The following is a 115343-nucleotide window of genomic DNA, read 5'->3' on the forward strand; positions in this document are numbered from 1 at the left end:
CATGGCCGTAGCGAAGGCGGAGGTACGCAGAGGAGGCGCAGCCGGACAGCGTCCGTCATCAGCCCGCGCATGGCCGTAGCGAAGGCGGAGGTACGCAGAGGAGGCGCAGCCGGACAGCGTCCGTCATCAGCCCGCGCATGGCCGTAGCGAAGGCGGAGGTACGCGTGGGCGCGCCGCTCAGGGGCGGCGGCCGTGCCGGATCCGGAAGATCGTTCTGGCCAGGCGGAGATGGCGCGGGTGCCGGTCGAACGTGGACAGATTCACCGGCGCCTGATACCGCTTGCGGGTGATGGCCAGGGTCCGGCTGAACTCTCGTAGTCCCTGGTCGCCGTGGCTGTGGCCCTGGCCGTATTCGCCCACACCGCCGAAAGGCAGCGCGGGAATGCCCGCGTACGCGGTCGAGGAGTTGATGGTCACCACCCCGGCGCGCAGTTGCTCGGCGAACGCCTCGATCTCGTGCACGTCCCTGGTGAACACCGACACCGCGACGTCGGTGCCCACCGCGTTGATCCGCTCGGCGGCCTCGTCCATGCTCGCCACCTTGTTCACGATGAGCACCGGGCCGATGCCCTCGCCGGTGATCGCGGTGCTCTCCTCCGGCACCTCGGCCAGCACGATCGGCTCGATGTAGGGATCGCGGATGGAGTCCAGCCCGCCGACGACCGCGCGGCCGCCGCGGGCCACCGCGTCGCGCACCTGTCTGCGCACCACTTCGATCTGTGACTCCATGATCATCGGGCCGTAGGACGCCTTCCGGTCCGCGCCCGGCCGCAGCTTGCGGGCCTGATCCGCGACCAACTCCAGGAAGCGGTCGTAGACGGATTGGGCGACGTAGGCCCGTTGGATGCCGGTGGCGTTCTGCCCGGCGTTGGCCATCGCGCCGAACACGGCGGCCTCGGCGGCGTCGTCGAGTTTCGCGTCGACGTGCACGACCATGCTGCCCTTGCCGCCGCGCTCCACGACGACCGGCGTCATGGTCTGGGCGCACACCGAGATCACCTCGCGCGCACCGGCTTCGGAGCCGGCGTAGGCGATCTTGTCGACCTTCGCGCGGCACAGCGCGGTGCCGGTGGCCTTGTCACCCGTAACCACTTGCAGCACCGGCTGGTTCGGTGCGAGCCGGGACCAGCTGTCGGCCAGCCACACGCCGACGCCAGTGGTCAGCTCGTGCGGCTTGAACACCACGGCGTTGCCCGCCGCCATCGCGTAGGCGATCGAACCCATCGGGGTGAACACGGGGTTGTTCCACGGGCCGAGCACGCCGACGACGCCCAGCGGCAGATACCCGACGGAGGCCCGCTGATTGCGGGTGAGCCAGTTGGAACCGATGCGCCGCCGGTCGAGTGCGCGGCCCGCGTTGCGCGCGGCCCAGTCGAGGTTCTCCACCGCGAGCATCACCTCGATCGCGGCGTCGGCTACCGGCTTCCCGGTCTCCTCGCACAGTAGGGAGACCAATTCGCCCGAGCGCCGGGTGATCTCGCGTTTCCAGTCCAGCAGCCACCGCTTCCGGCTGCTGAATCCGAGTTCGGCCCACCATTTTTCGGCGGAGCGAGCCGCTCGCACGGCGCGATTCAGTTCGCCCGCGCTCATCACGGCGTAGTTGCCGACGACCTCGCCGGTGCGCGGGTCGTAGGACGTCAGGACGTTCGTTCGGCCCGTTCCTCCCGGACGCGCCGCCAACCGTGACTGCGCGGACTCGGCCATGATCACCTCTCGCAGTGTCGAAACCGGCGTGCGGACCGCTCAGCGGGGCCACATCCGTGGACGAGTGAGTGTTTTCCCCCGCAAAGCAGACTATGGTCTGGCGCAGCGGGCCGACAAGGCTCGGCCGCGGCCTCGGTGTCCGGATCGGATCGCGCTCACCAGCGCCGATTCTCCGCGCGGCGAACGGGCAGCGGAAAATGTGAGTAAGGACACAATGGGCGCACGCTGGTGCGGGTACCTCACGCGACGCGGCAGCCCGGGCGATCGGGCCGGTAACATCACGCCGAGCGCGACGGATCACCAATCCGAGCGTGCGCCCGCGCTCGGGCGACCTGGTCGCCGTACCGGCCGATAGTGGAGAGTTGATGCCGAGTTCCAACCAAGCGGATTCGCATGCGAGTGAGCCTGCGGTCCGGGTAACGGACGTTCGCAAGTCGTTCGGCGATGTGCACGCACTGCAGGGCGTCAGCTTCGTCGCCGAACGCGCTTCCGTCCTCGGCATCCTGGGGCCGAACGGCGCGGGCAAGACGACCATGGTGAAGGTCCTCTCCACGCTGCTGCGTGCCGACTCCGGCACCGCCGTCGTGGCCGGGTACGACGTGTCGAAGGACCCGGCGGGCGTGCGCCGCTCGATCATGATGACCGGCCAGTACGCGGCGCTGGACGAGAACCTCTCCGGCCGGGAGAACCTCGAGCTGTTCGGCAGACTGATGGGCCTGGGCAAGTCCACGGCCCGCAAGCGCGCCGACACCTTGCTCGAGGAATTCGATCTGGTGAGCGCGGGCCGCCGAGCCGTGCGCCACTACTCGGGCGGCATGCGCCGCCGCGTGGACATCGCCTGCGGGCTGGTGGTGCGTCCCGAGGTGGTGTTCCTGGACGAGCCGACCACGGGCTTGGACCCGCGCAGCAGGCAGGGCGTCTGGGACCTGGTGACCGCGCTGAAGACGCAGGGCATCACGGTGCTGCTGACCACGCAGTACCTGGAGGAAGCCGACGTGCTCAGCGACAACATCATCGTGATCGACAAGGGCACGGTGATCGCCGAGGGCACCGCCGACGAACTCAAGGAGAAGACCGGCGGCAGCTACTGCGAGGTCGTCCCGCTGGATCAGAAGAAACTGCGCACCGCCGCGTACGCCCTTGGCGACCTGGTGCCGCCCGCGGTGCTGGCCGACATCGACGGCGGCGACCGGCTGTCCATCCCGGCGCCGGAAGGCGCAGCCACGCTGACCGAGGCGCTGCGCAGGCTCGACAGCGCCGGTGTGGAGCTGGCCGACATCGCGCTGCGCCGCCCCTCGCTCGACGACGTTTTCCTGTCCATCACCGGCCACTCGGGCGGGCGAGCGTGACCGCTGCGACCGCCCCGGAGCACACCGAGGCCGAGGTGACGCTGTTCGCCGAGTTGCCCGCGGCGCGGCTGTCGTCGTTCGCGCAGTGGCGCGCGCTGACCGGCCGCATCGTCCGCACCATGGCGACCAAGGGCGAGCTGATCGTCGCCGCGGTCACGCCGCTGATCTTCACCCTCGGTTTCTATCTGCCGTTGCGCTACGTGATGAAGATCCAGGGCGTCGACTACGCCCAGTACGTCATGCCGATCATCGTGTTGCAGACCATGGCCTTCACCATGATGTCGAACGCGCAGCTGGCCGCGTTCGAGGCGATGACCGGCCTGAGTACCCGACTGCAGACCATGCCGATCGGCACGCTGGTGCCGTTCACCTCGCGCATCTGCGCCGGGCTGGTCCGGTCGGTGACCTCGCTCACCGCCGCGGTGCTGTTCGGGTACCTGATCGGTTTCCGCTTCGTCGCAGGCGTCGGGCAGGCCGTGCTGTTCTGCGCGTTCTCTCTCGCGGTCGGCACGGTGCTCGCGGTCGGCGCCGACGGGCTCGGCAGTCTGACCAAGAGCCCGGAGTCGCTGAGTCAGGCGCTGACGCTGCCGACGCTGATCTTCGGCATGCTCTCCTGCGGGTTCGTGCCGGAACGCAACTTTCCGGAATGGATTCGCCCGTTCGTGCGCAATCAGCCGATCTCCCAGTTCTCCTTCGCGCTGCGCGACATGGCGGCCGACGGCGTGACCTGGCACGTGCTGTGGGTTCCGCTGGTGTGGTTGATCGGGCTGGCGGCGGTGTTCACCCCGTTGGCGATCTGGGCGAGTGTGAGGCGGTCATGAGTTCGGTGGAATCGACCGTGGAGCGCACCGCGCCGCAGACCGAGGTGTTCGAGGGACGCCCGGCCGAACCCCTGCCCGTCGTCCGGACGAGGCCGGAAGGCTCGCTGGTCACCTGGGTGGTGCAGAGCCTGATCCAGTGCAAGCGGCTGCTGCTGGTCTGGGCGCGTGATCCGGCGACGACCATCCAGACGCTGGTGTATCCCGCGCTCACCTTGGTGATGTTCTACATCGTGCTGAACAAGCCCGTCTCCGGGGCCACCGGCATGCCCGCCGTGTACGGCACGGTCCCGTTGTTGACGTTGGTCGCGGCGATGTCCGGGGCGGTGGTCAGCGCCCTCGGCTTCAAGACCGAGAAGATGACCGGGCTGCTCGGCCGGTTCTGGACGATGCCGGTGCACCGTGCGGCCGGATTCACCGGGCGGCTGCTCGCCGAGGCGATCCGTGTCCTGGTGACCACGGTGTTCGTCGTCGCGGTCGGTCTGCTGCTCGGTTTCCGCTTCGATCAGGGACCGGTCGCGGCGCTGGCGTTGATCGGCATCCCGGTGCTGTTCGGGGTGGCGTTCGCCGTCCTGGTCACCGCGCTTGCCACCGTGTCCGAGGGCGTGATGCTGGTGAACATCATCGGCATGATCAGCACCTTGCTGATGTTCTTCAACTCGGGTTTCGTCCCGGTTTTCGCCTACCCGATCTGGTTGCAGGACGTGGTGGCGCATCAGCCGATGAGTTGCGCGATCGATGCGATGCGCGGTTTGTCCTACGGCGGTGCGGTCGCCGACCCGCTGCTCGAGACGCTCGCCTGGACGCTCGGCATGATCGTCGTCTTCGCCTACCCGGCGATCAGGGGATATCGGCGGGCCGCGGAAACGGGGCCGTAGCCACCAGCTGTCACCGTGCGCCGGGTTCCGACTATCGGACCCGGCGTTCGGCGTCTTCACGCGGTTCGGCGAACTCGTAATCCAGCCAGCGGTTCCGATTGGCCCAGCCGACCAGGTCGTAACGCCAGCGGAACGGCCAGGTGTGCGCGACCGTGCCGAACAGCACAGCGCCCAGCGCCGTGTAGTCGTCGTGCGCGGACAGCAGGGCGCGCTGACCACGCGGGGTGGCGCTGAAGAACGCGTCGAACATGGCGATGGACTGCTCGGTGGTGAGTCTGCCGAGGCCGTAGAGGCCGCGCATCCGCATCCAATACACCAGCCGTGCGCGCGGCTGCCACAGCGCGGCGATGGGGTCGCGGCCTTCCCGCAGCGCGGTGATCGCGGTGTCGACCAGTGCCAGTGAGTCGGCGACGCTGTACCCGGTGCACGGGTGCATCATGCCGCCGCGCGAGCCGAACGCGATCGCGCGCGCCTTGCCGGTGCGTGGCGGCGGCTGGTCGAGTGGATAGTGCGCCGCCTCGCTCGGTTCGTCGCCGGTGAGCCGGATGCCGTGCGCGGCGAGGCGCGCGAGCGTGCGCTTGCGCAGTTCGTGCTGCGGCATGCCGCCCCGGAGACCGAGACTGGTCTCCTCGAAGATCACCGTGCCGTCGCCGAGCGGCACCGCGTAGAGGAACGACGGCGGCTCGTCCGGGCCCGCGCCGTTCTCCGGCCGCCAGTCCAGCAGCAGGCCCTCGCCTTCGGCGATCATCGGCGCGGCGGCCTCGGCGTCGACGAAGATGCCGTGCGCGCTCGCCCCGCGGCGGCGTCCCAGCGGGGGCAGCCCACGGGTGTCGAACACCGCCGCCGCCCGGTGCACCGTGCCGTCGGCGAGTTCGACCTCGTGCGCGTCCACCCGCGTGGCGCGGCCCGCGACTACGGTGGCGTCATCGAGCGGTAGCGCCGCGCGCAGGCCGGGTTTGGACAGCACGCAGTAGGGACGGTCGATGCGATGCTCGGTCTTCGTCCACACTCTGGGCGCCGGGATGGTCGTCGCGACAGCCGTGGACGGCAGCCATTGCGGCAGCTCGTCCACCCAGCAGGAGAAGGTGGGCGGCCACAGCCGTTCGGGGCGGGGGTCGATCGCGGTCACCGACAGCCCCGCGATCATGGCGCGGTGCGCGAGCGCCCGTCCGGTGGGACCGAGCCCGACCACGCACACATCGACTTCCCGGTCCGCGCTGACACCCATAGGGGCATTCAATCCGGTGGGCCGACGGAAGCGCAACTATTCCACGCCTGCGAGCCCAAGGAATTCAGGTCTCGCTATTTCGGAATCGGATCGGTTCGAAACGGTGCGAATTCCGGTGCACGGGCATGCCCCCAGAATCGGTGGCCCAGCAACTTCAGTCGTGAAACGGCTCGGGACAGGCCATAGCCTGAGCTCGGAACGCGAGGCGTTCCGGGATTCGGGATAAGGGGAGTCATGAGAGGGAGCCACCTCCGCCGGTTGCTGCTGTCGGCGGTCGTCGCCGGCGCTGCGGCCGCATCGGCAATGGTCTCGGTGCAGGCCCAGGCCGCGCCCGCGGAGTCTTCTATTGTTTCCGTGCAGGAGCACAGTGCGCGGAACCTGACATTGACGGTGCATTCCGCCGCCATGGATCTCGATATTCCGGTGGAAGTGCAGCGCGCCGCGGACACCAGCGTTCCCCGGCCGGTGCTGTATCTGCTGCTCGGCGCGGCCGGTGGCATCGACGGCTCGACCTGGGCCACGAAGACCGACGCGATGCAATTCCTCGCGGACAAGAACGTGCACGCGGTCACGCCGATCGGCGGCATGTTCAGCTACTACGCGGACTGGGAGAAGGACGACGCCAGGTTGGGGCGCCAGAAGTGGCGGACCTTCCTGAGCCGCGAACTGCCTCCGCTGATCGACTCGTATCTCGGGACCAGCGGGCGCAATGCCCTCGCGGGGTTCTCGATGTCGGGGACCACGACACTCGCGCTCGCCGCGACCACGGGTGACCTGTACTCCGGCGTCGCCGCATACAGCGGTTGCGCGCAGACCAGCGATCCGGTCGGCCGTGAGTTCGTCCGGCTGACCGTCGAGGAATGGGGTCTCGCGGAACTGGACAACATGTGGGGGCCCGCGGGCGACCCGCAATGGGTGGCCAATGATCCCTACGTGCAGGCGGAGGGATTGCGTGGAAAATCCATCTACATCGCCAGTGGAAATGGCGTGCCCGGCGTCTACGACCGATACGGCGGGAAATATTCGCTGAACGGTCCGTGGGGTTTCGCGAATCAGCTCGTCGTCGGCGGTGTGATCGAAGCGGCCACCAATTACTGCTCGCACAACATGAAAGACCGGCTGGACAGCCTCGGAATCCCCGCGCGATACAACTTCCGCCCGGAAGGCACCCATTCCTGGGGCTATTGGGAGGACGCGCTGAAGGATTCGTGGTCGACGCTGGCCGCTCCATTGGGAATCTGATCCGCGGGAATTCGAAATGACTGTTCGCACTCGGGCCGCGCGCGTCGTCGGCCTCATGATGGCCGCTGCCTGTGTGGCGCTGTGCCATGCGCCGACCGTGGCCGCCGCCCCGGAGACACCGGCGCTGGACGGCGCCAACGACTGGTCTTGCCTGCCCACACCGGCGCGACCGGAGCCGGTGGTGCTCGTGCACGGCTCGGGCACCGATATCGGCCGCAGCTTCCCCCTGCTCGCGCCGGCCATCCGGGCCGAAGGACATTGCGTGTTCGCCGCGAATCTCGGCGCCGCGCCGGGTGTCGTCGACGCGGTGAGCGGGCAGACCGGCTCCAGCTCCACCGGCGTCGGGCCGATCGGCGCCGCACTGCTGGGACGTGTCGTCTACGGCGTGGCCGACATCGATCGAATGGCGGGCGAGCTCGCCGAAGTCGTGCGGGCGGTGCGGGAGACGACGGGCGCGAGCCGGGTGGCGCTGGTCGGCCACTCCACCGGCGGCACGGTGATCCGGCAGTATCTGCGCGCCCGCGGCGCGGAGGCGGTGTCCCAAGTGGTGACTCTCGGCACGCCGTATCGCGGCTCGACCTGGGCCGGGTTGCGCGGCAGCTATCCGGACCTGGCCGCGCTCGGCCTGGGCGACGCGCAGATCGCGGCCCAGGTCTTCGGGACTCCGGGCCAGCAGCAGGTGGCCGGGTCACCACTGCTGAACCGGCTGAACACGGGAGGCGAAACCGTGCCCGGTCTCCGGTACACGGCCATCGCCTCCCGCGCCGACCAGGTGATCACGCCGCAGGACACCGCCCTGCTCGCCGCGCCCGGCCCGGCCGACCGCAACGTGTGGCTGCAGGACGGATGTCCTGCCGACGCGGCCGACCACAGCGGCATGCTGGAGGACCCACGCGCCACCGCCGCCGTTCTCTCCGCGCTCGCCGGGGATCGGCGAACGTTGCCCTGCTGAGCGCACCCTGGCCGGACCGGATCACGAAGATGGAGAACCTCGGTGAGTCTCGGCATTACTTGTAGCGGGCTGCGCCGCGAATTCGCCGGAGTCGCGGTGATCGACGACGTGACCTTCCGTGCCCCCGCGGGCCGGGTCACCGCGGTCGTCGGGCCGAACGGCGCGGGCAAGACGACGCTGTTGTCGATGCTCGCCGGTCGGTTGCGGCCACACCGAGGGTGGCTCCGCGTGGAGGACGCGGATCCGAGCGCAGAGCCATGGGTGGTCCGCTCCCGGGTCGGCTGGGTCCCCGACGTGTACGAGAGCGGCGAGACCTGGTCGGTCGCGGAGGTCGTGCGGTTCTCGGCGAAGATCGCGGGTCACAGCGCGGACGTGGCCGATGAACTGGTCGATCGGGCAATGCATCTCGCGCGTTTGGCGGACGCCGCTTCCACGCCCGTTCTCCGTCTGTCCCGGAGTGACAAGAAGTGGCTCGGCCTGGCCAGAGCGCTGGCCGCGGGTACGACGGCACTCGTACTGGACAACCCGATGGCCGACTTGGACCACGACGGGCGTCGCTATCTGGCCGGAATGCTGCGAGCTCTCGCGCGCCAGGACATGACGATCGTCGTTTCTGCTTGTCTCGCCGACGATCTCGCCGGATGCGCGGAGAACATCCTGCACATCGATCAGGGGCGACTCGTCGCGGGCGACGCATCGGTTCCGGCCCCGGTCGAACCACGGACAGCTTTCGCGAGACCGGACGCGCGCGGCTCGCGGAGGCCGGCTACTTCGGTGTGACCCAGGTGGTGATGTCCGCGTGTACCACTTCCACGCCGTGCTTGTCGTAGATCGACACCGGCACCACCAGCTCGCGCCCCTCGGTGATGCTCGCGAAGTCGGGGATCTCGGCCAGTTGCGCGACGGCCCGCAGCCCGGTCTCGGCTTTCGCCAGATATCGCACGTTCATCGCCTTGGGGATCCATCGGTGCGTCGCGGGCACGGTCGCCTCGCTGAGCATGCCCATCGCGACCTCGGCCAGATTGCACGCCGCGATCGCGTGGAAGGTGCCCAGATGGTTGTGGATGCCGAACCACTTCGGCGAGGTGACCTCGCACAACCCCGGTTCGAGCCGGACCACGTTCGGCAACACGGTGCCGAAGTAGGGCACCCGCGCCACCATCCCGAGCGAGAACAGGGCATGCCCCAGCCGGTTGTCCGGCAGCTTCTTCCAGCCGCGATAGGTCACGGTCTCTTTTGCCATGCGGCGTATCTTACTCAAAAGTAAGTTCGTGGCCAGCCCCACCGATTTGAAGTGACTCGCGGGGATCGTGCATACTGTTCGGGTTGCCTTGCACCGGGCCGTGTCTGTTTCCAGGTGAAACAGCTGGTCGGGCGGGGCGAGCAGTACCCCATCGAGTACCTCGCCGGGTTTCTGGCGTGGGTACGTCCGGGACAGTGTTCCAGGCCTGAGATGCATTGCGATCCGAGGCCGAGGAATGAGCGGACGGGCGACACGCCCGACCGCGTGTACCGGAGAACCATGACAGATGAACAGCGGCGAGATCGGGCGTGCCCGGTCAGGGTCTCCACTGAGACGTCTTCGTGTGTTCGGGCTGTGCAAATGAGGGTGGTCCAGAGGACTGGTATAGCCGGGCTTCCGGACCACGAAGGAAAGCGGAGAAAAGGACACTTAGCGTGGCGGGACAAAAGATCCGCATCAGGCTCAAGGCCTATGACCACGAGGCGATCGACGCATCGGCGCGCAAGATCGTGGAGACGGTGACCCGCACCGGGGCACGCGTCGTCGGCCCGGTGCCGTTGCCGACCGAGAAGAACGTGTACTGCGTCATCCGTTCGCCGCACAAGTACAAGGACTCGCGCGAGCACTTCGAGATGCGTACGCACAAGCGGCTTATCGACATCCTCGACCCGACGCCGAAGACGGTGGACGCGCTCATGCGCATCGACCTGCCGGCCAGCGTCGACGTCAACATTCAGTGACGGGGACTCGAGACATGACTGACAACAAGAACAGGCCGGCCGCCGGCATCCTGGGCACCAAGCTCGGCATGACCCAGGTCTTCGACGACAACAACCGCGTCGTTCCCGTGACCGTCATCAAGGCCGGGCCGAACGTCGTCACCCAGATCCGCACCGTGGAGCGCGACGGCTACAGCGCCGTCCAGGTCGCCTTCGGCGCCATCGATCCGCGCAAGGTGACCAAGCCGGTCTCCGGCCAGTTCACCAAGGCCGGTGTCACGCCGCGCCGCCACGTCGCCGAGATCCGCGTCGCGGACGCCTCCACCTTCGAGGTCGGCCAGGAGATCAGCGCCGAGGTGTTCGAAGAGGGCAGCTACGTCGACGTCACCGGCACCAGCAAGGGCAAGGGCTTCGCGGGCACCATGAAGCGCCACGGCTTCCGTGGCCAGGGCGCCTCGCACGGTGCGCAGGCCGTGCACCGCCGTCCGGGCTCGATCGGTGGCTGCGCCACCCCCGGCCGCGTGTTCAAGGGCATGCGCATGTCGGGCCGGATGGGTAACGACCGCGTCACCACGCAGAACCTGTCGGTGCACAAGGTCGACGCCGAGAACGGCCTGCTGCTGATCAAGGGAGCGATCCCGGGTCGCAAGGGCGGCGTCGTGATCGTCAAGAGCGCCGTGAAGGGTGGTGCGCACGCATGACGAGCCTCGAGAAGAAGGCGAACCTGACGCTGCCGGTCAAGGAGATCGGCGGCAAGACCAACGGCACCGTCGACCTCCCCGCGGAGATCTTCGACGTGACCGCCAACATCGCGCTGATGCACCAGGTCGTCGTGGCTCAGCAGGCCGCGGCCCGCCAGGGCACGCACGCGACCAAGACCCGTGGCCAGGTCTCCGGCGGCGGCAAGAAGCCGTACCGGCAGAAGGGCACCGGTCGCGCCCGCCAGGGTTCGACCCGCGCGCCGCAGTTCACCGGCGGTGGCACCGTGCACGGCCCGCAGCCGCGCGACTACACCCAGCGCCTGCCCAAGAAGATGAAGGTCGCCGCCCTGCGTGGCGCCCTGTCCGACCGGGCGCGCAACGAGCGCATCCACGTGATCACCGAACTGGTGGCGGGCCAGACCCCGTCCACCAAGACCGCCAAGAGCTTCCTGGCCGAGCTGTCGGACCGCAAGAAGCTCCTGGTCGTGGTCGGCCGCGAGGACGTCGCCGCGTGGAAGAGCGTGGCGAACCTGCAGAACGTGCACCCGATCGCCCCGGACCAGCTCAACACCTACGACGTGCTCAACAGCGACGACGTGGTGTTCAGCGTCGAGGCGCTCAACGCGTTCGTGCACGGCCCGGCCGAGGCTGCACAGGAGGAGAGCAAGTGACCACCATCGCCGACCCCCGCGACATTCTGCTGGCGCCGGTCATCTCCGAGAAGTCCTACGGACTGATCGAGGAAGGCACCTACACCTTCCTGGTGCACCCGGACTCGAACAAGACGCAGATCAAGATCGCCGTGGAGAAGGTCTTCGGTGTGAAGGTGACCAGCGTCAACACCGCCAACCGTCAGGGCAAGCGCAAGCGGACCCGCTTCGGTTACGGCAAGCGCAAGAACACCAAGCGCGCGCTCGTGACCATCTCGGCCGACAGCAAGCCCATCGAGATCTTCGGAGGCCCGGTCGCGTAAGCGCCCGGGAATCCAGAAAGCAGAGAAGAACTCATGGCAATCCGTAAGTACAAGCCGACTACGCCGGGCCGCCGCGGCTCCAGCGTCTCGGACTTCGCCGAGATCACCCGGTCGACCCCGGAGAAGTCGCTGCTGCGCCCGCTGACCAAGTCCGGCGGCCGCAACGCCCACGGCCGGATCACCACCCGGCACCGCGGTGGCGGGCACAAGCGCGCCTACCGTCTGATCGACTTCCGTCGTCTGGACAAGGACGGGATCCCGGCCAAGGTCGCGCACATCGAGTACGACCCGAACCGCACCGCGAACATCGCGCTGCTGCACTTCGTGGACGGCGAGAAGCGCTACATCATCGCCCCCAAGGGCGTGACGCAGGGCACCCGCATCGAGTCCGGCCCGACGGCCGACATCAAGCCGGGTAACAACCTGCCGCTGCGCAACATCCCGACCGGTACCACGATCCACGCGGTGGAGCTGCGTCCGGGCGGCGGCGCCAAGCTGGCCCGCTCGGCGGGCATGAGCATCCAGCTGCTGGGTAAGGAAGGCCCCTACGCCACGCTGCGTATGCCTTCCGGTGAGATCCGTCGCGTCGACGTGCGCTGCCGCGCCACCGTCGGCGAGGTCGGCAACGCCGAGCAGTCGAACATCAACTGGGGCAAGGCCGGCCGCATGCGCTGGAAGGGCCGCCGCCCCACGGTCCGTGGTGTCGTCATGAACCCGGTCGACCACCCGCATGGTGGTGGTGAGGGCAAGACCTCCGGTGGTCGCCACCCGGTCTCGCCCTGGGGTCAGCCGGAAGGCCGCACCCGCAAGCCCAACCGTCCGAGCGACAAGCTCATCGTCCGCCGCCGCAAGACCGGCAAGAAGCGCTGAAGGAGGAGGTAAGAAATGCCACGCAGCCTCAAGAAAGGCCCGTTCGTCGACGACCACCTCCTCGCGAAGGTGGACGTGCAGAACGAGAAGGGCACCAAGCAGGTCATCAAGACCTGGTCGCGTCGTTCGACCATCATCCCCGATTTCATCGGTCACACGTTCGCGGTGCACGACGGCCGCAAGCACGTGCCGGTGTTCATCTCGGACAACATGGTCGGGCACAAGCTCGGTGAGTTCGCGCCGACCAGGACGTTCAAGAGCCACGTCAAGGAAGACCGGAAGAGCAAGCGGCGATGACGACGACTGAGACTCAGAACCCGACTGCGCGCGCGACCGCCAAGCACGTTCGCGTCACCCCGATGAAGGCACGCCGTGTCGTGGACCTGGTCCGCGGCAAGCGTGTCGAGGACGCCCTCGCCCTGCTGAAGTTCGCGCCTCAGGCCGCGAGCGAGCCGGTCGCCAAGGTCGTCGCGAGCGCCGCGGCCAACGCCGAGAACAACCTCGGCCTGAACCCGGCCACGCTGGTGATCTCGACGGCCTACGTCGACGAGGGTGCCACCCTGAAGCGGTTCCAGCCGCGTGCCCAGGGCCGTGCGTTCCGCATCCGCAAGCGCACCAGCCACATCACCATCGAGGTCGAGAGCATCCCCACCGCCGGTGGAGCCACTCGTAACCGCCGGAAGGGAGGGGCAAAGTAAATGGGACAGAAGATCAACCCCCACGGCTTCCGCCTCGGTATCACCACCGACTGGAAGTCACGTTGGTACGCGGACAAGCAGTACGCGGACTACGTGAAGGAAGACGTCGCGATCCGCAAGCTGCTGGCCACCGGCATGGAGCGGGCGGGCATCTCCAAGGTCGAGATCGAGCGCACCCGTGACCGCGTGCGGGTGGACATCCACACCGCGCGGCCCGGCATCGTGATCGGCCGCCGCGGCGCCGAGGCCGACCGCATCCGCGCCGAGCTGGAGAAGCTGACCGGCAAGCAGGTGCAGCTGAACATCCTCGAGGTCAAGAACCCCGAGTCGGATGCGCAGCTGGTCGCCCAGGCCGTCGCCGAGCAGCTGTCCAACCGTGTGGCGTTCCGTCGCGCGATGCGCAAGGCCATCCAGTCGGCCATGCGTTCGCCGAACGTCAAGGGCATCCGTGTGCAGTGCTCGGGCCGCCTCGGCGGCGCGGAAATGTCGCGCTCGGAGTTCTACCGCGAGGGTCGGGTGCCGCTGCACACGCTGCGCGCCGACGTCGACTACGGCCTCTACGAGGCCAGGACCACCTTCGGTCGCATCGGCGTGAAGGTCTGGATCTACAAGGGCGACATCGTCGGTGGCAAGCGTGAGCTGGCCGCCGCTGCCGCCGCGCCCGAGCGTCCGCGCCGGGAGCGGCCGAGCCGCCCGCGTCGGTCCGGTTCCACCGGCACCACCGCGACCAGCACCGAGGCCGGGCGCGCCGCCACCGCGGTGGCCGACGCCCCGGCAGAGACACAGGAGGGCTGACGCATGCTGATGCCTCGCAAGGTGAAGCACCGCAAGCAGCACCACCCTGGCCGTTCCGGTACGGCCAAGGGCGGCACCTCGGTGGCGTTCGGCGAATTCGGCATCCAGGCGCTGGAGCCGGCCTACGTCACCAACCGGCAGATCGAGTCGGCGCGTATCGCGATGACTCGCCATATCCGCCGCGGCGGCAAGATCTGGATCAACATCTACCCGGATCGCCCGCTGACCAAGAAGCCCGCCGAGACCCGCATGGGTTCCGGTAAGGGTTCGCCGGAGTGGTGGGTCGCGAACGTCAAGCCCGGTCGCGTGATGTTCGAGATGAGCTACCCGAACGAGGAGACCGCTCGTGAGGCCCTGCGCCGCGCGATGCACAAGCTCCCGATGAAGTGCAGGATCGTGACCAGGGAGGAGCAGTTCTGATGGCTACCGGAACACCGGCCGCAGAGCTCCGCGAGCTCACCGAAGAGGAGTTGGTGGCCAAGCTGCGCGACTCCAAGGAAGAGCTGTTCAACCTGCGCTTCCAGATGGCGACGGGTCAGCTGGACAACAACCGTCGTCTGCGCGTCGTCCGTCACGAGATCGCGCGCATCTACACGGTCATGCGTGAGCGCGAGCTCGGTCTGGCCACCGGACCCGCTGGCAAGGGAGATGCCGCATGAGCGACAAAGCAGAAGGGCAGCGCGGTACCCGTAAGGTGCGGGTCGGCTACGTTGTCTCGGACAAGATGAACAAGACGATCGTCGTCGAGCTGGAAGACCGCAACCGGCACCCGCTCTACGGCAAGATCATTCGCACCACCTCGAAGGTGAAGGCGCACGACGAGAACGAGGTCGCGGGCATCGGCGACCGCGTTCAGCTGATGGAGACCCGTCCGCTGTCGGCCACCAAGCGCTGGCGTCTGGTCGAGGTCCTGGAGAAGGCCAAGTAGGCCTCTCCGGCACGGCGTGAAACCCGAAGGCCCGCTTCCCGTTCTCGGAGGCGGGCCTTCGCCGTATCCGGGCGCGTCTGAGGAATTCTCTTGCCGTCCACCCTGCATGGGTACTGTCGTGTTGCGGGTGGCGATCGAGCAAACCGGCGGACTCCTGGCCTGACCGGAACTGCGATAGGTGGCGCCGACGGCCGATGCGGAGGATGAGCGGTGGGGAATGTGAGTCGATCTGAACAGACCTATGATCGAGCGCTGCTGCGGGAACATCTGCTGAAAACGCGGATAGCGGGTGATGTCGCGACGCCTCGGGAGGGGAATCTCGCGAACTATCGCAAGATGGTGGCGAAGGACCCCGGGTATCAGTTCGGGCTGACGCTGAAGGATTGGACCTTCGCCGAGACGCTGGAGATGATGGCGCGTCTGTGCGGGGTCAGCCCCGACCCTCGGCATCTGCGGGGTCCGGACACCATCGACGTCGACCTGACGCTCGACGCGCTCGACGCGATGGGTGCGCGGATCGGGCTCGCCGCTCGTCGTCGGGAGACGGTGATCCTGGCGACCGGGCATCCGGACACACTCATGGGCGTCTATCGCGCTGTCGAGGACGCGTTACGTGCGGCAGGATGCGTGGTGCTCGTGCCGGCTGCCGGGTGGTCCTATCGGGTGACCACGCCATGGGGCCCGCAGCATCGCGAGATCGTCTACACCTCAAAAGTTGCCGCGCTGGGCACCGACGGCACGCTGCGACACACTCATGACCCGCATCCGATGCGGGCGGCCCTGCGGGAGTTGCGCGAGGCCGAAACCGGCCAATGGCCCGACCTGGTCGTCGCCGACCACGGCTGGGCCGGGGCGGCAGGGGAGGCGGGCATCGAGACCGTGGGATTCGCCGACAGCAACGACCCCGCACTGTTCGCCGGGCAAGCGGAGGGGAAGATCGCGGTCACGGTGCCACTCGATGACGGAGTCCATCCCGGTTACTACGGTCCGCTGACCGCTTATCTGCTCGGCCAGGCCGGACTCACCGGCTGAGGTCACCCCGGCGCGGTGTGTCGCACACGATGGTTTCCAGATCGGACTGCGCTGGGCGCCAGGGTAATTCGGCCATAGCCTTGGCCGGGTCGCTGATCAGGGCGGCCGGTTCGGGCGCCGGTGGCCGATGGATCAGCTGAATTCGACGTCCGGTCCGCCGCTCGACCGCGGCCACGACGTCGAGAATGCTGCTGCCGCGGCCGCTGCCGATGAGAAAGCGCCTGAATTCGCCTTTCGGCGGCATGTTCTCGATACCCGCGACGAAAGCCGCTGCGGCGTCGTCGATATGCAGATAGTCGCGGACAGCGCTGCCGTCGCCGTTGACTTCCAGAGCCGAGCCATTCCTCGCGGCGGCGAATGCTCGGGGAATCAAGCGCGTCGGATCGGGATCCGCGCCGCCGGCCACGTTCATCAAGCGCAGCACGGTAGCGGACAAGCGACCGGTGCCCGCCTGCGCGCCGATCGCCCACTCGGCGGCCAGCTTGCTCGCCGCGTACGGGTGCGGGGGCGCGTCGGGTAGACGCTCTGTCATCGGCTGTCGTTCGGGAGTTCCGTATATCGAGCCGGTCGAAGCGAAGACGAGCCGCGATATTCCGGCGGCGGCCATGGCGTCCAGCAACGCGACGGTCCCGCCGGTATTGACGCGGAAGTACCGCAGCGGATCGGCCGCCGACTCGCGCGCCCGAGTAAGCCCACCGAGATGGCACACCGCCTCCACGCCGTCCACAGCTATCCGAAGCCCGTCCTCATCCAGCAGGTCGGCGACCCGAGTCGGCGCCCGTAGAGGCGAACCGCAGCCGCGAACCATCGCGATCGGCTCGTGCCCGGCTCCAGCCAGCAGTTTTACGACCGCCTGGCCCAGATAGCCGTTCGCTCCGGTGACGAGAACGCGCACCACGCGATTTTGTCACTGCTGTTGCCTGAGAAGGCGGAATAAACAAAGAGCCTATTGATATCAGATCTGATACCATGAGTGTATGGCTTGGACCATGCGGTTGCCGGAGGACGAAGAGGCGGCGCTGAATGCGCAAGCGGATGCCGAGGGGCGCTCGAAACACGAGATCACTCGTGATGCTGTCCGGGCTTACCTCATGCGACATCGCAGGTGGGAGTCGCCACTGCTCAGCGATGACGAGACTTTCGATCTAGGTGGGCCCATTGGTAAGGATGACATCCGTAATGCGATGAACCGGCCGGCATGATCGTAATCGCAGATACCTCAGGAATCCTCGCGCTCTTCAATCGCTCGGACCCTGAGCACTTTGCGGTGCGCCGAGCTGCCGATTCGGCGAGCGCCATCGTTGTCAGTCCGCTGGCGCTGACCGAGGTGCATCATGTGGCGAGCTCCCGAGCCGGACGCGAGGCGGCCGACGGCATCCTCGCTTTGATCGCCGACCGGGTGGCGTCGACGCGGATCGTCATCTCAGGCGTCGATGCGGCACAGCTGCACGCCGCGGTCGACATCCGTGGAAAGTACGGCAATCTGAATCTGGACCTGGTGGACGCTGTATGCGTAGCTCTGGCAGACGAATTCGATACCGACGCGATCCTCACGCTCGACCGCCGCGATTTTCGAACCTTGCGGCCCGTCGGCCGTTACTCCGCTTTCCGCATCTTGCCGGACGATTGGCGTTCCGATACCTAGATGCGCCATATCCCAGCTGGCACGGCAAGGTGGACCGGGCGCAGGCTCGGAATGAACCGTGATCGAGGACTGCCGTGGTTGAGTAGGGTGGTGGAGGTCGGGCGAGCTCGGTTGGCCGCGGGAGCGTTGTTCGTGCGCGGCGATGACGTGTTGCTCGTGCACAAGACGTATGGCAATGGGTGGGATCTACCGGGTGGGTATGTGGAGCCGGGGGAGGCGCCCGCTGCGGCTTGTCGGCGAGAACTCTTGGAGGAGCTCGGGATCGGCCGTTCCGTTCATCGGCTGCTGGTGCACGACTGGGCGCCGAGCCCTGGTGAGGGGGACAAGGTCCTGTACATATTCGACTGCGGTGCACTCGGCGACGATGAGCGGGTCCTCCGATTGCAGGAGTCGGAACTCGATGCCTGGCGGTGGGTCTCGGTCGCCGGCGTTCATGACTACGTGTTGCCGCGTCTGGCTCGGCGTCTGCGGCAAGCACACCTGGCATACATCGACGGCTGTCCCCGGTATCTCGAACACGGATATCCGGTCGGGCAGATCGATTAGCTGAGCGAAGGCGCGCAGCGCCAGGTCGGACCGGCGGTCGCGCGGGTCTTGCGCTATACGTATACATCTACTTATAGTGAGACGACGGCCCGGGCTTTCTGGGAACATCGAATCCGCACCGGTAGAGGCGGATTCGGGGTGGGCCGGTCGACGGTAGACGCATGCCTGCATGCGCACTGATCTATGAAACGGGGAAATCATGACCACTGATCCGAACAACCTGAGCGGCGTGGACACTGTCGAGGAGCAGGCCTGCGGCGTCACCATCGTGAAGGAATCGGCCGAGCCGGGCGACGTGGACGACCTGCGCCAAATCGTGTTGCGCGTGGGTCCGGGCGGCGGGCGTCAGCAGCGGTTCTTCGGCAGACTGCTCGGCGAATCCCGCGAATACGGCAAGGTCGGGATGAACGTCGTGCGGGTCTACGTGAGCCGGAAAGGCAAATTCGTGGTGCACCGCAGGGAATCGGACTGGCGCGAAATGTCCGTCGCGATCGACTGGACCGAATGGAAGAACTGGCGCGAGCTGCTGCGGCCCGGCAGTGGCGAGCGCGAATGGGGTGACTACACGGTGGAGATCGTGGACTCGCCCGCCGAGTTGCGGGGCCGGATTCCGGAGCACATCTACCGGACTGTCGTCGACGTGGCCGAGCACCCGAACTCGCAGGACCTGCAGATCTGAGATACCGCCGCTTTTCCACATCCGGAAAGGATCTATTCGCAGATGTTCGCACGACTGGGGGCCGTGGTCGTCCACAATCCGTGGAAGGTGATCGGCCTGTGGGTGCTGCTCGCCATCGCGGTGGTGGCCGCGGCGCCGGAACTGAAATCCACTACCGACCAATCAGCTTTCCTGCCTTCGCATTACGAGTCCATTCAGGCATTGGAGTTGCAGCAGAAGGCTTTCCCGGACAGCGCCGCTCCCGCGGCGATCATCGTGTTCGCCCGGAAGGACGGCACGCCGTTGACCGGTGCGGACGCCGCTTCGGTCGTCTCGATCGGCAATGAGCTGCGCGACGCGCAGGTCAAGGACGTCATCGGGATGCAACCGACGCCGCCGTCGGAGAACCGCCTGGTCCAGATCATCGCGGTGCAGATGACGAAGGTGACGAATCCGAACGACACCACCCAAGGCGACGCGGTCAAGGCGCTGCGCAAGGAGCTGACCGCGCGCGTCCCGAACACCGAGCTGAAGGCGGGCATCACCGGCCAGGCGGCGCAGGTGCTGGATCAGCGGGAATCGGGCGACAAGGGGCTGGCCATCGTCGGTATCGCCACCGTCGTGCTGATCCTGGTGCTGTTGCTGGTCATCTTCCGCAGCCCGGTGATCGCATTGCTGCCGATCGTCGTGATCGGCGCGATCTCCAGCATGGTGAGTGGGTTGATCGCCGTGGTGGCCAAGGCCTTCGACCTGCAGATCGACGCATCGATCAATGCCATTCTGGTGGTGGTGCTGTTCGGTGTCGGCACCGACTACATCCTGTTCCTGATGTTCCGCTACCGCGAGCGGCTGCGCGCGGGCGAGGATTCGAAGACCGCCATGGTCAACGCCGTCACCCGGGTGGGTGAGGCGATCACGTCCGCGGCGGGCGCGGTGATCATCGCGTTCATGGCACTGGTGCTGTCCACGCTCGGCATGTTCCGCGCCATGGGCCCGGCGCTGGCGATCGCGGTGGCGGTCGCGCTGGCGGCGGGGCTGACGCTGGTGCCTGCGGTGGTCTCGCTGCTGGGCACCAAGGTGTTCTGGCCGTCCAAGGCGTGGCGCATCGAACCGAAGGGTGCGCGATTCACCGCGATCGGCAATGCGCTCGGCCGGCGGCCCGCTGTGTTCGCCGCGGTCTCCGGCGGTTTGCTGGTCGTGCTCGGGATCTTCGCCTTGGGTTTCCACCCCACGTTCGACCTCAGCTCGGGGCAAACTTCGGAGGCCTCCGAATCGGTTGTCTACAGCAAGGAATTGGTCAAGGGCCTGCCCGCGGGGACGACCCAGCCTTCGGACGTCCTGTTGCGGTCCGGCGGTGGTGAATTGGCTGTCGATCAACTCGCCGCCTACCGCGCCGCGCTGGCCGCGGTGCCGGGAGTGGGACAGGTGGCGGAGCCGAAGTTGTCCGCGGACAAGTCGATCGCCGACTTCGCGGTGACGCTCTCTGCCGCGCCGGAGTCGGACGCCGCGCTGGACACCGTCAAGGGACCGTTGCGCGATGTCGCGCATTCCGCGGCGCCCGCCGGTGCCACCGCCGCCGTCGGTGGTCTCACCTCGGTCTTCGTCGACTTCCAGGAAGCGATGGCGCGTGACTACGCGATCGTGTTCCCGGTGGCGGCGATCCTGATCATGATCGTGCTCGGGTTGCTGCTGCGTAGCCTGGTCGCGCCGTGGTACCTGATGGCCTCGGTGTTCCTCGGCTTCGCCGCCACGCTCGGTGCCGCGGTGCTGGTGTTCCAGCACTTCCGGGGTGAGACCGGTCTGATCTTCACGCTGCCGGTGATCATGTACCTGTTCGTGGTCGCGCTGGGGACCGACTACAACATCCTCATGGTCGCCCGGTTGCGGGAAGAAGCGCGCGAGGGCAACGAACCGAAACAGGCCGCAGCGCTGGCCGTGCGGCACACCGGCCCCACCATCGCGGCGGCCGGGGTGATCCTGGCAGGCACCTTCGCATCGATGATGCTGGCGGGCAACAACGTTCTCGCACAGATGGGCTTCGCCATCTCGGTGGGCATCGCGATCGCGGCTTTCGTCATGGCGATGTTCTTCACGCCCGCGCTCACGGCGCTCATCGGGCACAAGGCGTGGTGGCCGGGGCATGGGGACGAGAAGCCCGAGGGCTCTGGACCGGAGTCTCGCGAGGTCGTCGGCACTTCGGTCGGCGAGAGCTGAGCGGGACCGGAACTCGCGGACACCGCGGATGAGTGAACCGGAATAGAGCTGTGCGCCCGATTCATCGGGCGCACAGCCTTTTCCGCACAAAGAACGCACGTCGTGACCGGACGGTCACCGGGCGCGGGAAAGTCCGTGCGTGCGGTCCAGACCTTGTCCGGTGCCGCAACGCTCGATACTCATGCCAAGGCGGCCGAATAACCGCCGCTCACGGGTGATGCGGCCGCATCACCCGCAGGAGTCTCGCCACCTCCGACGACGCCCCTTCTCGTCCAGCTCTCTGAACGCCGCGCGTCCCGCGGCCGCGTCCAGGGCTCTGAGAGCGGCCTCACGTTCCTGCTCGGCCGCCGCCCGCGCCTCGGCCGCTGACCAACCGCACTACGTCGCGTGGTCGGCCGTGGCTATGGTTTCGTACGAGACTCAAATCTTGACGTTGGCCCACTTCGCGAACCGGGCCAGGGAGTCGGTTCCGCGCCGGGCATTGGCGAGTACGCGGACGGTCTCATGGACCTGGGGGTGGTTGCGTGTCAGCTCCGGTGCGATCCGGCGCGCCTGGTCGAGACTGGCGAGGGCACGCTGCTTGTCGCCGTGGAGCAACCACGCGCGGGATACGTCGATCCAGTGATGTCCAGCGCGGGATGGCGTGACCGATGCCGGTAGCCGAATCTGCTCGGCGCGTGCGACGGCGGTTGTGCCATCGGACAACTCGACCGGGACGGCGACGGAGTGAATAGCGACGTTCGGCAGATGGAACCCGGTTCCGTACTCCTGATACCGGTCGGAGTTGATGGTCTCGCCGATCCGGCGCGCTTCTCGAAGATGCGTGTCGGCGGTGTCGGCGTCGAGCGCACGGGCAGACAGTATCGACGCCCGCAGGTGCAACGCGCCCCGGACCGCGAGGACTTCCGGCGTCGCAGGTAGTTGCTCACTGGCTGCGTGTGCGCGCTCGATGATCCGCAGTCCACCGGCATACGCGCCGGAGTACAGCAGGATCAGCGCGCGATGGTATTCCGCCGCGATCGGCCACACGGGGTCAGCGCTGCGTTCGGCGGCCCACACGCATCGTTCGGCGGCCAGTCCGGCGAGGTCGAGGTAGCCGTAGCGGTAGGCGATCGATGACGCACTGTTGTATGCGTAGGCGAGCGTCGAATAGATCCTCTCCAAACGGTGCCCGGATGGCTCGTCAGCGGCAAGCGCGTGCAAACCGTGTATTACGTCCGGCAGTTCGGCGGTGTGGTCGCCGTACCGGCCGCGTCGTCTGCTCGCCTGTACCCGATGCAGTGCCGTGGTCAGCTGTTCCAGGGTGGTCGGCGCATTCAGTGGTTCGTCGTTGAACGCCAGAATTTTTCGGCGCAGCTCGCGGATGGTGGCATGCGCTCCGGCATCGTCGCGCGCCGGGATGTAGGGCTGCCCGGTCAGATCCTCGATGTCGACCCTGAGTGCCCCGGCCACGGCCGCGATGAACGCGGGCGAGGCTGGGCGTGCGCCTCGCTCGACCTTGCGCAACAGCGACACCGACACGTTCGCCTTCTGCGCGAGCTGTTGCTGTGTGAGCCGGGTGAGCTTGCGCGCCCTGGCGGTGCGTTCCCCGATCCCGGCATCGTCCATACCTCCACGGTGACACACGATGTGCCGCTTCGCATGAGTTCATCGAGGGCAAAGTATCCGCAGGCCCCGGCGTCGGGTCGAGTCCTGAATCCCCGGCGCCGGGTGCCAACCAACCACCCACGACGTGCCGAAAGGTCACCGAATGACCGCAGAACTCGCAACTGTCCTGATCGTCATAGCCGCTGTCGGCGGATTGCTGATTCTCGTGTTCTGGGTGCTGCCCTGGCTACTCGATCTCGGCGACGAACCGGACGAATCCGTACCGGCACGTGAGATCTTCGCGCGGCTGGAGGGCGAGCAGCGATGACGACTCGGGGTTCCTGGGTGCAGGACTACTGTGAGGACGGCAACCTGCCCGCGGACGAGAAACACGCGCGTGGCCTGATGAAGATCCACCAGAACTGTGAACCGCCATGCCCGCGTAGGGTGTCCGCTGAGCGCTACCTAAGCGAGCGCGGCGTGCGCCGCGCGCCGGACGAATGGCGGAAACCATGAGCGCCGTATTCGGATACCTTCAGCCCGGTTGGAAGAATTCGAGCATTCTCCGGCTGGCGTCCGGCGATGTCAGGAGTTCCTGTATCCGTGCGGACATCCCGGCGGCGGCGCTGGTGTGTTCGAACATCTCGCGTTCGTATTCTTTTACGGCGGAGGGAAAGTCGTCCGAGTGCGCGGCCAGTGCGAGGCCGAGCACGGCGCCGTTGAGCAGCGCCATGTTGGCGCCCTCGCCCACCGGCGGCATCAGGCGCGCGGCGTCGCCGAGCAGCGTGACGTCCGGCCTCGACGGCCAGGTCAGGCCGATCGGGAGACTGGTGATCGACCGCGGTACGACGGTGTCATCGCAGGCCGCGATCCAATACACTGTATCGAACCATGCGATGTAGTGTCAGCGGCATGTTGGTGTGGGAGCGACCGGAGCCACCGAATCGACCGGTGCCGGCTCCGTTGAGCCGGGAGCGGATCGTGCGAGCGGCGATCCGGCTGGCCGACGCGGACGGCTTGGCGGCGGTGTCGCTGCGCAAGGTCGCCGCCGCGCTGGACGTCGGGCCGATGCGGCTGTACGGCTACATCGCCACCAAGGACGAGTTGCTCGACTTGATGGTCGACGCGGTCTACGCCGAGATCCAGCCGGCCGGAGACGGTTGGCGGGAGGTGCTGCGCTCCCTTGCCGAAACCACCCGGCAAGCAGCTCACCAGCACGAATGGTTCGCCGACCTGCTCGGTGGGCGGCCGCAGCTCGGGCCGCACGCGATGGCCAGAGGGGAGGCCGTGCTGGCGGCACTGGGCGGCGTCGACGTGGACATGGCCATGCCGGTGGTCGCCGCGGTCAACGCGTACGTGATCGGCGCGGTGCGCCGGGAGATCGCCGACCGGCGCGCCGAGCGGGCCACCGGGATGGACGAGCACCAGTGGCAGATCGCCTTCGGCCCCTATCTGGAGCGAGCCTTCGCGACCGGCCGATTCCCCGCGCTGGAGACGGTCGTACGCGACGCCGCCCACCTCGACGCCGACCAAACCTTCCGCATGGGCCTCGACTTCCTGCTCGACGGCATCGAAGCCCGCATCTCGAGTTGACCGAGGACGCCCGGGCCGATTTCATCGCTGCACCCGTTGGCCGATCACGCCGACCTGTCCGCGTCTCGATGGTGGCGCGCCTGCCTTCCCAGCTTTTGCGCCATCGTTAGCCGCTCGGAGCGGCGGTGCTCAGCCGATGGTCGCGTAGGGGCGGTGGACTTTGATGGCGGAGTCCAGGACGCGGGTGACCGCGGAGCGGGGGACGCCGAGTTCGTTCGCGATGGCAGGGGTCGAGCCGCCCTGATCGGCGAGGGTCAGGATCTCTCTGACCTCCTCGATCGGGAGGTCGGACAGGTGGCGGTCGGTGATGGCTCGTGCGATCGCGGAGATTTCGTCGTCGTCGGTGTCGGCTTCCTCCGGCTCGGTGGGGAATTCGTCGTCCTCGTCGTCGTCCTCGAGGATCGGCATCGGTGCGATGGGGAGGGGCGAAAGCTCGGGGGTTTCCTCGAGGGCCAGTTGTTCGCTCTCCGCGTCGGCGGAGTGGTCGTTCTGCTCTGCGGACATCGACTTTCCGCGTTTCGCCGCGCGCGGGGCGGTGGCGTTGGGGTGCACCTGTGCGGCGGTGTCGGCGATTGCGGGGGACTGTGTGTGCATCGGTTCGGTGGAGCCGGGACGCCGGGCGGCGTCGTCTCCTCGATGCACGCGGTCGGCCGAGCGTTCGCCTCGACCGGCGGGCGGAAGTGGCGGCGTCGCGCTGTTCGTCTGAGTGGAGGGACGCGCGTCGAACTCGAGTCCGTCCAGCGAAATCTGTTGTGCACGTTGCGCGGGTTCTGGGCGCGGTTCACCGATATCGGACGCATGCGTTCGCACTCGGCTCGGCGTTCCGTGCTCGAAGTCGGCCGGTGAAGGCTGCGCTGCTTCGGGATCGGCCGACCGGGTCGAACGTCCGTCCGACTGGACTTGCGAGACATGCTGGGCGGCAGATGAATCCGGATGTGTCGGGGAAGTCGTCAACTCGCGGCCGTTGGTGGCAGACGGAACCGGGCTTCCATGGGGAGCGAGGGTGTCCGTGTGGTCTTCAGTGGCGGGGGCGGTGTGCCGGTGGACCGGAAGCGCGTGCGCGTTGATGCCTGTGGGCGTCCCGGCGGCGTGACCATTGGCGGTTGTAACAGTGTCGTGCCCGTTGACTCGAGCGTCTCCGGTCGCCGGGAACTCGGTGGTGTCATCGTCGGTGCCAGGGCGGAAGGTCTTTCCATTGACTCGCGGGTGCCGTTCAGTGCCCTCAGCGGGGGTCGGCACCGTGTGACCGTTGGTGGCCGGGCGCAAGGTATGTCCGTTGATGCGCGGGTGCCCGTTCCCGTTGATAGGTGTCCGGCCGGCCTTGCCGTCGATCGGCAGGACGTGGCCGTTCACGGACAGGTCGCCGCGGGTGTGGCCATTGACGGTGGGCTCGACGGGGTGGCCGTTCGTCGTGTGCGGGAGTGCGACACCGTTCATGCCGGTATCGGTCGCGTGGCCGTTGGCCGGGCGCTCGTCGGCGGAACCCGAGGTAGTGAAGTTCTCGCCCACTTCGCTGTGCACAGGATTCGCACCCGCGAGTGGGGCACCGTCGACGGGGTGGCCGTTGATCGGCGTATCGACCGCGTGACCGTTGGCCGTGCGAGTATCGGCGAGGCCCGAAGTGCTGAAGCCCTCGCGCACTTCGCCGTTGCCAGGGGCCGCCGCGGTGGACCCGACGCGGTCGACAGTGATGGGGTGGCCGTTGACCCGCGATCCGACCGCGTGACCATTGGTCGCCGACTTTGCGGGATCGACGCGTGCCGGGACAGGCATGACCGGTGCGGCCGAGCTGAACTCGTCGGGGCGTCCTGCGGGACGAGTGCCCGTCATTTCGGTCGGGACAGCGTGGTGGGTCGAGGCTTCACTCCCGGCGTGATGGAGGTCGGCACCGCCCCGATGATCGGTTTGCGCTCCGTGATTCGCGTCGTGGTGCGCCTCGCGGCCACCGGTCACGCCTGCATAGGTTTCCCAGGGAAATCGGCCGCTGTTCGCCGCTGCGTCGAGCGAGGGGCGACTACTCGCTTCCGCCTGCATGCCCGTGGCGAGTCGCGCATCGAGACGGATCGTTCGCGGGTCGGGATCGATCACCGGCGCGCCGTCGATCAGCACCGCGTACCGCGCGGAAACCCAGGCGTGCAACCAGATGACGACGCCGACCATCACCGGAGCGATCGCGTATTCGGCGGCGCGGCCGAGGTCGCCGGCGGCGAGATGCGGTCCCGTGTTCAGTGCGACGGTCGTGCCGAGCAGCGCCGCCTCGAAGAAGATCACCTTGCCGCGCGCCAGCTCCCGGCCCCATCGCGCCGCGGTCGTCGCCGCCACCATGATGGTGATGATCGGGATCGAGATCATCGCCTCGATGCCGTAGCTCAACCAGTACAGCGGATCGGCCATGTCGCCGCTGGGCACCAGATTGTGCTGCACGTTGACACCGGCCCACACCATGCCGAGCACGACGACGGCGATCAAGGCGCGCGACGACCACTCCGCCCGCCGGTAGAGCTGCGCCAGGCGCGCGTCCTGGCTCGACGCCCGACGCCGCGCCGCCAGTGCGCGCCGATGCCAGCGGGCGTCGGCCTCCTCCGAGCGGCGCAACGCCGCGGACGACTTCCGGTCGCGCCGTTCGGTGGCCAGTTCCGCCTCGATGGCCCGTCGCCGCTGCTCGCGCCGGCGCGCGCGAATCCATTCCGCCAGCTCGCGCTCCGCGGCGATCTCGCGTTCGGACAGCACCTCCAGCAGCGCCGGATCGAGCTGCAGGGGCAGTTTGCCGCGCGCGGTCTCGACTTGCTGTGCCAGCGCGGCAATCTCGGAACTATCGTTCGAGGATTCGTCGGGCATCGCGAGCCTTCCCAAGAGCAGGTCTCATGTCGAGTGGTGGAGACATGATCGCTCGAACATATGTGTGATCGGAGTGAGATTAAACCGACCTCTGCCCGTGGTCAATGCGATGCGCGCCCGCCTGAGGGCGACACGCCGAGCTGCCGAAATTCGCGGTTTGGCCCGAATATCCGGATGAGCGGCACTTTTATCGACGCTCTCCGCGTGTCGAAACTCAGTTCGAATGTGCGCATGGCTATCGCGCGAATTTCTCGGTTCCGGGATGCCGCCCGCCCATGGCTTGGCCGAAACCAGCGACTGTCGAGCGAAGGAGACGGGCAGCCGCCGCGGCACGGCTCGAGTTCACACGGGCGCCGCATGCATAACGAAGAAAGCGACAGCGTCGAGTCGGGTCGGATGCTGACCCGGCTGCTGCGGTCTCGGTCACGGAGCGAACTGTCAGCCGCGACAAACCGCGCGCATCTTGTAGCGAGATTCCATACCGACGCGCCCAGCGCACCCCGACTACGTCTTTCGAGCGAAGTGAGACCGAGCATGCGCCGTTCGCGGCCATAAGGGGCCGTGAACACCCAGCGCCGCATGCGCTGGAACTAATTCAGCGTGTGCCAGACGATGGCGGCGGCCAGGGCTCCCGCGCCGTTGACCGACCAGTGCAGGGCTATCGGGGCGAGCAGGCTGCCGCTGCGGTGGCGCAGCCAGGTGAACACCACGCCCGCCGCGGCCGTCGCGAGAACGGCGAGCAGGATGCCGACGATCTGGCCGGTCACGCCGCCGCCGACGAATGCGCTCAAGCCGCGATTGCCGGAGGTGAGACCGAGGGACGACGCGATGTGCCAGAGGCCGAACAGCAGGGAGCCCGCCGCGAAGACGCCGCGCGCACCGTACGCGCGGTCGAGTGTGCCGTGCAGCACGCCACGGAAGGCCAGTTCCTCGGGGATCACGGTCTGCAACGGGATGACGATCATGGAGGCGATCAACGCGCCGGAGATGGTCGCATAGCGTTCGGCCAGGAAGAACGGCCGCGTGAGCGGTAGTGCCGCCCCCATCCCGACGACCGCGAGGACCAACGCCACCGCGCCGAGCGCGTAGAGCGAACCGCGCCGCCAGTGCCGGGGCGAAAGGCCCAGTTCCGACCAGCCGAGACCACGCCTGCGGACCAGTGCGAGCAGCGCGAGCGCCGAGACCGGCACCGTCACGATGCTCGCCCACGCGGTGGTGAAATGTGCGATGAGATTGGTGCCCGCCAGGACGATCACCACCACGGCGACGTCGACGTAGGCGTGCACTTTGTGGCGTGGGCGGGTCGGTGCTGCTAGGTCCGGTTCAGACATCTCGACCGAGTCTACGGAACGAGAACACGTTCACCACGGATGCGGGCTTTATTGCCGGATCGATCACTTTTCGCCGCCGTCGGAGTCGAACGGGGCCCCCGCCGTGTGTACGGAAGGCGAGGCGGGTGTCGCGGAACCGTGTGCGAAGGCATGGCGCGGCGCTCGGCCGGGTGATCGTGTCGTGGCGACGCTGCTCGATGCGGGCGCTGACCGCGGTGTCAGCCGGCCCACCCGTGCGGGTCGGTCCAGGCCTGCAGCGTGCGGCTGGTCTCGAAACGGCGCGGCTCGTGGGTGACCGGATCGGTGAACTCGAGTGCGGCGGCCAGCAGTTGCAGCGGCCTGGTGAAGTCGTCGACCGGCTTGTCGGTGAGCACCGGGTAGAAGTCGTCGCCGAGGATGGGGACGCCGAGGCTGTTCATATGCAGGCGCAACTGGTGGGTCCGGCCGGTGTGCGGGCGCAGCCGGTAGCGGCCGAGGCCGTCGCGGTGCTCGAGCAGTTCGATCTCGGTTTCCGCGTTGGGTTCGCCCGGGACCTCCTGGGCCGCGAGCACCTGCTTCTCCTTGACGATCCGGCTGCGCACCACGCGGGGCAGCGTGAGGGCGGGATCGAACGGGGCGATCGCCTCGTACTCTTTGCGCACGGTGCGCTTGTGGAACATGGTCTGGTACGCGCCGCGGCGAGCCGGGTTGATCACGAAAAGCACCAGGCCCGCCGTGACGCGGTCGAGCCGATGCGCCGGGACCAGATCGGGGAGGTCCAGCTCTCGGCGCAGCCGCACCAGCGCGGTCTGCAGGATGTGCTGACCGCGCGGGATCGTGGCCAGGAAGTGCGGTTTGTCCACCACCAGCAGGTCGTCGTCGCGATGCACGACGGGGATGTCGAACGGCACCACCGTCTCCTCGGGCAGATCGCGATGGAACCAGACCGCGCCGCCGGGCACGAACGGTGCGTCCGGAGCGATCGGCCCGTCCAGGTCGACGATGCCGCCCGCGTGCAGCAGTTCATCGATGCGCGCCGGGGAGACCCGGGGCAGGCGCTCCACCAGATGGTCCCGGATGGTCGCCCAATGCCCCTGCTCCGGTAGTCGCAACCGGGCCGGGTCCAAGCCGTGCCGTTTCGGCAACGGCGGTTGTTGCCGCCTTCTCATCGATACCGACCCTAATAGGTACAGCCGGACGTAGTCCGTCCTCAGCCCGCGCATGGCCGGAGCGAAGGCGGAGGTACGCCTGATAGGTGCAGCCGGAGGTAGTCCGTCCTCAGCCCGCGCATGGCCGGAGCGAAGGCGGAGGTACGCCCGACCGCAGGCCTGAGGTCCGAGGTCGCGGGTTCAGTGGGCGCGGATCGCGATGCCCGGGTAATCGAGCACCAAGCCCGACTTGTCGTAGTCCAGCGTGCAGGCGAAGTCGAACTCCGGGGCGGAGTACTGGAACCGCGGTCCGTGCGAGCCGTCGGCGACGCGGACGTAGCGCTGCTCCAACCGGGCCACCGCGGCGCCGGAGGCGTAAACGTAGGCCGCGGGCGCGTCCGCGCCGTCGCCGATCTCTTGCGCGGACCGGTGCACGGGGAGCGCGTTGGTCAGCGCGGAGGACTCCAGGTCCACGTCCAGACAGCCGTCGAGCAGGGGCGCGGGCATGCCGTCCAGCAGCCAGGACCCCGCGCCGTCGGACTCCAGCACCAGCGTGTTCCAGCCGCCTGGTTTGCGCACGGCCACCTGGGCCCGGCGCGTGCGCCATTCGGTGTCCAGCGCGATCCGGTAGTCCACCACCCAGGCCGTGCCGTCCTCGACCGCTGTCGTGCAGCCGTCGATCAGCACGCCCTGCTCGGTGACCCGGAAATACGCCACCTCGAACCCCTCGCGGGCGGTGCGATGACGCCACGCGGCGGTGGGCGGCGGCGGCGCGAACTGCATCGGGTTCAGAATCCGCGCAGCCGGTCGGGCGTGATGCGCAGCACGACGGAGTACTCGGCGTAGAACTGCTCGTCGGTCAGGCCGATCGAGCGAAGGCCGTCGGCGTACTTCGTGGTGAAGGCGTCGATCTCCGTCGAACCGGGCCGTTGCTCGACCACCCGCGCCGTGCCGGTGAGTACCACCACGTCGCCGCCGGACGCGGTGCTGTTGAGGTTCAGCGCGACCCGGGGATTGCGCTGGATGTTGCGCACCTTCGGTTGGCCTGGCTTGCTGAAGATCAGGAACTCGCCGTCGCGCCACTGGAACCAGACGGGGTTGGGCTGCGGTGTTCCGGTGGGCCCGACGGTGGTCAGCCAGAGGATGGACTCGCGGTTCAGGCGTTCGGCGACTTTGGCGCCGAATTCGGTCTCGGTGTCGACGACAGGGGTGGCGGAACGATCGGATGCCGTTGCGGTCATGGCAAGGACAACACCCCGGCCGCCGTGACGATTCCGCGTCGTCGCGGCGGGAGCCACGAGACCGGTGCTCCTGTCACGGCGTAGCCCGTTCGTCCAGCACCATCAGCCGGGCTTCGACCAATGTCCTGCGGGCGCGCCGCCGGACCCGGCATATTTCGACGCTGCAATCCAGGTGCACTTGCATGGCGTGGTGCGCTTGGCCCGCGGTGAGTTCGCCGGGATCCCTGGCGCAATTCGACAGAACCGAAAACATCTCCGTGCCAAACATATTCGATCCTCCTGCGGGTGCGGCGGTTTCGCTCGCATTCGAAGTTAGCGATGCACGCGGGCTATCGGACCGGGATGCGGGTTCGTTCACGGAGGCTTCCCGAGCGCGTCGCCAGTTCGAAAACAGCGAGTTCGCAGCAGTTTTCGCACATTGACGAAATAAGTCACGAAAGACAACGGCCGGTAGGCGGGGACCGCCCAGGACGCGTGGTCTCGGCGGCGAAGCGGGCGACCCGTGCCGTGCCGGACGACCGCCTCCGTACTCGCGGGTCGATGGACCGCCCGCGAAGCTCCCTCGGCGCCGGGAGGGCAAAGATAACTTAGGCTAACCTTTCTTGCTGGGCGCTTCTGTGTGAGGATGAGGCGATTCCGGTGATGGATGCCGCGAGAGACGAGGTCAGATGACGGTAGAGGTCGCGCCGCTGCCTGCGGCGCAGACGGGGAACCGGCCGCCGAGGGCGGTGCTGAAAGAACGCAAGCAGCAGGAGGCCCAGGCGCGCAAGGAGATCCTCGCGCCCGTGCGCGGCCCGTTGACCGTCGCGAGCATCGTCATGGCCGTCGCGTCGGCGTGCGCGGTCGTGCCCTTCGTGCTGATCGTGGCGGCCTGCCGCGAACTGCTCCAGGATCAGGTGGACACCGACCGGGTGTGGCGTCAGCTGACGATCGCGGTGCTGGTCCTGGTGGTCCGCGCGCTGCTCCAGGCCGCGGCGTTGACCTGGACGCACCTGGTCGACGCCGGATATCAGCTCGCCGTGCGCCGGGCGCTGGCGGCCAAGCTGACCCGGGTGCCGCTGGGCTGGTTCGGCGAGCGGACCTCCGGCGAGGTGAAGAAGTATCTCCAGGACGATGTGGAGGCATTGCACTACCTGGTGGCGCACGCCCGCCTCGAGTTCGTCGGCGCCGTCACCGTTCCGCTGATCACGTTCGGCTATCTGCTCACCGTCGAATGGCGGCTGGCCTTGGTGCTGCTGGTGCCGGTCCTGGCGTACGCCGTGCTCTACAGCCGGATGATGGACCGGGACGGACGGGACCGCTTCGTGGTCTACACCCGCTCCGAGCAGGCCACCAAGCAAGCCGCCATCGAGTTCGTCGACGGCATTCAGGTGGTGCGCGCGTTCGGTCAGGCGGGCAAGGCGCACAGCGTCTTCCAGGACGCCGTCGAACACCAAGCCCGCAGCGTGGACCGGCTGAAGACGCCGATCATCAAGGTGCAGGCGGCCTCCGACATCGTCGTCACCCCGGTGTTCGTGATGCTGGTGGTGGTCGTCGCGGGACTGGCCGCGGTGGGCCTGGACTGGGTGGAGCCGCTGGACGTGCTGCCGTTCCTGCTGGTCGGCCTCGGCCTGGGCAGTTCATTGCTGAGTCTCGGCTATGGCGCGCAGGCGCTGCGGGCCGCCGCGGTGGCGGCGCAACGCCTGCACGACCTGCAACGGACTCCCGAATTGAGTGGCCGTGCGCCGACCTCCGCCGTGGCGGAAGCCGAATCCGCGCCCGCCGGTCTGGTCCGATTCGAAGGTGTCGACTTCGGCTATCGTTCCGGCCACGACGTGCTGCGAGGTATCGATCTCGAGCTCGCCCCCGGCACGATCACGGCCCTGGTGGGCCCGAGCGGATCGGGCAAATCGACACTGGCCAAATTGCTGCCGCGGTTCTACGACGTGGGTTCGGGCCGGATCACCATCGGCGACCGCGACATCCGTGACTTTCCGAGCGACGAGCTCTACCGCACCGTCGGGTTCGTCTTCCAGGATGTGCGGCTGATCCGCGGCAGTATCAGGGAGAACCTGCGCCTGGCCCGGCCCGACGCCGACGACGCCGCGGTCGAGCGGGCCGCCCGCGCCGCGCAGATCCACGATCGCATCATGGCGCTGCCGCGTGGTTACGACTCGGAACTCGGCATCGACGCGATGCTCTCCGGCGGCGAGGCGCAACGGCTCTCGATAGCGCGCGCCCTGCTCGCGGACACCCCGGTCCTCGTGCTCGACGAAGCGACCGCCTTCGCGGACCCGGAATCCGAAGCGGCCGTGCAGGACGCGCTGGCCGTACTGGTCGCGGGGCGCACGGTCCTGGTCATCGCGCACCGGTTGCACACCATCACCTCGGTGGATCGAATCCTGGTGCTCGAGCGGGGACGACTGGTCGAGCAGGGTGATCACGCGAGTCTCGTCACCGCGGGCGGCGCCTACCAGCGGCTATGGGAGATCAACGAGGCGGCGCTCGGCGATCTGGCGCTCGTCGACAGTGTGGAGGGTGTCCGATGATTCGCAAGGTGCTGGAGCTGGTTCCGGGCGAATTCGCCCATCTGACACCGAAACTGTTCGCCGCCATAGTCGCGCAGGCCCTCAGCCAGGCCGTGGCGTACCTGCTGCTGGTGCCGGTGCTTACGGCGCTTTTCGACGACGACCTCGGCCGCGCGTGGCTCTGGGCGCTCGGCATGTTCGCCGCCGTCGCGGGCGTGGTGGTTTTCGGCTACCTGCAGGCGGCGATCGGCCTGCGCGTCGGCATCGGCATGCAGCGCGGATTGCAGACCCGGCTCGGCGACCACCTGAACGCACTGCCGCTCGGCTGGTTCGAGACCCATGACGCCGGGCCGCTCGGGCGGGTCATGGTCGACAACGTGCGGGAGCTGCAAGGCTTGGTCGCCTATCTGCTGGCCAGGATCTTCAGCGGCGTCATCGTGCCGCTCGCGGTCGCGGTCGGCATGCTGGCGGTCGACTGGCGTATCGCGCTGGCGATGCTGCTCGCCGCGCCAGTGCTCTACCTGGTGAACCGGCTGGCCGATCGCGCGTACACCAGCGCGGACCAGCGGATGCACGCGGCGGCGGCCGAAGCCGATTCGCGCGTCATCGAATTCGCCCAGGCGCAGCCGGTGCTGCGGGCGTTCGGCGCGGTGGGATCGGGCAACCGCGCGCTCGACGCGGCGTTGGCCGGGCAGCGCTCGGCCGGATCGCGCATGGTGTTCGCCAGCGTGCCGGGCCTGATCCTGTTCGCGCTGTTCGTGCAGGCCGTGTTCCTGGTTCTGGTGTACGTCGCGGTGGCGCGGGTGACCGACGGCGCCATCTCGGCCGCCGCCGCGATCGCGCTGATCGCGGTGAGCTCGCGATTCATCGAACCGCTCAACCAAGCCGCGCAGCTGGGCACCGCGCTGCGTTCGGCGGGTGCGGCCGCGGACCGGATCAGCGAGCTGCTCGACGAACCGGTGCTCCCTGAGGCGGAAACGGCCGTCACCCCGCAAGCGCCGTCGGTGGTCTTCGACGACGTGAGTTTCGGATACCGTCCCGGTGAGCCGGTGCTGTCGGGCGTGACGTTCAGCGTGCCCGCGGGCACCACGACGGCCATCGTCGGGCCGAGCGGTGCGGGTAAGACGACATTGCTGCGGCTGGCCGCGCGGTTCTACGACGCGGATTCGGGCCGGGTCGTGGTGGGCGGGCACGACGTGCGCGATCAGCCGTCGGCGACGCTGCTGAGTCAGTTGTCGCTGGTCTTCCAGAACGTCTACCTGTTCGACCAGTCGGTCGCGGACAACATCCGGATCGGCAGGCCGGATGCCGGTGACGACGAGGTGCGTCGCGCGGCGGCCGCGGCGCGCGTCGACGAGATCGTCGACCGGCTCCCGGACGGTTTCGACACTCGGGTCGGTGAGGGCGGCGCGGCGCTGTCCGGCGGTGAGCGGCAGCGGGTCTCGATCGCCAGGGCATTGCTGAAGGACGCGCCGATCGTGCTGCTCGACGAGGTGACCAGCGCGCTCGATCCGCACAGTGAAGCGGTCGTGGTGCGCGGGATGCACGAGATCACCAAGGACAAGACGGTGATCGTGGTCGCGCACCGGCTGGCCACCATCGCCCACGCCGATCAGATCCTGTTCGTGGACGGCGGGCGGATCGTGGAGCGCGGCACGCACGCCGAACTGCTCGCGCTGAACGGCCGATACGCCGCGTTCTGGAACGAGCGATCTCGCGCGTCGGGCTGGCATCTGGAGCCGGTCGCCACCTAGCGGCTCGCACGTCGAGCCGGTCACCGTGGACGCCGAGAACAAACGGCGCCCACGGTGATCCGTTCGTGCGAGTGGTTCGGCCAGGCGCGGGCGATGACCTCGGTCCCGCCGGAAGCGGGAGCCGACGAATCGGCTGTAGTCGCCGTTTTCGATCGGGACGTTGTCGATACCGGAAACGCCGCACCGCGCGAATACGGGTGCGGCGTGGGAGCAGTGAAAGACCTACTTCCAGTAGGCCTGCGATTTGATCGCGGTCTTGGGCAGGTTGTGAATCGCCTTGAAGCTCTTCACGATCGAGCGGGTGGTGTGCCCATCGCAGGCGACCCAGGCGAAGGCGTCGGCCGGGCAGGTGAGTTCTTGGGCCGCTTCCCGCAGCAATCTGCCGTCATCGATCCGTTGCACCCAGGTCACTTGGTGGTGCGGCTTGTTGCGCAGCGGAATCGTGGTGTCGGATTCGTACTGCCATTCCAGCCAGACCCGTGCCGGGGTGTCGCCGATGGCGTCGAACAGCGAGTTGATCGCGGGCAGTGAGGCGGTGTCGCCGAAGATGAGGTATTCGCCGGGCGCGGATTCCGGCAGCTGGAAGTTCGAGCCGAGCACCGACGCGTCGAGTTCGTCACCGACCGAGGCGTTCTGCGCCCATCGGGCGGCGGGCCCGTCGTGGAGCGCGAACTCGATCGAGAAACGGTCGCCGTCCGGGTCGGGGTCGACCAGGGTGTAGCCGCGCTGTTGCAGCTTGCCGATGTCGCCGTCAGGGAACCAGCCACGGATCCACTGCGTGGGGTGTACCGGATGATCGGCGAGCAGACCGCCCGCGGAGAAGCCGAGTCGCACGTATTTGTCCGTGACGTATTCGGTCGAGGTGACGGTCAGCCGGTAGTCGTTGCCGCCCCACGCCTTGACCATCAGACCGTTCAAACCTTTGCCCATGAACTAAGGTTAGCCTAACGAAAGTCGAATGTCGCGCGGTGGGTACGCACCACGCGACATTCGACGGCGACCGTGTCCGGAGGGCCCGGGCGCGAGGGGTTTTGGGTCAGCAGGACAGCGCGAGCGCCGAAGCGAGGCTGCACTCCGCCTGGCGTGTCAGCTTCCAGTAGCCGTCGATCTGCTTCCAGGAGACGTCGTAGGTGAAGTCCGGGTAGCCCTCGGTGGTGATCAGGAGCTGGGCGTCGATCCGGTCGCCCGACGCGGAGGGGTTGATCACGTTGTAGCGCAGGCTCGGCGGGGAGACCGCCAGCAGGCCCGCGATCTTGTCCATCGTGGCGACGCCCGCATCGCCGGATTCCAGCTCCGCCGCTCGCGTGCTGCGCGCTGCGCCGGTGTTGATCGCCACGCGAAGTTTTGCGGTCAGCTCGCCGGCGCCCGGGGCCTGGGAGTGCAAGGGTGCGACCAAGGGTGCCGCGACGGCGGGCGTGACCGTCCCGACTACGCCGGCGAATGCGGCGCTGACCACGACCGCCGTAGCGGCGAGTCGGGCGAGTGTCTTGTTCGGGGTCTTGGTCATTCGTTCATCCAATCTTTCGAGGGTGTGAGTGTCACCGCTCTAGTCGGGTACGAGTGTGCAATATAAGGTAAGCCTATGCAAACATGATCCGCACGGGTTCTGGTTGTCGGCGCGGCGGCAGGCCCGCGCACCCGGCGAGAAGCCGCGGGATGTCGGAGAGAGTGGAGAACCGGTGGAAACGCTTCTGGTCATCGGAGCTGGTCCGAAAGCCCTTGCGGTGGCGACGAAAGCGCATGTGCTGCGCACGCTCGACCTTCCTGCGCCCCGGGTGATCGTCGTCGAGGCGCACGCGGTCGGCGGCAACTGGCTGCCGAGTGGCGGTTGGACCGACGGCAGGCATCGATTGGGCACCAGCCCGGAGAAGGACGTGGGCTTCCCTTACCACTCGACCTGGGCGCGCGGGCGCAATCAGGAAATCAACGCGGCCATGATGGCCTACAGCTGGACGTCCTTCCTGATCGAGCAGGGCACCTATGCGGAGTGGATCGATCGGGGCCGTCCGAACCCGGCCCATCACGTCTGGGCCAAGTACCTGCAGTGGGTGGCTCGCCGGATCGATCTCGAACTGGTCTCCGGCACAGTGCGTTCCATCGGCGCGACCGCCGACGGCTGGCGCGTCACCGCGACCGATCCCGACGGTGGTGCGATCCGGTTGGACGCGGCCGGGCTGATGATCACCGGTCCCGGTGCGAGCACCAAGGCGCTCGCCGACCATCCGCGCGTGCTGAATATCGCTCAATTCTGGGATCTGGCCGGGCGGCGCAGTCTGCCGGTCTCCTCCCGGGTCGCCGTTATCGGCGGCGGTGAGACCGCGGGCTCGGCCTTGGACGAGCTGGTGCGCCACGGCATGTTGTCCATTTCGGTGATCTCGCCGATGGCCACGATCTACACCCGCGGCGAAAGTTATTTCGAGAACTCGCTGTTCAGCGACCCGGTCAAGTGGGCGGGACTCACTGTCCAGGAGCGGCGTGACGTCATCCGCCGAACCGACCGCGGCGTCTTCTCGGTGCGGGTGCAGGAGAGCCTGCTCGGCGACAGCCGGGTGCATCACCTGCAGGGCCGTGCCGTACGGGTGGTCGATCAAGGCGACGGCGTGGCGCTGACTTTGCGCAACGAGCGGCGCGCGGACCAATCGCACACTTTCGACCTGGTCATCGATGCCACCGGCGGACAGCCGCTGTGGTTCCTGGACCTCTTCGATCAGGACGCGGCCGACCTGCTGGAACTGGCGGTCGGCGGCAGGCCGTCCCAGGAGCGGATCGAAGTGTCGATCGGCTACGACCTCGCGGTCTCCGGGATGGAGACCAAGCTGTATCTGCCCAATCTCGCCGCGGTCGCGCAGGGGCCTGGTTTTCCGAATCTCAGTTGCCTCGGCGAGCTTTCCGATCGGGTACTGCAACCGGCGACGCGACGGTCCGGTGTGCCGTTGACGGGCACCGTCGCGCGGGCCTTCGGGTGAGCGCCCCCGCCCTCGAGGTCGTGGCCAGGGGCGCGGACCGAGCCTCAGCGCCGCACCGTCGGGACGTCCGCGGGCGTGCGCGGCAGGTAGTAGAGCGTGATCCGGCGATCCGGCCGGATGTCGAAGTCGCCGAGACTGGGCACGCCGAACCGCTCGGTCATGCGCCGCACCGCGACATTGCGGTGATCCGGTTCGATCAGGATGCGACGGCAGTTCGGTTCCGCCGCGAAGATTCCGGGCAGCAGGCCGCTGACGAAGGCGAACATGATGCCGCGCCCGATCACCTCCGGGTCGGCGGTGGCGAGGTGGAAGGCCACGTCATAGGGGTCGGCGTGGTAGATCCGGGCGATCTCGTCTTTGGCGGGGCGATACAACTCCAGGTAGGCGATGTCGCGACGGCCCAGTTCCGGCCGGTCGGTGCCGGTGAAGTCGTACCCGACGATGTATGGGCGGGAATAGCTTCCGTCCAGCTGCGCGCGCAGATTCTGCCTGCGCAGTTCGACGGGCCACGGCTGTTCCCACGTCTCGATCAGATGCGGCCGGTTCATCCACTCAGTGAGCAGCTCCGCGTCCGCACCGTCCGCGTCGGCCGTCCGGATGTCGAACGGGGCGGGCAGAGCCGGTTGCGGCGGAGCGGGCACGGCCCGCAGTTCGTCGGGGATATCGGTCAGCTCGCGCGCGATGACATGAGGCGTCCGGGTGGGGTTCATCGGTCGTCGAGCTCCGTTCGGTAGTGGCTCCGCTGGATGAATGTAAGGTTATCCTATGCTAACCTCGCGTGGTCGGCGAGGCCCGGTCGTTCGGAAAGGACGGCGCGCGGGCGCCCACACCGCGTGATGTGTAGGAGCTGTTGGATGTCGAGAAAACCCGGGTGGATTCGGAAGTTTCACAAACCCGTCACGGAAACGCTGCCGCCCCTGGTGCTGTTTCCCCATGCCGGCAGTGGCGCCTCCACCTATCGCGCCATGTCCAAGCGGCTCAGTGCCGATTTCGACGTCGTGCTCGTGCAATATCCGGGACGCCAGGACCGAGCCGCCGAACCCATGCCGGACAGTCTCGTCGAACTCGCGGCGGGTGCCCTTGCGGAATTCCTCGAATCGCCTTATCACCGGGGCATTCCCATCACGGTGTTCGGCCACAGCGTCGGCGCGATGGTGGCCTTCGAATTCGTCCGTCAGGCCGAGTCCGCCGGTGTGCCGGTAGCGCTGCTCGGCGCCTCCAGCGCGGTGGCGCCGGCATTGGTGGCCGACAGCGAGCCGCTGCCGACCGAGGAGGAGGCGCTGCTCGACCGGCTCGTCGCGCTGAACGGAACGGGCGCGGACGTTTTGGCCGATCGCGACATCATGCGAATGACGTTGCCCGTCCTGCAGGCCGACTATCGCGCGTTCGACGCCTACACGTGCGACCCGGACGTGCGGATCGGCGCGCGGATCGAGGTGATCGGCGGCGCCGACGACGACTTCGTCACCGTCGCCGAACTGCGTCCCTGGATCGCGCACAGCACTCGGGGCGGCTCGGTCACGCTCTTCGACGGCGGGCACTTCTATTTGTACGACCACATCGACGGCGTCGCGGAATTGCTTGCCTCCGCCGCCGCTGACGCAGGACAGTCCGCTCTTTCCAGTTAGGTTCACCATGTCAGGATCGGCTTCGGGGGACGAAGACCATATCGTCGTCGTCGGAATCGGGGTCGAGGCCCCCGGCGGAATAAACAGTCCACGCGAATTCTGGACGGCGCTGGCCGAATCCAGGGAACTCATCGGCCCATTGCCACGGGATCGGGAGTGGCCGATCGAACAGTTGCTCACCCTCGGTCGCAACGAGGGCTGGAGCGACGTACGCGACGCGGGCGGATTTCTCTCCGAAGCAACGGAATTCGATGCGGCCTTTTTCGGGATAACGCCGCGCGAAGCCGTCGCGATGGATCCGCAGCAGCGGGTGGCGATGCGCGTCGCATGGCGGGCGGTCGAGGATGCCGGGTTCAATCCCGGCGCCGTCGACGGCGCCGAAGCGGGGTGCTGGATGGGCGTCACGCCGCTGGAGTACGGCCCGCGCATGGCGAGCGTCAGCGAGCACAGCGGTTATCGAATGACCGGCACCACCCTCGGCGCGGTATCCGGCCGTATCTCGCACAGTCTGGGTCTGATCGGGCCTTCGATCAGTGTGGACACCTCCTGCGCGGCAGGCTTGACCGCCCTCCACCAAGCCGCGGCGGCCGTCCGCGCGGGCGAGTGCGACTGGGCCCTGGCAGGTGGCGTGTGCGTGATGGGCTCACCCGGCATGTTCGTCGAGTTCGCGAAGAACAACGCGCTTTCGACCGACGGCCACTGCCGCGCGTATTCCGCGGGCACCACCGGGACCCTGTGGGGCGAGGGCGCGGGAGTGGTGGTGCTGGAGCGCGAGTCGCGAGCGCGCCGGCTCGGTCATCGGATCTACGCTCGGCTGCTCGGCTCCCGGGTCAACCACAACGGCAAGAGCGGCCCGTTGGCCGTGCCCAGCGCCGACGCGCAGGAGCGGCTGATTCGCGCCGCGCTCCGCGCGGCCCGCGTCGACCCGGAGCAGATCGGGCTGGTCGAGGGGCACGGCACCGGCACGGCGGTGGGCGATCCCATCGAACTGTCCGCTCTCATCCGGACGTACGGCGCGCCGGAGCGTGTCCGGGGCGCGCTGCTGGGATCGGTCAAGTCGAATATCGGTCACACGCAGGCGGCGGCGGGCATGCTCGGCCTGATCAAGATGCTGCTGTGCGGCGCGCACGGGCACGTCGCGCCGAGTCTCTGGGCAGAACACCCGACCGAGGCGGTCGACTGGGAAGCCACCAGTCTGCGGCTGGCCACGAAATTCGTTCCGTGGGAGCCGATCGACGGCATTCGCTACGGAGCGGTGTCGGCATTCGGAGTCGCGGGGACCAACGCGCACGCGGTCGTCGGGATGCCCGTCCTGGAGGAGGACAGCGTTGTCTGAGTATCTGCTGCCGGACGGCGCCGTCCCCGTCCTGCTCTCCTCGGACAGCGCCGAAGGCTTGCGTGCGGAGGCCGCGGCGATACTGGCCTACGTGCGGGACCACCCTCGGGTGGACCCGGATCGACTGGCGAGCCAGCTCTTCCGCACCAGGATCGCCCGCAGGTATCGCGCCCTGGCCATGGTCGTCACGCGCCAGGAGTTGACGGATGCGTTGCGGTCGATCGCGGCGGGTTCCGCGCACCCGGCGGTGGTGACGTCCGGCGGCGCCGTCGCGGCACGTCGCGTCGGCTTCGTCTTTCCGGGACAAGGCAGCCAGCACGCGGGTATGGGCAAGCCGTACTACGACTTCTCCCCGGCCTACCGGGCCGCCGTCGACGAGTGCGCGGCGGTGCACGAGGAGCGGTACGGCCATGCACGGCCGGTGCACTATCTGCTCGGTGCCTGCGCCGAGTTCGGCGAGACACTGTGGGAAGTGCAACCGGCCAGAATGTTCCACCTGATCGGCTTGGCCGCCATGTGGCAGGCGGCGGGCGTGCGCCCCACCGCGACCATCGGTCACAGCCAGGGTGAACTCGCGGCCTGCGTGGTTGCCGGTGTGCTGACGCTGCGCGATGCCGTGTCGATCGTCACGCACCGGGCCCAGCTTCTGGAGCGCGATCTTTCGGACGGCTACGCGGTGGCCGTGCTCGGCGCGGGGCGCGACGAATGCGAGGCGCTGCTGGCCCGCAATTCGGGCTGGGCGGAGGTCTCTTTGGTCAACTCACCCGAGTTGACCGGTGTCTCCGGTGACGAGGCCGCGATCGCGGAGCTGGTGGCGACCGCCACCGCGAAAGGCCTGTTCGCCAAGCAGATCCAGATGTCGTTTCCGTCGCACACCTCCGCGATGACGCGATTGCGCGACGAATTCCAATCGTCGCTGGGCGAATTGAGCAGCAAGACCTTCACGCTCGGCGACGTCACCTGTTACGGCGGGACGCTCGGCGCGGCGATCACTCCCGAGTTGACCCACCACGACTACTGGTACTGGAACCTGCGCAACCGGGTGCGCTTCGATCGCGCCGTGGCGGCGGCGACCGCGGACGTGGACACCTTCGTCGAGATCGCCGAGCACCCGACATTGCAGCCCGCGCTGCGGGAGAATCTGTCCCCGGTCGCGCGCGATGCCCGCGACTTCCGGGTCGTGGGGACATCGCTGCGCACCGCGAACGGGTTGGGTGAATTCACCCGCAATCTTGCCGAAGTCGGGGTGCACGATTTGCATTACGACTGGCAGGCGCTCCGCGCGGGCTCCGACGACCGCACTCCGGCGCTGCCGCTGCGTGACTTTCCCGCCACGGTGATGAACTCCAAGAGGCTGTGGGCGCCGTATCAATCGGATGCCGAGACGCCGATCCCGGTCGCCGTGCCCCCCTCGCGGTTGCGCGAGGAGTGGACCAGGTTGTCCCGGTTCGAGCTGGCCGCGCCGCGCACCGTACTGCTCGCCGAGCACGACGGCGCGGACGACCTGGCAGCGGCGCTGTGCGCGCGGGCCGCGCGCCACGGTGCCGCGATCGCCGACACCGCGACCGAGGCCGACACCATGGTGCTGCTGCTTCCGTCGAATACGGCCACGGACGAGCAAGGCGCGGTGGCCGAACTCGCCGAGTTCGCCCGAGCCGCAGAAAGTTTGACCACGGAAGTCTCCGGTGTCACGGAATGCTGGCTGGTGACAACCGGTGCTGAGGCGGTGTCCCCGGACGATGCGCCTTCCCTGGGTCATTCGGCGGTCAGTGCCGCGTACCGCAGTCTCGGCCTCGACCATCTCGGCATCGCGTTCCGGCACCTGGACTTGCCCCCGGATGCCGCCGAGCAGGATCCGACGGTGCTGGCGGACAAGATCCTCGAGGCCGTTCACGTGCCGGGCGAGCCGGAACTCGCGCTGCGGGGCGGCAAATTGCACGCCAAGCGTCTCGTTCGCGCCGAGTTGCTGGGCACTTCGGCGCCCCCGGATCTACGCGAGGTCCTCATTCTCGGTGGCACGGGGTACGTCGGCCTGGAATTCTGCGCGCAGCTCGCCCGCGATGGCGCACGGCGCGTCACCCTGGTGAATCGCACCGGGGAGACGAGCGTGCTCGCCGAGCGGCTGCGCGCGATCCGGGCCTCGGGTTCCACCGAAATCGACGTCGTGGCCTGTGACATCACCGACGCCGACGCGGTCGCCGAGCTGGCGGGGCGCTTCGCCGAGCGCCCCGTGAGCGTGGTCGTGCACGCCGCGGTCCAGTACGCATGGGCGCGGTTCGAACCGGAGGCGGTAACCGAGGCGGCCGCCGCGAAGGTGCTCGGGCTCGGCGAGGTGCTGCGCGCGGTGCCGCAGACCGCCGACTGCGCCGTGCTGTTGTGCTCCTCGTTCGTGGCCACCCTCGGCGGGCGTGGTCAGGCACTGTACGCGGGCACGAATCGCATGCTCGACAGCCTCGCCGTGCGACTGCGGGCGCAGGGCAGGGATTGTGTGTCGGTGCAATGGGGGCTGTGGGGTCTGCCCGGCGCGGAGCACGCCGACGTGGAAGCCAGGATCCTCGGCGCTGGTCTACGACCCATGCCCGCCGCGCCCGCCATCGCGGCGGGTTTCGCCGACCGTACCGGGAACAGCGCGGTGCTGTCGGCGGACTGGGAGCGCTTGCGGGATACGGCCGAGATCGTCGGCTTGGCGAGGGTTTTCCCGCCCGCATCGGCGGTCCCGGAGTCCGCGGCCGCGCCGTCCGAGCCGTCCGCACCGAAGTCGGCCGCCGTCGAGCCGGAAGCCGATGCCACGCGGAGCGTCGCGGAGATCATCCGGCGCGAACTGGGGCAGGTGATGCTTCTCGACGGCCCCGACCACATCGACGGCTCCGTCCCGCTGGTCGCGCTCGGGTTCGATTCGTTGCAGGCGGTGGATCTGCGCGCGCGGCTGAAGACGATGTTGCGCCGCGAGTTGCCGGTCGCGGCGATCCTCGGCGGCGCGTCCCTGGAGGACGTCGTTCTGCTCATGTCCGAGAACCGAGGCTGATGATGCCCGAGAACACAGGCTCAGGAGGCCGCTCGATGCCGGAGAACACGCAGGCGACCATGCCGGAGATCGAGGACGTACTGGCGTTGAGCCCGTTGCAGGAGGGGTTGTTCTCGCTGGCCAGGCTGGCCGGCGAGGGCGATCTGTACGCACTGCAGTTCGTGTACGAGATCGCCGGTCCCGTCGATGTGGCATTGCTGCGTCGCAGCGTCGCGGCCATCCTGCGGCGGCATCCGAATCTGCGCGCGTCGTTCTGGGACCGCGACCTGCCGCGGCCGGTGCAGATCGTCCCCGCCGCTGCCGAGTTGCCCTGGGCCGAACGCGAAGTCGACCCGGGCGACCTCGACGCCGTCATCACGGCCGAGACGCGGTCGCCGTTCGACCTGACCCGCGGCCCGCTGCTGCGCGTGCTGCTGCTGAGATTGCCGGACGGCACTCGGCGCCTGGTGCTGACCGCGCACCACATCCTGCTGGACGGCTGGTCGCTCGGCGTGTTCTTCCGGGAACTGTTCGCCCTGTACCAGGCGGGCGGCGCGGCGGAGGCGCTGCCCGTGCCCCGACCCTACCGGGACTACATCGGCTGGCTGTCGGCCCGCGACAGCGATACCGCGTTGCGTTCCTGGCGCGAATACCTCGGCGATCTCGATCCGCTGATCCTCGCCGACCGTGGCGATCCGGCGGTCAACACGATCGTGCCCAGCATCGACACGGTCACCTTGGACGCGGCTGACACCAGCCGGTTGACGGCGTGGGCACGGTCGAACGGCCTGACGATGAACACCGTCGTGCAGTACGCCTGGGCCGTTGTCCTCGGCAGTTTGACCGACCGGCGTGACGTGGTCTTCGGCAGCACCGTCTCGGGGCGGCCCGACGAGTTGTCCGGGGTCGAGACCATGATCGGGCTGTTCATCAACACCGTCCCCGTCCGGGTGGCGGTCGGGGCCGAGAACGTGGTGCGGGACTGCAGGCGAATGCAGCGCGAGTCGGCTCCGATGCGTGATCTCGCCTACGTCAGCCTGTCGGCGATCCAGCGGTCGGTAGGCTCCGGCACGCTTTTCGACACCCTGTTCGTGTTCGAGAACGCGCCGATGTCCGACATCCTGCGCCCCATCGACATGGCGGACGGCGTTCGGGTGCGGCCGATGACCTCGCAGAGTTTGACGCACTATCCGCTCGCGGTGACCTCGTTCCTGTACGAAGGGCAGCTGGTGCTGACGGTCGAGGCGGTGCAGGCGGCACTGCGCGGCCTGTCCGGACCCGGCATAGGGGCGCGGTTGCTCTCGGTGCTGCGGCAACTGCCCGCGATCGGCGAGCGTGGGCCCGACGCGCTCGATGTCCTGCTGCCGGGCGAGACCGCGCCGCCACCGGCGCCGATCGCCGCCGACGTGCGCGGTGTGACCGTGTGGGAGCTGTTCGCGCGCCAGGTCGCCGCCACGCCGGACGCGCTCGCCCTCAGCACCGAAAACGATCGCTACACCTATCGCGAACTCTTCGATGCCGCAGGGCGATTGGCGAGCGCGCTGGTCGCACACGGGGCCGGTCCGGAAGAGGTCGTCGCCTTGGCGCTGCCGCGTTCGGCGCAGTCGATCGTGGCGATTCTCGCCGTGCTGGCGACCGGTGCGGCGTATGTGCCCGTGGATGTCACGCTGCCCGCGGCCCGTATCGAATCGATCGTGCGCCGGTCCCGTCCGCGCTCGATCCTGGTCGACGGCTCGGGACTGTCCGCGCTCGACGAAATCGCCGAGCGCCCGGAAGTGCTGGTAGTGAACGGACTCTCCGACGGGCTTCCGGTGCTCGCGCCCGCGCCCGGCCACCCCGGCCAGGCCGCCTATCTGATCTTCACCTCCGGCTCCACCGGCGAACCGAAAGGCGTCGTCGGCACCCATGCCGCGCTGGCCGCGTACTTCGCCGACCACCGCGACCGGGTGTACCGGCCCGCGGTGGCGCGGCTCGGGCGGCCGTTGCGGATCGCGCACGCCTGGTCGCTCAGCTTCGACGCCTCCTGGCAGCCGCTGATCGGACTGCTCGACGGACATGCAATCCACCTGTTCGACGCCGAGGAGATGCGCGACGCGCGACGCCTGGTCGACGGCATCGTCCGGCACGGACTGGACATGATCGACACGACCCCGTCGATGTTCACGCAGCTGGCAGCGGCCGGACTGGTCGAGGCGGGCGTCACGCCGCTGTCCGTGCTGGCGCTCGGCGGCGAGGCCATCGGTGTGCCGCTGTGGAAACAGTTGTGCGCCCTGCCCGGCACCGCCGTGCACAACTGCTACGGCCCCACCGAGACGACGGTGGAGGCGGTGGTCGCGGCGGTGCGCGATGGCGATGCCGAACCGGCTATCGGGGCGCCGGTCACCGGAATGACCGGCTACGTGCTGGATTCGCGGCTGCGCCAGGTGCCGATCGGCGTCGTGGGCGAGTTGTACCTCTCCGGCGCTCAGGTGGCGCGTGGTTACGTCGGTATGCCGGGAACCACCGTGGGCCGATTCGTCGCCGATCCACACCGTGCCGGTGAAAGGATGTATCGCACGGGCGATCTCGTGCGCCGCTTGCCCTCGGGTGATCTCGCCTACGTCGGCCGGGCGGACGATCAGGTGAAGATTCGCGGCTACCGGATCGAGATCGGCGATATCGAGACAGCTCTGCTCGCCTTGCCCGGGGTGCGGGCCGCGGCGGTCGTCGTGGTGCGCCGTACGGGTGGTCCGAGCCTGGCGGCGTTCGCGGTGGGCGACGGTCTCGACGCGGTGCGGCTGCGCGCCGCGCTGGCCGATCGGCTGCCCGGCTACATGGTGCCGAACCGGATCGTGGTCGTCGATCGGCTGCCGGTGACCAGCAACGGAAAACTCGATGCGAAACGGCTCGCGATGCTCGCCGAGGACCGGGCCGCCGGGCCGGGAGCGGAGACGGCGCGCACCGGCACCGAGCACCGTCTGTGCGCCGCGATCGCCGAACTGTCCGGCGGTCCGGTCCCGAGCATCGATGACGACCTGATCGGCCTCGGCATGGACAGCATCGTGGCGATCTCCCTGGTGAACCGGCTGCGGCGGGACGGCCTCTCGATCAGCCCGAAGGCGGTCCTCGGCGCCGCCACGATCCGGGAACTCGCCGCGCGGATCGACGCGGAAGCCGGTCGCGAACGCGCGACGAGTTCGGAGGGCTACGGGCCGGTCGGCCCGACCCCGATCGTGTCGTGGATGCACGAGTACGGGGGCTACCGCAGACTCACGCTCAGCAATCTGCTCGAGTTGCCCGACGGCGTCGACCAGGGCGGCCTGACGGCGGTGCTGCAGGCGTTGCTCGACGGACACGACATGCTGCGGGCCCGCTTCGTCACCACACCCGAGGGATACGACCTGCACACGCGCGGCCCGGGCAGCGTCCGAGCGCAGGACATCCTGTCCCGGGTCGAGGAAGGCGACGACTTCTACGCGACGCTGGCCGCACACGGCCGTGCGGCCACCGACGAGATCGACCCGTCCACCGGAGATCTGGTGCGCGCGGTGTGGTTCACCAGGTCCGGCGCTCCGGATGTGCTGCTGCTCACCATCCACCACCTGGCCGTCGACCCGGTCTCCTGGTACGTCATCTCCGCCGACCTCGCCGCGTATTGGGCCGAGGTGCTCGCGGGACGGACGCCTGTCCCGGCGGTCGAGCACACCGGCTACCGGCAGTGGGCCCGGCTGCTGCGCGAACGCGCGGGCGCCGAGGCGGTCACGGCTCAGCGCGCCTACTGGACGCGCCAGGTCACCGCGCCGGACCCGGTGCTGGGCGCGCGGCTGCCCGATCCCAGGGCCGACACCTGGGCTTCCTACCGGGTCCATCCCGTGCCCACCCCGGCCGAGACGAGCGCGGCCATCCTGAACAGTCTCGGCGGCGGCGCGGCGGGAGTCCGCGAGTTCCTGCTCGCCGCTTTGACGATGACGCTGGCGAGCTGGCGTCTGGAACGCGGTCAGGACCCCACGGCGGGCGCGTATCTGGCGCTGGAAGGACACGGCAGAGAGGACGCGGTGCTCGGCGCCGACGTCGACAGCGCGCACACCGTGGGCTGGTTCACCAGCATCGTGCCCGCCCGGCTCGGAGCGGGCGCCGAGAGCGTGGATGTGGCCACCGCGCTGACCGATCCGGTTCGCGCCGCCGCACTGCTCGAACACGTCGCGGCACACCTGGCCGAACAGCCGAACGGCGGCGTGGACTTCGGCGTGCTGCGTTACCTCACGCGAACCCCCGAACTGGTCGATGCGCCGCAGCCGCAGGTGCTCTTCGACTACCTGGGCCGGTTCGACCTGGCCGGTGCGGGACGGCCGTGGGCGCCGATCCCGGATCTGGCGTTGCACGAGTGCCTTCCGCTCGTGGCGGAGCCCGACTTCCCGCTGCGCTACGCGCTCGACGTCGTCTCGGCGGTGCGGACCACCACCGAGGGGCCCCAGCTCGTCACCATGCTGCGCTGGAGCGAGGCGGTGTTCACCGTCGCGGACGTCGACCGGCTCGCCGAGCTGTGGCACGACGCCGTCGTGGCCCTCGCGCGCGCGATCTCCGTGGTGACCGTCGGCGCCGACTGACCGCGATCGCCAGCCACTCAGCCCATCCGAACCCAGTCCGAAGGACCCACCATGTCAGACGAGATTCTCGAGCGGCGCAAGCGGCTGCTGCAGCAGCGACTGCGTGAACAGCAACTCGCGCCCGCGCCCGCGCGACCCGCGCGCGGCAGGCGCCCCAGCGATCCGGCTCCGCTCTCGTCCGCGCAGCAGCGGATGTGGTTCGTACAGACGGTCGCGCCGGAGGACACCACGCTCAACGTCTGCGTCGGCTACCGACTCGACGGTCCGTTGGACAGCGCGCGGTTGCGCGCCGCCTTCGACACCGTCGTGGCGCGGCACGAGATCCTGCGCACCACCTATCACGTCGGCGCGGACGGCGAGCCGTATCAAACGGCACACGCCGAACTGGGGCCGGTGTGGCAGCAGCAGGATCTCACGGATCTCTCCGAGGAAGGCCGAGGCAGGCGACTCGAGGTTCTGGCGAGGCGGGAGTTCGCGCGTCCGTTCGACCTGACCTCCGAGTCGCCGCTGCGAGTGACGTTGGCGCGCACCGGTCCGGCCGAACACGTGCTCGTGCTGACGATCCACCACATCGCTTGGGACGACGACTCCTGGTCGGTCTTCTTCGCCGAGCTCAATGCCGCCTACCGCGGTGACCCGCAGGCGGAGATCCGTGCGCAGTACGTGGACGTGTCGCTCGCCGAGCGGCCCGCCGAAGACGACGCCGACCTGGCGTACTGGCGCGAGCGGTTGACCCCGCTCCCGGAGCGGCTCGAGTTGCCCGGAACGCTCGCCGGTGGCGCGGCTACCCGCAACGCCGACAAGTGCGTGCTGCCGTTGCCCCAGGAACTGCTGGACCGGGTCACCGAGGTCGCGCGCGACCGTTCGGCCACCCCGTTCATGGTGCTGCTGGCCGCCTTCCAGGCGCTGGTCCAGCGGTACACCGCGGCGACCGACTTCCTCGTCGCGGTACCGGTGACCGACCGCCGCGGTAGCGACGCCGAGGCGCTGATCGGCTATTTCGGCAACACGCTGCTGTTGCGCGCCCGAATCCGTCCGGGGCGCAGCTTCGCCGAGCTGGTCGACGTGACGAGGGACGCCGCCCGCGACGCGTTCGCGCATCAAGGGATCGGCGTCGAACGGGTCGTCCGCGAGGTGAGTTCGGACCGGATCGCGGGCAGTGACGGCCTGGCCCAGCTCGTGCAGCTGAGCTTCAGCGTGCGCGGCGGGGCGAACGGGTTCGATCTCGCCGGGGTCCGCTCCACCGAGCTGCCGTGGGGAAGCACGGTCGCGCAGGAGCCGCTGGGACTGATGGTCGTCCTCGACGACGCGGGCGCGCGCGTGGAGGCCACCTACCTCGTCGACGAGCTGGACCGGTCGGTGGTGGCGCAATTGCTGCGCCACTACCTGGAATTGCTCACCGACGCGATGCGCGATCCACGGCAGCCGGTCCGCGCGATCGATATGCTCGGCGCCGCCGACCGCGCGGACATCGTCGCGGCATCGCACGGTCCGCTCGTCGACGCGCCCGCGACAACGCTGGTCGAGCTGGTGCAGCGGCAGGCCGCGGCGACCCCCGATCGCGTCGCGGTGGTATCCGACGAAGCCGAACTCACCTACGGCGAGCTGAACCGGCGGGCGAATCGCCTGGCGCACTGGCTGATCCGGCGCGGCGTCGGCGCCGAGCAGCTCGTCGCGCTGCGCATGGCGAACTCCATCGAATTCATCATCGCGAGCCTCGCGGTACTCAAGTCGGGTGGCGCGTACCTGCCGATCGATCCGGCCTATCCACCGGACCGCATCGACTATCTGCTGTCGGACGCGCGTCCGGCGCTGTCGTTCGACGCCGAAGCGATCGCGGCGGCGATGACCGAGGCGGTCGACGCGCCGGACACGAATCCCACCGACGCCGAACGCGAGTCGCCGCTGCGCCCGTCGAACATCGCCTACGTGATCTACACCTCGGGCTCCACTGGACAGCCCAAGGGCGTCCCCGTGCCGCACGACGCGATCGCCGATCACCTGGTGAACTTCGCCGCCGACTGGGACGCCAGCGTCCCGGAGCGGGTGTTGCAGGCCACCTCGGTGAGCTTCGACGCGTCGCTGGCCGACATCTTCCTGCCGCTGATCGCGGGCGCGAGCATCGTCGTCCCGAAACCGAACGCCTACCGCGATATTCCGTACGTCGCCGAGCTGATCGCTCGTCACGGGATCACCGTGCTGCACATGGTGCCCTCGCTGCTGGCCACTTTCCTCATGCTTCCCGAGGCGAACGACTGGCGGGCGTTGCGGCACGTGCCGGTCGGCGGCGAGGCGCTGCCCGGCGAGATCGCCGACCGGTTCGCCGCGCAATTCGACGCCGACCTGCGCAACCACTACGGGCCGACGGAAGCGGTGGTGTGCTCGACGTCCATGCCGGTCGACGGGCCGCAGGGCACCAGGATCGTGCCGATCGGATTCCCCAACCGCAACGTCTACGTCTACCTGCTCGACGACTCGCTGCGGCTGGTCCCGCCGGGCGTGATCGGCGAGATCTACTTGGGCGGACGCCAGCTCGCGCGCGGTTACCTGGATCGGCCCGCCCTGACCGCGGAGCGGTTCGTCGCCGACCCCTTCCTACCCGGCGGCAGGCTGTACCGCACCGGCGATCTCGCCCGGCGCACCGCCGAAGGCGAGATCGAATTCGTCGGCCGCGCCGACGAACAGGTGAAGGTGCGCGGGTTCCGCATCGAACTAGGTGAGGTGGAGGCCGCGGTGGCCGATCACCCCGGCGTCGCGCAGTGCGTCGCGATCGTCACCGAGCACGAGCGGCTCGGCCCGATCCTGGCCGCGTACCTGGTGCCCGCGCCGGGAAGCGAGATCGACCTCCAGCAGGTGCGCGCGACGGTCGCGGCGACGCTGCCCGAGCACATGGTCCCCGCGGCCTTCGCCGTGATCGACGAAGTGCCGTTGAGCGCCCACGGCAAGCTCGATCGCCGCGCGCTGCCGGAGCCGGTGCTGACTCGGACCCGCACGTATCGGGCGCCGGAAACGCCCACCGAGATCCGGCTCGCCGCGCTGTACGGCGAGCTGTTCGACACCGAGCGAGTTGGCGCCGACGACTCGTTCTTCGAACTCGGCGGCCACTCCCTGCTCGCGGCCCGGCTGGTCGCCCTGGTGCGCGACACGTTCGGGATCGATATCGACGTGCGCGCGGCGTTCGACACCCCGACGGTCGCCGGGCTCGCCGCGCATCTGGTCGCCCGGTACCACGATCGGTTCGGCGAGAATCTCGACGAGGTCGTTCCCACCGGCCTGCCCTCCGGTGACAACGCCGCGATGCCGGCGAAACGACCACGCCCCGAACGTATTCCGCTGTCGTACTCGCAGCGGGCGCTGTGGCTGCGGCGCAAGCTGGAAGGCCCGTTCGGGTGGGAGAACTTCCGGTTCGCCATCCGCTTCGACGGCGAACTCGACATCGCCTCGCTCACCGCGGCGCTCGGCGACGTCATCGCCCGTCACGAGTCGTTGCGCACCAGCTTCCCGGAGCACGAGGGCACGCCGTACCAGCGGGTGGCCCCGGCGGGACCGGTCGAGTTGCCCCGCACCGCGCTCGACGGCGCTCGCCTGGACGAGGCGCTGGCGGCCGAGGCGAACCATGTGTTCGACCTGGCCGGGGAGTCGCTGCTCCGCTTGCGCCTGTTCGTCCTGGACGAGCGCACCCACGTGCTGTCGGTGCTGACCCATCACATGGTCACCGACCGGGAATCGTGCCGGGTCTTCCTCGAGGACCTCACCGTCGCCTACCGCGCGCGGGTGAGCGGCACGGCCCCGTCCTGGCCGGAACCGGCGCTGCACTTCGCCGACTTCGCGGTGTGGCAACGCGATACCTTCGACCACGCCCCCGGCCGCGACGATCTGAGCGAATACGGCAAAGCGCGACTCGACTACTGGCGCGCGGCCTTGGCGGGCCTGCCGGTGGAGATCGCGGTCGGCCACGACCGCCCGCGTCCCGCGCGGCTGGGCCATGCGGGCGTCAGCGCGACCCGGATCGTCGCGGCCGAGACGTGGCAGGCACTGCGATCGCTGGCGGAGACGACCGGCGCGACCGAGTTCATGCTGTGCCAGGCAGCGGCCGCGGTGCTGGTGCACACCCTCGGCGGCGGCGACGACGTGCCGATCGGCGCGACGGTCGCCAATCGGCCCTGGCGGTCGGTGGACCGGCTGATCGGCCTGTTCGCCGACATGATGGTGCTGCGCAACGATCTTTCGGGCGACCCGTCGCCGCGAACCGTGCTCCAGCGGGTGCGCGAATCGGCGCTCGGCGCTCTCGGCCACCAGGACGTACCGTTCGAGCGGATCGTGGAAACGCTCAACCCGCCCCGGGTACTCGGCCGCAATCCGCTGTTCCAGGTGATCATGCAGTTCGGGCACACCGCGCCGACCGTCGGCTTCACCGCCGAGACCACGCTGACCCCGCTCACGCCGCGGTACGACGCCGCGTTCATGGACTTCCACCTGGATTTCCTGGTGGAACCCGGTGGCGAGTTGCTGGTGCGGGTGGTGGTCAACTCGGAGCTCTACGACCCGGCCTCCGGCGAGGAATTCGCCGACACGCTGGTGCGGATCTTGACCGCGTTCGCCACGAAACCCGATACCGCGGTGCGGGAATCGAACCTCGCGCCGCAGGGCTGGGACACCGCGCGTACCGCTGTGCGCCACGCGGCGTCCGAGGCCACGGTCGGCGAGGCCGAGGCGGGCCCGCCGCAGACCGAGACCGAGCGCGCTCTGGCGGCGCTGTTGGAGGAACTGCTGGAGATCACCGACGTGGACCGCACGGACGGATTCTTCGCGCTCGGCGGAGACAGCGTCATCGCGATCCAGTGGGCCGCGCGAGCGGGCGAGGCGGGCCTGGCGCTCACCCCGCAGCTGATCTTCGAGCACTTCACGCTGCACGAACTGGCGGCGGCCGTCGACGCGGCCGCCGATCGGGCGGCGGGCGCGCCGGCGCCGGAGGAGCACCGGTACGAGCCGATGTCGGCCTCGGGCCTGTCCGGTGACGCGTTGGCCATGCTGCGCGAATCCTGGTCCGCGCAGCGCTGATTCGGGTGAGCCGGTCACGGTCGCACCGCGACCGGCGCACTGCCATTGGACCTGGGGGCAGCGACGATTAGGGTTGCACCTCGATGGATTCGGTGTCTGTTTGGATCATGTTCCCGGTCATTCTGACTATCGCGGCGATCACGGTCGGCCGGTGGTTCCTGGTCGCGGACAGTGTCACCGATCGCATGATCAACCATGCGTGGGCGTGGAATCTGTGCGGTCTGGCGCTTTATGTCGCCGCCGCGGCGGCAGGGGCCGCGCAACTCGGGCAGCGACTGTTCCTGTGCTGCGGACTGATGACCACCGCCGTCGTCCTGGTGCTCGCGCAACTGGCGGCGGGTGCGGACCCCGAGGTCATGCTGCGACGGCAGAAGATCTACGCCGCCGTCGCCGCCGTGAGTTCGATTCTGACACTGATCTTTTCGCCCTTCGCCCGGAACGTGCTGCACGTCGGTTTGGACGAGATCGTGTGGACGTTGTCGGAGCTGCCCATGGTGGCCAGCGGATATCTGGTCGCACATGCCAGTCTCCGAGAGCTGCGCACCGCCGCGCGGATGACGAAGGAGAAGCTGACGTATTCGGCGCTGCTGTTCCTCGCGGTCTATTGGGCCGCGGCGGCAGTGGTCACCGTGGTCCGCGCGCTCTTCGGCGTCCCGCCGAGCCATCCGGGGAACGTGCTGGCGAACTCGTCCTTCTTCTGTGTATTGATCATCGCGACGCTCACGGCGATACCGCTTTTCACCGCTGTGCTGACGCGCGCGGGGCTGGACAAGACCGGTCGGCGCTGCCGCCGTCTGCGTCCGCTGTGGTGTGACCTGACCGCCGCCGTCCCAGAGGTCGTGTTGAGTCGGTCCGACGACGGAGACGGCGGCGCGGCGTCCCGGCTCTATCGGATGACGGTGGAGATCCAAGACGCGCTTTTGCATTTGAAGCCGTATATGCCGTCGCCCGCGCCGGGGCGGGAGGCCGCCGACGCGGGTCACGGCGTCGGCGATTACGCCCGTCAGATCGCCCACGCCATCCGGTCTCGAGCCGCCGGGCTGCGTCCGGTCACACCGACCGCTCCGTTCGCCGCCGTGGCGACCGGTGGTCACGATCGTGCCAACGGCTTGCGGCAATTACTCGAATTGGCGCGGGAATGGCCGAAAGCACGCGCCGATGTAGGTTAGGCATACCTATTTAGGGTCGGCTAAGCTGTGCCCCAGCAGTCCAGACCGCCGGTTCCGGCGGCAGACAAGGAGTGGCAGCGCGATGGAGTCGACACAGCGTCGGGCAGAAGGAACGGTGGACATCGGCCGGGAGGAGATCCGGTCCGCGGTGGCCGACCAACTGGGCCTCGCCGCCACGGAGATCGCCGATCACGACGACCTCATCCAACTGGGGCTGGACTCGATTCGCACCATGAAGCTCGCGGGCGGCTGGCGCAAACGCGGCGCCGACATCAACTTCGCTCAGCTGGCGGCCAGCCCTACGGTGGCTTCCTGGCACGGTCTGCTCGGCGCGAGTGCGGTCGGGCGGGCGGCAGGCCCGGTGACCGTCGTGCCGGTGGCGACCGCGGACGACGAGGCGGCGCCCTTCCCCTTGGCCACCATGCAGCACGCGTACTGGATCGGCCGCTCCGACGAACAAGAGCTCGGCGGCGTCGCGGCGCACTTGTACATCGAATTCGACGGCGGCCGTATCGATCCGGAGCGGCTGGAGCGCGCGGTGGCCGATCTGGTCGCCACCCATCCCATGCTGCGCACCAGGTTCCTGCCGGATGGCACCCAGCAGACCATGACCGCCCCTGGTAGGCCGGTGTTGGAGGTCGTCGACCTGCGTGATCGGTCGCCCGAGGCGGCCGACGCCGCGCTCGCCGAGCTGCGTGACCGCAAGACCCACCAGCGTCTGGCCATCGAAGACGGTCAGGTCATCGATGTCACGCTCACCTTGCGCGACGCGGACCGCAGTCGACTGCACCTGGATGTCGACATGCTCGCGGGCGACGCCATGAGCTACCGGGTCCTGATCGGCGATCTGGCCGAGCTGTACCACGGGAGGGCCGTGCCGGTCCCCGGCTACACCTATCGCAGGCACCGCACCGAGCACCAGGGGGACGGCGCCACTCGCGAGCGTGACCGGCAGTGGTGGCAGGAGCGGCTGCCGGAACTGCCGGGCGCGCCGGAACTTCCCACCGTGCCGGTGAGTGAGCGCACCGACCCGAATCGCACCGTTCGTTACGACCACTGGCTGGAGCCGGAAGCCAAGCAGCGGTTGCTCGCCGCCGCACACGAGCGCGGCATCACTCCGGCCATGGCGCTGGCCGCGGTATTCGCCGAGACCATCGGCGGTTGGTCAGCGCAGAGCCGATTCCTGCTGAACGTGCCGCTGTTCCACCGGGATCCGGTGCACCCCGACATCGATCGGGTGATCGGCGACTTCACGTCCTCGATCATGCTGGAGGTGGACGTCACCGACAGCATGTCGGTCACCGAGCGCGCCCGCACGTTACAGCGCGGCATGCACGAAAGCGGTGCGCATACCGCGTATTCCGGGCTCGAAGTGCTGCGGGATCTGGGTAGGCATCGCGGTGAACCCGTGCTGGCCCCGGTCGTCTACACCAGCGCGCTGAACTTGGGCGAGCTGTTCGCCGACACGGTCACCGAGACCTTCGGCGAGCCCGTGTGGATCATCTCGCAGGGCCCGCAGGTACTGCTCGACGCGCAGGTCACCGAGGTCCGCGGCGGGCTGCTGTTGAACTGGGACGTGCGCGCGTCGGCCTTCCCCGACGGCATGATCGACGCCATGTTCGCCTGGTACCGCGCGGCGATCGGGCGGCTCGGTGACGGGGCGGCAGGGTGGAACGCGGAGGCCGCCGTGCGGCTGCCGGTCGACCAGGCCGCGGTGCGCGCCGCGGTCAACGCCACCGACGGCCCGGTCAGCGGGCGGTCCCTGCACCAGGGGTTCTTCGACAACGCGGCGGCGAATCCCGAAGCGCCCGCCGTGGTCTGGGGCCTGGGCGACGGCCGAGGCGCCTGGAGCTACGGGGAGTTGGCCGCTCGCGCGCTGGCGGTGGCGGGGGCCTTGCGCGCCGAGGGCGTGGAGCCGGGCGACGCGGTCGCCGTCGCGCTGCCGAAGGGGCCGGACCAGGTCACCGCCGTGCTCGGTGTGCTCGCCGCCGGGGCGACCTACGTGCCCATCGGATTCGATCAGCCTGCGGGCCGCCGGGCGGAGATCCTCCGCACCGGCGGTGTCCACGCGGCGCTGACGGTCGAGGGCGCGGACCTGGGCGCACCGATCACGTGCCTGTCCATCGACGCGGCCAGTGCCTATCCGGAGCCGCTCGCGGCCCCCGTCTACCCGGACACCGGCGATATCGCCTACGTGCTGTTCACCTCCGGATCGACCGGCGTGCCCAAGGGTGTCGAGATCCCACACCGTGGCGCGATGAACACCATCGACGCGTTGAACGAGTGGTTCGGCGTCGGCGGCGCCGACCGCTCGCTGGGCCTGTCCGCCCTGGAATTCGACCTCTCGGTCTACGACATCTTCGGCTTGTTCGCGGTGGGCGGCGCGGTCGTGACCGTCGATCCGGAACAGCGCGCCGACCCGTCCAGCTGGGTGGAACTGCTGCGCACACATCGGGTCTCGATTCTCAACTGCGTGCCGAGCATGCTGGACATGATCCTGGAGATCGGCGGTGATCAGCTGGGCGATTCGCTGCGCGCGGCCATCCTCGGCGGGGACTGGGTCGGCGCGGATCTCGCTCGCAGGCTGTCGGCGCAGGCGCCGGGTTGCCGATTCGCCGGACTCGGCGGCGCGACCGAGACCTCCATCCACACCACCATCTGCGAGGTGACGGGTGAACCGCCCGCGCACTGGGCGACCGTGCCGTTCGGCGTTCCGTTGCGCAACGTCCGATGCCGCGTCGTCTCTCCCGCGGGCCGCGACTGCCCGGACTGGGTGCCGGGCGAACTGTGGGTCGGCGGCGTCGGTGTCGCCGCCGGCTACCGCAACGACCCGGAGCGCACCGCGGAACGCTTCGTCGAACACGACGGCATCCGCTGGTACAAGACCGGCGATATGGCCAGGTACTGGCCCGACGGCACGATCGAATTCCTCGGCCGTGCCGACCACCAGGTCCAGATCCGCGGATACCGGGTCGAACTCGGCGAGGTCGAGACCGCGTTGCGCACGGTGCCCGGCGTCCGGCACGCCGTCGCGGCGGTCGTCGGTGCGGGCGCACCCAAGCTGGTCGCCGCCGTCGCGGGTGACCTGGACGAGATCGGCGACATCGCTACGGCGCTCGCGGACCTGTTGCCCGGTTACATGATTCCCGTTCGGATCGAGCTCCTCGAGCAGATGCCGTTGACCGCCAATGGGAAATTGGACCGCCGCGCCGTGGTCGCCCTGCTCGAGCCAGGGGTGGGGGAGGACCGGGAGACCGCCCCACGCGACGACGTGGAGGCCGCGCTCGCCGACATCGTCGCGACCGTCCTCGGCATCGATGCGATCGGCGTGCACGACGACTTCTTCGGCCGCGGCGGCGATTCCGTGCTCGCCACGACTGTCATCGCCCGCGTGCGCGAGTGGTTGCAAGCCGAGCACGCGCTGGTCGCGGACCTGTTCGCCGCACGCACCGTCGCCCGGCTGGCCGAGTGCCTGCGGGAGCGCGAGATTCGGCACGGCGCGGGCGGCAGGCTGTCCGCGGTGGCCCGGCTCTACCTCGAGGTCGCCGCGATGACGGACGAGGAGATCCTCGCGCAGACGTGAAAGCGGTTGCCCGGCAGCGCGGTTGTCCACGACGCACCGATCGGTGAGCGCGCCCGGCGGTCTTCGGTCCGCAGGCGGACCTGTGGACTGTCCGCGCTCCTCTCCGGATCGACCCTGATGAGGGGCGTCGCCGCAGGCTCGCGTCGCCCCAGCGCGGACGCCGCTCCGAGCACGCGGGCGCAGTCTGTCGCCGTGGACGCGGTCGAGTGGGTCATTCCCACACAGCCGATCGGGTCCCGCTGTGGACATGCGGCGGCGGGCAAGCAGCGCGTACCACCGCTTGCCGGGCCGAGTCGACTGACGCGGCGGCTATTTCGCCGCAGCGGCGAAGGCGGGTTCCAGCTTGTCGAGGATGTACGGCACCGAGAGCGCCGTCGGCGTGTTCACGGCGCTGATCTCCTGGGTGGTGAGGAACACGACCGAGCCCTTCTTGACCGCGGGCAGGTCGGCGTAGCCGGGGAGCTGCCGGAACTTCTCGTCCAAGCCGGGGGCGTAGCCGGCCAGCAAGAGATCGGCGGTCAATTCGTCGACCCGCTCCGGGGACAGGGCCAGCCTGCCCTGATTGGCGGGCAGGTCGGTGAGGTTCTTCGGAATGCCGAGACCCAATTGGGTGAAGACCTTCGACGATCCGTCGTCGGGGTCGGTCAACACCATGAGCTGTGCCGGACCGGCCAGCCAGGTACTGGCGAACGTCTTGCCCTTCAATCCGGGGTTCGCGGCGGCGATCGCGGCGACCTTGTCATCCACCTTCGCGATCACCTTGCTCGCCTCGTCCGGCTTGTGCAGCACCTTGCCGAGGGTGGTGATCTGGTCCTGCCAGGGCGCTACCGCCGCTTTGCTCAGGGCGGGCAACGTGGGCGCGACGCGAGAGAGTTCGTCGTAGGTCTTCTGGTCGGCGATGAACGGATCGACCAGGATCAGGTCCGGCTCCAGCGCGGCGACCTGTTCGGCGAGGTTCCCAGTGCTGGTGAGCGCCTTCGCCGATGCGAGGCTCCCCGGCTCCCACGGCGGGGTGCTCTTGGAGGCGATCGCGACATTGTCGAGGTATCCGACGGGCACCACGCCGAGCGCGAGCGTGGTGTCCAGCCACTGGTTGCCGAGGGCGACGATCTTGTTCGGGGTGCCTTCGACGGTCGTCTCGCCGCGGGCGTGGTGGATGGTCACCTGTTCGCCGCCGGACGCCGAGTCGTCCTCCGCCGATCCGCACGCGGCCAGGCCGAGGGCGAGGACTCCCGTCAGCACCGTCAGCGCCGCCCGCGACCAACGGCCGCGCGTCCGAACAGAGTTCATCTGCCGCACCTTCCTTCCAAGCAAGCTAGCCAAGGCTAACCTATGTAGCTCCCGGGTGGTATCGGTGCTCGGCGGATGCGGCTCCATTTGATGGTTACATCGGCTAACTATATAGTTTGCCGTGGTAACTATCTGGTGAGGGGCTGTCCGTGACGAATCCATCCATCGAAGTCGATCCGGGTGATGTCCGAACCATCCGGCGCCGGTTGCGCTACGACCGGGACCATCCGCGCTACAAGTGGATCGTTCTGACCAACACCACGCTGGGTGTCCTGCTCACGGCGATCAATTCCTCGATCGTGCTGATCTCGCTGCCCGCGATCTTCCGCGGCGTCGGGCTCAACCCACTCGAGGCGGGCAATGTCGGGTACCTGCTGTGGATGCTGATGGGTTACCTGCTCGCCACCGCCGTGCTGGTGGTGATGTTCGGGCGGCTCGGCGACATCTTCGGCCGGGTGCGGGTGTACAACCTGGGCTTCACCATCTTCGCGCTGTCGGCGGTCGCCTTGTCCTTCGATCCGTGGCACGGGGGCGCGGGCGCGTTGTGGATCATCGTCTGGCGCGTCGTCCAGGGTGTCGGCGGCGCGATGCTGACGGCCAACTCCTCGGCGATCCTCACCGATGCCTTCCCCGCGAGCCAGCGCGGCACCGCGCTCGGCATCAACATGGTCGCCGCGGTGGCCGGTTCGTTCTTCGGCCTGCTCATCGGTGGCGTGCTGTCGGAATGGGATTGGCGTGCGGTGTTCTGGGTCAGTGTCCCGATCGCCGTTCTCGGCGCGGTCTGGTCCTATCGTTCGCTGCACGAGGTCGGCATCCGGACCTCGGGCAAACTGGACTGGGCGGGCACCATCACCTTCGGTCTCGGACTCACGGCGCTGCTCACCGGCATCACCTACGGCATCCAGCCCTACGGCGGCCACGCGACCGGCTGGACGAGCCCGTGGGTGCTGGCCGCTGTACTCGGCGGCCTTCTCCTGCTGGTCGCGTTCTGCGTAGTGGAGACGAGGGTCCCCGATCCGATGTTCCACCTGGGCCTGTTCCGCCACCGCGCCTTCGGTCTCGGCAACTTCGCCAATCTGATGGTCTCGATCGGACGTGGCGGCATGCAGTTCATGCTCATCATCTGGCTACAGGGCATCTGGCTTCCGCTGCACGGGTACGACTTCGAGTCCACCCCGCTGTGGGCAGGCATCTACCTGCTGCCGTTGACCATCGGCTTCCTCGCCGCAGGCCCGATATCGGGCTGGCTGTCCGATCGCTACGGGCCCCGGCTGTTCACCACCGGAGGCGCGTTGCTGACCGGCGCGACCTTCATCTTGCTGCTGGTCATCCCGGTGAACTTCGACTACTGGCTGTTCGCGTCGATCACCGTGCTCAACGGCATCGGCAGCGGGCTGTTCTTCTCGCCGAACACCGCCGCCATCATGTCCAGCGTTCCCGCCGCCCAGCGCGGCGCGGCCTCCGGGATGCGCGGCACCCTCTTCAACGGCGGCAACGCGCTGTCCATGGGAATCTTCTTCTCCCTGATGGTCCTCGGACTGGCGGCGAGCCTGCCATCGGCGCTGGACTCCGGTCTGCGCGCACAGGGCGTCTCCGCTGGAGCCGCCGCCGAACTCGCCGGCATGCCGCCGGTGGCGAGCATGTTCGCCGCGTTCCTCGGCTACAACCCGATCCAGGAGCTGCTCGGACCGTCGGGTGAACTCGACAAGCCAGGCGTCAACGCCGAAACCCTCACGGGCCAGGAGTTCTTCCCGAACCTGCTCACCGGCCCGTTCCACTCCGGATTGCTCGTGGTGTTCGTCTCGGCGGCGGTGATGATGCTGCTGGCGGCCGTGGCGTCGTGGTTCATCGGCGAGAAGTACGTCTACGACGAGGCCGCCGAACTCGCCGAAGCCGATCGGGTCACGGAGGACACGTCCGCCGCGGTGCCCGTGCGCTGAAACACCGCGGCGGTTTCGCGCCCGGGCTGGCCCCACGCCGAGCGACGGCATACGGTCGATCGCGATGAACGCTGTTCCGACTCCAGTGGTGCTGTCGGTTGTCGTATTCGTCGCGCTCATGACCGCCGGGCGGTGGGTGCTCGTCGACGAGACGGCTACCGATCGGCTGATCAACCGCACGTTCAGCTGGAACCTGCTAGGTCTGCTGCTGTACGAGGTGACCGTCGCGGTGGGCCGTCCCGAGTTCGGGCCGCGCCTCTATCTCGGCTGCGGTCTCCTGGCGCTCGGCAGTTTCTACGGGCTGGCCAGGCTTGTCGACGGCGCCGATGCGGCAACCGTCCACCTGCGTCAGCGGCGATACGATGCGACGGCGGTCGCTGCCGTTGTTTCGCTGATCGTCGCCACGCCGATCCTGCGGTGGGCCTGGCAGTTGGACTATGTCGAAATCGTATGGACGATGTCCGCGCTCCCTGGAGGTCTCTGTGGGCTGCTCTTCGCCCGCGCCTGCGTTCGCGAACTGCGCGCCAGAGGCGTTTCGATCAGAGAGAAGCTGACGTTCGCGGTACTGCTGGCGTTCGCGACCTATTGGCTGATCTCGATGACGATCATGGTAGGTCGCGCGCTCACCGGTACGCCTCCGAGCCAGCCGGGCAAGGTGTGGGCCGTCGCGGCGGTTCTCACGTTCTCCGCCGTCACCCTGTTGACCATGATCCCCCTGGTCACAGCGCTGCTGGCGCGAACGGGCTTGGATCGGACCGGCCGTGACTGCCGTAGGTTGCGGCCGCTGTGGCGAGATCTCACCGCGGTGGTGCCGGAAGTGGTTCTGGCGGAGGACGGTTCCGCGCCGAGGGAAGCCACGTCCCGGCTCTATCGGATGACCGTCGAGATCTGGGATGCGCTGCTACACCTGAGACCGTATGTACCCGCTTTGCCCGAGGCCGGCTCGCCCGCCGGTCGCGACGATGCGCGTCGCTCTGCCCTCCAGGTCGCGCTGGCCGTGCGAGCCAAACGCGACGGTGACACACCGACTCCCGGCTCGATGGCTGCGGGCGCGGCGCATGGGGAGGCTCGCGATCGCGCGGCGGAGTTCCGGTTCCTGCTCGAATTGGCGCGTGTATGGCCGGAAGCCGTCGCGGCCGTGGGATATCGGTCGGACACGGCGCGGTTTTCCACAATCGCGGCGGTGTCCCGATAGCCGGACGTGTCTCGGCGACACGGCGAATCGACGGACATGATCGTTCCGCCCGGGCCACTCGGCGCCCGGATTCGGCTCTTACCGTATGTATCCGGTCGGTACGTCATGGATCGGTCGCTCGCGCGGCCCGACCGCCGGGTGCGGGCAAGGCCGGCGGTGATCAGACCCCGCGGTGCTCGCACACGCGATCCATGCGCGAGCACCGATGGTGCGGATCACCGTGCGGTGACGGGCTCCTGGCGGGTCTCGTTGCGCAGGCCGACGGACATGATGTCGGAGGGTTCGTCGAGTTCGATGCGGTGCCAGCGGTTGCGGGGGACGACGAACGCGGTGCCCGCGGTGAGGCGCACCATCGTCTCGTCGTCGCCCGCGTGCTCCGGTCGCAGGTAGAGACGCAACGCGCCGGTCAGGCAGCACACCGCTTCGTCGCTGCCGGGATGGACTTCCCAGTGGTCGGCGTGCACGTCGGCATCGGATTCGACGTGGAACGTCGCGAGCTGCCAGTCGCCGTCGCCGGTGCTCATCCGGCGTTCACCGGCTGCTACGTGGCCGTCATGGCCGAAATGGATTGCGCGGCCGAACAAGTCGATCGGGGCCTGATTCATGATGCTTCCTCTCGTCGGATTGGATGAGACTTTCCGGGCCGATCAAGGGCGGTGCCGGAACGAAGTGGGGGAGTGGATCGCCGTGCGCGGCATGGATTCCGGCATCGGATCCATGCCGCACCAATGCGGATCGGCAGCAGCGAGGTCCGGTGGTAGCGGCTCGGTGCGCGGTCAGTGCAGAGCACTCGGCGCAATCCGACCCGTCCGGGCTCTCGGGGCGGTTGCGCTGTCTTATGGTCGCGCGGCGGAAAATTCCTCGGATAGTTCGGCTTTGGGTCGAACCACGTCTGCTCTGTGGGTGGAAATCGTGCGGTGCGTCCTCGGCAGCACAGTCGCGGCGACGACGCTCGCAACGGCGAAAAGTCCCGCCGCGCAACACAGCGCGAGGGCGTAACCGTCGTTCAGCGCCGCGGGCGCGACGCTTTCTCCGGTGCGCGCCGCCGCGACGGTGGCGAGTGCGGCCACCCCGACACATCCACCCAGCTGCCGCGCGCTGTTGAAGGCCCCGGAAGCCATTCCCGCTTCGTGGGGCGCGACGCCCATGTTCGCGGCGGCGGCCACGGGAGCCAGGCACAGTCCGAGGCCGAAGCCGCCCAGCAGCGAGGGTCCTAGAACATCGGCGAGGAAACTGCCGTCGGCGCTGATGAAAGCGAACCAGCCGATACCCGCAGTGGTGAGCACCCCGCCGATGACGAGTGCCGCTTTCGGGGACCGGCGGCCACCCACGCGAGTGGCGACCACCGTGCCGACAATGACACTGAGCGAGAACGGCACGAAAGCCGCACCCGCCGCGCCCGCGCTCATGCCCAGGACCTGCTGCTGGTACAGCGACAGCAGATAGAACGCGCTGAATTGGCCCGCCGCGGCCAAGAATACGAACACATTCGCTCCGGCCACCCAGCGGTTGCCCAAGAGTCCGAGCCGAACCAATGGTGTCGACGTACGCGCCTCGACCGCGAGAAAAGCCGCGAGCAGCATCGCACCGGCCCCGAGTGTGAGGGCTGTGGCGGCGGAGAACCAACCGTGGTGTTCGGTCCGCACCACGCCGACCACCAGCAAACCTATTCCGCCGGTGGCCAGGACGGCGCCCGGCACATCGACCCGCGCTCGCCCGCTCACTCGATCGGCCGCCACACCGGCCACCGCCGCGACCGATGCGATCACCACGATCGGGACGTTGACGAGCATCACCCAGCGCCAGTTGGCGTACTCGGTCAGCAATCCGCCCACCAGCACGCCGATCGCGCCGCCCGCCGCGTTCACCGCGCTCCACACGCCGAGCGCTCGCACCCGGGCGGGGCCTTCCGGAAATGTCGTGGTCAACGTGGCCAAGGCGGCGGGCGCCACGGCCGCCGCCGCGAGTCCCTGGACGGCCCGCGCGGCGACGAGTTGCCATGGCTGCTGCGCGAATCCGCCCACCAGCGAGGCGAGGCCGAACATCACGAGCCCGCCGGTGAACAACCTGCGCCGCCCGAACAGGTCGCACGCCTTTCCACCCAACAGCAGGAACCCGCCGAAAGTCAGCGCGTAGACGTGCACCACCCAGGCCAGATCGACCGGCGCGAAGCCCAGATCGGCGCGGATGGCCGGCAGCGCCACGTTCACCACCGCCATGTCCAACGCGACCATGAACTGCGCGACGGCCACCGCCGTCAGAGCGACGCCGGGCCGCCCGCGAGAGTTTTTATACATGTATAGAAAGTAACCGCGCGAGTCGCCCCGTGTCCACACCCGGTTCTGCGGATGGGCGAAGATGGACAGATGCCGAGTTCGTCGTCGCAGCCACAACGCACCGGCCGACCTGCGCGTATCTCCCGAGCGGAGATCCTCGCGGCGGCCAATTCGGTGATCGAGGCCGATGGCGTGGCGAAGCTGACCATGCGCCGCCTCGCCACCGAACTCGGCTGCACGCCGATGGCGCTCTACCACCACGTCCGGGACAAGGAAGACCTGCTGCGCCTACTGCTCAACGAGTACGCCGACCAGGTGGCGTGGCCGGACCTGCCGGAGGAGCCGCGCGAGCGCGTCCGCGTCGCGGCGCGCGCCATGCACGACGTGCTCGCCGCACGGCCGTGGATCGTCGAAATCCTCACCGCCGACGATCTTTTGGGAGTTTCGGCGCTCTGGGTCAGCGAATCCATCGTGGACGGATTCGTCGCGGGAGGTCTACCGCTGGACCGCGCCGCCCAGGCGTACCGCGTCATCTGGCATTACACGGCGGGCGACCTCATCGTGCGCGCCCGATCCGCCCGCCGGGCCGCGGAGGACCGTCCCACCTTCCGCGCACAAGTCTTCGCCGACCTCGACGCCGACAGCTTCCCCCGCTTGGCCGCCCTCGGTTCCGACTACCTGTCCCTGGCCGCTCAGGACACCTACGACCTGGGCCTCGACGCCCTCATCGACGGTCTGCTCCGGTCCGCATAGCGATCGAGCCCGCCGCGACGGGCAGGCTCGAACCGCGCTTCGCTCAGAATGTCACCCGCTGATCGGGCGGCATGTACAACTTGTCGCCTTCTTTCAGCTCGAAAGCCCTGTAGAACTCGTCGAGATTGCGCACGACCTGATTGCAGCGGAATTCGTTGGGGGAATGGGTGTCGATGCTGAGATAGCGGACGGTGAGTTCCTTCGTCTGCTTCTCACGCCAGCTGCGGGCCCAGGACAGGAACATGGTGCGGTAGTCGGGATTGTCGATACCGCGGCGCTTTTCGGCGATGCGGAAGGCGGCCAGCGTGATCTGCAGTCCGCGCAGATCGGCGAGGTTCTCGCCCAAGGTGAGTTCGCCGTTGACGTGCTGGCTCGGCTCCAGCCCCTCAGGGACGAGCGCGTTGTATTGGTCGACCAGTTGTTTGGCCTTGGCGTCGAACGCGGCGCGATCCTCTGGCGTCCACCAGTCGCGGCGGTTGCCGTCGCCGTCGTACTTGGAGCCCTGGTCGTCGAAGCCGTGGCCGATCTCGTGCCCGATGGTGGACCCGACCGCACCGAAATTGACCGCGGGCAGAGCGTCCTTGTCGAAGAAGGGCGGCTGAAGGTAAGCGGCCGGGAAGACGATCTGGTTGGACGTCGCGGAGTAGTAGGCGTTCACCGTTTGCGGCGACATCCCCCATTCGGTCTTGTCGACGGGCGTGCCCAGGCGCGCGAACGTCCGCTTGACCTCGAACTCGTTGATGGCGAGCAACGACTCGATCAGCTTGCCCTTGGTGATCTTCAGCTTCGAGTAGTCGACCCACTTGTCCGGATAACCGATCTTGGGATCGATTTTGTCCAGCTTCGCCAGCGATGCCGCCCTGGTGGCAGGTGACATCCACGTCGAATTCGTGAAGTTCTCCCGGTAGGCCGCGATCACGTCGGCGAGCATCTCCTTGGCGCGATCCTTGGCTTCCGGCGGAAAATGCTTGGCCACATAGAGTTTCCCGAGCTGCTCGCCGAGCTTGTCGTCGACGATGCTCACGCCGTACTTCCAGCGTTCCGGGCGCTCGTCCTGTCCGTTGAGAATCCGGCCCTTGAAGTCGAAATTCGCGTCGTTGACGGCCTTCGGCAGATAGGGCGCGAACTCCCGCAACACGGCCAACTTCAAGTAGTCCCGCCACGTGGCGATGTCCACCTCGGTCCACAGCTGACCCGCTGCCGTGATGAAGGACGGCTGGTTGACCACGATCGTCGCGAACAACTCGCGTGGGCGGTCGGTGTTGCCCGCCAGCCACGGATCCCAGTCGAAGCCCGGGGCGAGCGCGGTCATATCGGTCCAGCTGTAGACGTTGTAGGTCGCGTCGGTGTCGCGGTTGCGTACGTTGTCCCAGTGCGCGGGGGCGATGCGCTTCTCCAGATCGAACACGCGCTGAGCGACACCGGCCGGGTCGGCCCAACCCGCGCCCGCGGCGACGCGCTCGAGGAAGGTGCGGTACTGCCCGAGCACCTCGGCGTATTCGGGCTTCCGGTAGTACTGCTCCCCGAGCCCGAGTCCGGACTGGCCGACCGAGGGGATGTAGGCGTTGGAATTCTTCCGGTCGACGCCGATGCCGAGCCCGATCAGCCCGCCGATCGGCAACTCGGCCATCACCTTGGCCAGCTCCGGCTTGGTGGCGGCGCCATCGATCTTGGCGAACAGCGGCGCCAGCGGCGTCATGCCGAGCCGTTCGATCTCGTCCCAGTCCACCCTGGCGTCGTAGAGATCCCTGATCTGCTGTTCTTCCGAGCCGGGCTTCGGGTCGTGGATACCGTCGATGATCTCGCGCAACTGCTGCTCGGTGCGCTCGCCCGCCTCGCTGCCCGAGCCGTAGCTGACCTTGTCCGGCGGCAGCTGGTACTCCCGCAGCCATTTCCCGTTGACGTGCCGGTACAGGTCGTCCTGCGGCCGTATCGTCTCGTCCGCTCCGCTGAGATCGACGCCGGTCAGCGTCCTGCTCGCGGGTTCGGTGTCGTCCGAACAGGCGACCAGCGCGGCGGCGGCCGGGACGGCTCCGAGGGCGATCAGGAAGGCACGACGATCCAGCTTCGCTGGCCGACCGGTAGATGTCACGAGAATCCTCTCCCCGACGCGGCGGTGCCGCTGGTGTACGAAGGCAGCCTTGCAGGACACGAGGCTACCGGCGCGGCGCCGGTCCGGCCCGGATTGGGGACGAGCGTCGTCGTGCGGGCCGGCGACCACCCCCGATTTGGGAACGACCTGCGGATTCCCATACACTAGACCGGTTGCCTGCGGGAGCTGTGCCCGCAATCCGGCAGTGAACCCCCAGTGGTTGGTTCCGCGTTTCTGGCTCGAACCGAGAAAACCGCTGGCAGGCGCGCGTCCGGAGGGCGACCGACCATGCCCGTCGGGTCGGCAATCCGGCGTGCACATACGTCCAGGTCAAGGAGGACGCTGAAGTGATTCAGCAGGAGTCGCGACTGCGCGTCGCCGACAACACGGGCGCGAAGGAGATCCTTTGCATCCGCGTTCTCGGCGGTTCGTCGCGTCGCTATGCCGGTATCGGCGACATCATCGTCGCTACCGTGAAGGACGCCATCCCCGGCGGCAACGTGAAGCGGGGTGACGTCGTCAAGGCCGTCGTCGTGCGCACCACCAAGGAGCGCCGTCGTCCGGACGGTTCCTACATCAAGTTCGACGAGAACGCGGCCGTGCTCATCAAGGCGGACAACGACCCGCGCGGCACCCGCATCTTCGGCCCGGTGGGCCGCGAGCTGCGCGACAAGAAGTTCATGAAGATCGTCTCGCTGGCCCCGGAGGTGCTCTGACATGAAGGTGCACAAGGGCGACACCGTGCTCGTCATCTCGGGCAAGGACAAGGGTGCCAAGGGCAAGGTCATCCAGGCCTACCCGAAGGAGAACCGGGTTCTCGTCGAGGGCGTGAACCGCATCAAGAAGCACGTCGCGAACTCCGCCAACCAGCGCGGCGCCTCCTCGGGCGGCATCGTGACCCAGGAAGCCCCCATCCACGTCTCCAACGTGATGGTCGTCGACTCCGACGGCAAGCCGGCCCGCGTCGGCTACCGGACCGACGAGGAGAGCGGCAAGCGGGTCCGGATCTCCCGTAAGAACGGGAAGGACATCTGACATGACCACGACCGAAAAAGTGCAGCCCCGGCTGAAGCAGCGCTACCGCGAAGAGATCAAGGACGCGCTGAACAAGGAATTCTCCTACGCCAACGTGATGCAGATCCCGGGCGTGGTGAAGGTCGTCGTCAACATGGGTGTCGGCGACGCCGCCCGCGACGCGAAGCTGATCAACGGCGCCGTCGAGGACCTGGCCCTGATCACCGGTCAGAAGCCGCAGATCCGCAAGGCGACCAAGTCCATCGCGCAGTTCAAGCTGCGTGAGGGCATGCCGATCGGCGCGAAGGTCACCCTGCGCGGCGACCGCATGTGGGAGTTCCTCGACCGCCTGGTCTCCATCGCGCTGCCGCGTATCCGCGACTTCCGCGGCCTGTCGCCGAAGCAGTTCGACGGCAACGGCAACTACACGTTCGGCCTGAGCGAGCAGTCGATGTTCCACGAGATCGACGTGGACCGGATCGACCGTCCGCGTGGTATGGACATCACCGTGGTGACCACCGCGACCAACAACGAAGAAGGCCGTGCCCTGCTCAAGCACCTCGGCTTCCCGTTCAAGGAGAACTGAGCACATGGCTAAGAAAGCACTGGTCAACAAGGCCAACGCCAAGCCGAAGTTCGCTGTCCGCGCCTACACCCGCTGCCAGCGCTGCGGCCGCCCCCACGCGGTCTACCGCAAGTTCGGCCTCTGCCGCGTGTGCCTGCGCGAGATGGCGCACCGCGGCGAGCTGCCGGGCGTGCACAAGAGCTCCTGGTGAGCTGACGCTCTGCGCGTCACCAACTGAACACTGAGCGAGGGCACGGACTCCATGCGAGTCCGTGCCCTCGCTCGCATCCTTGATCATGATTTCGCCACGGTTGACTAGGTAGGCTTCGGGCATGACGATCCAGTCACCGGAGACCACTTGCCGCACGAGATGACCGAGGAGCAGTACCGTCAACTGCCGGAAGGCGTCGCGCGTGAGATCGAGGTTGTGCACGGACACGTGATCGTCTGCGAGTCCCCGGTTCCTGAGCACAATCGCGTGGCACGCCGTTTGGCAGGCTCGATGGAGGAATTACCGAGCGCCGCACCGTGCATCCGCGTCGAGATGGATATCGATGTCGTCCTCTGGCGGATACCGAAGTTCACGTTCCGCCGACCGGATGTGACGGTGTACCGCTGCTTGCCCGAGCGCGGAGCGAAGCCGGAAGCCGCTGACGCACTGATCATCGTCGAGGTGTCTTCACCATCCACCGCGGCTGAAGACCTATTGGACAAGAAGGTTCAGTACGCGCGCGCGGGCATTCCGCTCTACTTGGTCGTTGTCCTCGACACCAAGTTCGACATCGAAGAGGTGCGGGAATTCCGCCTCGACGCCCACGCCGCCGAGTACCGTCTGCACCGTCTGCACCGTGACGGATTCGTCCGCCTGGAACACGTCGTGCTCGGCGACATCAGCTTCGCCGACCTGGTTCGGTAGTCGCCGGCTCATTTCGATGCCCTAGTCCCTCGAGCCCTATCAGGACCGTCCGGGTGGCAACACGCGGACAATCCCGTGGATCCACCGGCGACAGGGCGTTCGTGGAAGCCAGGCGTGCATCTTCCCTCCAGGGACCGCCGCCGGGACGCCGGAAAAGGCTCCCTCGGTCCGCGCGATTACCGACGGCGATCATCCGTTGGGTCGATAAGCCCGCCATTCGAAGCAGCGAGGGCGGATGTCGGCCTCCGCGTTTACGGACGGGCTCCGGATCAGGCCGAAACCCGGTCGGCGGCGAGGAATTCGTCGACGAAGCCCAGCGCCCGGTTCTCCAACTCCGCGTAGTGCGCTTCGCGCGCCGCGCCGGTGAGGGCTTCGTCGAGTAGCAGGTTGCCCGCGGCATCCAGGCGCTGCCGCTTCTCTTCCGCGCCGGGCAACAATCCCACCGATGACCGCGCGAGTCCGCAGTAGTAGGCGATGCCGTCGTCGAGTTGCGCGCTGAGCGCATCCCGCATGGGTCCGACGAGCGCGTCGTCGTCTGCCACGCCCGCCAGTCCCAGCCACAGTATCCGCTTGCCCGCGAGCCGGGATTTGCTGCGTCCGTAGGCGAATCCGTAGTTCCACACCCGATCGATCCAGCCCTTCAGAATCGCCGGGACCTGCATCCAGTACACCGGGAACACTGCGACGATCACGTCGGCGCCGAGGATGCGCCCCATATGGCTCTCGACCTCGGGGGAGTAGGCCTTCTCCCGGTTGCCCCATTCCGGAAGGTCGGCGGCGGTCATCCGGGGATCGAAGTTCTCGGCGTGCAGGTCCAGCAGGTCGATCCGGTAGCCGTCCGTGGTGAGCCGCCGGATGGCCAGTTCGGCGATATGGGCGGTCAGCGAATCGGGCCGGGGATGGGCGACGACGACCAGCGCGGTGCGGGTGATCGCGGTGTCCACGGTCGGGTTGTGCGGCAAGGTGGCCTCCACTGTTGGTCCGGAGATTCGGACGATCGGTTGTTCGGTCCGGTTTCCATTCCATACCCTGAGCAGTGGACGATCTATGGGTGAAAATCTACATTTGATAGGAGTTCGTCTACACTCGACTGTGTGGATCCTCTGAGCAAACTGCTGGGCGGTATACGCGCCGAGGGAGCTGTGCTCACCACCGCGGTCTTGGAAGCACCGTGGAGCATCCGGTTCGCCGACGAGGCGCCGTTGACCATGGTCACCGTGCTACGCGGTGCGGGAACACTGCTGCTGCCGGGCGGTCTGGAACGTCGGATCACAATGGGGGACACCGCGATCGTGCGCGGCCCGCAACCGTTCGTTCTCGTCGACCGCGCCGATACTGTCGGCCTGCCGCACGAGGAATACGAGGTCGCCTGCTTCGCGCCGGACGCGAAATGCGATCCCGCGCTCGATGGCGGTCGGTGGGAGAACGACCTCACCGGTGAGACCGCTCTGATCGTCGGCGCCTATCGGGCTTCCGGCCGCCGCCACGAACGTCTGCTGCGTGCTCTACCGCCCGTCCTGGTGGTGACCGACGACGTGGAGGTGTGCGCGTGGATGGAGTCGATCGCCGCCGATGCCGCCCGGCGTCCGGCCGGAGCGCAGGCGATGATGGACCGGCTGCTCGACTGGGCGCTGGTCTGCACGCTGCGCGACTGGTTCGAAGAACTGGACGCCGACGCGCCGGGGTGGTACAGAGGGCCGGCCGATCCGGTGGTCGGGCCGGCGTTGGAGGCCATGCACGGAAAGCCCTCCGCCGGTTGGACAGTCGCGTCGCTGGCCGCCGAGGCGGGGGTATCCCGGGCGCTGTTCGCACGGCGGTTCTCCGAGGTCATGGGCCAGTCGCCCCTGGCGTACCTCACCGAATGCCGGATGGATGAGGCGGAGGAACTGCTGGCTGACCGGAGTCTCACCGTGGCGCAGGTGGCGAAGGCCGTCGGCTATGCGGACGCTTTCGGTTTCAGCGCGGCGTTCAAGCGACTTCGAGGTATCCGCCCCACTGATTTCCGCGCTGCCACCACCGGTCTCGGAGCGTGAACCGGTTCCGCCGCTTCGAGACCGACTCCAGCGCGTTCTGGATCGGCAGAGCCGAGTGAAGACTTCCGATATCGTCGACGCACATCGAAGAGGTGCGGGAATTTCGCCTCGACGCCCACGCCGCCGCGTACCGCCTGCACCGACTGCACCGCGACGGATTCGTCCGCCTGGAACACGTGGCGCTCGGCCACATCAGCTTCGCCGACCTGGTTCGGTAGTCGCTGGCTCGGCCAACCTGCCGGTACCGAAAGCACTGGTCGGGGGTCGCGTGGTAGCGGCGGGGGTAGGACAAGTATCCGCCGCTACCGCACCGCCTCATGCCTTGATGAAATCGAGGATGTCGGCGTTGAGCTGCGTGGCGTGCGAGATCATGATGCCGTGTCCGGTCGCCGGGTATTCCTTGTAGGTGTTGCCGGGAATCAGATCCTTGATCACCCGACCGCAGAGGTCGATGGGAGCCGAGGCGTCGGCGTCACCGTGGATGACCAGCGTGGGCACGGTGAGTGCGCGCAACTCGTCACGGAAGTCGGCGTGGTAGATCGTATTCATGATCTCGTCCGCGGCGAGAAGTGAACAGTCCATGCACTTCTGCACCATCCACGCGATCCGCGCCGAAGACACCTGGTTGCCCAGATGCGTCGCGAAGAATGCCTGCGCGTTCTGTTCCATCCACAGCGGCCGATCCGCGGCGCGGGCCGCGCCCACCGCATCGAAGACCGCCTTCGGCACGCCGTTCGGATTGTCCTCGGCCTGCGCGAAATACGGCATCGTCACCGATACCAGCGCGACCCGGCTGATCCGATCGCTGCCGTACCGGGTCAGATACCGGACGATCTCACCGCCCGCCATCGAATGCGCGACCACGGTGACGTCGCGCAGATCGAGATGGTCCAGGAATGCGGCCAGATCCGCGGCCAGCGTGTCGTAGTCGTACCCGTGCCCGACCCAGTCCGACTTGCCGTGTCCACGCCGGTCGTACGACAGGCACCGCAGGCCCTGCTTGGACAGCGGCAGCATTTGCAGCTCCCACGAAGTGCTGCTCAACCAGCCACCGGCCAGGAAGAGCACCGGCTGTCCGGTACCCCAGTCCTGGTAGTGCAGGGTGGTGCCGTCGTGCGATTCGAAGTAGGGCATCGTTTTCTCCAATCCTTGGTTGCCCCATCATCATCTCGGGTCTTGATAATGAAGTCGATTACCTCTCGGGTAAGTGCCCTGCTTCACGACGAGCAGCGCCGATTTCTCGATGTGGTCGCTGCCAGCGCTGCCGCCGCCCCCATACGGTTCTACCGCAAGTTCGGCCTGTGCCACGTCTGCCGCGACGAGCTGCCGGGCGTGCACAAGAGCTCCTGGTGAGCTCGCGCTCGGCTGAGCGTCACCAACTGCATCGCGAGCGAGGGCACGGACTCCATACGAGTCCGTGCCCTCGCTCGCGTTTGGGGCAGCGGTCGTTCGGTGTTCCGAGGCCGGGTGAGCGCCGTTTTCGCGTTCGGCATTGTCGGGCAGCGCTTTTCCCGTCGCTATGGCAGGAGTACTTTGTCGGTGGGACTGTTCGGTGACAGAGGGGCAGAGGGTTGGTCGGGGAGCAGCCATCGCTGTCGGTCGATACCGATGCAGTCAAAGCCTTGGGGCGCTTGGCCTTCGATGTCGCCACTCAGTGTCGGGACGGGTATTCGGCATTGGAGACCGATGTCCGCGACTTGCTGGAGAGCTGGACCGGTAGCAACGCAGGCGCTTTCACGGCCGGGTGGGAAGAGTTCCATCAAGGGGCGGTGCAGGTGTGGGATGCGCTGTTCGAGCTGGCGAAGAAGCTGGGAATTACCGCGGACACCGTGCGCGGCGCCGATCAATCATTCGCGGCGGGCGTCAGCTCGCTCGATCTGCCCTGAGGGGGACCGCATGTCCGACGCAGAGGCCTTCTCGGTCGAGCTCGACAAACTCGAGAACTTGGCCGCCCGGATCCGAGGCTTCGCGGGGTTGCTTGCCGATCAGCTGGCGGCGATCGACCAGAAAGTCAAGGAAGTCGACGCCGCGTCGGCCGGTGCGGCGATGGTGGCCTACCGGGAAGCGCACGACGAGTGGTTGGCGGGAGCCACCGACATCGCCGAAGGGCTCACGGCTTTGGAGGAGGCCGTGAAACTCGCCCACGACGGCTATGCCGGAGCTGTTGCCGAGGGCTTGAGGATCCTCGGGGTATGACGGCTCTGGCTGTCGATCCGAAGGCTTACTACCAAGCGGCCACCAACTGCTTCGACGCCGCATCCGCGCTGCGGGACAGCTTTCTGTACATCCTCGCGGAGCTGTCCGAATGCGGATCGATGGCGGGCGTGGACGAGAACGGCCAGGAGTGGGCACGCTCCTACAACACCTCCGCCTACGAAGCGGTGGGATTCTTCCAGGACGTCCACTCCACGCTGTACGCATACGGCAGCGCCCTCAACGACATCGGCTTCACGCACGCGCAAGCCAACGCAACCATGAAGGGCGCACCGCAGCCGGACCGGCCGACAGACCCGGGAATGCCTGTGTTCGGCCCGTTCTCGGTCCCGGCTTCCGCTGGTGGACCTGGCCAAGGGATCGTCGACAAGGGCATCAATATCATCAGCCACATCGGCATCCCGGTTCCCGACGGCGACACGGGAAAACTCGCCAAGGCAGCCGACGCCTGGGATCGCCTCGGCACGATCTACCAGAACACGAACGCCCGCGACAAGATCACGATCGCGGCGAGCCTGTTCGACAGCGTCACCGCCGACGACGCGGGATACATCCGAGACGACCTCAAATCCCTGGCCGGTTCCATCGACCAACTACTGACCTCGTGCACCCAGATCAGCCAGTCCTGCATCGCCTATAAGGATGCGCTGACGGAACTCCGCGACGAGATCAAGGGCTTCTTGAATTCTCTCGTCCAGGAGCTCGCCATCGACGCCGCTATCACCATCGGCCTGTCGCTGATCAGCTTCGGCGCAGGCGCGGTCACCGCCGCCAAGTCTCTGGACACGGTGCGGAGATGGGCCGGGAAGATCAAAGACGGCATCATCGCCTGGCGAGCCCGCAAGGCGTTACAGATCGCGGGGATCCGCCAGGAGGCGAAGGACGCCGCAGTCAAGGCCAGGAAAGTCGTCACCGACCTGCGCGATCGGTTGCGCGGGAAGAGTGACGACGTAAAAAAGCCTCCGGTCAAGTCGCTCAAGAACGAACTCGACAACGCGCAGACATGGACTGGCGGAAATCTACCCACCCAGGGCGGACCGCAGAATGGATACCTGGTCAAAAGGGATCCCCAAGGTAATATAACGAACTATTCGTACTATGATAGTGACGGGGTCGCGACGAAGCGGGTAGATTTGACTGGTGATTCGCATTACAACAAGGCGACGGGTCAAACCATTCCAACGCCCCATGTCGTAGAAATTCAAAAATATGTGAAACCCGAGACCGGTGAGATCTTCGCTCGCACCGATCGAAACAACGTCCGGGCTGCACTACCTGAGGAGATTCCATAGTGAACACCGGTGAAGCCGATACTGAACTGTCGTCGATCCTGGCGCGCTCCCGAAGTAGTGATAATGCTGTGAGGATCGAAGCGATCGCTGACCTCGGGCGAAACATCCGCTCCAGCAGTGCGCGAGAACGATTGCAGGAGATGATGGTAGATGACGAGATCGTCACCATGCGAGTCGACGCGGCTGAGCAACTCGTCCGCACCGGCGGGGACGATGGATTGCTGGCCGTTCTGACTGAACTGGGTCGGCGCCGAAACGATCCTGATATTGACTACACCGCTTATATGCTGAGCGAGCTGGAAAACTTTGGGGAGTTTCCGGTACTTCGCAATGCTCTGGCTATCGATCGGTCCAGACTGTCGCCTGACGCTAAAATAGGTCTGAGTAACCTGCGGGAGCTTTTGAATAAATAGCCTCGTCCAGGCTCGGACCTGGCTATTTTGTGCATTTTGATATATACAGCAGGGACGGTTACGGGCGATTGCAGGAGTCGGGGATCCGTATTAGAACTATGGTGATCCTTGGGCGGATTATCTTTGCTTGCATGCATAAGAAGGTGGGGCTTCGATCCTGGTGCCGCTTCCCGCGTGGTGACGCCAGGCTTGCCCTATCCCGTGCGCAGCGTCTGCGATGTGGCGATTGGAGAGGCTGCCGGCGACCCGGCCGGAGCGTGCCTGCGCGGATGAGTCCCGCACTGCCATCTTGCGGCGAACCTTAAAGGCGAGCCGGTCTTATTAAAGGTTATCTGTTAACCTTTAATAAACATCAAGGAGTGGCGTGCGGTGCGCGCTGCTGCCGACCTCATCGTTGTGGCTGGTGATACCGTCGGCCTGCCACGTTTGCCGTGCGAGCGCCTCTACTTGCAGCCGTGAAGACGCTCGCGCCACAAGCCGCGGACGAATCTTCGACTCGGGCATAATCACCCCGTGCGACGGGGCCGCGAGTGGCACACCGTCGAGAGGCTTACTCGGCCGATGACGCAGTGGTGTGCCACTCGCGGACGCCGCGTGTCATCGGCGGTCCGGGTTGCAATCGAGGTCACCGGCGAGGATGTCGTCGACGCGTTCGGCGAGTGTGGGATCGCCGCTGGCGAAACGATTCAGGCGTAGCGGCCGCGATCGGCGGACCCGCATCGCGGCCAGGTGAATAGCGTCGCGAAGGATATCCGCACTGCTGACGCCCGTCCGCATTGCCGCGTCCTCGATGACGGCCAAGTCGGCAGTATCAGCGTGGACCGTGATTCGCTCGAGAGGCGTATGCACACTGTGGCAGAGGTGTGCGCGAAGCTGTCGCGAGCCATATGGGAGGCGGTTCATTTCGGCTCTGTGCGAGGGGACGAACGCCGGAAGCCGGGCGCAGCGAGCGCTACGCCGCGCTGGTGTGCGGTGTGAAGCTGACGCGTGCGTCGTCGGCGTCGATGGTGATGTGCAGCGAAGCGTCCAGGGCTCGTGCCAGCTTTGTCAGCAGCGGAAGGGTGGGGACGGCGTCGGATCCCTCGATCCGGGAGATCTTCGCCTGCGTCAGTCCCGCCCGGTCGGCGAGTTCCGCTTGGGTGAGTCCGAGCTCCGTGCGACGGTTGCATACGGCGGCGGCGAGTTCCATGGCCAGTCTGATTTCATGAAGCACTTCGCTGACGGCCTCGGGCTCGGTCAGCCCTTGGTCGCTACCCGTCTGCCATCGACTGTGGGGCATCACAGCTCTTCCTTCTCGATAGTGCGAAGGAACTCGTCGTGGGTGGGGCCGTGTTCGGCCTCGCATATTCTTCGCATCTCGATAGCGGGTTTGCCCTCGGCCTCCTCGCGGTAGGCGGCGCGGTCAGAACTCCAGCTCCGACCAGGGGATGTGGATCGGGAACGGGAATTCGATGGTGATGGCATCGGAGTTCTTCGGGGACCACTCGTCCGTTACGAGGTAGTTGGCCGTGCGCAAGGGGTGCACGCCGGGCGGAAGCAGCTTGCCGTGGGTCGTCTCCAGCGCGAAAGCGCGGACCATCTCGATGGCACTCCTCTCGCGTTCCAGCGTCACCTCCCAGTACATGGGGATGCCTGCCCTGGCATAACGCGCCTGCTTGGCGTACATGTCGGTCTGGGTGTTCGACGGAGAAAGGACCTCGCCGACCAGCAGGACGTCGTCGGCTCGGATGTCTTGATAAGGAGCATCCAGGCAGCGATAGACGAGAAAATCGGGTGTCACGAAGTCGGATTTTCCGGCCTGGCCGAAGAACACATTGGTTTCGAAGTCGACGCGCCAGCAGCGCTCGGGCTGCTTCGCCATGCCTTCGCGAGCGCTTCGCTTCAGGGCGCTGGTCAGCGCGAATGTGAACGCCTGATGTTCGGCAGGCCCCCGTCGTAGCCAGACGACACGCCCATCCCACAGTTCGATCTGCCCGGCGATTTCTTCGGGCAGCTGCTCGAGCTCCTCCCACGTCATGTACTCGGGGAGGTCCGGTCGTTCGGTGCTCGGACTTGCCATGGCTTCATGTTAGCCCGGTCACGGGCTGTTTCCGCTGGTCATGAGTCCAGCGAAGCGGGCACCTCGCAGACCCCGATTTTGCCCAGGTGAACCCCTTGCCTACACTAGAGCGGTTGCCTGGGCACCTCCATGTCCGCATGCGTGCGCTCGGGCGATCGAACCTCCTCCGGTCGGCAAGGGTCGGCCGGACCATCCGAATTGTCGTAGGCCCACCGCTGGGCATGCCGATGTGCATGGCTGCGCTGTATGGGAACCGCGGCGAGAAAGGTGTCTAGGTCGAACCATGACCATGACTGATCCGATCGCAGACTTCCTGACACGTCTGCGCAACGCCAACTCGGCGTACCACGATCAGGTGAAGGCTCCGCACTCGAAGCTCAAGGCGAACATCGCCGAGATCCTCAAGCGCGAGGGTTACATCGCCGACTACCGGACCGAGGACGCACAGGTGGGCAAGACGCTCATCGTCGACCTCAAGTACGGCCCGAGCCGTGAGCGCAGCCTCGCAGGCGTGCGCCGCGTCTCCAAGCCCGGTCTGCGCGTGTACGCGAAATCCACCAACCTGCCCAAGGTGCTCGGCGGCCTCGGCGTGGCGATCATCTCCACGTCCTCCGGCCTGCTGACCGACAAGCAGGCGGCCAAGCAGGGCGTGGGCGGCGAAGTCCTCGCTTACGTCTGGTAAGGGAGGTCAGGACAATGTCGCGTATTGGTAAGAAGCCCATCGCAATCCCCGCTGGCGTCGACATCACCATCGACGGCCAGGACATCTCGGTGAAGGGGCCCAAGGGCACCCTGTCGCTCACCGTCGCCGAGCCGATCACCGTCGCCAAGGGCGAGGACGGCCAGCTCGAGGTCGCCCGTCCGGACGACGAGCGCCGCAGCCGCGCACTGCACGGCCTGACCCGCACTCTGGTGTCGAACATGGTCGTCGGCGTGACCCAGGGCTACGAGAAGAAGATGGAAATCTTCGGCGTCGGTTACCGCGTGGCGCTGAAGGGCCAGAACCTCGAGTTCGCCCTCGGCTACAGCCACCCGGTGCCGATCGAGGCCCCCGAGGGGATCACGTTCGCGGTGGAGTCGCCCACCAAGTTCTCCGTGTCCGGAATCGACAAGCAGAAGGTCGGCCAGATTTCGGCGGTCATCCACGGCCTGCGCAAGCCCGACCCGTACAAGGGCAAGGGCATCCGCTACGCCGGCGAGGTCGTTCGCCGCAAGGTCGGAAAGACGGGTAAGTGATCATGGCGCAAACCGAAAACCAGAAGGCCAAGCGCATCCCCCTGGGCAAGGACGTGTCGACGCAGCGTCGTCTGTCGAAGACGCGCCGTCACTTCCGCCTGCGCAAGAAGCTCGCGGGTACCACCGAGCGTCCGCGCCTGGTGGTCAACCGCTCCTCGCGCCACCTGCACGCGCAGCTGGTCGACGACTCGGTCGGCAAGACCATCGCCGCCGCCTCGACCATCGAGGCCGACGTGCGCGCGGTGGACGGCGACAAGTCGGCCAAGAGCAAGAAGGTCGGCGCCCTGCTGGCCGAGCGTGCCAAGGCCGCCGGTGTCGAGGCCGTCGTGTTCGACCGTGGTGGGCACGACTACCACGGCCGGATCGCCGCACTGGCCGATGCCGCTCGCGAAGGTGGGTTGAAATTCTGATGATCGATAACAAGAACGGAAGGAACGTCTGATGCCGGGACGTCAGAGGCGTGACGGCGGAAGCGGACCCGCCGGACAGAATGGCAGCGCCCCCGAGGGCGGCCGCGGCGATCGTCGCGGTGGCGGCGACCGTCGGGGCGGTGGCGACCGTCGCGACAACGCCGCGGAGAAGAACCAGCTCGAGCGGGTCGTCGCGATCAACCGCGTCTCCAAGGTCGTGAAGGGTGGTCGGCGCTTCAGCTTCACCGCCCTCGTGATCGTCGGTGACGGCAACGGCCTGGTCGGCGTCGGCTACGGCAAGGCCAAGGAAGTTCCCGCGGCCATCCAGAAGGGTGTCGAAGAGGCTCGCAAGAACTTCTTCCGCGTCCCGATGATCGGCTCCACCATCACGCACCCGGTTCAGGGTGAGGCGGCCGCCGGTGTGGTCATGCTGCGTCCGGCCTCGCCGGGTACCGGTGTGATCGCCGGTGGCGCGGCTCGTGCCGTGCTGGAGTGCGCCGGTATCCACGACATTCTGGCGAAGTCGCTCGGTAGCGACAACGCCATCAACGTCGTGCACGCGACTGTCACTGCCCTCAAGCAGCTGCAGCGTCCGGAAGAGGTCGCGGCCCGCCGTGGCCTGCCGCTCGAGGACGTCGCCCCTGCCGGCATGCTGCGTGCGCGCGCTCAGGCTGCCGGAGGTGTCAAGTAATGGCAGATCTCAAGGTGACCCAGATCAAGAGTTCGATCGGCGCCAAGAAGAATCAGCGGGACAGTCTTCGGACCCTCGGTCTGCGCGGTATCCGCAAGACCGTGGTCCGCGAGGACAACGCCCAGAACCGCGGGCTGATCAACGTCGTGCGCCACCTCGTGACCGTTGAGGAGGTCTGACATGACCATCAAGTTGCATCACCTGCGTCCGGCTCCCGGCGCCAAGACCGAGAAGATCCGTGTGGGTCGCGGTGAGGGCTCCAAGGGCAAGACGGCGGGCCGTGGTACCAAGGGCACCAAGGCGCGCAAGAACGTCCCGGCCGCCTTCGAGGGTGGGCAGATGCCGATCCACATGCGGCTGCCCAAGCTCAAGGGCTTCACGAACCCGTTCCGCACGGAATACCAGGTCGTGAACGTCGGCAAGATCGCGAAGCTGTTCCCCGAGGGCGGCGAGGTCGGCAAGGCCGAGCTCGTGGCGGCCGGTGCGGTTCGCAAGAACCAGCTGGTCAAGGTCCTGGGCGATGGTGAGATCGGCGTCGCGGTCCAGGTGACCGCGGACAAGGTCACCGGCGCGGCGAAGGAGAAGATCACCGCCGCCGGTGGCACCGTCACCGAGCTGGGCTGACGGTACTCTGCATTACAGCGGCGCCGGACGAGTGGAGAGCTCGTCCGGTGCCACTGTTAGAGTTCAATTGTTGTCTGCCAAGCCTCGTCGTGGTTTTCGGCGTCCCTTCTATGTCGAGCAGGGACATCGCTGAACATCCATGTCATGACCATGTCGTTCGCCAGGAGGATCAGTGCTTTCCGCCTTCGTATCGGCCTTCCGGACTCCGGACTTACGGCGGAAGATTCTCTTCACGCTGGGGTTGATCGCGTTGTACCGGCTGGGTGCCTCGCTGCCGTCCCCCGGCGTCGACTACAAGGCGGTCCAGGAGTGCATCGACCTGGTCTCGGGCGGTGAGTCCGGCGGCATCTACCAGCTGATCAACCTGTTCTCCGGTGGTGCGCTGTTGCAGCTGTCGGTCTTCGCGATCGGCATCATGCCCTACATCACCGCGAGCATCATCATCCAGCTGCTCACGGTCGTCATCCCGCGGTTCGAGGAACTGCGCAAGGAAGGCCAATCCGGCCAGACCAAGATGACGCAGTACACCAGATACCTGTCGATCGCCCTCGCGATCCTGCAGGCCACCGGCCTGGTCGCGCTCGCGGCCCGCCGCCAGCTGCTGCAGGGCTGCCAGAAGGACATCCTGGCCGACACCAGCATCTTCGGCATGATCATCATCGTGCTCGTGATGACCGCGGGCGCGGCGCTGGTGATGTGGTTCGGCGAGCAGATCACCGAGCGCGGCATCGGCAACGGTATGTCCCTGCTGATCTTCTCGGGTATCGCCGCCCGCATCCCGAGCGAGGGCAAGGCGATCCTGGACAGCCGGGGCGGTCTGGTCTTCGGACTGGTGTGTGTCGCCGCGCTGGCGATCATCACCGCCGTGATCTTCGTCGAGCAGGGCCAGCGCCGGATCCCGGTCCAATACGCCAAGCGCGTGGTCGGCCGGAAGATGTACGGCGGCTCCTCGACCTACCTGCCGTTGAAGGTGAACCAGGCGGGCGTGATCCCGGTCATCTTCGCCTCGTCGCTGCTGTACCTGCCGAACCTGGTGGCGCAGCTGACGGGGTCGCAGAACAACCAGAATCCGAGCTGGTGGCAGGAGATCATCCAGAAATACCTGGTGAATCCCGGCAACCCGGTGTACATCGCGATCTACTTCAGCTTGATCGTGTTCTTCACCTACTTCTACGTCGCGATCACCTTCAACCCGGAGGAGCGCGCCGACGAGATGAAGAAGTTCGGCGGCTTCATCCCGGGCTACCGGCCCGGTAAGCCGACGGCCGACTACCTCAACTTCGTCCTGAGCCGTATCACCCTCCCCGGCTCGATCTATCTCGGTCTGGTAGCGGTGCTGCCGAACCTGTTCCTCGACATCGGCGCCTCCGGCGGTACCCAGAACCTTCCGTTCGGCGGTACCGCGGTGCTGATCATGGTGAGCGTCGGTTTGGACACCGTGAAGCAGATCGAGAGCCAGCTGATGAATCGAAATTACGAAGGGTTCCTCAAGTGAGAGTTGTACTGCTCGGTCCGCCGGGCGCCGGTAAAGGCACCCAGGCCGTCCTGCTGTCGGAGAAGCTGGGCGTTCCGCACATCTCCACCGGGGACCTGTTCCGCGCGAATATCAGCCAGCAGACCCCGCTGGGTCGCGAGGCGCAGAAGTACATGGACGCGGGCGACCTGGTGCCCAGCGACGTGACCAACCGCATGGTGGAGGCGCGGGTCAACGAGCCCGACGCCGCCAACGGCTTCGTCCTCGACGGCTACCCGCGCACGGTCGACCAGGCCGACGCGCTGGAGAAGATCCTCAAGCACATGAACACCACGCTCGACGCGGTGCTGCGCTTCGTCGTCCCCGAGGACACCGTTGTCGAGCGGATGCTCGCGCGCGGCCGCGCCGACGACAACGAGAGCGTGATCCGCAACCGGCTGCGGGTGTACCGCGAGGAGACCGAGCCGCTGCTGGACCACTACGACGGCCTGGTCGTCTCGGTGGACGGCGTCGGCGAGGTCGACGACGTCAACGCGCGGGCGCTGCGCGCGCTGGGCCACTGAGCCGACTCGCGATGGAGCGCTGAGGGCGGATGGTCTTCAACCGCAAGAAGAAGGTCGTGCCGTTCCGGACGGCAGGCGAACTGGACGCCATGGCGGCGGCGGGCGCGATCGTCGGCCGCGCTCTGGTGGCCGTGCGCGCGGCCGCCAAGCCCGGCGTGTCCACCGCGGAACTGGACGAGGTCGCCGAGCAGGTGATCCGGGACGCGGGCGCGGTGCCCTCCTTCAAGGGCTACCACGGCTTCCCGGCGTCCATCTGCGCATCGGTGAACGACCGCGTGGTGCACGGGATTCCGACGGCGGGGGAGATTCTCGCCGAGGGCGACCTGGTGTCCATCGACTGCGGCGCGATTCTCGACGGCTGGCACGGCGATTCGGCCTGGACCTTCGGCGTCGGCACCATCATCGAGGCCGATCGGTTGCTCAGCGAGGCGACCAAGTCGTCGATGGAGGCCGGTATCGCGGCGATGTTGCCCGGTAACCGGCTGACCGACGTCTCGCACGCCATCGAGCTGGGCACCCGTGCTGCCGAGAAGGAGCACGGGCGCGGCTACGGCATCGTCGACGGCTACGGTGGGCATGCCATCGGGCGCGAGATGCACCTCGATCCGTTCCTCGCCAACGAAGGCGAGCCCGGTAAGGGCCCGAAGCTCGTGGTGGGATCGGTGCTCGCGATCGAGCCGATGCTCACGCTCGGTACCACCCAGACGAAGGTGCTCGACGACGACTGGACCGTGGTCACCGTGGACGGCAGTCGTGCGGCACATTGGGAGCACACGGTCGCCGTCACGGAGGACGGACCCCGGATCTTGACGTTGCGTCCGGAGTAGTGCACGGCCGTCGGACGGGTCCGGTTCGGTGACACTGCGCGGCGAGGAAACGAGCCGCACCGACGCCAGGATTCCTGGTCGATCTCGCCGCTTCTCCGCGTGCAGGCACCATGCGCCGACACGCCACCGGGCGATACCCAGCGTTCGCTGGATCGGTGACGTCGTTCCTTGCACCCGCGTCCTTCGCGTCGAGCCGAAGCGGTGGGCCGGTCGGTGCCCGTGCGGGGTGGAACGGTTACTTTCTCCTTGGTTTCGAACTGTTCTGAACGATGCCGTCAGCGTATGGCGGGGCAGTAGCCGGTGACCTGAGTAGACCGCTACTCGAATCGGCTTGGCGCACGCCGCAGTTCGCCGCTATCCGGCCTGCTCCGTGGACACCGCGACGGGGCGGGCAACGCTGTGGCCTGGCTATTCCGTGTGCGTAAGTAGCCGTTCAATCCGCGCGGCGCAGAGTCGTTCGCAGCACCAAAGTGACTATCGGCAGATCGAATTCGCCTTCGGCCGTCTCCGGCCTCGCCAGCAGATAGGCCCTGGTCCGGGCGAGCACCTCGGTCCGCTCGTCGGGGGAGATCACCACCGTGTGCGATTGCGTACCGATGGTCGCGGTCAGGGACTCTGCGGTGCGCCGATGTCGGTGCGGGAAGGTCGACCGCTCGAACACGTGCCGGCGGAACAGCGGGTGGTCGGGTAGCGCCACTTGTTCGCTCGGCGGCAGGGGCGTGGATACGCTGGACCCGGCCACCTTTTTCAGCCCCGCGACCCACTCCACGGAGCTGTCGTCGGTGTTCCACAAGGCAGCGAGAACGCCGCCGGGCCGCAGCACTCGGAGGAACTCCGGATAGGCACGGTCCAAGTCGAACCAGTGGAAAGCCTGCCCCGCGACGATCGCGTCCACCGAATCGTCCGCGAGCGGAATGGCTTCGGCCGTACCGGCGTGGGCGGCGACGTCCGGGAATCGGCGGGCGAGTTCGGCGCGCATGTGCTCGTCCGGTTCGACGGCGATCACGGTGGCGCCTGCTTCGAGCAGACCCTCGGTCAGCTTGCCGGTTCCGGCGCCGAGATCGAGGACGGTCAACGGTCGCCGGTGGGCGACGGAGGCCAGCGCCCAGCGGATGGCCGCGGCGGGATAATCGGGACGGTGTTCGGCGTACGCGACGGCATGTGCGCCGAACGAACTCGCCCTTCTGGTGTGCAAGGCGAGCTTTTCTTCGTAGTCGTCCGGACTCCCCATCCGTTTCACTCTACGGATGGGGAGCCGCGACGGAACCTAAGATGCGCCGGGAAGTCTCCGGACGCCCGCGCAGACCTCGGCGGCCAGGTCGTCGTAGCCGACGGCCAGTTCGGCCAAGCGCTGCCAGGCGTCCCACAGATCCCATTCCGAACTGCTGGCCAGCGCCGCGTAGGCGTTCGCGGTGAACTGGGCCAGGCGATCGATCACGGCGCCGACGGTCTCGGTGTGCACGTGCGCCGCGCCGTGGGCGGGCGGCAATTGCGTGGTGATCCAGCGATCGATGTCGTGAATCAGGCTCGCACGCAACGCGTCTATTTCGCCGAGTGATTCGGGTCCCGCGCTGAGCCTGCGTTCGTGCAACGTGGTGAGTTCGTGTGCGCAGCGCAGCATCGGATTGCTCTCGTGCATCTCGCCTCGGCAGGCTTGCAGCACTTGATGTTTCGCCGGAAGAACCGCCCCGGTGGTCATCGCCCGGCCGTTCTCGTGCAGGACCGTACGGTGTCGATGATGGACGAGCCGGAGGGACGGAAACCGTTCTCGGGAGCCACGATCCAGTGCCGATAGTCGGCGTCGGCCACGGCGGGAGACGGCAGTGCGATCTCACCGCCGGAGGGCACGATGGAGACGTTGAGACGGAACAGTTCCGCGAACAGCCGGACGTCGTCGGGTAAGTCGGGGCGGGTGAGGAAGGTCCACCGTTTGGACCGAACGTGAGAAACGATCGGGCCCAACGCTATTCGGCGATGGGTGAGATCGTCGCGAACTTTCTGCCCCAACGCGGCGGGCATCGTGATCGCGCCGACGAATCCGGCGCGGAGGACGATTCGGCCTATCTCCGGATGGACTCCGGCGGGCAGGTCGCAGGTGTGTCGATAGTAGGCGCATCGGGCGGTCGGGGTATCCGCCAACGCCAGTTGGTCCATAGGGCCCTCGGGTAGCTTCGTGTGACTTTTTCCAAGCCGCCCGGACGGCGCTGCGGCACCAGTGCTGTGATCCGGTTCATCGTGCGGGCGTTGTCTCAGTAGAGCACTCCATGGAGCGGATCAAACATTCCGTTCAATTAGTTCTCGAGAAATTCGTTCGCCCGCCGGTTACCGGCGGGTGTGGTTACCGGTAGGGTGCGCGGGGATGCCCCGCGTTCAACTCGGCGTACGTAATTCCTGGTCAAACGACCTGTGTAGATGCGGGGCGAGAACGCGGGGAGTTTTGTTCAGCGCCGTCGCTGACGGGTGCGCTACCTTGCCGCAAATCGATACCGCGGCAGCGCGCCTCAGGGTGTCGTGCGGAAGTACAGCACGCGGTCGCCGTGCTCGGACAACGGCGTGTCGACACTGATCTGGCGCAGGCCGCAGTCCGGCAGGTAGGTGAGGTTGGCGAACACCTTCGTGTTGCCGAAGGCCGCGCGCAGCTTGCTCTCCGTCGCCCGGTCGGGGTTGTACAACGCCAGCGTCTCGAAATCGAGTGGCGCGAGCGGTTTGTCGAGGGGGGCCTGCCCGGCAGGACGGCCGAGCGCGGCGTACTGGGTGGCCGTACCGCGCTCGTACCAGCACAACTCGTAGGCCACGTCCTCCGTGACCGTGATCGCCGCGACCGGCCAGTCCTGGGAGAGGCGCAGTGCCAGTGGATGTTTCGCCACCGGGGTGAGTTCCCAGTTCAGGCTCATGACCGTCACCCAGCCGCCGTAGGGCTGGTCGATCAGCACGATGTCGTCGCCGAGGGTGGCGGAGGTGTTCAGCTTCGGCTCGCGGATCTTCCACTTCGACTCGGTCGTACCGAGATAGCTGTCGCGGTCGAGGGGATAGGCGTCGTCGACGGCGTAGGCCGCGATGATCGCGGCGCGCACCTGGGCGATGGCGTCCCGTTCCGGCACGTAGACGCTGAGCGCGCCGAAGGTGGAGCCGATCTGGACCGGCGTCGACGGCTGATCCTGCTCGGTGCCCGGCGCGAGCGGTCGCAGGCCGACGAGAGCCAGCTTCCAGTTGATCTCCTCGACGGTCGACAGGTCGCCGGAGGATTTGAACATGATCTGCTGCTGGGTGAGCCGTCCGGCTCCCTCCAGGGTGCGGCAGCCCAGTTCGACCAGCGCCCGGTGCGACTTGGGAGTGAGATCCAGGTCCTGGATGCCGCAGGCGCGCAACCGGATCGACATGGTGGTGGAGGTGAACGCGGCGTACCGCTCCCGGTACATGGCGATGGCCTGCTTGCGCGACCGGCCGACCATGAGCGTGCGCAGCAGCGTGCTCAAGCTGGCCAGGTACTTGCCGGACAACTCCGGGTTCGCCGCGGCCAGGCCGGCGCGGATGCGGGCCGCCTCCTCGGTCGCGGCCACGGCGGCGTCCTGGTCCAGCCTGCCCAGCCAGACACCGCACTTGGACAGGCCGTCGGCGCACGGGCCCGCGACTTCCGGATGCGCCCGAGCCACTTGCCGGTAGACGTCACAGGCGCGCCGGATCGTCGTGGTGGCCAGTTCCCTGCGCCCGCTGTGCCGTGCCGCCTGCTCGAAGGAGCGCAGCGCGTCGTTCAATTCCCCGGCCAGACGGGCGGTGAGCACTTGGCCCCTGGACAGCAGGCGCAGGCGGATCGCCACCGCTTCTTCGGCGGGCGCCAGCGCTTCCCTTGTGCGGTCGCGCGTCGAGCCGTTGTTCTTGGTGGCGATCAGCCCCTTGGCGAGTTCGCCGAGCGAGGTGGCCAAGCGCAATTCGGATTCGACCGTCCGGTCGAGGGCCGCATACCGATCCGCCGCGATCTGACGCTCCATCGCGTCCAGATCCATCGCGCTCCTCGTTTCCAGCATGATCCTCCGCCAACGCGCGGCAACCGCGCAACACATTCTTCTGCGCACCGAGTTTGTCACGCTTGCCGCCCGCGCGCACCTGTATCCCGCCAGGCAGACCGGGTCGTTCGGCGGTCGGCGACCCGCGCGGCGGCCGACGCGATGGCGGAAGGCATGATCGAGGGTTGTGCGAGCCCTTCTACAGCGCGTGAGATCGGCCCGGGTGACGGTCGGCGAGCAGGTCGTCGGAAGGATCGATCCGGTGGTCGACGGCCTCCCGCACGGCCTGGTCGCCCTGGTCGGCGTGACGCACTCCGACACCGAGGCGACCGCGCGGGCATTGGCCGACAAGGTGTGGCGGTTGCGCATCCTCGACGGGGAGCGCTCGGCCGCGGACCTCGGCGCGCCGATTCTGGTGGTCAGCCAGTTCACGCTGTACGCGGACACGAAGAAGGGCAGGCGTCCGTCGTGGTCGGCGGCCGCGCCCGGCGCTGTCGCCGAACCACTCGTCGAGCACTTCGCGGAGGCGTTGCGCGAACTCGGCGCAACCGTGGCCACCGGGCGGTTCGGCGCGCACATGCACATCGACCTGGTGAACGACGGTCCGGTCACCCTTATGGTGGAGCTGTGAGCTGTTGTCTTGCCCCGAAAATTGGGGGCTCCGAGCGCATCTGGTGATCCGCGCCTCGCTCGACCTGGGCACGAAGTCTGCCCGCAAACATCGAGGAATTTCCCGTTCACGTTGACGTCACTGGTGATTAGTCATCCGCTGTTACCGTGGGTGGGAAGGACTCGAGGGTGGAGGAGCGGACGCGATGGCGGACAATGTCGAATTCGATGAGCATCTGTTCCGCAAGGCGGCCCAGAAGACGGGGCATGTCCAGGACCGGATCACCGGCATCATAGACAGATTGAGCACGTCGATCGCGGCGCGGGGGAACTGCTGGGGCAACGACAGTATCGGCCGTAACTTCGCCAACGGCCCGGACGGCTCGGGCGGTTACACCACGACCAGGGACAACCTGATCAAGGGCGCACGAAACATGGCGGGCACGTTCGAGAACTTCAGCAAAGGACAGACGAAGACCGCGAATCTGCTGCGCGACATGGAGCACGGCAACCGCGACGGCATCCGCTGACCCGGGGTTCACCGACCGATGACGAACGAGCAAGCCAAGTCGGACTTGGCCGACATCCTCGACGGCGTCCAAGAACAGATGCGGATCATCGCACGGTTGCAGCAGGAGCGCGCCGAACTGACCGGCCGCGCGACGGTGCGCGGCAAGCGGGTGACGGTGGTCGTGAACGCCGACAACACGGTGATCGATACCCAGTTCGGGCCCAATATCGAGGACCTCAGCCATGCCGAGATCGCCAAGGCGGTCACCGAGGCCGCGCAGCTGGCCAGTGCCGACGTGGCCCGCAAGACACGGGATCTGATGGCTCCCTTGGACACTCATCGGGCCCGGATGCCGAAGCTGTCCGATCTGGTCGAGGGCATGCCCGAGGTGCGCGCTCCGGAACCCGTCCCGGCTCCGACGGCGCCGCCGAACGCGCGGGAGCGCAGGGGGTTCTCCGACGGCAGCGGCATGCGCTTCACCGATACCGAGACGGTAGAACGCGATCGTGGTGGATCGGTCACCGATTCCAGCTGGTGACCTCGGTGGCCGCACCGGGCCGTCGAGGTAGCTGAGCATGGCCATCGAGCTGCCCGGCGCGCTGAAGTACCTCGAGCCGATCGTCGGCATGGAGTGGCCCGAGGGCAACGAGGACCAGATGTGGGCCTTGGGCGGGGACTGGCGGACCGCCGCGTCCGAGTTGCGCTCGGTCATCCCCGACATCGTGGCGGCCAAGAGCGCGTCGATGACCGCCTATCCCTCGGGCGACGGCTACGAGGAGATGGTCAAGGCCTTCGACAGCTTCCTGACATTCGGCGGCGGCAACCCGCAGGACGACCAGACGCTGTCGAAGCTGGCCGACTACTTCAAGGAGATCGGCGACTCCGCTTACGACGTCGGCACCGAGATCGAGTACGGCAAGCTGATGTACTGGTCGTCGCTGGCGTTGCTGGCGGGGGAGCTGGCGGCGTCGTTCGCGTCCGGCCCGTTCAAGCCCGCGGTGGACGCGGCGGCGATCGCGGCCACCCGGATCGCGGTCCGCATCATCGGTCAGCGGTTGGTGCAGGCGGTGATCCAGCGCGTGGGCCGGATCGTGGCGAACCGGTTCGTGAGCTTCCTGCTCCGGCACATCGCGATCGACACGATCCTCGGCACCATGCAGGAACTCGGCGTGCAGGCCTATCAGGTCGAGCAGGGGCACCGCAAGAACATCAACGTCGAACAGGTCGTCGTCACCGCCGTCAGCTCCGCGGCGGGCGGCGCCGCGGCGGGGCCGTTGGGCGAGAAGCTCGGCCACGCGCTGACCCGGCGGTTCGGCCCGGAGTTCAATCCGTTCCTGCACGGCATCATCACCGGGACGACGGCGGGATTGGTCGGCGCGGGAGCGGGTTTCGTCGGCGCGACCGCGACACAGTTCGGCTTCGATGTCGCGACCGACGGGTTGGACCAGGCGCTACAGAACCTGGGGAACACGCCGGTCGACTGGCGGATGTTCACCGCGGGCGCCTCCAACGGCGCGATGACCAGCGTCGCGAAGGTCGGTTCCGCGCACATGTGGAACAAGATGATGCCGACCACGATGAGTCGTCCCGACTTGGGAACCCGCCTGAACAATCTCTTCGCCGACGCGGGCGGGGCGCGGGTGGGCTACCGGCCCGATGGCGCGGGAACGACCGGCGCGGGCGACGGCAGTCTGGCTCCAGGCGCCGGGAACGCTTCCGGTGCGTCGGACACGTCCGGGGCGACGAACGGTGCGGGCGCTCCGCGCGCCGGAATGCCCGCGGCCGGCGGCAATAGTTCATCGAACTCCGGCGGCACGGATACGTCGCGCGCCACCGGTGCGTCCGGGGGAGATCGGGTTTCGAGCGCGGCCTCCGATGGCGCGAGGTCGGAGGGCAACGACGCCGGGCGGAGTGGTGAGTCCGGCACTCCGGCGCAGACCGGTGAGCAGGGCACGTCCGGCGAGCGCGCTTCGTCGGGTGAGCAGTCGTCGTCGGGTGAGCGCGCGTCGTCGGGCGAGCAGTCGTCGGCTGGTGAGCGGTCTACGTCGGGTGAGCAGTCGTCGTCTGGTGAGCGGTCCACATCGGGTGAGCAGTCGTCCGGCGAGCACTCGTCGTCGGGGGAACGGTCCACCGGTGAGCGGTCGGCGTCCGACACCGGCGCGGGGCTCGCCGACGAAGGAAGACAGGACCGCGGCGCCGGAGCCGGTCGGTCCGAAGAGCCGAATATCGCCGCGGGTCAGCATGATAGGGCTACCGAACCGGGGGCCGCCCAGCGCGGCACCGTCGACGGCGTGCAGAACACGGAGACGCGATCGGTATCGGACACGGCGCCGACGGGCGCGACGCCGGCCGTGGGCGCTCCGCTGACCGGCCACCCGGCGTCGCCACACGCCGGACCGAGTATCGCGAGCACGCCGCCGTCCACTGGTGTCGCGCCGGGCGCGACGCACGCGTCTCCTGCTTCGCCGGGATCGAGCGACGCACGGCCCGCGTCGTCCACCGATTCGCGCGCCCAGGCCGCCAACCCGGACAGCAGGGCGGCCGCCGACCGGGGCCGGGCCGGTGTGGCCGATCGCGCCGCCGGTTCCGGTCGCGACGAGGCCGGGGTGCGTGCGGGCAAGGCCGACTCCGAGGCGCCGCGAGCCGAATCCAGGCGGGAGGCGGGCGCGACCCGTCAGGTCGGGGAGACGCGCCAGGACGGCGGGGCGCGCCCGGCCGGAGAGACGCGTCAGGCGAATGCGGATCGACCGGGCGAGGCGTCGCGATCACGCGATACCTCGGAATCCGACGACGGCAGGCGCGATACCGCGGAACCGGTTGTGCTGCCGCTCGCCGGTGACGCAGGTGAGTCCAGACCGGCGCGCCGCCCCGGCGGGGATACCGATGGCCCGGCCCGCCGCCCGGGCGGGGATGCTGATGGCCCGGCCCGCCGCCGGAGTGCGGACACCGATGGCCAGGCTCGCCGGGACACCGACGAGACGACGCGGGACGATCCGGATTCCGATGCGCAACAGGATCATCCGAAGAATCGCGGGGAGTGCGCCAGGCTGTCGCTCGCGGAACTCCAGGAGGCCACCGGTAGCGATACCATCCGGCCGCCGGACGAGCCGGTCGGCGAGCGCGGCATGTCCCTGCGTGAAATCGAGGAGGCCGCGGGCGGGCGTCTCTGGGACTACCCGGACGGCGGGCCGGACGAGTCTCGTCACCAGGGCATCGCCGACGAATTGCTGCGGATGGCGGCGGGGATGGACCCGCGCGATGTCGCCGAAGGCCGTGGACCGCGCGCCCTCGTGGTGGACGAATACACCGGCCCGGTCGACGAGCACGGGGTCGGCGCGCACGCCTACACCTTGACCGTGCGCATGCATCCGGACACCGGCGAGTTCCGCCTCGAGGTGTCCGACCCGGGAGCGGAGAGCCGCAAGGGGTTCCCGCCGGACGTGCCGTCGGACCTCCGCTCGGTATCGGCGATCCTGTTCGACGGTGCGGGAAAGGTGGTGCCGCCGAGCGGTTCCGACCCGCGGGTGCGGCCGGCCGACGATCGGCCGATCTATGGTCCCGAGGGCGAGATCGCGGGTCGGCGCGATGGCGAGACGCCGAAGCAGTTCCGCGCGCGGTTGCGCGCCGAGATGGCCGACATGCACTCCAGGCGCGCCGCCGAGCAAGCGCGGCAGCTGCGTGACCTGATCGACCGAGCCGATGAGGCGGATCTGCCCGAAGGGGTGACGAAACGCTCGCTGCGGATCAAGGCGGGACAGGCCGAATGGCATGCCCGCGAGTTCCGCAAGAACGCCGACACCTGGTGGCGGGTCGCCGGTGGGCGTCCCGCAGACGATGCCCCGATACCGCCGCGTTCGCCGTCGGACCCGGTGTCGGACCCGGTGCGTTCGCGCGATGACTCGAATGCACTTGACCCAGCACGGGTTGTGCCGGGCGACCGTGAACCGGGCGCTGCGGATGAAGCGAATCGGCCATTCGATCCGTCGTCCCCGCCGCGCGTCGGCGACGAGGTGCCGGAACCGGGTGATCGGAAGGTGGCGCCGCTGGACCGCGGCGATACGGAACCGGCGCGCTCGCGTGACGACTCGAATGCGTCCGATCCTGAACGTGTTCCGCCGGGTGACCGTGAACCGGGCGCTGCGGATGAAGCGAATCGGCCGTCTGATCCGTCGTCCCCGCCGCGCGTCGGCGACGAGGTGCCGGAACCGGGTGATCGGAAGGTGGCGCCGCTGGACCGCGGCGATACGGAACCGGCGCGCTCGCGTGACGACTCGAATGCATCCGATCCCGAACGTGTTCCGCCGGGTGACCGTGAACCGGGCGCCGCGGACCAGGCGAATCGGCCGTCTGATCCGGCGACGCCGCCGCGCGTCGGTGACGAGGTGCCGGAACCGGGCGATCGGAAGGGGGCGCCGCTGGACCGCGGCGGTGCGGAGGGCGATGGCGCGCGGCCCACACGCGACCGCACTCCGGCGCTCGACGAGTCGCCCGACTTCCTCGGTGAATCCGACGACGCCGAGCACCGGTCGGAGCACGGCGACGACGATGTGCCCACCGGTATGTACCGCGACGCCGACGGGGTGCTGCACAAGTTCGGTGATCGGCCCGACTCCTACCGGGATCCGGACGGAACGTGGCATCACGAAGACGACGCCGCGGGCACCTACCGCGACGACAGCTTCCGGTTGCACGACGAGCTGACCAAGGAATATCTCAGCGATCCGCTGACGAGCCGCCCCTACCGGTTCATGGCCGATCCCGGCGACAAGCAGCCGTACACCGTGGTCGACGCGAAGATCGCAGCCCAGATCGCGGAAACGGTCACCGAGCGGGCGACGGTGGAGGCACAGCGCAACAAGGCCAATGACGCGGTCAAGCGGCACATGGCGGAGTTCGAGATCAAGAAGATCAGCGATCTGGCCGAGGAGAAGCTCCCCGGGCGCGTGGAGAAACTCGAGATCGAGATTCTCGAATCCGACCTCTCCGACGAGGAGAAGCAGGCGAAGCTGGATCGCCTCGGCGAGATGGAGCGCAACGCCGCGGAGTTCAACCGGCTGGGTCCGTTGCTGGTGAAGGCGTCCAAGACGCTCGGCGAACTGGCGGGCAGGGCGTTCGGGCTCGACTCGGAAGCGCGGCCGGGGGCGATACTGCTGTCGCCGTTCGAGGGCGCGATCGATGGCGCCGATACCGTCGACATAGCGGTACTGGTTCCCGGCGCAGACGGTGGTCCGCCGAAACTGGTGGTGATCGAGGCCAAGGGTGTCCACTGGGACCTTGGCGGTTCGAAAGTAGCTGAAGCGCAACAGGGTTCGCCGGAGTATCTGCGCCGTACGGCCGCGATCGACAAGAACTTGCGGCGGATTCTGACCGAGACGCCCGAGGAGATGGCGGCGCGCGGCGTAGACCCGGACAGCGCTGCGGGGCGGGCGCTGTCGAAGGCGCGTGAGCAACTGCTGGAGGCGCACCGGAACGGGACGCTGGAGGTCGAGTACCACCTGGTGCACGCCACCAAGAATGGCGTTGTCACCTCGCGCGAGTTCAACCTTCATCGGGATGGCGCGCTGGTGCGGGTCGATGTCATCGGCGGCATCGAATCGCCCGCGCTGGCACGAACACCGGCTCGAGCGCCGCTGGCCGACGCCTCGGTACCTGATGCCGACGCTCCGGTACGCGATACCGGCACCTCGGCGCGCGACACCGGCACTCCGGCGCGGGACGCCGACGATTCGTCGGTCCCGCCGCAGGACGGCGACAGCGACGTGGCCGCCGCCCGCGATGCGGAGCTGCTCGGCGTTCCGGGCGAGGACGAATGGTCGCACCTGAGTCCGGAGGAGGTCGGCGAGCGGCTGGAGGAGCACCTGCGCGACGCCATGCGGAACCCCGACTTCGAAGTCTTCGGGTTCGACCTCGACGGTCTGAACCCCGAGGTGGTGCGGGAATACGCCAGGGCAATGGTCGATCTGGTCGATCGGTTCCCGTCCGCCGACCTGCGCAGCATCGGTATCGGCGGGCTGCCGCCCGAGGTGATCGGCATGGCGCAGCCACGGCTGGACGCGTCCGGCCGCATGTTCACCGAATCGATCGTCCTCAGTTACGACCACGCGACCGGTGCGCAGGCCTTCCGGGACCGGATACGGATCGGTGTGGACAACGGCCGGTTCTCCGCGGAAGTTCTGGGCCGTCCGGTCCGTGCCGTCGTGGCGCACGAATACGGGCACGCGCTCGACCACGCGAGTCAGCAGAGCGCACGCCATCGCGCCGAGGAGCACCTGTACGAGCGCTATCTCGACGACGACACCCGCGACCCCGGTCTCGCTTTCGAGGATTGGCTGCACCAGCTGAGCGGCCACAGCTTCGACCTCGACGGCAACCTGCGGCCGGAAGAGGCGCTGCCCGAGGCGTTCGCCGATCACGTGCTCCGTGGCGACGACGAACCGGTCAGCGCGCCCGCCCGAGCGCTGCACGACCTGCTGACCCGGCTGGCCGCCGAGCCGCCGGAGAACAGCGACGCGCCGCTCTCGCTCGACGCCGACCACATCGACCTTCCGAACGACGGTTCGCGAGCGCGTGACCCCGACGACTCGTTCGGTCGCGACGGGGACGTCCTGTTCGAGGGCGACCTGCCGGAGGACGGGACGCCGCTGTATCGCGGCATCCCCCGGTTACTGCCCGACGGGTCGGTGAATCCGTCGTATCGCGAGGCGATTTCGGGACGCGCGGTGCCACGCGGAACCGTGGACTTGTCCGCCGAAGAGCACATCTCCCAGCGCCGCGCCGCCGAGAGCGACACCACGTCGTGGTCGCGTACGCGCAGTGCCGCCGAGGCATTCGCCGACGGCGACGGGGTGATCCTGGAATGGCGCACCGGGGCGCCGCCGGAGGGCGCGTCCTGGAAGTACAAGCCGATCTTCGATCTGCCGGACCAGTTCTCCCAGGTGCTGATCCAGGGGACGCTGCACGACGCGCGCGCGACCAGGTTCGTCGCCGCCGACGCGCATCCCGATCTCGCGGTCGGGGAGCACCCGGAGCAACCGGCGGGCGACCCGGCGCCGCCACGCACGCCGGATGACGAGCCCGCGGCGCATGCCCCCGACACCGAACTGCTCGGCGCACCGACCGATGACGAATGGTCGCGCCTGAGCCCGGCGGAGGTCGGCGAGAAACTACGCGACGACCTGCGCCGGATGACGGACAACCCGCAGTTCGAGGTGTTCGGCTTCGACCGCGACGGTCTCAACCCGGAGGCGGTGCGCGAGATCGCCCGCGCGATGGTCGACCTGCACTCGCGCTTCCCGCAGGTCGACATCCGCCGCATCGGCATCGGCGACCTACCGGACAAGGCGATCGCGGAGGCGCGTTCCGGGTACGAGGACGGGCACCACTACACCGAGTCGATCACGGTGAGCCCGAAATACGTCGCGAGCGCGCGGGACCTGCGGCAGACGATGACCGACCGGGTCGGCGACGGGTTGTACGACCGGGCGGTCCTGCGGCGGCCCGCGTATTCGATCGCCGTGCACGAGTTCGGGCACGCGCTGGAATCCGCGGGTGACAACGCCGCCAGGCGCGGAGCCGAGGACCAGCTGCTCGACCACTACATGGACAACCATCCGGACAACCGGACGATGGACGGTTTCACGGAATGGTTGCGCGACAACCTCAGCGGCTACAGCCTGACGTCCCAGGGGATCGAACCGTCGGAGGCGATGGCCGAGGCGTTGGTCCAGGTGGTCGCCCACGGTCGCGACAACGTGGCCGAGCCGGTCCGGATGCTGTACGACCGGTTGATCGATGCGGTCGAGGGCGATGCGAAGCTGCTCGGTGCGCCGTTCGACGACGAGTGGTCGCGGCTGGGTCCGGCGGAGGTCGGGGAGAAGCTGCGCGACACGATGCGGCGGATCACGGGCAATGCCGAGTTCGAGGTGACGGGCTTCGACCGGGGCGGCCTCAACGGGGAGGTGCTGCGGGAATACGCCCGGTCGATGGTCGAGATGTTCGAGCGGAACCCGCAGGCGAACCTGCGCCGAATCGTCGTCGGCGAGCTGCCGCGCGGCGTCTTCGCCGAAACCGGGCAGTTGATCGACCACGGCACCCGGCGGGTGCACGCGGACGACCTGCTGATCAACGAGCACTATGCCGCGAGCGCGACGGAGTTCCGGAAGGCCGTCGAAGAGAGCGTCGAATCGGGATGGTTGCATTCGAGCGCCACCCGCAGGCCCGTCCATGCGTTGGCGGTCCACGAGTTCGGCCACATCCTCGACATCAGCAGCGGTGGCTACGCCCGGCGCAAGCTCGACGCCGCGTTGCTGAACCACTACATGTCCAAGCGGCTGGGCGAACCGACTACCGAGGGCTACCTGGCGTGGCTGAAGGACAACCTCAGCGGATACAGCTTCGACAAGTCCGGGCAGCTCAACCCGGCGGAGGCGCTGGCCGAGGCGTTCGCCGAAGTGCGGTCGCGCGGCCTGTTCCAGGTGAGCGAACCAACGCGGGTGGCCTACAGCCTGCTGCACGAAGCGGTCGACCGCGGTGGCCGCCGCGGGTGGCTCGGCCGGTTCATGGACGGGCTGCGGCTGGAGCGGTTCATCTCGCGCGATGAGCCGGGCGGGTTCGAACGCGACGCCGTCGAAGCGCCGCAGAACTCCGAGCGACACGCGGTTCGGGCAGACGACCCCCGGGACGGGGAGGAGCCGCGACGCCGAACCGATGCACCGCCCGCCGATCTCACCGAACCCGTCACCGCCGGGAGCGACGAGAACGGCGCGCGTGATCTGGTCCGCCCGGACGAGGCGCAACCCGCAGGCTGGCACCATCGCCCGACCGATGTGGCCGCGGCGGAAGTACGTGAAGTGCTGGTGCGCAGCGAGATCGGCAGGCAAGCGCTCACCCGGCTGCGCGACCTCGGCGCCGCCGTCCGGTTCGAGGAACCCGGCGACGGTCCCGGACAGCCGGACGGGTTCGACGGGCGGACGATGGAAGTGTTCATCGGCACCCGTGGCCGCGACCAGCTGGCGCAGGCGGCGGCGGTCGTGCGGGCGGCGGAGCTGGCCGGTGCGGTCGCCGAGGGCAGATTCGAGGTGAACCCGGCCCGGATCCGCGCGCTGGACCGCGCCGATCACGTCGCCGCGCGGGTGCGGGCGGAGGCCGAAGCGCTCGGCCGCCAAGCCGAATTCCACCGGCAGATGCGCGAGGCCGGTTACGACCCGTACGGCGGGCCGGTGCGCGATGTGATCGATGCCGCGCAGCGCAGCGCGCTGGAATCGGCCTATCTGGATGTCTTCGACCGGGCCGTCGAGCCGGATGGCCTTGTGGACGACCCGGCGCGCCGGGCGATCCGGGATGCGGAGGCCGTTCGGCTGACCGCCCGGCGTGACGCCGCGGCCGCGGCGGTCGACGCGGCGCGGGCGCTGCGTGCGGAGGCGGCTCGCGGCCTGGCGGACGAGGGGCAACTGAGCACTCGCGCCGCACTGGCCGACACCATGGAGCAGTTGCACGGCCGGACGATCCGGATCGACCAGGCGAGCGCCTGGCGGGACCGGTTGTCGGAACTGGAGCGGGCGTCGCTGCGGGTGATCGACCTCGAGGAGGTGCGCAACCGCGCCGACGCGGACCTGCGTCGGGTGCTGGACCTGGATGCCTGGGAACGGCAATCGGATTCGGGCGTGGACAGTGAGCGGCGGCGCGCGGCGGGCGTGGCCGAGTTGCTGGCCGATCCGCGATTCGACGCACCGGAGGATCCACGCAAGGGCGTCAGCGGACGGCACGAGGCGGGCGAGGAGTGGGACGCCGCGCACCGCTCACCCGAGGGGGCGGCGGAACACGCTCTCTCCGATCTCGCCACGGCCCGCGAACTGGATCGGCTCCAGCGGACGGAGGCGGCGGCCAGGCGCGAGCTGGCGCGCGTCGAGGCGCATTGGGATCGCGCGTTCCGGCGGCTGCAGGACGGATTCAACCTTCCCGACGACGAGATCCCGTCCACGCGGCAGGAAAAGTTCGACCTGGTCCGGGAACGGTCCGAGCGTATCGACATCTGGAACGGCACCAACTACGTGCTGCTGCTGGCGGATCTGACCGCGCAGCACACGCGGGCGACCACGGAACATGCCCGCGTACTGGGCGAGATCACCGACATCGTGCGGCGAGACCTGTCAGACCGCGCCGCCCTGGCCGGAGAACCGCCACCCACCGACATCCGGGTGCGTTTCGACGAATCCGGTGACCTGCACGTCCTCCGAGACGCCGCCGACGCGCCCGCGCCGGCCGATCCGCCCCGGCACCGGGTGGGCGAGGGGACGCACCAGCGGACGATCACCGAGCACGCGGCCGCATTGCGGAACGAGGCACTGGTCGAACTCAGCGGCAGTCGACAGGGCAGATGGGCGGCGGCCGTGCTCGAGCGGCTCGGGGTGGACATCCGGTTCAGCGCCGAGTCCGAGGCGAGCATCCGTCGCATGGACAGCGGCCGCTACGGACTGCGGCCGGACGCGGGCTACAACCCGGTCACCAATACCGTCGTGCTGGAATCCGACGCCGGATCTCGGCGGCACGCAGCGGAATTGGTGCGCGCGGCGCGGCTGGCCGAGCAGATGCACGAGGCCGCGGGCGAACCGCTGGCGCGGCTGACCCTTTCCCGCGACGAATACGTCGACCTGATGCTGGACCGGATGGCCGAGGCGTACGCCCTGATGTACGCGGGCAACGCCGACGACACCGGCATGATCGATCCGAACCGGATCGGCGTCGACGACCTGGAACGCGCCTACGGCAAGGCCTACGACGACGCGCTGCGCTACGCCGAGAAGACGTACTGGAAGTCGGGCGTCGTCCGGTCCTTCCCGCTGTACCACCGGGCCGCCTTCCGCGCCGGTGTGCGCGCCGTGCGTGAGCACCTGAACCACCTCGGGCCGCACGTCGACTGGCGCGACTACGGCGATCACTTCGGGGCGGCATGGGACCGGGCGCACGGCATCGCGCCGACCGAACGCGTCGTCGATGCCGACGCGCAGGCGCGCGACAGCCGTGCCAGGGCCGGGGAGCGCGCCACGCATGTCGCGCTGGAGATCGAAAGCCTGCGCATGCTGCGCGATCTGGGCGAATACGTCCCGGTCAGCCCGGCCGAACGCGCGTACACCGAGGCCTACGACAAGGCGTACCCCAAGGCGGAGAAGGCGCATCGCCGCAACCCCGAGGCTCCGCCGCCGGAGCAGGCCGCCCACCGGGCGGGACGCGAGGCGGTACGGCGCTATCTCGACCGGGTCGGCTTGGACCGGGCCGAGATCGCCCTGGACGTCGTCCGCGCGGCGGGCAACGAGGACGAGTCGCGGTGGGGTCATCCACAGGCGCGTGAGGACGGGATCGCGCCGCGCTCCGAAGACCCCGCGACGCGCGAGATCGGGCGCGACGACGACGCCGAACTCGCCCGGCGCGTTCTGGATCAGGAATTCGACGGCGAGCCGCATCCGGAGCGGCTCACCGATCGCGTCGCGCGCTACCCGGCCGATTCCGAGCCGGGGAGGCGGCCGCGCCTGGTGGTCGTCGCCGAACCCGGACAGCACATCGACGCCCTGCGCGAACTGGCGGCGAACCACCCGGAACTCGCCGACGTGCTCTGGGACCGGTCGCACTACCTCGACTACCGCGAGGCGGTGCGCGGGGCAGGCGGCCTGCCGACCATGCACCACATCACCGTCACGGCGGCGGAGGGGCCGTACCGTCACCCCAGCAGGACCGAAGCGCTCACGGAGATGCTGGCGCACTATCTGCGCTACCGGGCGGAGGGCCGCACGCATCTCGGATTCGAGGAGTGGCTGAGACAACTCGGACCCGACGCGTTCTACACCGCCGAAGACGCCGAGAAGGCCCGCGGTACCAGCCGCCAGGGTTTCCACGTGCCGGGCAGGCTGACCGAGGGCTTCCACGAGGCGGGGCACCGCACCGCTGCCGACGCCGATCCGCCGTTGACGCCGCCGCATCCGGCCGAGGTAGCGCACCGGTTGTACACCCGCCGGATAGCGCTGCCCAGCGACTCGGGAATACCACGCCCGTCGCATCACGAACTGGAAATCTTCCGAGTCGGGTCGACGGTGCTGAGCATCCACCTGGAACCCGATGGCAACGGTGGCTGGCGGGTGCCCGCTCCGCTGTCGAACCGATCGGAATCCGATGTCCTGTCCACGCATCTGCAGGGCCTGTCCGCGCCCGACCGGAAGAAGCTGGTCGCGCGGATCATCGAGCTGCTCGGCGACGGCTCCACCGACTTGGCGGATCGCGCCGCGCCGCGCAGCAGGTTCGGCCGCTTCATCGATCGGTTGACGCCGGGCAGGGCGAGCACGCCGGAAGGCGAACAGCCGCACCGCGTCGAGCGGTCCGGGAATGACGATCCGCACGTCGATCGGGACCGCGTGGCGGACGAGTCCCCGCGCGGTTCCCATCCGCCCGAGGACATCGCGGCGGACGTGCCCGATACGGAGGTGCTCGGCGCCGCGACCGCGGACGAGTGGTCGCAGCTGAGTCCGCACGAGGTCGGCGAGCTGTTGCGGGACCGGCTGCGCGAGGCCACGGGCAACCCAGGGTTCGAGGTGTTCGGCTTCGACCGGCCGGGCCTGAACCCCGAGGTGGTGCGCGAATACGCCAGGGCCGTGGTCGAAATGCACCAGCGGTTCCCGCACGTCGACCTGCGCGGCGTCGGCATCGGCGAGTTGAAGCGGGGCGAGCTCGGGTGGGCCGACGGCCAGATCGACGACGTCACCAAAAAGGTCTTCACCAGGGCGATCGTCCTCAGTCACGAGCATGCCACGAGCGCGCGCGACTTCCGTGCGGCGGTGCACAACGCCGTAGGCAACGACCAACTGAAGCCGATGATGTTGCGGCGGCCCGTCTTCGCCGTCGCGGTGCACGAATACGGTCACGTGCTCGACCACGCCGGTGGTCTCGCCGCGCGGATGCGGGCGGAGCGCCATCTGCTCGAGCTGGCCGCCGCGGACCCCGACGGTGATTTCGGCGAGTGGCTGCGGGAACTCAGCGGGTACAGCCTCGACGAGGACGGCCTGCTCGACGATCACGAGGCGGTGGCCGAAGCTTTCGCCGAAGTCGTGCTGCGCGACCACTTCGGCGATCTCGGCCCGGCGAGCAAACCCATACGCGCGCTGCACGATCTGTTGCTGCACCACGCGGAGCAGGGCGGAATCGGCCGTGCCGTCGACGCGCCGACGAACGACCGCCTGGTTCTCGACACCCACGACGACCAGGTCCGCGCCCTGCTCCGGCAGACCGACTACGGCAAACAGATTCTGGCGAGCTTGGACAGCGGCCCGATCCGCACCGGCTACGAAGACACCGCGCCGGACGGGCGGACCGGCGAGTTCCGGCGTCGCGAACTGTCGGCGCTGGCGTTCACCGCGGGCAATTCGCACGTGCGCCAGGCGCTGGCTCTGGCGCACGAATCGCTGCACGCGCAACGTCATCTCCAGCGCACCACGGCGAACACACCCGAGCGCATCCGCGCGATGTCGCGCGATGAATTCGTCGACGCGATGGTCGACGAGGAAGCCGCCGCCAGCGGCAGGCACTTCCGGCTCGCGGCCGAACTGCGCGCGCTCGGCTACGAGATCGCCGAACATCCGCTCGAAGAGCACTACCGGGAAGCGTTCGACCGGGAGCTGTCCCGGCGGCGCTGGGACAACGCGGGAACCCGCACCGAGGCGCACGATCTCGGCGTCGCGGCGCTGCGCGAGCCGCTGCGCCGGACGGAATGGAACAACGGGCGCAACTACGCCGACTACTACGGAAACATCTGGGACGAGGCCAATGTCGGCCGCGACGGCGCGGCGGAGGCGGGCAGGCACCATCCGTTCTCGCCGACCACCGCGGACGAACTATGGCACGGCGCGCTGACCCGCCAGGACGCCAGGCTGCGGGCACGGGAGGCCGCCGCGGAATTCGCCCGCCGGGCGGAGGCGCTCTTCGGCACCCGCGACGTCGCCCGATCGACGATCGATCGGGCGCTGCGGGAGGCGCAGGACGCGGCCACCCGGTCGGACCACGATGCCGAATCGCTGCGCAGGCAGCACGATCTGCGTGTGCTGAGCGACGCGGCGGATCTGCGGGACCAGGCCGGGACCCGGCTCGAGGGGCAACAGCACAGTCTCGCCGCATCGGCCGCGCGGGGCGTGCTCGGCGCGGCCATCCGCGGTGAGCCGGGCGCCCGGGTGCTCACCGATCACGTCGCTCATGTGCCGGGTGAGCCGGACCGGCTGGTGATCGCCGCGGAAGCCGGTGACCACGAGCGGGTCATGCGGGAAGCCGAGCGCGACCCGTTCGCGGCCGCGCTGCTCGGCCGCGACGATGTCGACCGCCGGTTCCTCGAAGTGGAGATCGACGACTTCGGCCGCGTGCGCGTCCGATCCGTCGACGAGCCAGGGCCGATCGCGCCGAGCGACCCGGTCGGTGCGGTCACGCCGCGCGATCTCGCCGGGACCGCGGCAGCGGAGCGGACCGCCCGTCTCCGTGCGGAACTGGCCCGGACCGAGATCGGCAGGCAGATCGATCGGGCGCTGACCGAGCACAAGGTGCGGGTCGAGTACGAATCGGACGCGCCGGATCGCTACTACCCCGCGCAACGGCGATTGGTCCTCGATCCCGGCCTGACCGACACCCAGCAGATACTCGCCCTGGTGCGCGGCGGCACGCTCGCCGATCTGACCCACGCGCCGGACATGCCCGACGCCGCCCGGCTCCGGACGCAGTCGTCGCGCCGCGCGTACGTCGGCGCGATGCTCGACCTGGAGACGGCCGCGCGCATCATGCAATTCGCGGCGATCGGCGAACTGCGCGCGGCGCGGCACGAGATCCCCGAGACCGAACTCGAGCGGGTGTACACCGAGGCGTACGACGCCGCGCACGCGGCCGCGCGGGCGGCGGAGCCGAACGCCTGGCCCGAGGATCTGCAGGACAAGGCGCGCGAGGCCGCGTTCGAGGCGCTGCGCCCGCTGATGGACGCCGAGACCGTCGGCCCGGATCGGACCCACGCCGATTTCTACGGCGACGCCTGGGACGCCGCGCACGGCACCCGCTCGTTCGACCAGGTCGTGGCGGATGCGCTGGCTTCCGGCGAGATCGGCGCGACGATACTGCGCGAGGGCGATTCGGCGCACAGCGCCCGGAGCGTCGAGTTGGTCCGGTTCGCCAACGGCACCGAACTGATCCGCAAGATCGTCGTCAATCCGCGGCACGCCGTCGCCGAGGTACTCACCGGGGCGCTCGGCCGGGCCGTCGACGCCCCCGTGCCCGAGTCGGTACTGCACGAGCCCAACGTCGTCTACCAGCAGGTGATGCCAGGTGAACCGGCCGGGGACCGGCACCGCGATTTCACCGATCCGCACGAACTCGGCTACGCCGATTCGATTCCCGGCCGCGCCCTCGGCCTGCTCGACACCGTGGTCCGGCCCCCGGACCGGGATCGTTTCGGCTGGCTCGCCGGGCCGGACCGGCAGCTCGCGGGCATCGACCACAGCCGCGCCTTCGAGAACAGCGCCGAGGCCCGCGACGCGGTGAGCCCGTTCGCCGAAGGATTCCTCGCCCGCGACGCCGACGGAAGCGTCCGCTACCGCGACAACGAGCTGACCCGCGAGGCCGTCGACATCCTCATCGAACGGGTCGCCGCGCTGCGGCCGCAGTTCGAGCGCTACGGCCGCACCGACTGGCACGACCTGGCCATGGAGCGGCTGGCGCGGGTACGCGAGCACGCGCGCGACATCGCCCCTGTGCCGCCGCCCGACGCCATCACGCCGGTCGGCGACGACCATACCGTGGTCCGCGAATACGACCGACGCAACACCTGGTTCTACCCCAACGGCAAAGGCGGCATCCACGTCACCGTCGACACCGAGGGGGTGCTGCGCGTCCATATACAGCCCGCCACCAGAGCGGCCGACGGCGCGGGCCTTTTCCGCAGCGCGATGTCCGAATTCGGGCACCTGGTGACCGAGATCCGGGGCGAATGGCACCGGGACGGTGGTCCGGGCCACGACCCGGACCTCTACCGGACGCCCGAGGAAACGATGCGCGACTCCCTCCTCGGCGAGCTGGCGGCCGAGCACGGCTTCACCGAAATACGTGTCGAAGCAGGCGATCCCGCGCCGACAGTGCGTTTCAGCGAGCCGGAGTTCGCCGACGCGGACACGCACTCGACGCCGGACGCCACCGGATCGCGCGAGCGGGTCGACGACAACCAGCGGGAACCGGCGGCGGACGACGCGGCCGACCAGCCGGAGCGCGCCGACAGCGAAGTCCGCGCCGACGACCTGTGGCAGCTGAGCCGGGTCGACGCCGAATCGGCCCAAGTGTGGCAGGTGCTCGAACAGTCCGCCGTCGGTCGCGAGGCGGCGGAACTGCTCCGCGCGGAGGGCGCCCGAGTGCGGTTCGCCGACCTCGGCGACGAGATCGGCGCGGCCGACGTCTTCGACCGCCGCACCATGGACATCCGGATCGACACCCATGACCGCGGACAGGTGGAGCTGGCCGGCGAACTCGTGCGTGTGGCCGCGCTGACCGAGGCGATCCGGGCAAGGCAGGTGGAGGTCACGCCGTCCCGGATCCGGGGCATGTCACGGGAGGACTACGTAACGGCGCAATTGCGCGCCGATGCCGTCGCGACCGGCAGGCAGGCGGAATTCCTGCGCGAACTGGAGAACGCCGGGTATCCCGGCCGGCCCACCGCGCTGGCGCCGGTCGAGGTCGAGTACCAGCGCGCGGTACGCAGGCAGTACCTCGAGGCCTACGACGCGGCCGTGGCCCGGGCGCAAGAGGCCGACCCGGCGATGGATGCCGGCCGGTTGCGCGAACGGGGACGAGAGGCGGGCGTCGAGGCGCTGCTCGCCGGTGACCTGTTCGACCCGCCGTGGTCCGCCGAGGAGCGCGCCAGTGCCCGCAGCACGCACGGCCGGGACTGGGACGCCGCCCAGCACCACGAGCGCTCGGCCGCCGAATACCGGCCCGCGACAGCGGAGGCCGCGCGCGAGACTCAGGACCTCGTGCGCAGGCACGCGGCTCACACCAGGGAGATCGGCCGCATCGACGCGATGCGGGATGAACTGGTACGCAAACTCGACGACGACCAGCTGGCTACGTTCGACGCTCAGGTGCGGGTGCTCAGCGAACTCGCCGCCGATCGCGGGCGCGCGGTCGCGGCGCGGGACGACGTCGCCCTCGAACTCGCGGCGCGAGTCGGGCACGACCTGATGGACCGGCAGGTTCGCGAGGCCGGTGGCAGCTGGCTCACCGACCGGGTGGCGTGGCTGCCCGGACGGCCGCCGAAGGTGTTCGTCGCGGAGACCGGTGACCGGTTCACCAGGGTGACCGGCGACGAGGCGCCCGACACGTCACTGCGGCACACCCTGGTGGTGGAGGATGTCGTCGCCGACCGGGTGTGGGTGGACGTCGACGACTCCGGCGCGGTGCGGTTGCGGCACGAGCAGACCGATCCTTCCGCGGTCCGGTCCGGGGACGACGGCCACTGGATGCGCGAGCGGACGCCGAATCCGCCCGACGATGTCGCTCGACCGGAGCGGCCCGCGGCCGAGGAGCCGGTACCGGCCGACCACCTGGCCGACCGGCTCGACCGCGTGATGCGCGAGCTGGACGGCGACAACCTGCGCGTCTACCAGAACATGCGCGGCGAGCGGGTGCGCGGCGACGGCAATTCCGTCGGCCGGTGGGCCATGAGCACCGTCGACCGGCTCGGCGTCGATATCCGGTTCACGTTCGACGACCCACCGGCCGCGCGTGACGGCAGGCAGCAGCTGCGGTCCGACAGCGGCTACGTGCCGTCGGCCGACAGCATTGTGCTGCACTCGAATTCGTCGGCGCTCGAGCTCGCCGAAGCGTGGGTGCACGCCGCCGCCATGGCCGAGCAGACGCGGGTGGGCGACGGTCCGCTGGAACGGCTCACGCTGTCGCGTGACGAGTACGTCGGCACGATGCTCGACCGCCAGGCCGAGGCGCACGCCAGGGCCTTCGAGTTCGCCCGGGTCCGCGAGGAACGCGCGAAGTACCAGAGCGAGCGGGAACGCACCCCGGACGAACCGCGCACCGTCGAACACGACGACCGACTGCGCGAGACGTTCGACGAGGCACGCAAGAAGGCACGCAAGATCGCCGCACGCGCGTATCGCGACAACTCGTCGGTCCGGCCATCGATGCTCGACGCGGCGGCCTACCGGGCGGCGGTGCGCGAGGTGCGCGCCGCGCTGGTCGAACGCGGGCCGCTGATCGACGGCGTCGACTACGCCACGCACTACGCCGCGGAATGGGACCGGGCCAACGGATTCACCGCCGCCGACCTCGACCACGCGCCCAGCCCGCACAAGGCGGACTCGCCCGAACTTCGGCGGATGCGCACCGGTGACTTCGCTGTCGAGATCGAAACCCTGCGCGTGCTGCGGGAATCGGGACGCTTCGTGCCCGTCGGCCCCGCCGAGACCGCCTACACGCAGGCCTACGATCGGGCCTACCGGAAGGCGTCGCACGCCGACGACGGCGTGCCGCCCGAGCGTCGCGCGCTGGACGCCGGGCTGACGGCGCTGCGCAAGTACGTCGACAAGGTGGGGCTGCCCGAGGCCGAGATCACGATGGAAGTCGCCCGTTCCGCCGCGGACAACCACGGCCGCTACCAGCCGTGGCCGATGGCCGATGATGCGGCGGAGCCGGCGCGGCACGCTCCCGTCGAGGCCGACGACTCGGCGGTGGCGCGGCGCACGGTCAACGCCCTGCTCGACCGGGATCCCGCCGGTGTCCGCCTGACCGAACGCATCGCGCTGTTCACCGGTGAGCGGGGTGTGCACCGCCTGGTCATCGTGGCGCAGCCCGGCGGGCATATCGACGCGTTGCGTGAACTGGCGGTGCGGAATTCGGCATATGCCGAGGTGTTGTGGAGCGGAACGCATCGCCTCGACTACCTCGCCGTCTCGCCGGACGACGGTGGCACCCGCTGGCTGCCCGCGGGGGTGGCGGAGGGGCCGTATCGCGCGCCCGACCGCTACGAGACGATGCAACAGTTCTTGGCGCACTATCTGCGCTATCGCGAGGCAGGCCGCACCGGTCTCGGCTTCGAGGCGTGGCTGCGTCAGCTCGGTCCGGAAATGTTCCACACCAAGCAGGATCAGCGGGAAGCGGACGCACACGAAGCCTACGAGGGCCGCCAGAACAAGGGCTCGCTGCGCCACGACGCGCTGACGAACTTCCGTACGGAACCGGAGGTCGGCGAACCGCATCCGGCGGTGGTGGCCCACCGGCTGGCCACCAGGCAGGTGCCGCTGCCCGAGCCGGGGAGCGGACCGGGCGTGTCGTGGCCGCGGACCACGGTGGGCAGCATCGAGATCGCCGATTACTCGTTCGGCATCGTGCTGGAGGCCGATGGCAACGGCGGGTGGCGCGTGCCGGCCCCGACCGGCGACGGTGGTTTGGACGACGCCTTCGGCAGGCTCTTCCACGGCATGTCCGACGGCAGTGTCAAGAAGCTGGTCAAGCGGATCTCCCGGTTGCTCGGCGACGGCGGGTCCGATCTGGTCCGGCGCGAACCAAGGGGAGCGCTGCGGCGCATGGCCGATCGGCTGTCCTTCGGATCGCGCGACGACGCCCCGCGCTCGATCGACGCGGGCCAGACCGAGCACAACCCGCCGCAATTCGACCGGCCGCGCACCCCCGACCCGGATCAGGCCCGCCGCGCCGAGGCCGACCGGCGGCAGGCGGTGCTGGACCGGCTTGCCGCGCAGAAGCACGACGCGGTGCGCGAACGCGACGCCGCACGCGCGGCGAAGGATCCGGAACGGCTCGCAAGGGCCGAGGAGCGCGTGGAGCGCCTGGACCGGGCGATGGCGACCGCCCTGGAACGCGACGCGTTGCTGCGCGCGGATGCCCGGCCGGTCACCGATCGCGTGGGCATCCTCGCGGGCGAGCCTCCGATGGTGCTGGTGGTGAATCTCGGCGGGACGGATCCGGCTCACGCGCTGGCCGATGCGGCCGCAGGGCATCCGGAGGTGGCGGACGCTTTGGCTCGAGGCGCACGGCCGCGCGAGCTGCGGGTCGACCCCGACGGCACCATCCGGGTCATGCCGATCGCCCCGCGCGCGGATGCGGCCGCAGGCGGAGAGTCGCGGCACACCGCGGCCGGGCGGCGATCCGATGACCCAGCCGAGCCGGGTGAATCCGGAACCGCGAAACCCGGTTTCGGCGAAAATGGATCCGATTCCGCGAAGCTCGGCGATGGCGATGCCGAGACCGTGCGGCTCGGCTCCGGCGAGGGTGACGCCGATGTGAAGTCCGGCTCGGGCGAGGGTGAAGTCGATTCTGTGAAGCCCGGCCCGGGCGATGGCGATGCTGATTCCGTGAAGCCCGGCTCCGGCGAGGGTGAAGTCGATTCTGTGAAGCCCGGCCCGGGCGATGGCGATGCTGATTCCGTGAAGCCCGGCTCCGGCGAGGGTGAAGTCGATTCCGTGAAGTCCGGCTCCGGCGACGGCGATGCCAATCCCGCGAAGCCCGCTTCGGGCGATGGCGGTGCCGAAAAGCCGCCGACCACACCGCGCTCCGCGGACGACCCCGGCGACGAGCCCGGCTCGCCCTCCGACTGGTACTTCCGGATGCGGATCGAGCAGGCCGACTGGGAGGCGGACATGGCCGCCGACCACGCCGCCTGGTTGCGCGAGCAGGCCGACGCGAACCCGGACGACCGCTGGGCACGGTTACGCGCCGAACAGGCGGAATGGAACGCCCGCATGGCCGCCGACCGCGCGGCCTGGTTGCGACTGGAGCAGGCGGAGAACGAGAGCTGGTCCGCCACGCTCGAAGCGGACCGGATGCGGCGCATCGCCGACGCCGATCCGGACGACCCATGGGCGGAACTCCGCGCGCAACAAGCGGAATGGAACGCCCGGATGGCGGAGGACCGGGCGCAGTGGTTGCGCAGGCTCTACGCGCCGATCGGGAGCGAACCACGCGCCGATTCGGCCACGCCGGACTCGGCGGCTTCGGCACGGACCGACTCCGCGCCGTCGTCCGCCGCCACTCCGGAGACGGACACACCCCCGCTCGGCGCGGACGGGTCGCGGACCGGTGGCGCCGATGACGACCCGCGCGCTCGGATGTCACCCGAGACGCGGACGGAATACGACCGGCTCGCAACCGAACTCGAGCAGGCGCAGGCCCGGCGCGACGAACTGCGCTCGCGGCGCGACGAACTGGCGGGACGGCTGCCGATCGATGACGCCGACGACTGGGCGGCCCTGCGACCCGGACCGGACGGCCTGGACCGGACGCTGGAGGAGCTGCGCGGACGGACCATGCCGGTCAGCGAGATGCCGAAACGTCTCGCCCGGATCGACGAACTGGAACAGACCGCGCGGCACTTCGCCGACGCCGACGTGGAAACCGCTCGCCTGGGAGCGCAACTCGCGGATCTCGAACTGTCCACCACTCCGGTGGGCGAATACGACCGGCTCGTCCAGCAGCGCCAGGCCCTGACCCGTGAACGCGAGTTCTGGCGGGCCAAACGTGAGGACCGCGCCGCCCGCTGCGAATCCTGGGGTGACAGCGTCGTTCTGGACGAGTCGGCGTTGCGCGGGGATCAGCTGGAGACCACCGTGTTGCGGCTGTACGACGCCGCGAACGTCAGGACGGTCGACGACGGCGGCGGCCCCGACGACGCGCCGCACACCGACCGGGTCGCGCCGGAGCCGCTGGAACTCGAGCATCGCAGGCGGACGATCGAGAAACTCGCCGCGGCCGCCGAGCAGGTCAACCAGCTCGACGAGCGGATCCAGCAGGTGGACCGTCGAATCGATGAGTTGCGCAGGGCAGGCGTCGGAGCGCAGCGGTCCCGGCCGCAGGACGTGATCGACGCGCTGGAAGGGCTGGCCCAACAGCGGGCCGACGCGCTGCGCGAGGTCAAGCCGCTGCGGCACGAGCGCGACGACCTGGCGGCGCGCCTGGGCCTGCTGGATCCCGAAGGCCGAGTCGATCAGGCGGCCTGCGAGCCGGAGCGGCTGGACCGGACCGTGGCCGACCTGCGCGCGGCGGTCCGGGACGGGCTCGCCGACGGCACGCTCTCCGAGGCGGAGGCCGACGCGCGCCGCCGGGACATCGACGCGCTCGATGCCGTCGCACGCGAGGTGAACGACGCGCACAACGCGATCGGCCGCATCCAGGACGACATGGCCAGGGTTGCGGGCGCGTATCGGGATTTCATCGAACGCATCGGCGGCCGGATGGTGACCGACCGGGTCGGCATCATCGACGGCGAGCGCCCGCGCATCATCGTGTTCGGTGCCCGGCCCGACCCGTCCGCCCCGCGCGCCGATCACGACGCCGCTCTGGCCGACGCCCTGCGCCGCAGTTCCGATGTGGCACAGGCGATCGTGGGCCCGGAGACCACGGTCGACTACCGTCACGTGCTCGCCGACCGCGAAGACAACGTGCGGACGCAGGACATGGACCCGCCCGAGATCGAACGGTTGAGCACCGGGTGGATCGGCGGTCGCCGCCTGGACATCACCTCGTGGCGCGACGCCGACGGCGTCTGGCACCGCGTCGATCCGACCCGTCCGGACTGGGAATTCGGGCGCGATCGCAGCGAACCGCCGAAGAAGTACTCGCGGAAGGAACTGCCGGACGGTGTCAGCGGGTGGGCGATGGAGGACGTCGTCAACGACATCACCCTGCCGACCGACGACGTCCCGCCGGGCATGATCCCGGAGAGCACCCTTCCGCTGCACATGCCGCAGGCGCCTTCGCGGTACGACACCTCGGGCGTCGACGAGCACGACGTGTACACCCAGCACTGGGGCGGCGATTCGTACAACGTGGTGCGCCTGCTGCTGATGGCGGCGCAGGTGCCCAAGCATCCGGCGGTGAAGGCGTGGATCCAGCGTCATCCGGAGATCGGCGAGTGGGTGCAGGCGCGGCCGTGGCTGCGACATGTGCCGCCGTTCGGCACGGTGTTCCGCAACTACGAATGGTTCGCCCCGCCGCAGCGCAACATCCAGCCGATGCACCGGCCGTGGAATGCGGCCGACCATGTGCCGCCGGGCGACCGGGTCGACATCCCGGAGGGCCTGCGGCGCGAGTGGGACCGTGACGTCGCTGCCTGGCAGCGGGTCCAGGACTGGGCGGACGGGGAATACGAGCGCTTCCTCGCCGACGACACCGACATCGACCGGATCGCCGACGGCCTGGACCGGCATCGGCGCGCCGAGCAGGAAACCCGGGCGCGCGAGGTGGTGGACGCCGTCGCACGGCTGGTCCGGCGGCAGCCGGGTATCGATCCGCTCGGCGACGTCGACGCGCAACTCGGGCGCATCCACGACGAGATCGACCGGATGGCGGCCGACCTCGCGGACCGGTTCGCCGCCGAAGACCCCGACGCGATTCGCGACACTGTGGAGGACATCCGCGAACTGGTGGCGGGCGGTGGCGATCCCGACGACATCGCCACCGCGCTCGCCGAGCACATGCGCGACGACGTTCCCGTGTTCACCCGCGAGGAACTGGCGCGCATCAAGGACCACCTGATGGTCGAGGAGCATCGAGTACGCGAACACAGCGATCCGGCCGGCCGGTACACCGACGAGAAGATGGACCGCCTCGCCGATGTAGCGGAGGCGTGGCAGCGACTGATCGACGGCGTCCCGCTGTCACAAGACTTCGTGCTGCTCGACGACATGCTGGCCGAAGCGCGATTCCTGGATGAAAATCCGCTTTCGACCTGGCAGCAGGCCAACGCGCACGCGATCACGCTCGGCTATCACTGGGACGCCGACCGCCCGCCGTTGACCGATTGGCGCGCGGGCATCCCGTACGCTCCCGCTCCGCTTGCACCGGACCCGGGCTACCTGCCGCCCGCATCGGGTGCGACGCCGTCGCGGCCCCACGGCCCGACCGATGGCCCCGGCGAAGGACCCCGCGGCGGCGATCGCCGCCCGCCCGCCGGAGAGGAGCCGTCGCGCCCACGCGAGGAGGACGAATCCTCGGCGCCGAACGCCGACGGCGGTGCGCAGAAGCCCCCGGAGGATCCACCCGCACCCGCGCGTCCGGACGAGCCCGACGAGCCCGACGACTCGGGTGACGGTGGGCAGGGTGTGCCGCGGACCGATCGTCTCGAGGACGAACCGGATGCGGCGTCGCCACGCACCGCTCGTCCGGACGAGTCCGATGATTCGGGTGACGGTGGGCAGGGTGTGCCGCGGACCGACCGTCCTGAGCGCGAACCGGATGCGGCGGAGGCGTCGCGCACCACGCGTCTGGGCGCGTCCGATGATTCGGGTGACGGTGAGCTAGCCGTGCCGTCGACCGACCGTCCCGGGAGCGAGCCGGATGCGGCGTCGCCGCGCACCGTGCGTCCGGATGAGTCCGGTGAAAGTGCGTCGGACGACCCGCGGAACGCCGCGCCGCACTCCCCATCCGTCACCGCGCGCGACGATGCGCACCGAGCGCTCGCCGACCTCGACGAGCTGCACCGCCGAATCGACCAGCAGCTCGACGACCTGTTGCGCCGCGCGAGTACGGATCTGGACCGGATCGAGCAGCGCGCTCTCGACCGCCTGGCCGACATCGAAGCCGAGATCGCCGCACGGTTCGACGAGCTGTCCGCTCGGCCCGACCAGGGCGTCCCGGCCGCAGCCGAGGTCCCGCCGCTCGCGGCGCCCACGGCCCGCCCGGGCGCGGAGAACTCGGCCGAGGCGGCGCTGGAGCGCATCCGCGCGGAGTTCGACGACGCGGCCCGGCGCACCGACGAACGATTCGACGAGCTGCTTCGCGACACCTTCGCCCAGCTCGACGGGATCGCGACGGACCTCGATCAGCACTTCGACGCCGCCGTCGCCCGGCTCGACCGGCTCGCAGGCGGGCCGGACGACGCGGCACACCCGTCTCCGGAGGCCCAGACGCTGGACGAGTTGCATGCTCGCCTGCTGGACGAACTGGACGAGATCCACCGCCGCGCCATGGACCGCCTCGACGCACTCGAACGCGAGCTCGACGGATTCCCCTCGGGCACAGAGCCAACGCCACCGCCCGCGCCGGGGGAACCAGTGGCGGGAACTACGCGCGTGGGCGATCCGGCTCCGGATGACGGCGACCGGTCTCCCAGGAGACCCGTCGCGGGAAGTGCGCGCGTCGGCGACCCGGCTTCACCCGGAGAAGCTCGGGAAACCAGAGGGCCTGTCGCGGGGAAAACACGAGCCGACGACCTGGGTGCGACTGGCGGCGAAAGGCATACGGGTGTTGACGCCGAGCATCTGTCGGCTGAGCGTGATGCGGCGGCACAGGAGTTGGCGGATGCGCGGGCCGACCTCGCGCACGCTCGCCGTGGGTTGCCGGTGAACGAGGAGGATCTGACGCGGGATGCGTTGGACGATGCGCTCGAAGCCCTGGGTGGCCGCACGATGCGGGTGGATGAGCAGGGCCCGTGGCAGGAGCGGGTTGCACGGCTCGAGGATGCGGCGCGGCGGGTGTTCGACGCGGAGGACGCGTTCGCGCGGGTGGACGACGCTCGCGACGAGGACGGCCAGGTGGCCCGTCCGATATCGGACAACCCCGGCGAAGAATCTGCTTCGCGTGGAGCGGACACCGTGGCCGGGGAATCGGTACGTGTCGACGCCGAACCGAGCCGCCCGACCGCCCGGCGTGATGCGGCGGAGCGGGAGTTGGCGGACGCGCGGGCCGACCTGGCGGATGCTCGCCGTGGGTTGCCGGTGAACGAGGAGGATCTGACGCGGGATGCGTTGGACGATGCGCTCGAAGCCTTGCGTGGCCGCACATCGCGGGTGGACGAGCAGGGGCCGTGGCACGAG

The 115343-nt window shown here is 68.5% G+C and carries 90 protein-coding genes and 1 pseudogene (1 of these 91 cut by a window edge); 63 read left to right on the plus strand and 28 right to left on the minus strand.

Annotated features, from left to right (window positions below; translation table 11 throughout):
- Positions 1–177 precede the first annotated feature (177 nt).
- On the minus strand, positions 178–1704 hold the full coding sequence (locus tag ACWESM_RS14935; RefSeq protein ID WP_364439215.1) for an aldehyde dehydrogenase family protein: 1527 nt from the start codon (positions 1702–1704) through the stop codon (positions 178–180).
- A 365-nt stretch (positions 1705–2069) separates the two neighbouring features.
- Between ACWESM_RS14935 and ACWESM_RS14940 the strand changes: the two genes are divergently transcribed.
- The 3 genes from ACWESM_RS14940 to ACWESM_RS14950 are packed head-to-tail and all read left to right on the plus strand — an operon-like array spanning position 2070 to position 4749.
- Positions 2070–3053 (plus strand): ATP-binding cassette domain-containing protein, encoded by a 984-nt coding sequence (locus ACWESM_RS14940; protein WP_355076010.1) that lies wholly within the window; start codon positions 2070–2072, stop codon positions 3051–3053.
- 35 nt (positions 3054–3088) lie between these two features.
- Positions 3089–3874, plus strand: a complete 786-nt coding sequence (locus tag ACWESM_RS14945) for an ABC transporter permease (protein WP_355076316.1) — start codon at positions 3089–3091, stop codon at positions 3872–3874.
- Positions 3871–4749, plus strand: coding sequence for an ABC transporter permease (locus tag ACWESM_RS14950; RefSeq protein ID WP_356964876.1), 879 nt, complete (start codon positions 3871–3873; stop codon positions 4747–4749). Before ACWESM_RS14945 ends, ACWESM_RS14950 begins: the two co-directional genes overlap by 4 nt.
- A gap of 31 nt (positions 4750–4780) precedes the next feature.
- On the opposite strand, the gene ACWESM_RS14955 is transcribed toward ACWESM_RS14950, so the two are convergent.
- Complete coding sequence (locus tag ACWESM_RS14955; RefSeq protein WP_397282303.1) at positions 4781–5977, minus strand: lycopene cyclase family protein; 1197 nt, start codon at positions 5975–5977, stop codon at positions 4781–4783.
- A 234-nt stretch (positions 5978–6211) separates the two neighbouring features.
- Between ACWESM_RS14955 and ACWESM_RS14960 the strand changes: the two genes are divergently transcribed.
- The 3 genes from ACWESM_RS14960 to ACWESM_RS14970 are packed head-to-tail and all read left to right on the plus strand — an operon-like array spanning position 6212 to position 8951.
- Positions 6212–7219 carry an alpha/beta hydrolase gene (locus tag ACWESM_RS14960; RefSeq protein WP_452492193.1) on the plus strand — a complete coding sequence of 336 codons (1008 nt, stop codon included), beginning with the start codon at positions 6212–6214 and terminating at the stop codon, positions 7217–7219.
- Positions 7220–7235: 16 nt separating this feature from the next.
- Positions 7236–8171: a lipase family alpha/beta hydrolase gene (locus ACWESM_RS14965; protein WP_452492195.1), complete on the plus strand. Its 936-nt coding sequence runs from the start codon at positions 7236–7238 to the stop codon at positions 8169–8171.
- 42 nt (positions 8172–8213) lie between these two features.
- Positions 8214–8951 (plus strand): ATP-binding cassette domain-containing protein, encoded by a 738-nt coding sequence (locus ACWESM_RS14970; RefSeq protein WP_452492197.1) that lies wholly within the window; start codon positions 8214–8216, stop codon positions 8949–8951.
- Here ACWESM_RS14970 and ACWESM_RS14975 read toward each other — a convergent pair.
- Entirely contained in the window at positions 8938–9414 is a 477-nt protein-coding gene (locus tag ACWESM_RS14975) for a hotdog fold domain-containing protein (protein ID WP_356964871.1), read from the minus strand. The two genes, ACWESM_RS14970 and ACWESM_RS14975, sit on opposite strands and share 14 nt — an antisense overlap.
- Positions 9415–9848: 434 nt before the next feature.
- Between ACWESM_RS14975 and rpsJ the strand changes: the two genes are divergently transcribed.
- The 12 genes from rpsJ (at position 9849) to ACWESM_RS15035 (ending at position 16130) form a co-directional block, all read left to right on the plus strand.
- The gene (rpsJ, locus tag ACWESM_RS14980; RefSeq protein ID WP_003938093.1) at positions 9849–10154 is read left to right on the plus strand and encodes a 30S ribosomal protein S10; all 306 of its coding nucleotides are present in this window, start codon (positions 9849–9851) and stop codon (positions 10152–10154) included.
- 14 nt (positions 10155–10168) lie between these two features.
- Positions 10169–10834 carry a 50S ribosomal protein L3 gene (gene rplC, locus ACWESM_RS14985; RefSeq protein ID WP_355076024.1) on the plus strand — a complete coding sequence of 222 codons (666 nt, stop codon included), beginning with the start codon at positions 10169–10171 and terminating at the stop codon, positions 10832–10834.
- Positions 10831–11505 (plus strand): 50S ribosomal protein L4, encoded by a 675-nt coding sequence (rplD, locus tag ACWESM_RS14990; protein ID WP_039795438.1) that lies wholly within the window; start codon positions 10831–10833, stop codon positions 11503–11505. Before rplC ends, rplD begins: the two co-directional genes overlap by 4 nt.
- Positions 11502–11807 (plus strand): 50S ribosomal protein L23, encoded by a 306-nt coding sequence (rplW, locus tag ACWESM_RS14995; RefSeq protein WP_011207266.1) that lies wholly within the window; start codon positions 11502–11504, stop codon positions 11805–11807. The genes rplD and rplW overlap by 4 nt, the downstream gene beginning before the upstream one ends.
- 33 nt (positions 11808–11840) lie before the next feature.
- The gene (rplB, locus tag ACWESM_RS15000) at positions 11841–12677 is read left to right on the plus strand and encodes a 50S ribosomal protein L2 (protein ID WP_039795441.1); all 837 of its coding nucleotides are present in this window, start codon (positions 11841–11843) and stop codon (positions 12675–12677) included.
- A gap of 15 nt (positions 12678–12692) precedes the next feature.
- Positions 12693–12974 (plus strand): 30S ribosomal protein S19, encoded by a 282-nt coding sequence (gene rpsS, locus ACWESM_RS15005; protein ID WP_014981659.1) that lies wholly within the window; start codon positions 12693–12695, stop codon positions 12972–12974.
- Positions 12971–13375 (plus strand): 50S ribosomal protein L22, encoded by a 405-nt coding sequence (gene rplV / locus ACWESM_RS15010; protein ID WP_039795443.1) that lies wholly within the window; start codon positions 12971–12973, stop codon positions 13373–13375. The genes rpsS and rplV overlap by 4 nt, the downstream gene beginning before the upstream one ends.
- The gene (gene rpsC, locus ACWESM_RS15015; RefSeq protein ID WP_039795445.1) at positions 13376–14170 is read left to right on the plus strand and encodes a 30S ribosomal protein S3; all 795 of its coding nucleotides are present in this window, start codon (positions 13376–13378) and stop codon (positions 14168–14170) included.
- Positions 14171–14173: 3 nt separating this feature from the next.
- Positions 14174–14590 (plus strand): 50S ribosomal protein L16, encoded by a 417-nt coding sequence (gene rplP, locus ACWESM_RS15020; RefSeq protein WP_039795447.1) that lies wholly within the window; start codon positions 14174–14176, stop codon positions 14588–14590.
- Positions 14590–14829: a 50S ribosomal protein L29 gene (rpmC, locus tag ACWESM_RS15025; RefSeq protein WP_040864843.1), complete on the plus strand. Its 240-nt coding sequence runs from the start codon at positions 14590–14592 to the stop codon at positions 14827–14829. The genes rplP and rpmC overlap by 1 nt, the downstream gene beginning before the upstream one ends.
- Positions 14826–15098 (plus strand): 30S ribosomal protein S17, encoded by a 273-nt coding sequence (gene rpsQ, locus ACWESM_RS15030; protein WP_355076029.1) that lies wholly within the window; start codon positions 14826–14828, stop codon positions 15096–15098. Before rpmC ends, rpsQ begins: the two co-directional genes overlap by 4 nt.
- Positions 15099–15317: 219 nt before the next feature.
- The gene (locus tag ACWESM_RS15035; protein ID WP_364430663.1) at positions 15318–16130 is read left to right on the plus strand and encodes a phosphatase; all 813 of its coding nucleotides are present in this window, start codon (positions 15318–15320) and stop codon (positions 16128–16130) included.
- Here ACWESM_RS15035 and ACWESM_RS15040 read toward each other — a convergent pair.
- Entirely contained in the window at positions 16120–17025 is a 906-nt protein-coding gene (locus ACWESM_RS15040) for an NAD-dependent epimerase/dehydratase family protein (protein WP_452492199.1), read from the minus strand. The genes ACWESM_RS15035 and ACWESM_RS15040 overlap by 11 nt on opposite strands.
- Before the next feature lie 82 nt (positions 17026–17107).
- Here ACWESM_RS15040 and ACWESM_RS15045 point away from each other — a divergent pair, with 82 nt between their 5' ends.
- The 5 genes from ACWESM_RS15045 (at position 17108) to ACWESM_RS15065 (ending at position 21193) form a co-directional block, all read left to right on the plus strand.
- The gene (locus ACWESM_RS15045; RefSeq protein ID WP_051046219.1) at positions 17108–17332 is read left to right on the plus strand and encodes a ribbon-helix-helix domain-containing protein; all 225 of its coding nucleotides are present in this window, start codon (positions 17108–17110) and stop codon (positions 17330–17332) included.
- Positions 17329–17775, plus strand: a complete 447-nt coding sequence (locus ACWESM_RS15050) for a type II toxin-antitoxin system VapC family toxin (protein WP_397277003.1) — start codon at positions 17329–17331, stop codon at positions 17773–17775. Before ACWESM_RS15045 ends, ACWESM_RS15050 begins: the two co-directional genes overlap by 4 nt.
- Positions 17776–17862: 87 nt before the next feature.
- Positions 17863–18321 carry an NUDIX domain-containing protein gene (locus tag ACWESM_RS15055; RefSeq protein WP_397277202.1) on the plus strand — a complete coding sequence of 153 codons (459 nt, stop codon included), beginning with the start codon at positions 17863–17865 and terminating at the stop codon, positions 18319–18321.
- A 199-nt stretch (positions 18322–18520) separates the two neighbouring features.
- On the plus strand, positions 18521–19000 hold the full coding sequence (locus ACWESM_RS15060) for an EXLDI protein (protein ID WP_364430669.1): 480 nt from the start codon (positions 18521–18523) through the stop codon (positions 18998–19000).
- Between the two features lie 42 nt (positions 19001–19042).
- On the plus strand, positions 19043–21193 hold the full coding sequence (locus ACWESM_RS15065) for an MMPL family transporter (protein WP_452492202.1): 2151 nt from the start codon (positions 19043–19045) through the stop codon (positions 21191–21193).
- 420 nt (positions 21194–21613) lie between these two features.
- Here the strand turns inward: ACWESM_RS15065 and ACWESM_RS15070 are convergent, their stop codons facing one another.
- A complete protein-coding gene (locus tag ACWESM_RS15070) occupies positions 21614–22801 on the minus strand; it encodes a helix-turn-helix domain-containing protein (RefSeq protein ID WP_452492203.1) in 1188 nt (395 codons plus the stop codon).
- A 142-nt stretch (positions 22802–22943) separates the two neighbouring features.
- On the opposite strand from ACWESM_RS15070, the gene ACWESM_RS15075 reads away from it, so the two are divergent.
- On the plus strand, positions 22944–23108 hold the full coding sequence (locus tag ACWESM_RS15075; RefSeq protein ID WP_452492205.1) for a hypothetical protein: 165 nt from the start codon (positions 22944–22946) through the stop codon (positions 23106–23108).
- Between the two features lie 207 nt (positions 23109–23315).
- Here ACWESM_RS15075 and ACWESM_RS15080 read toward each other — a convergent pair whose 3' ends face one another.
- The gene (locus ACWESM_RS15080; RefSeq protein WP_452492207.1) at positions 23316–23660 is read right to left on the minus strand and encodes an FAD-dependent oxidoreductase; all 345 of its coding nucleotides are present in this window, start codon (positions 23658–23660) and stop codon (positions 23316–23318) included.
- Positions 23661–23731: 71 nt separating this feature from the next.
- Here ACWESM_RS15080 and ACWESM_RS15085 point away from each other — a divergent pair, with 71 nt between their 5' ends.
- The gene (locus tag ACWESM_RS15085; protein WP_356964854.1) at positions 23732–24373 is read left to right on the plus strand and encodes a TetR/AcrR family transcriptional regulator; all 642 of its coding nucleotides are present in this window, start codon (positions 23732–23734) and stop codon (positions 24371–24373) included.
- 129 nt (positions 24374–24502) lie between these two features.
- Here ACWESM_RS15085 and ACWESM_RS15090 read toward each other — a convergent pair whose 3' ends face one another.
- The 6 genes from ACWESM_RS15090 to ACWESM_RS15115 form a co-directional block, all read right to left on the minus strand.
- Positions 24503–27211 carry a hypothetical protein gene (locus ACWESM_RS15090; RefSeq protein ID WP_452492209.1) on the minus strand — a complete coding sequence of 903 codons (2709 nt, stop codon included), beginning with the start codon at positions 27209–27211 and terminating at the stop codon, positions 24503–24505.
- Between the two features lie 590 nt (positions 27212–27801).
- Positions 27802–28542 (minus strand): CPBP family intramembrane glutamic endopeptidase, encoded by a 741-nt coding sequence (locus ACWESM_RS15095; RefSeq protein ID WP_364430690.1) that lies wholly within the window; start codon positions 28540–28542, stop codon positions 27802–27804.
- Positions 28543–28760: 218 nt separating this feature from the next.
- A complete protein-coding gene (locus tag ACWESM_RS15100; protein WP_452492211.1) occupies positions 28761–29690 on the minus strand; it encodes an RluA family pseudouridine synthase in 930 nt (309 codons plus the stop codon).
- 180 nt (positions 29691–29870) lie between these two features.
- A complete protein-coding gene (locus ACWESM_RS15105) occupies positions 29871–30452 on the minus strand; it encodes a putative glycolipid-binding domain-containing protein (RefSeq protein WP_364430696.1) in 582 nt (193 codons plus the stop codon).
- Positions 30453–30457: 5 nt separating this feature from the next.
- A complete protein-coding gene (locus ACWESM_RS15110) occupies positions 30458–30910 on the minus strand; it encodes a TIGR03667 family PPOX class F420-dependent oxidoreductase (RefSeq protein ID WP_364430699.1) in 453 nt (150 codons plus the stop codon).
- A 73-nt stretch (positions 30911–30983) separates the two neighbouring features.
- Positions 30984–31178 (minus strand): hypothetical protein, encoded by a 195-nt coding sequence (locus ACWESM_RS15115; RefSeq protein WP_397277023.1) that lies wholly within the window; start codon positions 31176–31178, stop codon positions 30984–30986.
- Positions 31179–31578: 400 nt separating this feature from the next.
- On the opposite strand from ACWESM_RS15115, the gene ACWESM_RS15120 reads away from it, so the two are divergent.
- Together ACWESM_RS15120 and ACWESM_RS15125 are read left to right on the plus strand one after the other, a co-directional pair.
- Positions 31579–33438 (plus strand): ABC transporter ATP-binding protein, encoded by a 1860-nt coding sequence (locus ACWESM_RS15120; protein WP_452492214.1) that lies wholly within the window; start codon positions 31579–31581, stop codon positions 33436–33438.
- Positions 33435–35171, plus strand: coding sequence for an ABC transporter ATP-binding protein (locus ACWESM_RS15125; RefSeq protein WP_356964841.1), 1737 nt, complete (start codon positions 33435–33437; stop codon positions 35169–35171). The genes ACWESM_RS15120 and ACWESM_RS15125 overlap by 4 nt, the downstream gene beginning before the upstream one ends.
- Before the next feature lie 222 nt (positions 35172–35393).
- On the opposite strand, the gene ACWESM_RS15130 is transcribed toward ACWESM_RS15125, so the two are convergent.
- Positions 35394–36101, minus strand: coding sequence for a siderophore-interacting protein (locus ACWESM_RS15130; protein ID WP_452492216.1), 708 nt, complete (start codon positions 36099–36101; stop codon positions 35394–35396).
- Positions 36102–36207: 106 nt separating this feature from the next.
- The gene (locus tag ACWESM_RS15135) at positions 36208–36678 is read right to left on the minus strand and encodes a hypothetical protein (RefSeq protein WP_364430710.1); all 471 of its coding nucleotides are present in this window, start codon (positions 36676–36678) and stop codon (positions 36208–36210) included.
- A 172-nt stretch (positions 36679–36850) separates the two neighbouring features.
- Between ACWESM_RS15135 and ACWESM_RS15140 the strand changes: the two genes are divergently transcribed.
- Complete coding sequence (locus ACWESM_RS15140) at positions 36851–38137, plus strand: SidA/IucD/PvdA family monooxygenase (protein WP_355076067.1); 1287 nt, start codon at positions 36851–36853, stop codon at positions 38135–38137.
- Between the two features lie 44 nt (positions 38138–38181).
- Here ACWESM_RS15140 and ACWESM_RS15145 read toward each other — a convergent pair whose 3' ends face one another.
- Complete coding sequence (locus tag ACWESM_RS15145; protein WP_355076069.1) at positions 38182–38847, minus strand: GNAT family N-acetyltransferase; 666 nt, start codon at positions 38845–38847, stop codon at positions 38182–38184.
- A gap of 144 nt (positions 38848–38991) precedes the next feature.
- Between ACWESM_RS15145 and ACWESM_RS15150 the strand changes: the two genes are divergently transcribed.
- From ACWESM_RS15150 to ACWESM_RS15180, 7 genes are all read left to right on the plus strand, one after another.
- Positions 38992–39765 carry a thioesterase II family protein gene (locus ACWESM_RS15150; protein WP_452492219.1) on the plus strand — a complete coding sequence of 258 codons (774 nt, stop codon included), beginning with the start codon at positions 38992–38994 and terminating at the stop codon, positions 39763–39765.
- Positions 39766–39772: 7 nt separating this feature from the next.
- Positions 39773–41101, plus strand: a complete 1329-nt coding sequence (locus ACWESM_RS15155) for a beta-ketoacyl [acyl carrier protein] synthase domain-containing protein (protein ID WP_452492221.1) — start codon at positions 39773–39775, stop codon at positions 41099–41101.
- Positions 41094–44126, plus strand: coding sequence for a nocobactin polyketide synthase NbtC (gene nbtC, locus ACWESM_RS15160; RefSeq protein ID WP_452492223.1), 3033 nt, complete (start codon positions 41094–41096; stop codon positions 44124–44126). The genes ACWESM_RS15155 and nbtC overlap by 8 nt, the downstream gene beginning before the upstream one ends.
- 35 nt (positions 44127–44161) lie before the next feature.
- Positions 44162–48691 (plus strand): amino acid adenylation domain-containing protein, encoded by a 4530-nt coding sequence (locus ACWESM_RS15165; protein ID WP_452492225.1) that lies wholly within the window; start codon positions 44162–44164, stop codon positions 48689–48691.
- Positions 48692–48742: 51 nt separating this feature from the next.
- A complete protein-coding gene (locus ACWESM_RS15170) occupies positions 48743–53752 on the plus strand; it encodes an amino acid adenylation domain-containing protein (RefSeq protein ID WP_452492227.1) in 5010 nt (1669 codons plus the stop codon).
- Positions 53753–53844: 92 nt separating this feature from the next.
- Positions 53845–54921 (plus strand): MAB_1171c family putative transporter, encoded by a 1077-nt coding sequence (locus tag ACWESM_RS15175; protein ID WP_397277039.1) that lies wholly within the window; start codon positions 53845–53847, stop codon positions 54919–54921.
- A gap of 82 nt (positions 54922–55003) precedes the next feature.
- Positions 55004–58504 (plus strand): non-ribosomal peptide synthetase, encoded by a 3501-nt coding sequence (locus tag ACWESM_RS15180; protein WP_452492228.1) that lies wholly within the window; start codon positions 55004–55006, stop codon positions 58502–58504.
- Positions 58505–58813: 309 nt separating this feature from the next.
- On the opposite strand, the gene ACWESM_RS15185 is transcribed toward ACWESM_RS15180, so the two are convergent.
- Positions 58814–59794 carry an ABC transporter substrate-binding protein gene (locus ACWESM_RS15185; protein WP_355076083.1) on the minus strand — a complete coding sequence of 327 codons (981 nt, stop codon included), beginning with the start codon at positions 59792–59794 and terminating at the stop codon, positions 58814–58816.
- A gap of 149 nt (positions 59795–59943) precedes the next feature.
- Between ACWESM_RS15185 and ACWESM_RS15190 the strand changes: the two genes are divergently transcribed.
- Both ACWESM_RS15190 and ACWESM_RS15195 read left to right on the plus strand, forming a co-directional pair.
- Positions 59944–61734, plus strand: coding sequence for an MFS transporter (locus ACWESM_RS15190; RefSeq protein ID WP_364430735.1), 1791 nt, complete (start codon positions 59944–59946; stop codon positions 61732–61734).
- Positions 61735–61798: 64 nt separating this feature from the next.
- Positions 61799–62929 carry an MAB_1171c family putative transporter gene (locus ACWESM_RS15195; RefSeq protein WP_412807262.1) on the plus strand — a complete coding sequence of 377 codons (1131 nt, stop codon included), beginning with the start codon at positions 61799–61801 and terminating at the stop codon, positions 62927–62929.
- A 215-nt stretch (positions 62930–63144) separates the two neighbouring features.
- On the opposite strand, the gene ACWESM_RS15200 is transcribed toward ACWESM_RS15195, so the two are convergent.
- Together ACWESM_RS15200 and ACWESM_RS15205 are read right to left on the minus strand one after the other, a co-directional pair.
- Complete coding sequence (locus ACWESM_RS15200) at positions 63145–63534, minus strand: cupin domain-containing protein (protein ID WP_397073900.1); 390 nt, start codon at positions 63532–63534, stop codon at positions 63145–63147.
- Between the two features lie 231 nt (positions 63535–63765).
- Positions 63766–65226 (minus strand): MFS transporter, encoded by a 1461-nt coding sequence (locus ACWESM_RS15205; protein WP_452492231.1) that lies wholly within the window; start codon positions 65224–65226, stop codon positions 63766–63768.
- A 69-nt stretch (positions 65227–65295) separates the two neighbouring features.
- Here ACWESM_RS15205 and ACWESM_RS15210 point away from each other — a divergent pair, with 69 nt between their 5' ends.
- Entirely contained in the window at positions 65296–65958 is a 663-nt protein-coding gene (locus ACWESM_RS15210; protein ID WP_364430747.1) for a TetR/AcrR family transcriptional regulator, read from the plus strand.
- Positions 65959–66001: 43 nt separating this feature from the next.
- Here the strand turns inward: ACWESM_RS15210 and ACWESM_RS15215 are convergent, their stop codons facing one another.
- On the minus strand, positions 66002–68050 hold the full coding sequence (locus ACWESM_RS15215) for a M13 family metallopeptidase (protein ID WP_364430750.1): 2049 nt from the start codon (positions 68048–68050) through the stop codon (positions 66002–66004).
- A 347-nt stretch (positions 68051–68397) separates the two neighbouring features.
- On the opposite strand from ACWESM_RS15215, the gene rplN reads away from it, so the two are divergent.
- The 5 genes from rplN to ACWESM_RS15240 all read left to right on the plus strand — a co-directional run bounded on the left by rplN (position 68398) and on the right by ACWESM_RS15240 (position 70545).
- Entirely contained in the window at positions 68398–68766 is a 369-nt protein-coding gene (gene rplN, locus ACWESM_RS15220) for a 50S ribosomal protein L14 (protein ID WP_039795505.1), read from the plus strand.
- A gap of 1 nt (position 68767) precedes the next feature.
- Entirely contained in the window at positions 68768–69085 is a 318-nt protein-coding gene (rplX, locus tag ACWESM_RS15225; protein ID WP_039795507.1) for a 50S ribosomal protein L24, read from the plus strand.
- A 1-nt stretch (position 69086) separates the two neighbouring features.
- Positions 69087–69650, plus strand: coding sequence for a 50S ribosomal protein L5 (gene rplE / locus ACWESM_RS15230; protein ID WP_355076098.1), 564 nt, complete (start codon positions 69087–69089; stop codon positions 69648–69650).
- A 4-nt stretch (positions 69651–69654) separates the two neighbouring features.
- On the plus strand, positions 69655–69840 hold the full coding sequence (locus ACWESM_RS15235; RefSeq protein ID WP_014981705.1) for a type Z 30S ribosomal protein S14: 186 nt from the start codon (positions 69655–69657) through the stop codon (positions 69838–69840).
- Positions 69841–69999: 159 nt separating this feature from the next.
- Positions 70000–70545 (plus strand): Uma2 family endonuclease, encoded by a 546-nt coding sequence (locus ACWESM_RS15240; RefSeq protein WP_397277051.1) that lies wholly within the window; start codon positions 70000–70002, stop codon positions 70543–70545.
- A gap of 269 nt (positions 70546–70814) precedes the next feature.
- Here the strand turns inward: ACWESM_RS15240 and ACWESM_RS15245 are convergent, their stop codons facing one another.
- On the minus strand, positions 70815–71507 hold the full coding sequence (locus ACWESM_RS15245) for an NAD(P)H oxidoreductase (protein ID WP_452492234.1): 693 nt from the start codon (positions 71505–71507) through the stop codon (positions 70815–70817).
- Positions 71508–71639: 132 nt separating this feature from the next.
- On the opposite strand from ACWESM_RS15245, the gene ACWESM_RS15250 reads away from it, so the two are divergent.
- Both ACWESM_RS15250 and ACWESM_RS15255 read left to right on the plus strand, forming a co-directional pair.
- Positions 71640–72578 (plus strand): AraC family transcriptional regulator, encoded by a 939-nt coding sequence (locus ACWESM_RS15250; protein ID WP_364430762.1) that lies wholly within the window; start codon positions 71640–71642, stop codon positions 72576–72578.
- A gap of 92 nt (positions 72579–72670) precedes the next feature.
- Positions 72671–72796, plus strand: a complete 126-nt coding sequence (locus ACWESM_RS15255) for a hypothetical protein (protein WP_452492236.1) — start codon at positions 72671–72673, stop codon at positions 72794–72796.
- Positions 72797–72893: 97 nt separating this feature from the next.
- Here ACWESM_RS15255 and ACWESM_RS15260 read toward each other — a convergent pair whose 3' ends face one another.
- Positions 72894–73712, minus strand: coding sequence for an alpha/beta fold hydrolase (locus tag ACWESM_RS15260; protein WP_364430768.1), 819 nt, complete (start codon positions 73710–73712; stop codon positions 72894–72896).
- A gap of 116 nt (positions 73713–73828) precedes the next feature.
- Here ACWESM_RS15260 and rpsN point away from each other — a divergent pair.
- From rpsN to ACWESM_RS15285, 5 genes and pseudogenes are all read left to right on the plus strand, one after another.
- Positions 73829–73931, plus strand: a pseudogene (gene rpsN, locus ACWESM_RS15265) (type Z 30S ribosomal protein S14); the annotation flags it as partial.
- Positions 73932–74149: 218 nt separating this feature from the next.
- Complete coding sequence (locus ACWESM_RS15270; RefSeq protein WP_452492238.1) at positions 74150–74464, plus strand: WXG100 family type VII secretion target; 315 nt, start codon at positions 74150–74152, stop codon at positions 74462–74464.
- Positions 74465–74474: 10 nt separating this feature from the next.
- Entirely contained in the window at positions 74475–74774 is a 300-nt protein-coding gene (locus ACWESM_RS15275) for a WXG100 family type VII secretion target (protein WP_364430772.1), read from the plus strand.
- Positions 74771–76084 (plus strand): WXG100-like domain-containing protein, encoded by a 1314-nt coding sequence (locus ACWESM_RS15280; RefSeq protein WP_452492240.1) that lies wholly within the window; start codon positions 74771–74773, stop codon positions 76082–76084. Before ACWESM_RS15275 ends, ACWESM_RS15280 begins: the two co-directional genes overlap by 4 nt.
- Entirely contained in the window at positions 76084–76497 is a 414-nt protein-coding gene (locus tag ACWESM_RS15285) for a HEAT repeat domain-containing protein (RefSeq protein ID WP_452492242.1), read from the plus strand. Before ACWESM_RS15280 ends, ACWESM_RS15285 begins: the two co-directional genes overlap by 1 nt.
- Positions 76498–77094: 597 nt before the next feature.
- Here ACWESM_RS15285 and ACWESM_RS15290 read toward each other — a convergent pair.
- From ACWESM_RS15290 to ACWESM_RS15300, 3 genes are all read right to left on the minus strand, one after another.
- The gene (locus ACWESM_RS15290) at positions 77095–77298 is read right to left on the minus strand and encodes a hypothetical protein (RefSeq protein WP_364430788.1); all 204 of its coding nucleotides are present in this window, start codon (positions 77296–77298) and stop codon (positions 77095–77097) included.
- Between the two features lie 151 nt (positions 77299–77449).
- Positions 77450–77776, minus strand: coding sequence for a helix-turn-helix domain-containing protein (locus ACWESM_RS15295; RefSeq protein ID WP_364430791.1), 327 nt, complete (start codon positions 77774–77776; stop codon positions 77450–77452).
- Positions 77777–77899: 123 nt separating this feature from the next.
- Positions 77900–78556, minus strand: coding sequence for a Uma2 family endonuclease (locus ACWESM_RS15300; protein WP_397277079.1), 657 nt, complete (start codon positions 78554–78556; stop codon positions 77900–77902).
- Between the two features lie 283 nt (positions 78557–78839).
- On the opposite strand from ACWESM_RS15300, the gene rpsH reads away from it, so the two are divergent.
- The 9 genes from rpsH to map all read left to right on the plus strand — a co-directional run bounded on the left by rpsH (position 78840) and on the right by map (position 84381).
- Positions 78840–79238, plus strand: coding sequence for a 30S ribosomal protein S8 (gene rpsH, locus ACWESM_RS15305; RefSeq protein WP_039795549.1), 399 nt, complete (start codon positions 78840–78842; stop codon positions 79236–79238).
- Between the two features lie 14 nt (positions 79239–79252).
- Positions 79253–79792: a 50S ribosomal protein L6 gene (gene rplF / locus ACWESM_RS15310; RefSeq protein ID WP_356964784.1), complete on the plus strand. Its 540-nt coding sequence runs from the start codon at positions 79253–79255 to the stop codon at positions 79790–79792.
- 2 nt (positions 79793–79794) lie between these two features.
- The gene (gene rplR, locus ACWESM_RS15315; RefSeq protein WP_355076134.1) at positions 79795–80202 is read left to right on the plus strand and encodes a 50S ribosomal protein L18; all 408 of its coding nucleotides are present in this window, start codon (positions 79795–79797) and stop codon (positions 80200–80202) included.
- A 31-nt stretch (positions 80203–80233) separates the two neighbouring features.
- Positions 80234–80893 (plus strand): 30S ribosomal protein S5, encoded by a 660-nt coding sequence (rpsE, locus tag ACWESM_RS15320; RefSeq protein WP_039795557.1) that lies wholly within the window; start codon positions 80234–80236, stop codon positions 80891–80893.
- A complete protein-coding gene (gene rpmD / locus ACWESM_RS15325; protein ID WP_039795559.1) occupies positions 80893–81072 on the plus strand; it encodes a 50S ribosomal protein L30 in 180 nt (59 codons plus the stop codon). Before rpsE ends, rpmD begins: the two co-directional genes overlap by 1 nt.
- A gap of 1 nt (position 81073) precedes the next feature.
- Positions 81074–81517 carry a 50S ribosomal protein L15 gene (gene rplO, locus ACWESM_RS15330; RefSeq protein ID WP_039795561.1) on the plus strand — a complete coding sequence of 148 codons (444 nt, stop codon included), beginning with the start codon at positions 81074–81076 and terminating at the stop codon, positions 81515–81517.
- Positions 81518–81689: 172 nt separating this feature from the next.
- Entirely contained in the window at positions 81690–83012 is a 1323-nt protein-coding gene (gene secY / locus ACWESM_RS15335; protein WP_355076137.1) for a preprotein translocase subunit SecY, read from the plus strand.
- A complete protein-coding gene (locus tag ACWESM_RS15340; RefSeq protein WP_355076139.1) occupies positions 83009–83554 on the plus strand; it encodes an adenylate kinase in 546 nt (181 codons plus the stop codon). Before secY ends, ACWESM_RS15340 begins: the two co-directional genes overlap by 4 nt.
- A gap of 29 nt (positions 83555–83583) precedes the next feature.
- Entirely contained in the window at positions 83584–84381 is a 798-nt protein-coding gene (gene map, locus ACWESM_RS15345; protein ID WP_355076141.1) for a type I methionyl aminopeptidase, read from the plus strand.
- Positions 84382–84814: 433 nt separating this feature from the next.
- Here the strand turns inward: map and ACWESM_RS15350 are convergent, their stop codons facing one another.
- The 4 genes from ACWESM_RS15350 to ACWESM_RS15365 form a co-directional block, all read right to left on the minus strand.
- Positions 84815–85612, minus strand: coding sequence for a class I SAM-dependent methyltransferase (locus ACWESM_RS15350; RefSeq protein ID WP_397277082.1), 798 nt, complete (start codon positions 85610–85612; stop codon positions 84815–84817).
- Between the two features lie 36 nt (positions 85613–85648).
- Positions 85649–86080 carry a DUF4254 domain-containing protein gene (locus ACWESM_RS15355; RefSeq protein WP_355076145.1) on the minus strand — a complete coding sequence of 144 codons (432 nt, stop codon included), beginning with the start codon at positions 86078–86080 and terminating at the stop codon, positions 85649–85651.
- Entirely contained in the window at positions 86077–86535 is a 459-nt protein-coding gene (locus tag ACWESM_RS15360) for a DNA-directed RNA polymerase subunit beta (protein ID WP_356964781.1), read from the minus strand. Before ACWESM_RS15360 ends, ACWESM_RS15355 begins: the two co-directional genes overlap by 4 nt.
- A gap of 347 nt (positions 86536–86882) precedes the next feature.
- Positions 86883–88406 carry a hypothetical protein gene (locus ACWESM_RS15365; protein WP_355076149.1) on the minus strand — a complete coding sequence of 508 codons (1524 nt, stop codon included), beginning with the start codon at positions 88404–88406 and terminating at the stop codon, positions 86883–86885.
- A gap of 166 nt (positions 88407–88572) precedes the next feature.
- Here ACWESM_RS15365 and dtd point away from each other — a divergent pair, with 166 nt between their 5' ends.
- From dtd to ACWESM_RS15385, 4 genes are all read left to right on the plus strand, one after another.
- Positions 88573–89016, plus strand: a complete 444-nt coding sequence (dtd, locus tag ACWESM_RS15370) for a D-aminoacyl-tRNA deacylase (protein ID WP_355076151.1) — start codon at positions 88573–88575, stop codon at positions 89014–89016.
- A gap of 184 nt (positions 89017–89200) precedes the next feature.
- Entirely contained in the window at positions 89201–89524 is a 324-nt protein-coding gene (locus tag ACWESM_RS15375; RefSeq protein WP_356964778.1) for a hypothetical protein, read from the plus strand.
- Positions 89525–89542: 18 nt separating this feature from the next.
- The gene (locus ACWESM_RS15380; RefSeq protein ID WP_452492246.1) at positions 89543–90043 is read left to right on the plus strand and encodes a YbaB/EbfC family nucleoid-associated protein; all 501 of its coding nucleotides are present in this window, start codon (positions 89543–89545) and stop codon (positions 90041–90043) included.
- Positions 90044–90080: 37 nt separating this feature from the next.
- Positions 90081–115343, plus strand: the 5' portion of a protein-coding gene (locus ACWESM_RS15385) for a WXG100-like domain-containing protein (RefSeq protein WP_452492248.1). 7773 nt of this gene lie beyond the right edge of the window; the window shows 25263 of its 33036 coding nt (coding positions 1–25263); it begins with the start codon at positions 90081–90083; the stop codon falls past the right edge of the window.

The sequence above is a fragment of the Nocardia sp. NPDC003999 genome (assembly GCF_053604885.1).

Coding starts and splice junctions, on each gene's coding strand:
- ACWESM_RS15070 (WP_452492203.1), bottom strand. CDS start 22,801: ATGGACGATGCCGGGATCGGGGAACGCACCGCCAGGGCGCGCAAGCTC.
- ACWESM_RS14940 (WP_355076010.1), top strand. CDS start 2,070: ATGCCGAGTTCCAACCAAGCGGATTCGCATGCGAGTGAGCCTGCGGTC.
- ACWESM_RS14950 (WP_356964876.1), top strand. CDS start 3,871: ATGAGTTCGGTGGAATCGACCGTGGAGCGCACCGCGCCGCAGACCGAG.
- ACWESM_RS15300 (WP_397277079.1), bottom strand. CDS start 78,556: ATGGCAAGTCCGAGCACCGAACGACCGGACCTCCCCGAGTACATGACG.
- rplC (WP_355076024.1), top strand. CDS start 10,169: ATGACTGACAACAAGAACAGGCCGGCCGCCGGCATCCTGGGCACCAAG.
- ACWESM_RS15130 (WP_452492216.1), bottom strand. CDS start 36,101: ATGGGCAAAGGTTTGAACGGTCTGATGGTCAAGGCGTGGGGCGGCAAC.
- ACWESM_RS15280 (WP_452492240.1), top strand. CDS start 74,771: ATGACGGCTCTGGCTGTCGATCCGAAGGCTTACTACCAAGCGGCCACC.
- ACWESM_RS15185 (WP_355076083.1), bottom strand. CDS start 59,794: ATGAACTCTGTTCGGACGCGCGGCCGTTGGTCGCGGGCGGCGCTGACG.
- rpsH (WP_039795549.1), top strand. CDS start 78,840: ATGACCATGACTGATCCGATCGCAGACTTCCTGACACGTCTGCGCAAC.
- ACWESM_RS15090 (WP_452492209.1), bottom strand. CDS start 27,211: ATGCCCGACGAATCCTCGAACGATAGTTCCGAGATTGCCGCGCTGGCA.
- ACWESM_RS15045 (WP_051046219.1), top strand. CDS start 17,108: ATGGCTTGGACCATGCGGTTGCCGGAGGACGAAGAGGCGGCGCTGAAT.
- rpsS (WP_014981659.1), top strand. CDS start 12,693: ATGCCACGCAGCCTCAAGAAAGGCCCGTTCGTCGACGACCACCTCCTC.
- rpmD (WP_039795559.1), top strand. CDS start 80,893: ATGGCAGATCTCAAGGTGACCCAGATCAAGAGTTCGATCGGCGCCAAG.
- ACWESM_RS15365 (WP_355076149.1), bottom strand. CDS start 88,406: ATGCTGGAAACGAGGAGCGCGATGGATCTGGACGCGATGGAGCGTCAG.
- ACWESM_RS15350 (WP_397277082.1), bottom strand. CDS start 85,612: ATGGGGAGTCCGGACGACTACGAAGAAAAGCTCGCCTTGCACACCAGA.
- map (WP_355076141.1), top strand. CDS start 83,584: ATGGTCTTCAACCGCAAGAAGAAGGTCGTGCCGTTCCGGACGGCAGGC.
- ACWESM_RS14960 (WP_452492193.1), top strand. CDS start 6,212: ATGAGAGGGAGCCACCTCCGCCGGTTGCTGCTGTCGGCGGTCGTCGCC.
- ACWESM_RS15115 (WP_397277023.1), bottom strand. CDS start 31,178: ATGTTTGGCACGGAGATGTTTTCGGTTCTGTCGAATTGCGCCAGGGAT.
- ACWESM_RS15235 (WP_014981705.1), top strand. CDS start 69,655: ATGGCTAAGAAAGCACTGGTCAACAAGGCCAACGCCAAGCCGAAGTTC.
- ACWESM_RS15205 (WP_452492231.1), bottom strand. CDS start 65,226: ATGTATAAAAACTCTCGCGGGCGGCCCGGCGTCGCTCTGACGGCGGTG.
- ACWESM_RS15355 (WP_355076145.1), bottom strand. CDS start 86,080: ATGACCACCGGGGCGGTTCTTCCGGCGAAACATCAAGTGCTGCAAGCC.
- ACWESM_RS15105 (WP_364430696.1), bottom strand. CDS start 30,452: ATGCAGTTCGCGCCGCCGCCGCCCACCGCCGCGTGGCGTCATCGCACC.
- rplF (WP_356964784.1), top strand. CDS start 79,253: ATGTCGCGTATTGGTAAGAAGCCCATCGCAATCCCCGCTGGCGTCGAC.
- rplO (WP_039795561.1), top strand. CDS start 81,074: ATGACCATCAAGTTGCATCACCTGCGTCCGGCTCCCGGCGCCAAGACC.
- ACWESM_RS15150 (WP_452492219.1), top strand. CDS start 38,992: ATGTCGAGAAAACCCGGGTGGATTCGGAAGTTTCACAAACCCGTCACG.
- ACWESM_RS14965 (WP_452492195.1), top strand. CDS start 7,236: ATGACTGTTCGCACTCGGGCCGCGCGCGTCGTCGGCCTCATGATGGCC.
- rplB (WP_039795441.1), top strand. CDS start 11,841: ATGGCAATCCGTAAGTACAAGCCGACTACGCCGGGCCGCCGCGGCTCC.
- ACWESM_RS15260 (WP_364430768.1), bottom strand. CDS start 73,712: ATGCCCTACTTCGAATCGCACGACGGCACCACCCTGCACTACCAGGAC.
- ACWESM_RS15120 (WP_452492214.1), top strand. CDS start 31,579: ATGACGGTAGAGGTCGCGCCGCTGCCTGCGGCGCAGACGGGGAACCGG.
- rplX (WP_039795507.1), top strand. CDS start 68,768: ATGAAGGTGCACAAGGGCGACACCGTGCTCGTCATCTCGGGCAAGGAC.
- ACWESM_RS15100 (WP_452492211.1), bottom strand. CDS start 29,690: ATGAGAAGGCGGCAACAACCGCCGTTGCCGAAACGGCACGGCTTGGAC.
- ACWESM_RS15060 (WP_364430669.1), top strand. CDS start 18,521: ATGACCACTGATCCGAACAACCTGAGCGGCGTGGACACTGTCGAGGAG.
- rpsE (WP_039795557.1), top strand. CDS start 80,234: ATGCCGGGACGTCAGAGGCGTGACGGCGGAAGCGGACCCGCCGGACAG.
- ACWESM_RS15050 (WP_397277003.1), top strand. CDS start 17,329: ATGATCGTAATCGCAGATACCTCAGGAATCCTCGCGCTCTTCAATCGC.
- rpsQ (WP_355076029.1), top strand. CDS start 14,826: ATGAGCGACAAAGCAGAAGGGCAGCGCGGTACCCGTAAGGTGCGGGTC.
- rplV (WP_039795443.1), top strand. CDS start 12,971: ATGACGACGACTGAGACTCAGAACCCGACTGCGCGCGCGACCGCCAAG.
- ACWESM_RS15380 (WP_452492246.1), top strand. CDS start 89,543: ATGACGAACGAGCAAGCCAAGTCGGACTTGGCCGACATCCTCGACGGC.
- ACWESM_RS15075 (WP_452492205.1), top strand. CDS start 22,944: ATGACCGCAGAACTCGCAACTGTCCTGATCGTCATAGCCGCTGTCGGC.
- ACWESM_RS15375 (WP_356964778.1), top strand. CDS start 89,201: ATGGCGGACAATGTCGAATTCGATGAGCATCTGTTCCGCAAGGCGGCC.
- ACWESM_RS15145 (WP_355076069.1), bottom strand. CDS start 38,847: ATGAACCCCACCCGGACGCCTCATGTCATCGCGCGCGAGCTGACCGAT.
- ACWESM_RS15065 (WP_452492202.1), top strand. CDS start 19,043: ATGTTCGCACGACTGGGGGCCGTGGTCGTCCACAATCCGTGGAAGGTG.
- ACWESM_RS15295 (WP_364430791.1), bottom strand. CDS start 77,776: ATGCCCCACAGTCGATGGCAGACGGGTAGCGACCAAGGGCTGACCGAG.
- ACWESM_RS14955 (WP_397282303.1), bottom strand. CDS start 5,977: ATGGGTGTCAGCGCGGACCGGGAAGTCGATGTGTGCGTGGTCGGGCTC.
- rplP (WP_039795447.1), top strand. CDS start 14,174: ATGCTGATGCCTCGCAAGGTGAAGCACCGCAAGCAGCACCACCCTGGC.
- ACWESM_RS15110 (WP_364430699.1), bottom strand. CDS start 30,910: ATGACCGCAACGGCATCCGATCGTTCCGCCACCCCTGTCGTCGACACC.
- ACWESM_RS14935 (WP_364439215.1), bottom strand. CDS start 1,704: ATGGCCGAGTCCGCGCAGTCACGGTTGGCGGCGCGTCCGGGAGGAACG.
- ACWESM_RS15125 (WP_356964841.1), top strand. CDS start 33,435: ATGATTCGCAAGGTGCTGGAGCTGGTTCCGGGCGAATTCGCCCATCTG.
- rpmC (WP_040864843.1), top strand. CDS start 14,590: ATGGCTACCGGAACACCGGCCGCAGAGCTCCGCGAGCTCACCGAAGAG.
- ACWESM_RS15275 (WP_364430772.1), top strand. CDS start 74,475: ATGTCCGACGCAGAGGCCTTCTCGGTCGAGCTCGACAAACTCGAGAAC.
- rplD (WP_039795438.1), top strand. CDS start 10,831: ATGACGAGCCTCGAGAAGAAGGCGAACCTGACGCTGCCGGTCAAGGAG.
- ACWESM_RS15165 (WP_452492225.1), top strand. CDS start 44,162: ATGCCGGAGAACACGCAGGCGACCATGCCGGAGATCGAGGACGTACTG.
- rplR (WP_355076134.1), top strand. CDS start 79,795: ATGGCGCAAACCGAAAACCAGAAGGCCAAGCGCATCCCCCTGGGCAAG.
- ACWESM_RS15360 (WP_356964781.1), bottom strand. CDS start 86,535: ATGGACCAACTGGCGTTGGCGGATACCCCGACCGCCCGATGCGCCTAC.
- ACWESM_RS15210 (WP_364430747.1), top strand. CDS start 65,296: ATGCCGAGTTCGTCGTCGCAGCCACAACGCACCGGCCGACCTGCGCGT.
- ACWESM_RS15180 (WP_452492228.1), top strand. CDS start 55,004: ATGGAGTCGACACAGCGTCGGGCAGAAGGAACGGTGGACATCGGCCGG.
- rpsC (WP_039795445.1), top strand. CDS start 13,376: ATGGGACAGAAGATCAACCCCCACGGCTTCCGCCTCGGTATCACCACC.
- ACWESM_RS15155 (WP_452492221.1), top strand. CDS start 39,773: ATGTCAGGATCGGCTTCGGGGGACGAAGACCATATCGTCGTCGTCGGA.
- ACWESM_RS15195 (WP_412807262.1), top strand. CDS start 61,799: ATGAACGCTGTTCCGACTCCAGTGGTGCTGTCGGTTGTCGTATTCGTC.
- rplE (WP_355076098.1), top strand. CDS start 69,087: ATGACCACGACCGAAAAAGTGCAGCCCCGGCTGAAGCAGCGCTACCGC.
- ACWESM_RS14975 (WP_356964871.1), bottom strand. CDS start 9,414: ATGGCAAAAGAGACCGTGACCTATCGCGGCTGGAAGAAGCTGCCGGAC.
- ACWESM_RS15200 (WP_397073900.1), bottom strand. CDS start 63,534: ATGAATCAGGCCCCGATCGACTTGTTCGGCCGCGCAATCCATTTCGGC.
- ACWESM_RS15170 (WP_452492227.1), top strand. CDS start 48,743: ATGTCAGACGAGATTCTCGAGCGGCGCAAGCGGCTGCTGCAGCAGCGA.
- ACWESM_RS15240 (WP_397277051.1), top strand. CDS start 70,000: ATGACCGAGGAGCAGTACCGTCAACTGCCGGAAGGCGTCGCGCGTGAG.
- ACWESM_RS15095 (WP_364430690.1), bottom strand. CDS start 28,542: ATGTCTGAACCGGACCTAGCAGCACCGACCCGCCCACGCCACAAAGTG.
- ACWESM_RS15135 (WP_364430710.1), bottom strand. CDS start 36,678: ATGACCAAGACCCCGAACAAGACACTCGCCCGACTCGCCGCTACGGCG.